Source organism: Pseudomonas lijiangensis (assembly GCF_018968705.1).
GTDB lineage: Bacteria > Pseudomonadota > Gammaproteobacteria > Pseudomonadales > Pseudomonadaceae > Aquipseudomonas > Aquipseudomonas lijiangensis.
The window spans coordinates 2626802-2742144 of sequence record NZ_CP076668.1; the positions used below are offsets into that span (position 1 = coordinate 2626802).

The window sequence follows — 115343 nt, forward strand, 5'->3', positions numbered from 1 at the left end:
TTTGCCTGTGTGCTGTTCCTGGCGGTTTTCAGCCAGAGCGCGACGGCAGCGCAAGCGCAATCCATCACACTGTCCGACGCTCTGGACACGGCCTTTTCCATGAACCCCGATCTGGCTGCCGCTCGCAGGGAAATCGACATCGCGCTGGGGGAACGGCAGCAGGCCGGGTTGATACCCAATCCCGAACTGTCCTGGGAGATGGAGGACACCCGCAAGTCCACCAGCACCACAACCATCGCCATCAGTCAGGCGCTGGAACTGGGAGGCAAAAGAGGCGCTCGTGTCGATGTTGCCAGCCGTGGCCAGGATGTCGCCGCGCTTGAGCTGGAGCAACGTGGCAATGCCTTGCGGGGTGAGGTGATCCAGGGCTTTTATGCGGCCTTGCGGGCCCAGGCCGGTCTGGATCTGGCGCTGGAGTCCCAGACACTGGCCGAGCGAGGGCTCAAGGTTGCCGAAGGGCGTATCCAGGCTGGCAAGTCGTCGCCTGTAGAGGCCACCCGGGCTCAGGTGCAACTGGCCGAAACCCGTCTGCAGGTGCGTCAGGCGCAGATCGCCAAATCGGCTGCCTGGCGTGAACTGTCTCAGATCATGGGCCAGTCGCAGACCTCTTTCGAGCGCCTGCAATCCCCGAACCTGTCGCCGGGCAAGGCGCCTCACGGGCCAACCCTGTTGAATCAAATCAAACAGACCGCCGAGCTGCGTCTGGCCGAAACCCGCATCGCACTGGGCGAGGCGCAACTGGGTTCGCAGAAGGCGCAACGGATTCCAGACCTCACCGTCAGCGTGGGCAGCCAGTACAGCCGCGAAGACCGCGAGCGGGTCAATGTGGTCGGCTTTTCCGTGCCGATTCCCTTGTTCGATCGCAATCAGGGCAATGTCTTGGCCGCCGCACGGCGAGCCGATCAATCCCGTGACTTGCGCAACTCCGTGGAGTTGAAGCTGCGCACCCAGACGCAACTGGCGGTCGATCAGTGGGACACCGCAGCCCAGGAAGCCGAGGCGTTCACCAGGGTCATCCTGCCTGCCGCCCAACAGGCCGTCGACACCGCAACCCGCGGTTTCGAGATGGGCAAGTTCGGTTTCCTGGAAGTGCTCGATGCACAGCGCACCCTGATTTCTGCACGTAGCCAGTACCTGGAGTCGTTGGCCCGCGCGGCTGATGCACGGGTCGTCATCGAACGCATTTACGGCGACTCGGGCCGTTTCCTCACTCAACTTCAATAGCCAGCGGTGGCCAGCGACAGGAGCGTAAAGCCCTGAGTGGCCAATCAGGAGTCTTCATGAATAACAAACGCAACATTGCCGCTGCGACGGCAGTGGTGGTTCTCATTGGCCTGGGCAGTCTGACCCTGGGCGGCGGTCCGTTTTTCTCCAATGCTTCTTCCGAACATGCCCATGACGATGAAAAGGAATCGTCTCACGGCCAGGAGAAAGGCCATGAAGGGGAAGGTCATGACGATCACGGGGATGAGCCAAAAGGCAAACCGGCCGAAAAGGACGAGCATGGCGATGAAGGTCATGGGGAAGAAGGGCATGAAGAAGAGGGCGCGCTGGAGTTGAGCGAGGCCCAGATCAAGGCTGCCGGCATTGAGCTGGGTGTGGCCGCTTCTCGCCAGATGAGCACGTCCGTCTCGTTCCCCGGTGAAATCCGCTTCGATGAGGATCGCACCTCGCACGTGGTGCCACGAGTCAGCGGTGTCGTGGAAGAGGTGAAAGCCGATCTGGGGCAGCAGGTCAGAAAAGGCCAGGTTCTGGCGGTGATTGCCAGCCAGCAGGTCTCCGAGCAGCGCAGTGAGTTGAGCGCGGCGCAGCGCCGGGTCGAACTGGCCCGCCTGACATTCCAGCGGGAGAAAAAGCTCTGGGAAGACAAGATCTCGGCCGAGCAGGATTACCAGCAGGCGCGTCAGGCCTTGCAGGAGGCCGAAATCGCCCTGAGCAATGCCCGGCAGAAAGTCAGTGCCATGGGCGCTGCCGGCAAAGCCACCGGCAATCGCTACGAACTCGTTGCGCCTTTCGATTCCGTAGTCGTTGAAAAGCATCTGGGGCTTGGTGAAGTGGTCAGCGAGAGCAGCAACGTTTTCACGCTCTCGGATCTGTCCCGTGTCTGGGCCACCTTTGGTGTGACGCCCAAGGATCTGGACAAGGTGATTGTCGGGCGCAATGTCAAAGTCAGCTCGCCCGACATGAATGCCGAAGTCGAGGGGCAGGTGAGCTATGTCGGCAACCTGCTGGGCGAGCAGAGCCGGGCCGCGACGGTACGGGTGAAACTCGCCAACCCTCAGGGCGCCTGGCGGCCGGGACTGTTCGTCTCCGTTGCGGTGGCGGCGCATGCCAGCGAGGTTGCGGTCAGCATTCCCGAAGAAGCGATTCAGACCGTTGAAGACAAGCCTTCGGTCTTCGTGCGAACGCCACAGGGTTTCCAGGCCCAGCCAGTCACCCTCGGGCGTAGCGACAGCGGCTATGTGGAAGTGCTCAAGGGGCTGGCAGTCAACACACAAGTCGCAACCGCAGGCAGCTTCGTCCTCAAGTCGGAGCTGGGCAAGGGCTCGGCCGAGCATGCCCATTGATCCGCTACGCACGAGAACTCTTCCATGTTTGAACGCCTGATTCAATTTGCCATAGAGCAACGCATTGTCGTCATGCTGGCGGTCCTGCTGATGGCCGGGCTGGGCATTGCCAGCTACCAGAAGCTGCCCATTGATGCGGTGCCCGATATCACCAACGTCCAGGTGCAGATCAATACCGCTGCACCGGGTTTTTCTCCGCTGGAAACCGAGCAGCGCATTACCTTTGCCATCGAAACTGCCATGGCCGGGCTGCCGGGCCTGAAGCAGACCCGCTCGCTGTCGCGCTCGGGACTGTCCCAGGTTACGGTGATTTTCGAGGATGGCACCGACCTGTTTTTCGCTCGCCAGCAGGTCAGCGAGCGCTTGCAGACTGCCAAGGAGCAGTTGCCTGAAAACATCGATGCCATGATGGGGCCAGTCTCCACCGGTCTCGGGGAGATATTCCTCTGGACGGTCGAGGCCAGAGAGGGTGCGCTGAAAGAAGATGGCACGCCTTATACGCCTACTGACCTGCGGGTCATTCAGGACTGGATCATCAAGCCACAGTTGCGCAATGTGCCGGGTGTCGCCGAGATCAATACCATTGGCGGCTTTGCCAAGCAGTACCAGATCGCGCCCGATCCGAAAAAGCTGGCTGCCTACAAGTTGACGCTCAACGACCTGATCGTGGCCCTTGAACGCAACAACTCCAACGTCGGCGCTGGCTATATCGAGCGGGGTGGTGAGCAACTGGTGATCCGGGCGCCGGGGCAACTGGTCAATGAACTCGATATCGCCAATATCGTGATTGCCAATGTGCAGGGCACGCCGATCCGGGTGAGTCATGTGGCCGATGTGGTGATCGGCAAGGAACTGCGTTCCGGTGCAGCGACCGAAAACGGTCGTGAAGTCGTGCTGGGTACAGTCTTCATGCTGATCGGCGAAAACAGTCGCAGCGTCTCCCAGGCGGTGGCTGCGAAGCTGACCGAAATCAACCGCTCGCTGCCCAAGGGCGTCGTGGCGGTTACGGTGTATGACCGTACCAATCTGGTGGAAAAGGCCATTGCCACGGTCAAGAAGAACCTGATCGAAGGCGCAATTCTGGTCATCGCGGTCCTCTTCCTGTTCCTGGGTAACATCCGTGCGGCCCTGATCACCGCCATGGTGATTCCACTGGCCATGCTCTTCACTTTTACCGGCATGTTCGCCAACAAGGTCAGTGCCAACCTGATGAGCCTGGGGGCGCTGGACTTCGGCATTATCGTCGATGGCGCGGTGGTCATCGTCGAAAACTCCATTCGCAGGCTGGCCCATGCCCAGCAGCGCCATGGCCGGATGCTGACTCGCTCCGAACGTTTTCACGAGGTCTTTGCCGCTGCACGTGAGGCCCGGCGTCCTTTGATCTTCGGTCAACTGATCATCATGGTCGTGTACCTGCCGATCTTTGCCCTGACAGGTGTCGAAGGCAAGATGTTCCACCCCATGGCGTTTACGGTGGTCATTGCCCTGCTGGGTGCGATGATCCTGTCCGTGACCTTCGTACCGGCTGCCATTGCCATGTTCGTCACCGGCAAGGTGAAGGAAGAGGAAGGCGTGGTCATGCGTACGGCCCGCCAGCGATATGCACCGGTTCTGGACTGGGTGCTTGGCCACCGTACCCTGGCGTTCGGCATGGCGTTTGCGGTTATCGCCGTTTCGGGTGTTGCCGCCAGCCGAATGGGCAGTGAGTTCATTCCCAGTCTGAGTGAAGGTGACTTTGCCTTGCAGGCCTTGCGTGTTCCGGGCACCAGCCTGACCCAGTCGGTGGACATGCAGCAGCGTCTCGAGAAAGCCATTATCGAGCGCATGCCGGAAGTGGAGCGGGTGTTCGCCCGTACAGGGACTGCGGAAATCGCCGCCGACCCGATGCCGCCGAATATTTCCGACAGTTACGTGATGCTCAAGCCTGCCGATCAATGGCCTGATCCGAAGAAGTCCCGCGAGACACTGATTGCCGAGTTGCAGGCCGCTGCTGCCAGTGTGCCGGGCAGCAACTACGAGCTGTCCCAGCCGATTCAGTTGCGTTTCAACGAGCTGATTTCAGGCGTGCGCAGCGATGTAGCGGTGAAAGTGTTTGGCGATGACATGGATGTACTGAATCAGACCGCCAACAAGATCGCCGCAACGCTGCAGAAGGTCAGCGGTGCCTCGGAGGTCAAGGTCGAACAGACGACCGGCCTGCCGGTGCTGACAATCAATATCGACCGCGACAAGGCGGCCCGTTATGGCTTGAACATGGGCGATGTGCAGGATGCCATTGCGATTGCTGTCGGTGGGCGTCAGGCCGGTACGCTGTATGACGGGGACCGCCGTTTCGACATGGTGGTGCGTTTGTCCGAGAAGCTGCGCACCGACGTGAACGGGCTCTCGAACCTGCTGATTCCCGTTCCGGCCAGCCCGGGCAGCAGCAACGCGCAGATCGGCTTCATCCCGTTGTCCCAGGTGGCGAGCCTGGATCTGGTCCTCGGGCCGAATCAGATCAGCCGCGAAAACGGCAAGCGTCTGGTCATCGTCAGCGCCAACGTACGGGGCCGTGATCTTGGCTCGTTCGTGGAACAGGCCGGGCAATCCATTCAGGAGCAGGTGACGATCCCGCCGGGGTACTGGACCAGTTGGGGTGGCCAGTTCGAGCAGCTTCAATCGGCGGCACAGCGCCTGCAAATTGTGGTGCCCGTGGCGTTGCTGATGGTGCTGGCGCTGCTGTTCATGATGTTCAACAACCTCAAGGACGGCTTGCTGGTATTCACCGGGATTCCCTTTGCCTTGACGGGCGGTATCCTGGCGCTATGGCTGAGGGACATCCCGTTGTCGATTTCCGCCGGGGTCGGGTTCATTGCCTTGTCCGGTGTCGCAGTCTTGAATGGTCTGGTGATGATTGCCTTCATTCGTAACCTTCGGGAAGAAGGCTTCAGCCTGGAAAAAGCCATTCGTGAAGGCGCTTTGACAAGGTTGCGTCCGGTACTGATGACGGCTCTGGTTGCCTCTCTGGGCTTCATCCCCATGGCCCTGGCGACAGGCACCGGTGCAGAAGTGCAGAGGCCTCTGGCTACCGTCGTGATCGGCGGAATACTGTCGTCGACGATTCTGACTTTGCTGGTATTGCCAGCGCTGTATCAGTGGGCTCATCGTCGAGAAGAATAAGGCTTCAAGTTGTTGAAAGGCTCGTGGCGGGTGAACTGCCACGGGCTTTTTTATTTGGTTTTCATAAAGCGTTCAGAGCGATTACAAAATGGTAATTCTCGCGCAACGTTTTGGAAAGTGTCTGATTGCTACAGTGAGTCATCACTTGATAGGAGTCGTAATAAAATGAATGTTTTAAAACTGTCTGTTCTTGCCTTTGCGCTTGTTTCACCAGTGACTTCGTACGCTTTCAGTTCTGCGGATCTTCAAGGCGAAGAGCGGAGCAGGGTGCATCAACTAAAGGTTGAGGAATATGCAGCAAAAACGCAGAAGGCTGTTCCTGAAATAAAGAACTACGCCTACGGTATGAAGCTGGATATTGCCAGAGTGGTCGTTAAAACTCCGGCGCCGAAGAGTTGCGGAGTCAACTCCAAATTGATGACATATGAAAACTCCCTGGGCGAGCTCAATACGCTGCGCTACAAGGTGCTGAGTGACTGCGTTGGCAAGAATTGATGACGCTCCGGCGGCCTCGCGTTGTCGTCGTGGCTGGCGGCAGCTCAGGGTCCGTCAGTGAGCAGGCTTCTGTGAATATCACGATTTTTATTAGTAAAAACAAATAGAAACAATTGGTGCGTCAGGGTATGCCGGGTGGCATATTTTTACCGAGTGACTGTATTGCTACATTGAGTTACCACTAAAGAGGAGAAAAAAGATGAATGTTTTAAAGCTGTCCGTTCTTGCCTTTGCACTGGCTTCGCCATTGACCTCGTACGCTTTCAGTACGACGGACTTGCAGGGCAGTGATGAGCGCAGCAAAGCGCATCAGATCAAGGTCGAGGAATATGCGGCCAAGGTACAGAAGCCGGTTCCAGTTATACAGAACTATGCCTACGGAATGAAGCTGGATGTTGCCAAGGTAGTGATCAAGACCCCGGCACCTGGCGACTGCGGGATCAACTATAAGTTCATGACTTATGAAGACTCGCAAGGCGATCTCAATACACTGAGTTACAAGGCAATAACTGAGTGCGCCGGTAGAAACTGATGCCTGTAAACCAATAAGCGGCTGGCGCATATGCGCCAGCCGCTTATTGCATTTCAGGAAGGCAATCCCGGCTGCATTCCTCGCAGTTATGCCCATCCTGCCCGGGGTTCACCATCAGCCTTGAATACCAGAGCTTTCAAACCACCCTCGATACGGGCATCGGGAAATTCCGGCGGATTCTCCAGGCGTTGCTCGAAGCGCAGTCCCGGAGCTTCAACGGCTGTGTGCCGGATCAGAAAGTCTGTGCCGACTGCCGGATCGTTCATACAGGCCAGTACCGTTCCATCCTCGGTCAGCAGCTCCGGCAAGCGGCGCAGAACCCGCTGATAATCCTTGTCTAGCATGAAACTGCCTTTCTGGAATGACGGCGGGTCGATGATCACCAGATCGTAAGGGCCCGAGCGCGTGACTTTGGCCCAGGACTTGAACAGGTCGTGGCCCAGAAAGCTGACCCGGCTCAGATCATGGCCATTGAGCCTATGATTCTCACGTCCACGATTCAGCGCGGCCTTGGCCATGTCCAGATTGACCACATGATCGGCACCGCCGGCAATGGCGGCCACCGAAAAGCCGCAGGTATAGGCGAACAGATTCAAGATCCGCTTGCCCTTGGCCTGGGAGCGAACCCATTCGCGGCCATAACGCATGTCCAGAAACAGACCGCTGTTCTGTTTCTTGCCGAAATCCACCTTGTAGCGCAGGTTGTTCTCGGTGATGACCCACTCGTCCATCAGCTCGCCCACAAGGCATTGCACAGTGCTTTGTGGCAGATAGCGATGTTGCAGCAACAGCGTATGGGCCTGGCTCTGTTGCCATTGAGGGGAATGCGTCAGCTCCAGCAGCAGTCGGGTCAATGACTCCAGCTCTGACTCAAGTGATTCCCTGAACAGCGAGACCAGAACCACGCCCTGCATCCAGTCGACGGTAATGTGTTCAAGCCCCGGCCATACTCTGCCGCGTCCATGAAACAGGCGACGGGTTTCATCGGGCACGGTGCTCAAGGCATCGAGTACGTGCTGTTGCAGAGTGGCGAGCGCATCAGGGGTCATGACAAGGGTCGGTAATGAAAGGGCGCGTATGTTAAACGCATTTCAAGCGACGCTGAAATGGAAGAGCAATCCAGCCGCGTCAGCGTGGCATATAGCGGCGTTGCCAGCGATGGGGGATCTTCAGTGATACAAACCCCAGCAAGGCTGAGAACCCACCGCTGACCAGCAGTGCATTGAGGCCCATGTGCCGTTCAAGCACGGCGCCAATGACGGCACCGACAAACATGCCTGCCCACGGGACAAGCTGAATCCGCCAGCCATCGCGGCGTTCACCCAGCATCCTGCGTCCCAGGCCACGCCCGAAACGTGACAGCGCGCCGGTCACGTAGGTCAGGCCAACGGGAAGACCGTTGACCTGTTCGACAGCGGCATTGAGCATGCCCATGGCCAGAATGGCCCAGACAAGCGCCAGAATATTCGAATCCATCGGCCAGGCCGCAGCAGCGCAAAGCAGTGTCGCGACGCTGAGCAACAAGGGCAGGGCGCGTCTGCCACCCAGGCGGGCAACGATGACACCCAGGGCATTGCCTGCAATGAAGACGACAATGGCCAGTATCAGGCGGGTGGTGGTCCCCGAGTCACCGTCACTGATGGCGACGGCCAGGCGAGTGGTGTTGCCGCTCATGAATGAAACGAAATCCCCGGTGGCCATGAAGCCTATCGCATCCGTCATGCCCGCCAGCACTGACAGGCTGGCTGCCAGCGCCATGCCGACCCTGCCACGCCATTTCTGCATGTTCAGGTGTCTGGGGCTGGCGCTGATCTTTGTGGCGGATGGCAACATGGATGGCTCTCTGGCAGCAGGCAGCGCGGGGGCAGGGTTCTGTCCTTGTGTCACTGAGGTTTGGTGCGCACGATCCTTTTTGCCTTGACCTCGTCCACATACGCATTGAGCTGGTCGGCATCGCTGTAGAGCCGATTGACCAACTGCAGAATGGCGGTCACATCGACATCTTTCATGTCGGAGGCGAGCTTGAGAATTTCATCGGCTGTTTTTTCAAGATTGGAGGCAGTGCCCTTCAGGTGCCGCTTCAGCTCCTGGGTCGGCTTATTGAGAGCCATATATATTCCTGTCAGATAAATGTCTGAACTCCATGCCCAGAGCATGGCTTTTTCCACGGTAACAAGCAATCCGGGCGCGGTATCAGGCATTCACGAAGGAGATGGTGGCAGGCAGGTCATACCTGGCCCTTTATCAATCGTCGCGGGTCAGGACTTCCAGCAGCTCTATTTCAAACGTCAGATTGGAGCCGGGCTGGATATGGGCGCCCATCTTTCTGTCGCCATAGCCCAGGTGAGCCGGGACGAAAAGCTTGCGTTTGCCACCAACCTTCATGCCCATCAGGCCGATGTCCCAGCCCTTGATGACCCGACCAGTACCAATCACGCACTGGAATGGCTTGCCGCGCTCATGGGATGAATCGAAGACGGTGCCATCGTCCAGAACGCCAGTGTAATGGGTGGTAATCAAGGCGCCTTTTACTGCTTCCTTGCCGTCCCCGATATGCAGGTCGGTAATCTGTAGTTCGTTGCTCATGGCCTGATTGTCCTGTGGTGGTCGGGGCTGCTTTCTCGCAGAAAAGCCTTTGGGTGGCAAGTTGCGCAAACGAAAACGGGGAAGTTTTCACTTCCCCGTCTGGTGGTCGCTGCGTCTGGTGTCACAGGTTCTGTGTGCTGATCACCATGGCCTGGGCGATATTGGCCTTCTGCTCTTCGGTGAAGTGGTCCCAGACATTGACCTTGGCGTAGTAGCCAAGCCCGGCCAGGCAATACAGGCTCAGGGTGAGCACGATAAAGATCGAAATGAAGGTCCAGCGGCCCTGATCGTCTTCGCGATTGAAATCACGGGAGTAGGAGGTGTCTGCAGAGCGGCGGGATGCAAGCACCGAGGAAAGACGTTTGAACCATTGGAACAGGTGAATCACAACAAGCCGCAGCATCGGAAATAGCCTCAAGATCAGAAAACGGAGCTGGCTTTACGGCTCTGAGAGCCAGAAAGCAAAAGCTGAAAACGCAGAAAGCCCGTCAGGGACGGGCTTTCTTTTTATAAGTCGATTCAAGTCAGATGGGATGTCGCGACACGACAGGCAGGCTGTCCATGTTCGATTCCGCACTCGCTTGACGGTATTGCAACATTTTAAGACAAATGAAGGCTAGCAGCTACCGCCTGACCGCCGTCGTCAGATAACTGGTCGCCTTTGGGCGTGCGACATAGTGTCGCTGGAGGGGGCTTGGCCATGATCTTGGTCAATCTTTGTAATACTTATTCGACGGGTGAAATATCTTTTTCTATTGTAGGATCTCATCCCGCATTAATTTTCAGGATCATATGAATACCCCTCAGGAGCCTCCTGGTCGCTCTGCCTCATCAACACCCTCCATCTGCTCGCGTGCCCACGCCTCGTTATCGAGCGGATCTTCTTATTCAAGCACTGGTTTCTTCACTCTCTTGCAGGGTGTTCGCCCCGTCAGCCTTTTGCCCTCCGGATTTACCGAGCCAAGCCCGGTAATGCCTCGCAGTGCATGCTTGATTCTGCCGATGACATCTTCCCGCTATTTTCTGCACGAGACTGAATGATTCCTATGGAATGGATAACTGACCCCACGGCATGGCTTGGCCTGCTTACCCTGATCGTGCTTGAACTGGTACTGGGTATCGACAATCTGGTGTTCATTGCCATCCTGGCCGACAAACTGCCTCCCGAGCAGCGTGACAAGGCCCGGGTGATTGGTCTGTCCCTGGCGCTGATCATGCGACTTGGCCTGCTGGCGAGCATCTCCTGGATGGTGACGCTGACCGAGCCGCTGTTCGAGATATTCGACCACAGCTTCTCCGGGCGTGATCTGATCATGTTGTTCGGTGGTGTGTTCCTGCTGTTCAAGGCCACCATGGAGTTGCATGAGCGACTCGAAGGCCATGTCAGTCAGCGTGCCGGTAGTGCAACCTATGCCTTGTTCTGGCCTATCGTGGCGCAGATCGTGGTGCTGGATGCCGTGTTCTCGCTGGATGCCGTGATTACAGCGGTCGGCATGGTCGAACACCTGTCGATCATGATGATTGCCGTGATTTTCTCCATCGGCCTGATGCTGGTTGCCAGCAAGCCGCTGACCAAGTTCGTCAACAGCCACCCGACCGTCATCATGCTGTGTCTGGGCTTCCTGATGATGATTGGCTTCAGCCTGACTGCCGAAGGTCTGGGTTTCCACATACCTAAAGGCTATCTGTATGCCGCGATTGGCTTCTCGATCCTGATCGAGGTGTTCAACCAGATCGCTCGCAAGCGCAGCAAGAAGTCTGCCCATGGCCATCTGCCGCGCCGTGAGCGTGCAGCCCACGCGGTGATGCGCCTGCTGGGCGGCCGCAAGCTGGAAGCGGGTGAGGTCGATGAGGAAATCATCGAAATGATCGAGGGCGAAGGCACCGAGCCGGTCTTTGATCGTCGCGAGCGCGTCATGATCAGCGGCGTCCTGCAACTGGCCGAGCGTCAGGTGCGCACTGCCATGACACCGCGTACCGAAGTCGACTACATCGACATTGGTGATGATGCAGAGAAGATCCGACTCAAGCTGATGCACTCTTCATACTCCAGACTGCCGCTGATCGGCGAGGCTGGCATTGATGAGCCATTGGGCTTTGTGCACAAGAAGGAGTTGTTGAAGGAAATCCTGGCGGGTAACGAACCTGACCTGCGTCTGATGAGCCGCAAGGCGATCAACCTGCTGGATAACTTCACGATCCTCAATGCTCTGGAGCAGATGCGCAAAGAGTCGACTCACATTGCATTTGTGGTCAATGAGTTCGGCGACTTCATCGGTGTCTTGAGCATGACCGACATCCTGGAGTCCATCGCTGGCCAGTTGCCTGATGCCAGTGAGGTGGAAGGGCCGGATATCGTGCCACAGGGTGAGGACTTCCTGGTGTCGGGCGCCTTGAACCTGAGCCTGATCCGCGAGCGGACCGGTTTTCAGGCCAAGGCAACCGATGATTACCAGACCCTGGCCGGCCTGGTCATGAGTCTGCTGGATCGCTTGCCGGTGATCGGTGACAACCTGGACTGGCAAGGCTGGCAACTCAAGGTCGTCGGTGTCGAGGAACGGCGTGTGACGCGGGTTCTGCTGCAAAAGCAACCCGATGCGCAAACCTCTTAAACCTTGAATGTCGGGCGGGACGGGCACTTTTGGCCCGTCCCGCCCGCGTTTTGCTGTCGGCGGTCAGGCGAACCTGCACTGCCAGTGATGCTTGGTCTATCCTGCCTCATTCCCTGTGGTTTCAACATGCAGTCAACCACGTCCACAAACGGAGACTGCCATGGCCACTGCCTTCCTGTTCAATCCCAACCTGACCTACGACGTCGTTTCAACCCGCAAGTCCTACCCGATCTGGCGTATTCGCGAGCGCAAGGTCTATGCCTATCTGGAACATGACCCGCGCCGTGACTGGAGCGGCGAGATAGGCACCTTGAGTCTGGGAACCCCGCAGCGTTTGGTTGACCATGACGGGCAGACCATTGCCTATATCGTGGGAGCCGAAGTGCGGGACACCAAGGGACGAAGGTTTTCCCTGAACGAAGTCAAGGACTGAACAGGCTAGCGGCGCCTGGGGCGGGAAACCACTGATTCGATATTCTTGCGGCCGATCAGCTTTGGCTGTGCGGGTTCCCGGGCTTGTGGTTCATCGATCAGCCATTTGAACATCACCAGACAGTCCACCAGCCCCAACTGTCGATGGCGATAGGCACGTGGCAGACGTCCCACGGTTGCGAAGCCGAGCTTGCTCCACAGGGCCACCGCCGCTTCGTTGGTGGATACCACCGAGTTGAACTGCATGGCCAGGAAACCGCTTTCACGGGCCAGTTGCTGGGAATGCTCGCACATCAGGCGGGCCACGCCACGTCCGCGTGCAGCCTCGGTCACCATGTAGCCGCAGTTGCTGACATGACTCCCGGGGCCGGCTGCGTTGGCCTTGAGGTAATAACTGCCCAGCAACTGACCGTCCTCTTCAGCGACCAGGGTATGCAAGGGCAATCCCATCCACAGGTCCCGTGCCTGTTCCCTAGTCAGTGCCGGGTCATAAGCGTAGGTTTCCTGTGCCACCACGACAGCCTGAAACGTGGGCCAGAAAATCTCGAAATCGTCGTGGGTCATGGGGCGAATCTGGATCATGGGGTTCCTTGCAGAAGGGGATGCAGCACAGTGGCTCGTTATCAGCCGGGTAGATTCTGCCTGAGCCCCAGGCTGTTTTGCACCCTATGATTCCTGGCATACCTCGCAACGCGCAGCCCGCTTGCGGTTCAGCGCCAGAAATTGCGGTTGTGCCAGCAATTGTCCAGGCTGGTTCATATCTACCGATTGCAGGGGACCCGGTAATAAAGGCAGTGCAGGGGTTCCCATACCGGGAAAAGCAATTTCATTGATTCTGACCAATGGCCCGTTGATCATTACTCCACTGTGATCGATCTTGATAAAGCTGCCGCCGACTCTGAGGGTCAGTTCCATACCCGCATCGATCACCAGCTTGTTACCGGACTTGAGATGGATTTCCTGACCGGCCTCGACCAGTTGCGCCATCCCCACCTTGATGTTCTGAACCTGAGCAATGCTCAGGTGATCGTTCGCCCTGATTTCCACCTTGCGGTCGGCGTTGACGGTGCAGTGTTCCTCGGCCCCGAATTCGCTGTAGCTGTTGGCCTCGACCCGGTCGTGGCGCTCGTTGCCGACATGGATCTTCTGGTCGTGGCCGATGCTCTGGTCCCAGTTGCGCTGGGCGTGGATGAAGATCTGTTCCTGATCCTTGCGGTCTTCGATACGCAGCTCGTTAGAACCCCCGCCGCCGGGGCTGCTCAAGGTCTTGAAGACGCTGCGGGTGCGATGCTCGGGCAGGGCGTAGGGCGGGGTGTTTTCGGCGTGGTACAGGCAACCGGTCACCAGCGGCTGATCGGGGTCACCTTCCAGAAAGGTCACCAGCACTTCCATGCCGACTCGCGGCAGGGCAACAGCGCCATACCGATTACCTGCCCAACTGGACGAGACCCGCAACCAGCAACTGCTTCGGGCATCCTGCCGGCCCTCGCGATCCCAGTGGAACTGCACCTTGATCCGGCCATGCGGGTCGCAATGGATTTCCTGATCCTGCGGCCCGGTGACGATAGCGGTCTGGCTGCCCATCATGCGCGGCTTGGGGTGGCGAAGGGGCGGGCGGTAAAAGGCGTCCCAGGGCGTGCCCCGGAAGGTGTTGCGATAGCCCGGCCAGTCAGGTTCTTGTCCTTGACCAGCGGTTTCTTCCAGCACCTGAGGCTGATGACCTTCGTGGTGCACTTCGGTCAGCAGCCAGAGCTGATTCCAGCTTTTTTGCGGATGTTCGGTCAGGTCCAGAAAGTGACCGCTGACCAGTGCCGGCTGGTCGCTCTGGCCTTCGGCGAGGCGGTAATCGTGCCGATGGCGTTCCAGTGCCCGCCTGGTCAGTAGCTTGCCGCGCTCACGGTCGGTGAAACGGGCTGGGTAATCGTAATCCTCAAGGTCTGGCAGGGTCTGGTGATCGACTGCGCTTTCAAGAGATACCTGAGGTTTCTGAAAGTCGTAGTCCCGGCGGGTAGTACGAGTGGTACGGGTTTCCAGGCGAACATTGAAACGCTTGACCGCCGGCTCATAGGTGACCATCCCGCTGTCCTGCCGATAGCTCAGGGGAGCAAGCCGGGGGAAGACGGTCTGGTCATCGCCAAACATCAGCCGGTGCATCGTTCGGCTGTGCTGGAAGTGATAGTGCAGGCCTTCTTCTTCACAGAGGCGCTGGATGAAATGCAGGTCCGATTCGTCGTACTGCACGCAGTATTCGCGTTTGGGGTACGGCAGGCCGAGCTGGAAGTGATAGCGGTCGGCAAGGATGCCGTGGTCCTGCAGCACCCGGGCAATGATGTCCGGCACGGATTGCTGCTGGAAGATACGTTGATTGAGGCGGTGGCCCAGGTACGACAGCTGCGGTCGCAGGGTCATGGCGTAATGAGTCAGACGCTTGCGGGAATCGCCCTGGGCGATGCGATCAATCAGGCCATGCACGCCAATGTCGTCGGGGCCGAACTGCAGAAAGGCCGGACGGTGCAGGAAGTCGTCCAGGTCCAGCGCCGGATCTTCGCTGACCAGTTCCAGCTCAAAGGCATAGGGCTGGCTGATGGCCTCGGTGCCGGTAAAGGCCAGTACCTTGAAGTCATGTTTGACGTCTTGCAGGTGCAGGGTGAAATGCGCCTGATGGATGGGGGCGGACATCACGTATTCTCCATGTCTGGATAAGTGACAGCTTTAGCCCTATCGATTCTGTGGAATCGATAGGGTGGTTATTCAGACTTGGGTTCAGCGGGGGGTGCGCCAGTCGTCAGAGCCGTTAGTCCCCGCTTTTTCGTGGGTCCAGATTATTTTGCGGTAGCTGAAATGCACATCTTCCAGATGGGTGAAGTGAGCATTGCCAGGGTCCTGGCAGTTGAGCATGTAGTCCTTGATTTCCACGATGATCGCGTCTTCCAGTTTGGTGGTGTAATAGTGCTCCTGGGTGCCGGTACTGGAAGTGCGGTACCACTTGATTACGACTTCGGACAGACACTCGCCGGCGGTTAGTGCCTCCAGCAAAAGTGGAGAAGCCTTGTCGAAGACCTTGGTGATACACAGTGGGGTATGTATGCGTTGACCGGTAGGCTGGCCTGATTGAGGGTCACGCGGGATGGTCACTACATGGCTAAAACCCTGGACCATGACCTCATCTTCATGGGCTTCCTGATAAGTGTTTCCAACCGAGTCTGATGTAAAGGCACCTGCGGTAATCAGACCTTGTTTTTCACCTGTTATGGACATGTAAGCGGGTGTGGCCATTGATACTCTCCTTGCAAAAAAATAAGTGTCCGGCAGCGTATTTCGCTTATGGATCGAACTGGCTAATACCAAGAAATGTGCCAGTTTTCATTTTTTCTTTTAAAACAGTAAGTTGGCTTATTGCTAGTTTGGGGTTGAGTGTTTTAAAGGGGTTGAAGTGCGCAATTTTCTGCGCATTTGCGCAATTTTTGTATTGGGGCTCTCATGTGCTTTTTTGTGGGCATCTCGGGAGTTTATTCACAGCTTTATCCACATTTTGCTGCGCAGAATTTTGCGCATGATAGCTTTTATGGTGCTTTATAAAATGATGGAAATTCAATTTTTTGTTCGATGGGGTAGTGTTTGTGAGAATTCTAGGGTTGCTGTAAATTTTTTCCTTTCAGCCATGTAGGAAAAGTCTGAAAGTTTGCGGTGTAGCCAGTTCATGCTTGTTAAAGAATTTTTTCAGCGATAGGGTGCGCGACATGAATTTTCAGTGCGCTTTCTGGTTCTGACGTGTTGTCTGTTTGTGATTCGGCAAGCAGTTTCAGGATGAAGACTAATTGATGACTTACTCGGACACGCTTTCCAGTCGTTACCTTGAGCTTGTCGAGCGCCCTGTTTCCGAGCAGTGTCCAGAAGGTGATGATGTTCGTTTTTCAACCGAGTTCGAGGCTCTTGAGGGAGAATTGAGTAAAGTCTACTCCTTGCAGGGAAGTGTTCAGGTTGACTGGTTGAAAGTGCGTGAACTCAGTGAGCATATCCTGCGGGAGAACTCAAAGGATCTGCGTGTTGCTGTCTGGTTGGTCTGGGCCTTGTATCAATGTGAATCATTTCCCGGCTTGTTGGCGGGGATTAACTTGCTTCATCATTTATGCAGTCATCGCTGGCAGGTACTTCATCCGCGCAAGTCAAGAACCCGAACGGCTGCACTTAACTGGTTGGTGCCACGGCTTGAACAGGTGCTTGTCGAAGGTGTATCCGTTACTACACAGTTACCGCTGTTTCAAAATCTGGTTGAAACGCTTGAAGCGCTGGACAATTTACTGACGAATTATCTGGGTGATGAGGCCCCGCTGATTTTACCTGTTCGTCGCAGGCTTGCCGTCATGGTTCAACGTGCAGTCGAAAGCAAAGCCGATACAGAAACTCTGATTGTTCAGGTAAAGCAGGTTGCTGCCAGGGTTTTTAAAAGTGATGTCCATATTGAGAGTGAAAAAGATGCACATAAGGCATTAAAGGCACAGCAGGAAAGTGCGCAGAAACTATGTGCCTGGTGGTTGCGTCAGAAAGCTACAGATGTCCGCGCCTTGCGTCTGAGTCGTACGGTGTTCTGGTTGTCTATCGATAAAGTGCCCGAGTGTAATGTCAGGCAAGTAACTGCATTGCATGGTTTGTCCGCGGAAAAATTGAATGGCTATGCCGAGCGTTTCAAGCAAGGGCGTTACGCGGATCTGATAGTTGATATTGAGGCCAGCCTTGCGCTGACGCCTTTCTGGTTTGATGGGCAGCGGCTGCTATGGGAGTGTTTGCGTGCATTGAAAGCAGAGTCGGCAATGAGGGAGGTTGAAATCCTTTTTGCACTGTTTCTGGAGCGCCTTCCAGGGATCTGCGATTTGAAATTCCAGGACGGATCACCGTTTGCCGATGATGATACCCATCGCTGGATCAATGAGCAGGTCATGCCTCACCTTCATGTCGATACTGTTGATGATACCCCTGACGAACGTGTCGTTCAGCCTGAGTGGGATGTCGTGTTGGAAGAGGCACTATCGGTTTTGCGCAGCGATGGCCTGAAGTCCGCTGTTCAGATGCTGAAACAGAAGTTGCAGAGTTCTCAGGGGCAGCGGGAACGCTTTCATTGGCAGTTTGCTTTGGCGAAGATTTGTTATTCCGCCAAGAAGTATGAACTTGCCAAAAGCCAGCTGGAAGTGCTGGATCAATATTTACAGGATTCAGGGCTTCATACATGGGAGCCGGAGCTTTCTCTGAAAGTGATGCACACATTGAATAGCTGCTATGAGTGCTTGCCGCAAAGTAACGTGGTAAGGGAGCGCAAGGATGAAATATATCGCAGGCTTTGTCACCTCGATCTTGAGGTGTTACTTGAGTAAGCCTTGAAGGCTAGAACGGTAAGGGAGAAACGTATGGCAAAAGAAGGTTCTGTCGCGCCTAAGGAACGTATCAATGTCACCTTCAAACCTGCTATTGGAGGTGCAAAGGAAGAGATTGAACTTCCCTTGAAGTTATTGGTGCTGGGTGATTTCACGCAGCGAGCCGATGAGCGAAAGCTTGAAGATCGTAAAGCGATAAGCATCGATAAAAACAGTTTTGATGCTGTGCTGGAAAAGCAGGAGTTGACGCTTTCTGTGAATGTGCCCAACCGTCTTCAAGAATCCGATGGCAACGAGGAGTTAGGGGTGCATATCCGTGTCCGTTCACTCAAGGACTTCAACCCGGCCAGCCTGGCAGAACAGGTCCCTGAACTGAAAAAGCTTATGGAACTGCGGGATGCCCTCATGGCACTCAAGGGGCCTTTGGGGAATGTGCCTGCCTTCCGCAAGGCGATTGAAAGTGTGTTGGCCGATGCCGAGTCCCGCGATCGTGTATTGGGTGAGTTGGGTCTGGATATGGCTGCATCGGTAAACGCCTGAGTTCTACGTATAAGGAAATCGATTTAATGAGTGCTGAAGCGCTACGGTCAGAAAATGACAACGCTGTCGAGTATGGGGTTCTTGACCGGATTATCGCCGAAACAAGACTGGCCCCCGGTGACGAAGCTTATGATATTGCCAAACGCGGAGTGGCGGCTTTCATTGAGGAACTGCTGAAACCACACAACAGCCAGGAGCCCGTTAAAAAGGCATTGGTCGATCGCATGATCGCCGAGATCGATACACGGCTTAGCCAGCAAATGGATGAGATTCTGCATCACGAGGACTTTCAGGCACTGGAAGCCTCATGGCGCGGTCTGCAATTGCTGGTTGATCGCACGGATTTTCGTGAAAATATCAAAATCGAAATATTGAATGTATCCCGGCAAGACTTGCTGGATGATTTTGAAGACTCGCCAGAAATCATGCAGTCAGGCCTTTATAAGCATGTCTACACCGCCGAATATGGGCAGTTCGGTGGTAATCCCGTTGGTGCAATCATCGCCAACTACTTTTTTTCGCCAAGTTCGCCTGACGTGAAAACCCTGCAGTATGTATCGAGCGTTGCCTGCATGGCCCATGCGCCATTCATTGCTGCTGCCGGTCCTGGCTTCTTTGGTCTTGAGCAATTTACAGGCTTGCCTGATCTCAAGGACCTGAAAGATCACTTCGATGGTCCGCAATTCGCCAAGTGGCAAAGTTTTCGCCAGCAGGAAGATGCTCGTTACTGTGCCCTGACTGTGCCTCGTTTTCTCCTGCGTAACCCCTATGACCCGCAAGAGAACCCGGTCAAGACGTTTGTCTACAGGGAAAACGTTTCCGGCAGCCATGAGCATTACTTATGGGGCAATACGGCCTACGCATTTGCTACCCGCCTGACCGACAGTTTTGCCAGGTTTCGCTGGTGTCCGAACATCATCGGCCCTCAGAGTGGCGGTGCTGTCGAGGATCTGCCGCTGCACCATTTCCAGAGCATGGGTGAGATCGAAACCAAGATCCCTACCGAGGTGCTGATTTCCGATCGCCGTGAGTACGAGCTTGCCGAAGAGGGTTTCATTGCACTGACCATGCGCAAGGGCAGTGATAACGCCGCTTTTTTCTCCGCCAGCTCTGTGCAGAAACCCAAGTTTTTCGGCATCAGCGCCGAAGGGAAGACGGCCGAGTTGAACTACAAGCTCGGCACCCAACTGCCGTACATGATGATCGTCAACCGCTTGGCGCATTACCTCAAAGTGCTGCAGCGTGAACAGCTTGGTTCCTGGAAGGAGCGTACCGATCTTGAGCTTGAACTGAACAAGTGGATTGGTCAGTACGTGGCCGATCAGGAAAACCCGAGCGCTGATGTGCGTGGCAGGCGTCCATTGCGTGCCGCGCAGATTACCGTCAGTGATGTTGAAGGTGAGCCGGGTTGGTACCGGGTCAGCCTGAACGTGCGACCTCACTTCAAATACATGGGAGCGGACTTTACGCTTTCCCTGGTCGGCAAGCTGGACAAGGAGTAACCGGATGCAAGTTACAGGCGCTCGGCCATGAATCCTTACGGTAGCCTTTTCGAGCGCCTTGGCGGTGAAACCAGGAGCCGTAACAGCTTGAGTCGCGAAGAGTGTGTCATTGCTTCGGTGGCTGCTCATCTTGCGAAGATGCTCGGCACTCGGGCGGGTAGTGTGCAGACAAAGCCTGATTATGGGCTGCCGGATTTGAATGACATGCGCATGAGCCTGCATGACACTCATGCCCGGTCTCGATCGGCTATCGAGGCTTTCATCAGAACCTGTGAGCCTCGATTGTCCGAAGTGCGCGTGATATCCCTGCCGCCAGAAGAGGGAAAATTGAAGTTGCGATTTTCCATTGAAGGTTTTCTATCCGTGGAAAGTGTGAAGCGCGCTGTTCGTTTTACTGCAAGTCTGGGTGATGGCGGGAAAGTCGATATAAGTTAAGGGTCAATCAACGTCTGGTCGGGTGTGCGTGTGTTTCGGCATATGTTGATGGCGTGTGTACGGTTGGGTTCAAGTTCTGTTTTTTATGTTCGTGCTTTTCAGGCCCGAATCAGGTGGATGAACGCTTGTCTTTTAATACCTATTACCAAAGTGAATTGACAGCCTTGCGTCAATTGGGAAGTCGCTTTGCCGAGCGTAATCCTGCACTGGCCTCTTTTCTGGGGCAGGCCGGCCAGGATCCCGATGTTGAACGACTACTGGAAGGTTTTGCATTCCTGACAGGGCGGTTGCGACAAAAGCTGGATGACGAGTTGCCTGAACTTACTCATTCCTTGATGCAGTTGTTGTGGCCGAACTACATGCGGCCATTTCCAGCAGTCAGCATGTTGCAGTTCGAACCCCTGGAGCATTCGGGAACGGGTGTAGTGGTTGCTCGTGGAACACCCGTGGAAAGTCATCCGGTTGAGGATGCTGTTTGTCATTTCCGTACCTGCTATGAAACTACTGTATTGCCGTTGAGGCTGAGTGCATTGAACTGCTCGGTTAATGGCACAGGCGTATTGCTTGGCTTACGTCTTGAGATGAACGGTGACGGTCATATCGGTTCTCTTGAACTGAATCGTTTGCGACTGCATTTTGCCGGAGAGTCGTACGTCAGCCAGACTTTATACCTGGGGGTGATGCACAATCTCGAAAAGATCAGCCTGACGCCTCTGGATGCGGAAGGTAATCCTTTCACTACGACAGGCGATAAAACAGTCTCTTTCACTTTACCTGTCGACAGAGTAAAAGCAGTGGGTTTTGCAGAAGAGGAAGCCTTGATTCCTTACCCATTGAATACTTTTCGGGGGTATCGTTACCTGCAGGAGTATTTCGTATTCAAAGAGAAATACCTGTTCGTTGATGTGCTGGGGCTTGAAATTATCAACTCTCTTGCACCGCAGATTCTGGAAAAGGTAAGGAGTGTAGAGCTGTCATTTGATATCGCGAAAAATGAAATTCAGCGCCTGCGACCGACACTGCAGAATATAAAACTGTATTGCACGCCTATCGTGAATCTGTTCAAACAGGATGCACTGCCTGTTCGTCTTGAGGGTACACAGGACGAATACAGGCTATTGACGGGCGAACATGATTCAAGAAAATGCGGGATCTTTTCTGTCGACAAGGTGACCGGCTGGCAGCCGGGAGGCCTGGGTTATCAGGAGTTTGTGCTGTTTGAGTCATTCGAGCACGACCCCAGTTTCGACGTGCAGCAGCCAAGGCCTTATTACAGTATTCGCCAGCATCCTTCACCGCTGCACGATGGCCTGGACACGTATTTGAGTTTTGATGGTCGTCAGACCCGTCAGCATGAAACCATTTCTGTGGAGTTGACCTGTACCCAGCAGGATCTTCCCTTGCAGATAGCCGTGGGCGGTATTTGCAGGCCTTGTGAGGAAACACCTGATTTTCTGAAGTTCAGAAACATTACACCGGCTACGCGAAGTTTTGCTCCGCCGCTACACAAGGAGTTTCTGTGGCGGGTGATCAGTAATATGTCCTTGAATTACCTGTCGTTGAATAATGTCTCGGCGTTGAAGTGCATTCTGGAAACGTATGATTTTCCACGCTATTACGATCAACAGGCTGAGCGGGTCAGCAAGCAGCTTTTGAATGGGCTCAAGTCCATTCGCCATGAACCTGTCGATCATTTATATCGAGGTCTCCCTGTTCGAGGATTGAAAACGGAGTTGCTGATCGATGCGCAATGCTGTGCCGGGGAAGGTGGATTATTTGTTTTTGCCTCGGTACTTAACGAGTTTTTCGCTCTTTATGCCAGTCTCAACTCTTTCCATGAATTGCATGTCAGGAGCACCCAGGGAGAAGTATACGAATGGACACCACGGATGGGACTTCAACCGCTGATCTGAAACGCTTGAGTCAGACGATACGCAGGTACTCACTGTTTCAGGCAATACCTTTGATTGTCGAACAACTACGGGAAATAAACCCGGACGTCGACGAAGACGATGTTCAGGACTTGCTGGAGTTTCAAGCCAATCCCGGTCTGGGATTTCCCGGAAGCGATATTGATGCCCTGGTTTTTTTTGAAGAGCACGGACAGCAGCGGGCACGACTTACGCTCAACCTGCTGGGTTTGTGTGGAGGCAACTCTCCGTTACCTGCGTTTTATAGTGAGCAAGCGTCAGGTGATAACGAGTCATCGCAAACGACACGTTCGTTTCTCGATGTTTTTCATCATCGTTTGCATCGGCTTATTTTTCCGGTCTGGCGTAAATATCGTTATGAAGCCAGCTTTACAAATGGCGCGCGGGATTCGTTTTCGGGGCAACTCTTTGCCCTGATAGGTCTGGCAGGAGAGGAAGTTCGCAGTACGGAAGAACTCAACTGGAAGCGTTTGTTTCCCTATCTCGGGTTGCTGAGCTTGCGGGCTCATTCAGCCGCATTGATAGAGTCCGTACTGCGCTACTACTTCAAACATGCCAGCTTGTTTATTGAGCAATGCATGGAGCGTTCTGTTGAAGTTTTAGAGCGGCAACGTAACCGCTTGGGAATCGTCAATAGCCGCCTTGGTGAAGATGCAGTATTGGGCACACGTGTCTGCGATCGAGGTGGCAAGTTTCGTATTCACATCAAACAACTTGGCTGGGAGCGCTTTCACGAATTCCTGCCCATAGGTTCCGGCTTTGGATCTCTCGCAGCATTGGTGCGTTTCACCCTGCGCGACCAACTGGATTACGACATTCGCCTGGAGTTGCGTCAGGACGAAATCAGAGAGCTGCGTATTGGCGACTCCAACAGTTGCCATCTGGGTTGGAGCAGTTGGCTCGGGCATGAGCAGGCCGATGGCCTCGCCACGCTGAACAGTCATTAAGGACAGATATCGATGATCAATGTAGACCTGCAACAACTTGTCAATGCACTGGATGCAGTCACCCGCAGGGACCTTGAGGGAACTGCCGAACGCTGTGTGGCAAGAGGTGGCAGCAAGATTCTCGTGGAGGATCTGCTGCTGGCTCTGCTCGAACGTCCCGACGGAATGCTGTCCCGCGCCTTGCAGGACGCAGATATAGAACCAGGATCTCTGGCTGTGACCTTGCAACTGGCGAGGGAGCACAGTTCCTCCTGCAACCCGGTATTCGCTCCGGAACTGGTCCAGTGGCTTCAGGATGCCTTGCTGGTCGCCAATCTGGAACTGGGTCAGAGCCAGATCGGGCAGGCGGCCTTGATCCTGGCCCTGCTGCGCAACCCAATCCGTTACGCCGGCAGTCGTTATCAGCCATTGCTGGCGAAGATAAATATCGACCGCCTGCGTGATTTCGCGTTGGGCGAGCAGGCTGCCGCTGCCGATACCCCCTCACCAACAGGCGAGTCCCTGCTGGCCCGTTTTACTCAGAACCTGACCCGCCAAGCCCGGGACGGCAAGCTCGATCCGGTTCTATGCCGTGATCCCGAGATCCGGCAAATGGTCGATATCCTGGCCCGTCGTCGCAAGAACAATCCGATCGTGATCGGCGAGGCAGGTGTCGGGAAGACCGCGATTGTGGAAGGGCTGGCACTGCGAATTGCCCAGGGCGAAGTCCCGCAGCCTTTGCAGGGTGTCGAGCTGTTGTCGCTGGACATGGGCTTGCTGCAGGCCGGAGCAAGCCTGAAGGGCGAGTTTGAGCGTCGTCTCAAAGGCATCATCGATGAGGTGAAGGCTTCGCCAGAACCCATCATCCTGTTCATCGATGAAGCTCATACACTGATCGGTGCCGGAGCCCAGGCCGGGAGCTCCGATGCGGCGAATCTGCTGAAACCTGCCTTGGCACGAGGTGAACTGCGAACCATCGCGGCGACCACATGGGCCGAGTACAAGAAATATTTCGAAAAAGACCCGGCATTGTCGCGACGCTTCCAACCCGTGCAAGTGCATGAGCCTTCGGTGGAAGAGGCCATCACCATCCTGCGTGGTCTGGCCCCCGTCTATGAAAAGAGTCACGGCGTTTATCTGCGTGACGATGCGGTCGTTGCGGCCGCCCGGCTATCGGCACGTTACCTGTCCGGGCGGCAGTTGCCGGACAAGGCAGTCGATGTTCTGGACACGGCCTGTGCCCGTGTCCGGATCAGCCTCGCAGCAGCTCCCGAAAGCCTGGAGCTTTTGCGTGCAGGTCTGGCTGAAGGGCAGCGTCAGATCGAGGCCTTGAGGCGCGATGCCGATGCGGGATTACCGGTCGATGCGTGCCTGTTGTATACGCTGCAAGCCCGGATGGCGCAGGCAGGCGAGGAAGAGGCCAGGCTTGAGCAGCTTTGGCATGAGCAACGCGAGGACGCTGAACATGTGCTCCGGTTGCGACAGCAACTGGCTGATGCGCGCAGCCGTCAGGATCGTGAAGGCGTGCCTGAATCCATCGAGCATGAGCTGCAAATCATCCATCAGCGCCTGGTCCTGAGTCAGGCAAGCAATCGACTGGTCAGTTTCGAGGTCTGTCCTCGTCTGGTCGCCGAGGTGATCAGCGCCTGGACAGGTATTCCGCTTTCCCAACTGGCCGGCGAATACTGCGACAAGGTTGCCGACTTTGCTTCGGGCCTGCGCTTCTGGATCCGTGGACAGGAGCAGGCCATCGGGGCACTGGATCGTTCCATGCGCGCCGTTGCAGCGGGGTTGAACAAGCCTGATGCGCCTGTCGGAGTCTTTCTGCTGACAGGTCCCAGTGGCGTCGGCAAGACCGAAACCGCTCTGGCGCTCGCTGACCTGCTGTATGGCGGAGAGCGTTTTCTGATCACGATCAACATGTCCGAATTTCAGGAGAAACACACGGTTTCCCGGTTGATCGGCGCGCCGCCCGGTTACGTCGGTTACGGCGAAGGTGGAATGCTGACCGAAGCTGTCCGGCAAAAGCCGTATGCGGTGGTTCTGCTGGATGAAGTGGAAAAAGCCGATCCCGATGTTTTGAATCTCTTCTATCAGATCTTCGACAAGGGTGTGGTCAATGATGGAGAGGGAAGGGAGATCAACTTCCGCAACACCTTGATCCTCATGACCTCCAATCTGGGCAGCGACGCCATTACGGCGCTGTGCCAGAACGGTCAGCGGCCCGAAGCGGATGAACTGGACAAGATCATTCGTCCGCTACTCAGTGCCCACTTCAAGCCGGCGTTGCTGGCACGGATGCAAGTGGTGCCTTACTACCCGATCAGCGAGCCGCTGATGCGCGAGTTGATCGAGCTCAAACTTCGTCGCCTGGGTGAGCGTCTGTCATCCCGGCAGCTGGTATTCAGTCATTGTCAGGCGCTGGTCACTTACCTGGTTGAGCGTTGCGCGCAAAGTGACAGTGGCGCACGGCTGGTGGATTCCCTGCTGGATCTTCACGTGCTGCCCCTGATCGCAGACCGGGTGCTGGATGCCATGGCCCGGGGCGAAAGGCTTGAAACAGTGCATGCCACGCTCGACGCCGCCGGCACTGTCATTTGCGAGTGCGCATGATGTTCAACTCAATTGAAGAGCCTTTCGGCTATGTCCAGAAACTCTGTGCTCAATACACCCGTCTTTCGCACCTCTGCGACAGCGAGAGGCTGTTGCAGGAGTTTGCACTTGCTGCCGCAGAACTGACTGATTGCGAGCTGGGCCGCTTATATCTGCTGGATGCTACCCACACCCGTTTGCAGTTGTGTGCAGAAGCCCGGGAAGGCGTAATCATTCCGATGAGCCCTGCAAGCCTTGAAGCGGATTGCAAGGGTGAGCAGCTATTGCAGTTCTGTCTCTGCCAGAACCAGATTGTCAGTGTGAGTGAACTCAGTGCCGGGATCTATGACACCGGTTTCTTGCCGACCCATGAACAAGCCTGGAAATCGTTGTTGTGTGTCCCACTGGTGGATCAGCAACAGAGAGTTGCCGGTCTGTTGTTGTGCGCCGGGCCGAATCGCAAGGTGCTCGATGGCTTTGCCGAGTCTCTGGGCGAACTCGGTGCATTTGTACTTTCGCAACTGCAACTGCTGCAGCGTCTGCAACCTTCCGCCAGTCCTCTTGACGTGAAGCCTTCCCGGAAACGGTACGGCCTGATCGGCCAGAGCGAGATCATGCACCAGACCTGCCACTTGATCGGCAAGGTGCTGCAAAGCTCATACACGGTCTTGCTGACCGGTGAGACGGGTACGGGCAAGGAAGTGGTGGCTCGTGCCATTCACGATCACGGGCCTCGCCGCTCCAGGCCCTTTGTCGTGCAGAACTGCACGGCTTTCCCTGAAGGACTTCTGGAAAGCGAGTTGTTCGGTTATTGCAGAGGTGCATTTACCGGTGCTGATCGTGACCGGGCTGGTCTGTTCGATACCGCCAATGGCGGCACGTTATTGCTGGACGAGATTGGCGATATGCCGCTGTCCTTGCAGGCAAAGCTCTTGAGGGTCTTGCAGGAAGGGGAGATTCGCCCGTTGGGTTCAAGTGAGACCCGCAAGGTCGATGTGCGAATCATCGCTGCAACCCACCGCAATCTCCTGGCTATGGTTGCCGAAGGGTTGTTCAGGGAAGACCTTTACTATCGGCTTGCCCAGTTTCCAATCGAGTTGCCGCCATTGCGTCATCGTGAAGGAGACATTGCGGAACTGGCTCGGCATTTTGCCGACAAGGCTTGTCACTTTCTTGGTCGTGCGCCTGTTCGATGGTCTGAAGTGGCGCTTCTGCTGCTGTGTCGACGTAACTTTCCCGGCAATGTCCGCGAACTGAAAGGGCTTGTAGAGCGTGCCGTTCTGTTATGTGAAGGGAACGAACTGTTACCTGAACACTTTTCTTTTGATGTAAAGCTATTGGTTCGTGATACCACGCTTAATCTTAAAGAGCGCCTTGAACAAGTCGAACGCTGTGTATTGCTTGATTCCTTGAGAAAGAGTGGCGGCAATCGCAGTCTTGCCGCACGTCAATTGGGGTTGGCACGTCGTACTCTGCTTTATCGCATGTCTCATTTGAATATCAAACGTGATGAGCTTCATGCCTGATCGGTAAATAACTTTCATTGTCTGTTTCACCCCATCTCATGGAGGCATTTTTATGAGGGCTCGTTATTGGCTGCCTGCTGTTTCTGTTTTTGTCGTTTTAAGCTTTCTGGCGGGCTGTGGTGGTCACTTCAAATTTGATGATGACGAATATCGTACGTTGGGCGACCCCGACTCAATAAATCGTGGCAAGTAGTGGCAAGAGAAAGAGTCATGGAAAATTTCTTTGAAGGGATGAATACCTCGTTGGACCCTCTTGCCGCCATGGACATGAAGGTCTTGCCGGGATCGCCCCGGCAAGCGGGGCATGTGATGGAACATGCTCCCGTGGACAGTGAAAGCCTGTTGCTGCCTGCTCTGATTGATTGTCCGTCCGCCGAGCCTTGTCAGGACGAATCACAAACCCTCACTGACGATTTCTGGAAAGCATTTGGCGAAGCGTTGGGTATCAATATCGATCACCTTGAACCGTCGGCTCGTCAAGTCCTGGCGTTAAATACTGCACGGTTATTCAGGCACTGTATTAGCGGTATAAGGGATAACTTGCGTACTCGCCGTGAGTTGAAAAGCGAATTGCAGTTGGCGCCGGAAAGTATGGGGGAAATTGAACGGGCGGCCGATGTCAGTGCCGCTGTTGATGGCGTATTGAATGGCAAGTTTCCACTGTCTTCGCTTGCCCAGGAATTTCGAACATTACAGGCTCATCAAGTTGCCATGTTGGATGCCAGTCGCACTATGGCGCGTATCACGCTGGAGCAGTTTTCACCGCAACAACTGATCTGGAAGTTTGAACAGGATGGTGATCTCTCGTTATTGCAAACGGCGGGAAAGCGTTGGCGTGCCTATGTGCGCCATTACCACTCTCTGGAGCAAGACGATGAATGGGAAGAACGTCTGCTGGTCAGCAACTTTGCCCATGCCTATGAAGAACAGATTCGCCTGATAAACACCCTCTATCTGGACACCCAAGGATGATAACCATGTTTTGCCTCAAGAGTTCGATCATGCTGCCTGTGCTGCTGGCACTGAGCAGTTGTTCGGCATTGTCGCCTTACTCGACCCAGACCCGCTTGAGTCTGCAACTGACAGCCAGTGACGACCTTAACCCCGATATCAACGGTCGATCCTCTCCTATCGTCTTGCGCCTGCTTGAGCTGAAGCATCCGGTTGCTTTCGAGAACATGGATTTTTTCAGCCTGTATGGACGCGCCAAAGAGTCCCTGAGTACGGACCTCGTAGCAAGCGAGGAGCTGGAATTACTGCCGGGGCAGAGCATCGCTCTCAAATTGAAGACCGGGAAAGACAGCCAGTACGTCGGAGTTCTGGCGGCTTATCGAAACCTGCCTGAAACCCGGTGGCGCTATGTCATTCCGTTGACCGTCGAGGGGCATACCCGTACCGAACTGTCGCTCGATGACGCCGGTATTCACCGTAGCGATGAACATCAGCCAGGGCGCATGACCAGCCATGAGTGAGCATAAAGTCATCTGGCGCGAAGGCATGTTATTGCGTCCGCAGCACTTTCAGCATAACGACCGTTATTACGATCATCAGATGAAAGTCCGCACCCGGTTGGCCGGTGCCTATGTGTGGGGCTTCACCGAGTTGGTGATAGACCCGCAGTTTCTGACTTCCGGACAGATCGTGATCGCTCAGGCGTCGGGGGTTCTTCCCGATGGCAGCATTTTCGACCTCGGGGATCGTGACAAACCCCTGGCTCTGGATATACCGCCCAATACCATGGACACGCCGGTCTATCTGGCACTGCCACTGGTGACCGGGAATTGCATTGAGGCGAGGGGGGCGGAACAGCCCGATGTGCTGGCCCGATACACCTCTTATACACGCAAGGTATCGGACTCCAATGCCGGGGAAGGAAACTCCACGGAGATCATTTGCGCGCGCCCGGACTTTCGCCTGCTGCCGGGTGAACAGCAGGGCGAGCAGACTTATGTGAGGCTCAAGGTGTGCCATGTCCTGTCGGCTTCACCTGACAAGGCCATCACGCTGGCCCCTGGCTTTACCCCGACATTCATCAATGCCCGTCGCTCGACCTATCTGACCTCATGCCTCAAGGAGGTGGTGGGCTTGCTGGAGTATCGCGGCGATGTCATTGCCAGGCGCGTGCGTGCAAGCGGCAAGGTCGGTGGTGGGCAAGTCGGTGATTTCATGATGCTGCAACTGATCAACCGTACCGAACTGCTGCTCAGGCATTACCTGAACATCGAAGAGGTTCACCCTGAAGAGTTGTACCGCGTGTTGCTGGTCATGCTGGGGGATCTGGCCACGTTCGGCAGCGACACCCGGCGCCCTGTGCTGAACAGCGGTTATCGGCACAGTGATCAAGAGGCGACGTTCAGCGCCTTGATGGCCGAGATCCGGCAAGTGTTGTCCATGGTGCTCGAACAGCATGCAACCGAACTTGAGCTGCAGGCACGTCAGTATGGCGTTCTGGTGTCCCCGCGTATCGATCAGCAATTGCTGGGGTCGGCGTCGTTTGTTCTGGCGGTCAGTGCGCATTGCGATACCGAAGAGTTGCGTCATCGGCTGCCTTCACATCTCAAGGTCGGGTCCGTGGAGAGCATTCGCGAGCTGGTCAACCTGCATCTGCCGGGGATCAGGCTCAGACCGCTGCCGGTTGCGCCCCGACAGATTCCGTTTCACTCGAACAAGACCTATTTCATTCTCGAACTCACTGCTCAGGAACAGGCCCTGGTGGAAAACTCCGGGGGTTTTGCTTTCCATGTTTCAGGTGAGTTTGACGGGCTTGATTTGCAATTCTGGGCCATCAGGAACTCATGAACATGCGCTTTGACAGGGAGAACGACCACGACGACAGCGTGGTTCATCAACAGGGTACTGCCCATGGAGGCCTGACTGATTTCACCAGGCCATCAGGTTTCGAACAGCTCGAAGAGCGCCTGACCTACACCGCACGCCTGGCACCGGCGCAAACGTTCAGCATCAACATCAATCCTCTGGTCGCGGCCGCGAGTGATCTGCTGGCACAAGTCGTCGAGCTGGCAGGCAGTGCAAGTGCAGAGGCGGGGGAGCTTCACGCACTGAACCGCAGGCTTGTCCGGTGCATCAAGCTTTTCGAGGCCCGAGCCCGGCAGGACGGGATAGAAAACGATCAATTGCTGGCTGCCCGCTATGTGCTGTGTACGGTGCTCGATGAAACCGTCCTGACCACTCCGTGGGGCGGTGAGTGGTCGACGATGAGCCTGTTGAGCCATTTCCATCAGGAAACCTTTGGCGGAGAAAAGTTCTTCCAGCTGCTGGAGCGCTTGTCGAGCAATCCGGCCCGGCATTTACCCATGCTTGAGTTGATGTATCTGTGCCTGTCATTGGGGTTTGAAGGCAAATACCGCGTGATGAAGCGCGGCCATATCGAGCTGGAAGGCATTCGTGACGGCCTTTACCGACAGATCCGGCAATTGCGTGGGGATGTCTGCGCAGAACTGTCGCCACACTGGCATGGGTTACAGACACAGCAGGGTTCGACCGTTCGCACTGCGCCCTGGTGGCTGATCGGCTTGTTTACTTTCGTGAGCCTGGCCGCCATGTACTCGGGGTTCGCCTGGGTGCTGGCCGAGCAGCGCGAGAAGGTGCTCAAACCCTATCGGCAAGTCCATTCCGAAGTACTCACGTCCCCGGTCGTAAATAGAGACATGCAATGAAAAACCTCTTGAAGAAACTGGCAGCCCTGTTGTGCAAGACATGGGTCTGGACGCTGCTGTCGGTATTGTTTGTGGCGCTGTGCATCTGGTTCGCGGGGCCGTTGCTGGCCGTGGCCGATCACAAGTTCTGGGAAAGTCCGACATCCCGGCTCTTGTCCGTGAGCCTGTTGTTTCTGCTGTGGGGGCTGGGCATGGTTTTCGTCAGTTGGCGCAGCGCGGCAGACAGGAAGCAGAAGGAGTCCAATACCGCAGGCCAGGAACAGCTTCGTCAGCAGGCCCTGATTGAAAAGGAACACAAGGAATTATCCGCTCGCTTCAAGGACGCCTTGCGCGTCATCAGACTCTCCAGCCTGTATGGCGGTGAGGGGAAGCACTTGCCCTGGTACCTGTTGATCGGGCCGACCGGGAGTGGCAAGACCAGTCTGCTGGACTTTTCCGGCCTGGACTTCCCGCTCAACAAGGTCGAACGCAAGCTGACCCGCGATACCCGGGGTACCGCCAGCAGCGATTGGTACTTTGCCGATCAGGCGGTGATCATCGATACGCCGGGCCGTTATCTGGAGCAGGGTCAGCCTCCGGTCGATGCCAGTGCCTGGCTGACGTTGCTGGGGCTGCTGCGCAATCGTCGGCGTACCTGTCCCGTCAATGGTGTGCTGGTGACATTGCCCGTCGAAATCCTGTCCGGTAACGACGAAGTCCGTCTGGAAATGATGGCGGAAGCGGTGCGCAGCCGTCTGGATGAGTTGCACCGTCAGTTGCGTGTCGACGTGCCGGTGTATCTGGTGTTGACCAAGGCCGACTCGCTGGCGGGATTCGATGAATTTTTCGACCCTCTGTCCAGGGAAGAGGGCGAGCAGGTGCTGGGCGCAACGTTCGGCCAGGATCAGCGAGGCAGTGATCCCGATGTGCTCAGGCAGGAATTCGAAGCGCTGCTGCGACGTATTGGCAGTCAGGTCATCATGCGTATTCATCAGGAATATGACCCGCAGCGCCGTGGGCGAATGCTCGGGTTTCCCGATCAGCTTGGGGGGATCGGGCATCGATTGTGTCTGTTCGCGGAGATGGCTTTTACTGGCAGTCGCTATCAGCGTGCCACTCAGTTACGAGGTTTTTATTTGACCCGTGCGCCTCACTTGCTCTCAAGCCTTCAAGAGATCGGTGCAGAGGAGGGTGAGCACGCCCCGATCAACACCAGAGCATTGCCAGGCATGCACGCCGGGCGGCCGCGCTTCATTCGTCAGCTTTTGAGTCGGGTGATCTTTCCCGAAGCGGCCCTGGCCATGATGGACAAGGGCGAGCGTCAGCGGATGAGCTGGATTCGACGCGCAGCGTATTGTGCGGCCCTGGTGGTATTGGTGTTGTTCGGCGCGCTCTGGGCGAACGGTTTCAGCGCCAATCATGATCGTCTGGAGCGTATTCGCCACCTGGCTCAGCAATGGACCCAGCAACGTTCGGGCATGAATGCCCAGACCGATACTCTGGCGATACTCAAGTCCCTGAACCTCAGCCATGAGGCCACCCGGGTCTTTCCCGGCAGGGAAGAGGTCGCGCTGCATGAGCGCAGTGGCCTTTATCAAGGCGCTACAAGCAATCAGGTGCTTTCGAGTGCCTATCAGGCTGAACTGCAAAGCCAGTTGTTACCCCGTGTAGCCCGCACACTGGAAGCGCAGATACAGGCCAGCATGAAGGATCGTGAACAACTGCTGGGCAGCTTGCGGGCCTACTTGATGCTCTACTTGCCCGAGCGCCGCGACCAGGCCTGGCTGCAAGACTGGATGGCGGCTGACTGGGCTTTGCGTTATGCAGGTCTGCCCAGGGAACAGAGCGAGCTTAATGGCCATCTGGAGCGTCTGCTTCGGCAACCGTTCAAGTACCCGGTCAACGATGCATTGGTGGCGCAGGCTCGTCAGGCGCTTCGCAGCGAGTCCCTGGCTACTATCGTTTATCGGCTCCTGCGCGAGCAGGCCCGCAGTCTTGCGGACTATCGCCTGGGTCAGCATATCGGGACCCAGGCCAGTCTGTTGGCCGGTACGGAGTACCCGATTCCCGGTTTCTATACCCGCCGAGGCTACCAACAATTCTTTGTGACTCAGGGCGTTGGTGCGGTCAATGACATCCTGCGTGACAACTGGGTGCTGGGCGAAGGCACAGGCCTGAACGGCATGGAACTGCGTAGCCTGATGGTCGAGCTGGAGCAGTTGTATTTCCGTGATTACGCCAATCACTGGAGCGAGGCGGTCGCTCAGGTTGCCTTGCAGCCCTTTGAAGGCCCCCTGCACGGGGCAACTCAGGCAGCCGGCATGACCGCCGCCAATTCGCCGTTGGTGCAACTGCTGACGCAAGTGCGCGATAACACGCTGTTTCCGACTCTTGCCGAAAACCTGGAGCAGGCAGCAGAGGGCGCGTCTTCAGGCGTGCTGAATGCCGTGGCTTCTGCGGCAGCCGATCAGGCCGCGGCCCTGGCTCCCAAACTGCCGGACACGGCGAAGAAGTCATTGCAGCGCCGTTTCGAGCCCCTGCATCGTTTACTGGACGAACACAACGGCCCGGCTGCAGAACTGCTGGCGGTCATGCAGGCCTTGAATGACGTGCAACAGCAACTGGCCAGCCTTGGGCGATCCGGTCAGCCCGAGCTATTGGCTTTCGAGATGGCCAGAGTCCGCATGACGGGTCAGCGGGATGCGCTGAGCAACCTTCGCAATGCATCCGCCCGGTTGCCCCAGCCTGTTGGCGGATGGTTCAACGGGCTGGCCGAAGCCACATGGTCCTGGGTTCTGGGTGAAGCCTATCAACACATCAACCAGCGTTACAGGAATGAGCTGTACAGCTTTTATGAACAGTCTCTCGATAAGCGTTATCCGTTTCATGCCCATAGCAGCAGCGATGTGGCCATCAACGATTTTCGGGAGTTCTTCAAGGCTCAGGGGCTGGCAGAGCGCTTTTTCGACAGCTACATGAAGCCTTTTGTCAGCGGTGATCCGGGGCATTATCGCCTGCGCACCATTGATGGTTCAGGCTTGCCTGCCAGCCGTGCCTACCTCGACCAGATGGCTCGCGTGCACACCATTCGCAAAAGCTTCTTTGCAGAAAATCCCGAGGAGCCACTGGTGCAGTTCAAACTGGAACCCTACACGCTGGACCCGGCCGTGAGCCGTGCCGAGTTTCGTCTGGGCGACCAGGTGATGGAGTATCGCCATGGTCCCGTGGTGCCGGTTTCGTTCAGATGGCCGACCGATGCGGATGACGGTCGCGCCAGCCTGGTGCTGGAGCGAATGGCAGAACGGCCCATCGGTATCGAGAAAACTACCGGGCCATGGTCACTGTTCCGCCTGCTGGACCTGATGCAGACCGAATACCTTCAGGGCCGGGATGTGCTGGTGCTCAAGGCCGATGTAGGCGGGCTGCGGGCCAATTACCTGTTGCTCGCCCAGCGAGCGGCCAACCCCTTCGATGTCGCGGTATTGCGCAGATTCCGGATGCCGGCACAGCTTTGAAGCGGGGTCTTATTCCGGCGCCTGCTTGCCCCAGCGGTCAATGGTGAAGTCGACAAAGCTGCGCAACTTGGGCAACTGATAGCGATCCGGGGAGTAGATCAGATGCATGGGCCTGCTGGGCAAGTGATAGTCGGGCAATAGCGCAACCAGCCGACCGTCTCGCAGGTCCTGTTCCACATAGGCATCGGGCAGCATGACGATGCCCGCTCCAACCCTGGCGGTCCGGTACAGGCCTGATGAACTGTTCATCACCATCGGGCCGCTTATCTCCACCGTGACTTCACCCTCCGGCCCGGTCAGGCGCCAGTGTTTCTCCACGCCGCTCCAGTCATCCCCGGCCGGGTAGGCGAAGGCCAGACAGTCGTGCAGTTGCAGATCTTCCGGACGCTGTGGAATACCGCGACGGGCCAGGTAATCCGGTGCAGCGCAAATGGTCAGGGTGTAATCCTGCAAGGGGCGTGCAATCAGGCGGGAGTTTTCCGGCACGTTGCCCATGCGGATCGCCGCGTCGAAACCGTTATCGAGCAAGTCCAGGCGCTGGTTGGTCAGGACCAGGTCCAGCTTGACCTTGGGGAACTGCAGCGAGAACTCGCACAGGGACGGAGCCAGCACTTCCGAGCCGAACGTCAGGGGCGCGGTGATGCGCAGCGTGCCGGTGGGTTCGCCCTGAGCCTGCTCGGCCAGCCGTTCGGACGCGGCCACCAGCCCCAGCACTTCCAGGCAGCGTTCGTAATAGGCAGCACCGAATTCTGTCAGGCGCTGACGCCGGGTGGTGCGCTTGAGCAGGCTCACCCCCAGGCGTTGTTCCAGAGCCCGCAGATGATTGCCGACCATGGTCGTGGAGATCGAGCACTGCTGCGCTGCGCCGGTCATGCTGCCGGCTTCCACGACTTTTACGTACACCGACATTGCCTGGAGCAAATCCATTATCAAGTCCAAGTTTAAAATGATTGAAGAGTTGCACTGTTTATCCAGCTCTGGTGGCTAACGATACTGCAAAAACTGTCTGACCACCCCTGGAGCTTTACGCCATGACTGCCGATTGCCTGATGACTACTTACAAGCCTCTGGACCTGAATCTTGTCCGTGGCCTTGGCACCCGTCTGTGGGATCAGGCAGGCCGCGAGTACCTTGATGCCGTGGCGGGTGTTGCGGTGACCAATGTCGGGCATTCCCATCCCTTGCTGGTCGCAGCCATCACCGAGCAGGCCGGGTTACTGTTGCATACCTCCAATCTGTACAGCATTGATTGGCAGCAACGATTGGCGCATAAGCTGACCCGGCTATCGGGCCTGGAGCGTGCGTTTTTCAACAATTCAGGTGCGGAGGCCAACGAAACGGCACTCAAGCTCGCCCGGCTGCATGGCTGGCACAAGGGTATTGACCAGCCATTGGTGGTGGTCATGGACAACGCCTTTCACGGACGTACGCTGGGCACCTTGTCTGCCAGCGACGGACCTGCCGTGCGGCTGGGTTTCAGCAACTTGCCGGGCGATTTCATCAAGGTCGCGTTCGGGGATCTGAAGGCCTTTGACCGGGTATGTGAGCGTCATGGCCATCGCATCGCCGCAGTGCTGGTCGAACCTGTGCAGGGCGAGGGCGGCGTGCAGGTCGCCCCTGAGGGCTATCTGAAAGCCTTGCGTGAACGTTGCACGCGGCGCAACTGGTTGCTGATGCTCGATGAAATCCAGACCGGCATGGGCCGTACCGGGCAATGGTTCGCCTTTCAGCACGAAGGTATCGTGCCTGATGTCATGACTCTGGCCAAAGGCCTGGGCAACGGCATCCCCATCGGAGCCTGTCTGGCGAAAGGTGCGGCTGCCCGGCTGTTTACGCCAGGTAGCCATGGCAGTACGTTTGGCGGTAATCCGCTGGCCTGTCGCGCTGCCTGTACCGTCATCGACATCATTGAACAGCAGAATCTTGTGCAGAACGCTCGCCTGCAAGGGCAGCACCTGTTGGAGCGGTTACGTGAAGAGCTGGGCAGTCATCCCGAGGTAGTGGCAATCCGTGGTTCGGGTTTGATGATCGGCATCGAATTGCAACAGGCCATTGCTGATCTGACCTCCATTGCTGCCAGTCAGCAGGGCTTGTTGATCAATGTGACGAGAAGCAAGACCATTCGTCTCTTGCCGCCGCTGATCCTTGTTGGCGCAGAGGTCGAGATGATTGTGCAAGGCATCGTCAGGACACTGGATAGCGTCACTCGCAGGGCTGTTCAGGGCTGTGCCTGAAGCAACGGATCGAGGGAAAGACAAATCCTGGGCTATACCGTGATGATGCAGATGCGGTAGAACAACGCTGGGAATTACGAGTCTCTACGCGTAATGCTTACCCCCATGGATTTGAAAGGAGCCCATCATGCTTATCCGGTCCCTGACCCTCGCCACCTTGCTGATTGCTGCCGGTCCGTCCTTTGCGGCCGACGGCGATGCACCGCTGGCGCAGGAGCGCGGCAAGACACGTCCGTTGATCATCATTGCTCCCAGCACGGTCGACCCCACCCTGATCAGCCTGAAAAAGGCCCTTGATGAACCCGCCAATCGCGAGGCATTCGCTCAGCGCAACATGGTCTTGTATACCGTGGTCAACACCATCGGTGAGCGTAACGGCAAGACCATGGATGCCCAGTCCACCATGGCCTTGATACGTGAACTAAAGCTGGGTGCCGGTGTGCAGACCAAGGTCATTCTGGTGGGCAAGGACGGTGAGAAGAAGATCGAAAAAGCGGGGGCCATCGATCCCAAGGAGATCTTCGCCACGATCGATCAGATGCCGATGCGCGAGCGTGAAGCTGCCGCACCGCCACCGGAGCCTGAAGCCAAGGCTCCTGTCGAAAAGGCTGCGAAGCCCGGCAAGGCCGGCGCCCAGGGCAAGACACTGGATGATTGAAGTCGCAACAAGAGTGGAGCTGCGCTGTCAGCCCCACTCGTTGTGCATGCTGAAACTCAATCCCCGCGAATGTACTGCTCCAGTTGCTGGATGAGGCTGGCCTGTTCCGAGATGGCTTCCTTGACCAGGTCGCCAATGGACAGCAGCCCCAGCAATTGCCCACCTTCTACCACCGGCAGGTGACGCAGGTGATTGTCGGTCATGATGTTCATGCAGGTTTCCACACTCTGCTGTGAATCGACCGTAATCACCTTGCTGCTCATGATGGCGCTGACCGGCGTACCGACAGACGAGCGTCCCTTGAGGATCATCTTGCGTGCGTAGTCACGCTCGCTGACCACCCCTACAACCACACCGCCCGCTATGACCGGCAATGCCCCGATATTCTTGTCGGCCATCAGCCTGAGTGCATCGAGCACCATCTGATCGGGACCGATGGTATGCACTTGCTGGTGTTGTTCGGATTTTAGCTTCAGCAATTGGGCAACGGTTTTCATGGGGGCTCTCCGTGAATGAGGACCAGAATGATTGTAGCCCTCCGGAGAGGGCACTACAGAATCACGGGATCGAAGAGTTCAGGCAAGTATTTGTTAAAGCCATACAATGAAGTGCACTTTGTGGGAGGCAGCTTGCTGGCGACTTTCAGCGTACGACGCAGAATATCTGCCAGTTTCAGGCCTTTTTCGCCAGCAAGCTGCCTCCCACACGTGTTGTTTATGCCTTAACTGCTCGGCATTAGGTTGTGCAAGCCAATTTATCTACCAACGATACGTCGCGCTGGCCTGTACGGTGCGTTGTGCGCCGTACCAGCACCACGAATAGTAATAGCAGGACGCGACGTATTTCTTGTTGGCGAGGTTGGAGACATTCAACGCCAGGCGCAGGTTGTCCATCGGGTTGTAGAGGTTTGGAATGTCGTAGTGCGCCGCAGCGTCGAACAGGGTGTAGCCCGGTACTTTCAGGCTGTTGGCTTCATCACCCCAGGTCGAGCCGATATAGCGCGCGCCCGCGCCGACACCAAAACCGTCCAGCTTGCCCTCGCGAAAGGTGTAATCCACCCAGGCCGAGGCGGTGTGGCGGGGAATGGCTGGCGGGGTTGTTCCTTCAGCCGGCTGGACCGGGCCATTGGCCTGGCCGACGATGCCCGGCTGGACCCGCACCGTGCTGTTGGACTTGCTGACCTGATTGTCCAGATACGCATAAGCAGCCGTGATATCCAGGTTGTCGCTCAGGCTGGCCTTGCCTTCAAGCTCGAAACCGCGTGACTGGACTTCGCCGGTCTGAACCTGGCAGCGGGCGCCGTTGCAGATATTCGTCGCGATCGGGTCCGGGGTCAGCACATTGGTGCGTCGCAAATCGAAGATGGCGGCGCTGATGAAACTGTTACTGCCCGGTGGCTGGTATTTGATACCCAGTTCGTACTGCTTGCCCTCGGTCGGTTCGAAAGGCTTGTTGCCCAGGCCCGTGCCCGATTGCGGCTCGAAGGATTCGGAATAGCTGATGTAAGGTGCCAGCCCGTTATCGAACAGATAGACCAGACCCAGGCGTCCGGTGAAGGCTTCACTTTCCACCGAGCTTTTGGTCTTCACGCCGGTCGCGATTCGCTTCGAGCTGTTGGTGCTGTCAGCCCAGTCGTAACGGCCACCCATCAGCAACACCCATTTGTCCCACTTCAACTGCTCTTGCAGGTACAGGCCTTTCTGCTGACTGCGGGCGGTCGCGTCAGTGGTGTAGGTGATGGGCGCTACCGGGCGGCCATAGACCGGATCGAACAAATCCAGGGACGGGCCATTGCCATTCCCGGATTTGGTGTCGGTGCTGGTGTTCTGATAATCGGCACCGAACAGCACTGTGTGCTGAACAGGGCCAGTGTCGAATCTGGCCTGCAACTGATTATCAAGGGTGTAGGAATCCATATTTACATCGCTGCCGATGGTGTAGCGGCCCATGGTTCGGTAATCGGGCTGCAAGGCATCGGTGCCGTTGTAGATGCTCTGATAGATACCTTCGCTGCGCAGGTAGCGGGTGTTCTGGCGAAAGGTCCAGACATCGTTCAGGTGATGCTCGAACAGGTAGCCGACAGCGTGATATTCGCGGTCGCTTTTCTCGAAATCCTTCTCGCCGTCGTAGAAGTCCACATCGATATCTCGCCCGGTCGGGCTGTTCAGCAATGAGCCGTAAGCCGGGATCGACCCGTAGGACGCGCCTTTGGGATCGCTTTGATAATTCGCCAGAAAGGTCAGCGAAGTGTCTTCATTCGGGCGCCAGGTGAATGCTGTCGCAATGGACTGGCGACGGGTTTCGGTGTGTTCGATCTGGCCGTCCGCATCGTCATACAGCCCGGACACGCGATAGGAGTAGACGCCCTGATCGTCAATCGGCCCGCCAAAGTCGAAGGTCGTGCGCTTCTTGTTGAAGTTGCCGTACGTGAGCCCGATTTCGCGAAAAGGGGTCTCGGTCGGCAGCTTGCTGACCATGTTCACCACGCCGCTGGGGCTGGCCTGGCCGTACAGCACGGAAGAGGGGCCGCGCAGCACTTCGACACGCTCCAGATCGAAGGCATCCTTCTGCGGTGACGCATCCCGGTTGCCCGGCATTCGCAGGCCGTCCAGATAGGTTGCCGGGGAGAAGCCGCGAATACTCATCTGGTCCAGTCGTGAAGCGGTAGAGCCACGGGTTTCCGGCACCACTGCCGCGCTGTAGCGCAGGATCTGATTGAGGCTCGATGCGCCCTGGGCTTTCATCTGGTCCTTGGTGACCACCGAAATCGACTGCGGCGTTTCGATCAGTGCCGTGTCGGTCTTGGTGCCGGTACGTCCACGGGTTGCGACATAACCCGACACCGGACCGCTGGCGCTTTCGGCCTGGGTAGCCCCGATGATGCTGGTGGCCTGCAACTCCATGGTCCCGTCGGCGGTTTCGGGAGCCGCTTCGATGCGATAACGATTGGCCGATACCGTCAGAACCTGCAAGCCCGTACCGCTGAGCAAGCGGCTGATGGCCTCGTGAGTGCTGAACTGCCCTTGCAGGCCATTGCTGCGCTTGCCCCGCGTCAGTGCCGGATCGAATGCCAGTACCAGTTGCGCCTGCTCTGCAAGGGTATTGAGTGCCTCACTCAGATCTCCGGCCGGGATCGAGAAGCTTTTCACGACGCTGGCCTGTTGATCAGGTACGGATGATTCGGCGGCTTGCAGGGGCACCGCGGCGCAGGCCATGAAAATGGCAAGTGCCAAGGGATGCAGCGAACTGGCAGGGCGAGACATGAAAGATCCTTGGTGCAAATGGAGGGTTTCCATAGCCCTGACGCACACCGGATAAAAACAGACAGTAGATGGGAAATATTTTTATTCTGTTTTGTGAACTGTACTGATTCAAGGCCTGAAGGAATGAATTCGCTCAGGCCGGGGGATCGAAGGGTAGAATCATCACCTGAAACACTTTCTTGAGGTCAGCACGTTGGATTTACAGCAGGGCTTTATCCTGAGCCGACACTGGCGTGATACGCCAGCCGGGACTGAAGTCGACTTCTGGCTGGCCACCGATCATGGCCCCAGACACATCCGCCTGCCTTGCCAGCCTTCCGTTGCTTTTGTGCCCGCCGAGCAGGGCGAGCGAGCGAAGGAATTGCTGCGCGGTGAGCGCGGTGTAGAGCTGCGTCCGCTGGCGCTCTGTGATTTCCGGCACCGCCCGGTGCTGGGTGTCTATTGTCAGCAGCATCGGCAGTTGATGAACATCGAGAAACTGTTGCGCAAGGGCAATGTGGATGTCTATGAAGCCGACATCCGTCCCCCTGAACGCTATCTGATGGAGCGTTTCATTACCGCGCCCGTGCTATTCGGCGGTACGCCTGATGCGCAGGGTGTGCTGTGCAATGCCCAGATCAAGCCCGACTCCGATTATCGGCCACAGTTGAAACTGGTTTCGCTGGATATCGAAACCACCTCCCGTGGCGAGCTGTATTCCATTGCCCTGGAAGGCTGCGGGCAGCGTCAGGTCTACATGCTGGGACCAGCCAATGGCGGCAATGAGGCCCAGGATTTCCAGCTCGAATATTGCGACACCCGTGCGCAGTTGCTGGAGAGGCTGAACCAGTGGATGGCCCTGCATGACCCGGATGCAATCATCGGCTGGAATGTGGTGCAGTTCGATCTGCGGGTTCTCCATGAGCATGCCAAGCGCTTGCAGGTCCCCTTGATATTGGGGCGCGATAACCAGCCCATGGGCTGGCGCGAGCATGGCAACCGCGACAATCATTACTTTGCCGATATCGGTGGACGTCTGGTGATCGACGGTATCGAAGCCTTGCGCTCGGCAACCTGGAGTTTCCCTTCGTTCAGCCTTGAAAACGTGTCGCAGACCCTGCTGGGCGAAGGCAAGGCGATTGATACGCCGTATCAGCGCATGGACGAAATCAACCGCATGTTCGCCGAGGACAAGCCGGCGCTGGCTCGCTACAACATCAAGGACTGCGAACTGGTCACGCGGATCTTCGCCAAGACCGAATTACTGACTTTCCTGCTGGAACGCGCAACGGTCACGGGGCTGCCTGCCGACCGCAGCGGAGGTTCGGTGGCCGCATTCTGTCATCTGTATATTCCGCTGATGCATCGCCAGGGCTTTGTCGCGCCCAACCTCGGCGAGCGCCTGCCGGAGGCCAGCCCCGGTGGCTTTGTGATGGACTCCCAGCCCGGCCTGTATGAGTCCGTGCTGGTGCTGGACTACAAGAGTCTGTACCCGTCGATTATCCGCTCCTTCCTGATCGATCCTGTTGGTTTGATCGAAGGCATGCGCCAGCCGGATGACGAGCATTCCGTGCCGGGCTTTCGCGGCGCACGCTTTTCCCGCACCCGGCATAGCCTGCCGTCCATCGTGGAGCGGGTCTGGCGTGGCCGGGAAACCGCCAAGCGTGAACACAATGCGCCGCTGTCCCAGGCGCTGAAGATCATCATGAACGCCTTCTATGGCGTGCTGGGGTCGAGCGGTTGCCGCTTTTTCGACCCACGCCTGGCATCGTCGATCACCATGCGGGGCCACGAAATCATGCTCAAGACCCGTGAGCTGATCCAGGCTCAGGGCTACACGGTGATCTACGGCGATACCGATTCGACCTTTGTCTGGCTGGGGCGCACACATGGTCAGGAGGAGGCGACGGATATCGGTCGCTCGCTGGTTCGGCACGTCAACCAGTGGTGGCGCGAGCATCTGCACAACGAGTACGGATTGCACAGCGCCCTTGAGCTGCAGTTCGAAACGCATTTCCGCCGCTTTCTGATGCCGACCATCCGCGGCGCAGAGGAGGGCAGCAAGAAGCGTTACGCCGGGCTGGTAACCCGCGCCGATGGCAGCGAGGAAATGGTCTACAAGGGGCTGGAAACCGTACGTACCGACTGGTCACCGCTGGCGCAGCAATTCCAGCAGGAACTGTACCTGCGAATATTCAAGCGCCAGCCTTATCAGGATTACGTGCGCGAGTATGTACGGCGTACCCTGGCAGGCGAACTCGACGACTTGCTGATCTATCGCAAGCGGCTGCGGCGCAAGCTGGACGACTACCAGCGCAACGTCCCGCCCCATGTGCGTGCGGCGCGCCTTGCCGATGAGTACAACGACAGCCAGGGCCGACCGCGCCAGTACCAGAGCGGAGGCTGGATCAGCTATGTGATCAGCGTTGCCGGGCCGGAGCCTCTGGAGATTCGCAAGGCACCCATCGATTACGATCATTACGTCACCCGGCAACTGCAACCTGTGGCTGACGCTATCCTGCCGTTCGTGGATGACGATTTCAGCACCTTGATTGGTGGCCAGTTGGGGCTGTTCTAGCCCAGGCGTTCCATCAGCACGGGCAGCACCTGCTCACACGACGCCTCGATCTTCATGTCGAGCAAGTCGTCTGCGCGGGTCTTGCCCTGATTGATGGCAATGATGGGCTTGTCTTGCTCGGCCATGGCCTTGCACAAGCGAAAAGCCGACCAGGCCATCAGGGAGGTGCCGACCACCAGCAGCCCTTGGGCCTGTTCGACACTTTCGGTGGCCTTGGCGGCAGTTTCGGCTGCAACGTTTTCACCAAAGAACACCACATCCGGTTTCAGTCGCTGACCTTCGCAGTACGGGCAGTGGGGAACCTGGAAATCCATCTCGAACGACGCGTCCAGCAAGGTATCGCCATCGGGCGCCTGTATGGCGTTGACGCCCGAAAGGTAAGGGTTCTGCGCAACCATGATGTCCTGGATTGCGGCCCGGTCGCTGCGCTGATGGCAGTCCAGGCAGTACACGCGATGCAGACTGCCATGCAGCTCGATCACGTCATGGCTGCCCGCCTGATCATGGAGCGCGTCGACATTCTGGGTGATAAGCCCACTGATATGTCCACCCGTCTGCAAACTGGCCAATGCCCGGTGCGCGGCATTGGGTTCGGCCTGGCGGATACGCGGCCAGCCGAGCATCGCTCGCGCCCAGTAACGCTGGCGGGCGCTGGGGGCCTTGAGGAATTCCTGATACATCATCGGCTGCTTGCCACGCCGCACGCCGTCCTTGTCGCGATAGTCGGGAATGCCTGACGCCGTGCTGATGCCCGCGCCGGTAAGGACCAGGAGTGGCTTGTCGGTCAGGGTCTGAAGCAGATCGTGGATCTGGTCGTCCAGCATCGTCGCACCTCTAACGGAGGGTTCAGGTCGAGACATTACCACCGATCAGCCAAGGCACAGACAAAACTTGTGGGAGGCAGCTTGCTGGCGAAAAAGGCCTTGAGGTCGGCAGATATTCTGCGTTTGTACACTGAAGTCGCCAGCAAGCTGCCTCCCGCAAAGTGATCTGATCAGGATTACTTCCCGATCCGTTTACCCGGTCTTGCCCCGATATCGCTGGCCTGGCCATCCCGTTGCTTGCCGGTTCTGGCCTGGGTGATGAGGGCGGGGATCAGGGGGCCTTCGGGCAGGGTTTTCCAGAAGCGCGAAGGCATATGGCCTTGCATGACTTTGGGGTTCAGGCGTGCCGGGTTGAAGATGTGGCTGTAATAGGTCAGCCACAGGTTGCCATGGGGATCTTCTGCCTGACGGGCCATCTTTTGCCACTCCTCGGGGCAGCGCCGTTCGTGGATCAGTTGCGTGCCATCGTAATAAACCCCGTCCTGTGGGGTGGCGATCATCCAGCGATGCTGGCCCATGCGCCCGATGAAGTGCTGGCTGGCGCTTTGCAGAATGTCGTGGGCCGGCTCGTGCCAGGCGACGTATTCAGGTTGCAGCAGTTCAGGTGCTTCGCTTGAGGCGGGAAGCGCCACAAAACGCAGGAAGGCATGCAGGTGATGGGCTTCGCGGCCGATGGTCTTGAGGCGTCGATGCAGTTCACTGCCCAGTCTGTCGCCTGCCAGCATGGCGGTGCGGTCGCCATGGCTGACCCGCCAGAGCACTTCGTACAACAGGCTCCAGCGTTGATCGCCCCGATAGCAGGCGGCGCTTTGCAGCAGCTTCAGTAACTCCAGCGGCACCCGCGCCTGAAAAGGCCCGTGCTCCTGCGGGACATCTTCGTCGCTGGAGAACAGGTCGGCATCGTCGACAGCCTTCCAGCTCACCCGACTGGGATCGATTTCATGGCTCAACAGCCAGCGGGCCTGCTGGCGCCAGGTGTCGAACAGGTCATCGCAATCCAGGCAGATCATCCCCAGAGCCCCAGCTGCTGAGGTTGTGGTCTGTCACGCAATTGATAATGCAATTGCTCGCTGCTGCTTTCGGCCTGGGAAGGATGGTAGTCGCTGGTGATGATGAACGGCTTGGCCTTGGCCAGCACGCAACGCAGGCGGGTCAGGTCTTCGTAGCGAATGCGCCGTTGCCTGCGCAGTTCGACCAGCCGCTGGGTGGTGCGGATGCCGATGCCCGGGATGCGGGCGATCAAGGCCGGTTCGGCGTTGTTCAGGTCCAGCGGGAAAACCGACCGGTTATTCAAGGCCCAGGCCAGCTTGGGGTCGATGTCCAGGGCCAGGTCACCCGGTCCGCTCAGCAGTTCGTTGGCCGTAAAGCCATAGCCGCGCAACAGGAAGTCCGCCTGATACAGGCGGTGCTCGCGCAGCAGCGGCGGTGCGGCCAGCGGCACGCTGTTCGGGCTGTTGGGGATCGGGCTGAACGCCGAGTAATAGACCCGGCGCAACTTGAAGTTGCTGTAGAGCGACTGGGCGCTGTGCAGGATGGTGCTGTCATCGGTGGCGTCGGCACCCACGATCATCTGGGTACTTTGCCCGGCGGGCGCAAAACGCGGGGCGCGGGGTTCGTTGAGCACGGTCTGCTCGCCGGTATGAATGGTTTTCATGGCCTGCTTGATGGACTTCACGTCCTTTTCCGGCGCCAGGGTTTGCAGGCTGGCATCGGTGGGCAGCTCGATATTCACGCTCAGGCGATCGGCATAGCGACCGGCCTGTTCAATCAGCGCCGGGTCGGCATCCGGGATGGTCTTGAGATGGATGTAGCCACGAAACTCATGCTTTTCACGCAACAGGCGGGCGACCTGTATCAGTTGCTCCATGGTGTAGTCGGCGGAGCGGATGATGCCGGAACTCAGGAACAACCCGCTGACGCAGTTGCGTCGATAGAAATCCAGGGTCAGGGTAACGACTTCTTCCGGGCTGAAACGGGCGCGAGGCACATCGCTTGAGCGGCGGTTGACGCAGTACTGGCAGTCATACAGGCAGAAGTTGGTCAGCAGGATTTTCAGCAGCGAGACACAGCGACCATCCGGCGTGAAGCTGTGACAAATGCCCATGCCGGTGGTCGAGCCCAACCCGGTCTTGCCTTGCGAACTGCGCTTGGGCGCGCCACTGCTGGCGCACGACGCATCGTATTTGGCAGCGTCTGCCAGAATGCTGAGCTTGTCGATGAGCTGCATGAAAAATACCGATACTGTTTTTATATACAGTATCCGGTTAAGCTCCTTACTACAAGCTCGGATTTTGCCTACAACCCTTGGCTGGCCCGTATCAATTCATAGGCCTTGCGGGCCAGCGGATTCACGGTATTGGGCCGGATCCACAGGTGATAGGTCACGTCGGGCAGACGCGGCAGGCCATCATTTTCACCCAGCACGCGCATGTCTGGCCCAAGCATTTCCATGCTGCGCGGCGTCACGCCAAGACCTGCGCGGGTGGCGGCCTTGATGCCGATCAGATTGGAAGCCAGATACGCCTGCCGCCAAGGAATATTGGCCGCTTCCAGGGCTTGCAGGGCATAGCGTCGGTAGATGCTCGGTTCATCCACCAGAATCAGTGGCAGCGGTTCGTCCGGCACATGGATGTATTGCGCCGAGCAGATCCACCACACCGGCGAGGTGCGCAAGGCAAAGCCTTCCAGGGTCGGGTCTTCGCGGGTGGAAATCACCATGTCCACTTTGCCCCGGTGCAAGTCCTCCATCAGGAACGGGCTGCGGCCCACATCGATTTCCAGGCGCAGACGCGGAGCCGAGCGGGCGATGTGGCTCAGCAAGGGCGGCAGAATGGTGTCGGCGATGTCATGGGGCGAGCCGATGCGCAGCACGCCACTCAGGCTGCTTTCACGCAACGAGTTCAGGGCGTCGTCATTGAGAGACAGCATCTGCCGTGCGTGGCGCAGCAGTTGCCGGCCCGGCTCGGTCAGGTGCTTCTGGCGACCTTGCTTCTGAAACAGGCTGACACCCACTTGCTGCTCCAGGCGCTGCATGTGCTGAGTGACCGAGGACTGGGTGCGCGACAGCCGCAGGCCTGCTTCGGCAAAGCTGTGATGATCGACTACCGCAACAAAGGTGCGCAGCAGTTCCAGATCGAGAGTCGAGGTGGAGCTTGTGGGATCGGTCATGGTGTTCTGCGCTGAATTCATATCAGGGGATCAGGTAAATACATTACGTAATTTTATGTTTGGTGGGTTGTTTTTCTGATGGGCTTTATTTTTATTCAATAAATACTGGGGTTTTTATGAAGGGGGAGCGGAGTTCGCATGGAAAGTTATAACCATATTTGATATTTGAATTTCCGTTCACAGGCAACGATCCGTAATGTCCCGGCATCGCATCGGGGAACTCCGATCATTTGCCTGGGGAATTTACATGCCGACTCGCTCATCCGTTTCACGTTTCTTCCCGGCCATGCTGGGGCTGTTTGCCGGTCTGGCGGTCAGTGGCGCGGCCATGGCCGATGCAACCCTGGACAAGATCCAGGAGCGTCATCGCCTGGTGGTGGGCGTGTTGTTGTCCGGCGGGCCTTTCGGTTCCATCGATCCTGCGACCCAGAAACCCAAGGGCGCGAACGTGGATCTGGCTGAAGACCTGGGACGTCGCCTGGGCGTCGAGGTTGAGCTGGTATCGGTATTGACCGCCAACCGCGTGCAATTCCTGCAACAGGGCAAGGTCGATCTGCTGATCGCCAACATGGAGTGGACCCCGGAACGCGGGCAGATTCTCGGCTCTGTGCCGACACCTTTTTACAAGGTCGGTGGCACTGCCGTAGTCCTCAAGGACAGCAAGATCACCCGTTGGGAAGATCTCAAGGACCAGCCGGTCTGCACGTCTCAGGGCAGCAGTTACATCAAGCCACTGACCGAGTTCGGTGCCCAACTCAAGGCTTTCAAGAGCTCCGCCGAATCCTTGCTGGCCCTGCGTGGCAATAACTGTGTAGCGGCCGTGCATGACGCCACGCTCATCAATCCGCTGCTGGCCAGCAACGAGGAGTGGAAGGGCTATCGCGCCATTCTCCCGGAACTGAACCCGGCCCCTTCGGTGATCTGGACGCGCGCTGGCGAAACCGACACCCAGGCGCGCCTGGACAGCATCGTGCAGGACTGGCATCGCACCGGCTGGCTGATCGAAGTCGAAAAGCGCCACAACATCACGCCTGCCTCCCCGGCACTGGTTGAGCTGCATGAGCAGTTCAAGGCCAAGGGCGCCTAATGCCGATCAGTAAGGCACAAACAAAACCTGTGGGAGGCAGCTTGCTGGCGAGAGGGCCTGTGAAGTGCAGATATTCTGCGCCTGTACGCCAAAGTCGCCAGCAAGCTGCCTCCCACAAAGTGATTCATTGACCTTAACTGATCGACATTAGCCAAGGGCGCCTGATCTTTCTCCCATTTCCCTGCCGACGCCCTGGCGTCGGCCATTCAAGGACGGCTCCCATGAGCAGATTTTCCAAAGCCAGAACGCTGACCGCGCTGGGGTTGATCCTGTACGCCGGGCTGGCCAGTGCCGACGCGACCCTGGACAAAATTCAGGAGCGCCACAAGATCAGTATCGGCGTGATTCTCAGCGGTCCTCCGTTCGGCACCATCGATCCGAAGACCGGCGAACATCAGGGCTACAACGTCGAACTGTCCAAAGAGATCGCCAAGCGCCTGAACGTGGAACTGGAAACCGTATCGGTGCTGGCTCCCAATCGCGTGCAGTTTCTGCAGCAGGGCAAGGTCGATCTGTTGATCGCCAACATGCAACTGACTGAAGAGCGTGCGCAGATTCTCGACTACGTGCCAACGCCTTACGAGGAAGTCGGCGGCGCCGCATTGATCCGCAAGGGCGCGGGCATCAGCAAATGGGAAGATCTCAAGGGCAAGCCGGTCTGCGTCTCCCAGGGCAGCAACTTCATCAAGCCGTTGCAGGAAGTCTACGGCGCGCAGATCAAGGCATTTCGCAGCCAGTCCGAATCGCTGCTGTCGTTGCGTGGCAATGGTTGTGTAGCGGCGGTGCATGTCAGCCCGACCATGCACACCTTGCTGGCCGATGCGGAATGGTCCGGCTTCGAGATTCCCCTGGCCACGGATCTGATCCCTTCCAAATCGGTGATCTGGCTGCGCAAGGGCGAGAAAGACACTCAGGCCCGTCTGGACGCCATTGTTCGCGACTGGCATCGCAGTGGCTGGCTGATCGAACTGGGTAACCGCACCGGCATGGCGCCATCCCAGGCTTTGCATGATCTGCACGAGCAATACCGCAACGCCGTACCACTGGCTGTCACGCCATGAGTGACGGGCTGTTCCAGGCATTGCAGCAACTGCTGGGCGCCAGTCATGTGCAGACCGGCGAGCAGGCCCGCGAGCGTTTGACCGACAAGCAGGGCCGCTATGTCGGGCAAGTGGCGGCGGTGGTGCGTCCGGCGGATACCGGGCAGGTTGCCGCAGTGGTGCGTCTGTGCATCGCCCATGCTGCACCAGTGGTGGTGCAGGGCGGCAACACCGGTCTGATGGGCGCTGCAACGCCGGATGCCAGCGGCAAGGCGGTTCTGTTGCAGCTGGAGCGAATGAACCGTGTGCGTGAAGTCGATACCGACAACGATACCTTGACCGTCGAGGCCGGTTGCATCCTGCAAAACCTGCAGGATGAAGCGCGCAAGGTCGACCGTTTGTTCCCGCTGAGCCTGGGCGCGCAAGGCAGTTGCACCATTGGTGGCAACCTGGGCACCAATGCCGGGGGCAACGCCGTGTTGCGCTATGGCAATACCCGGGAACTGACTCTGGGGCTTGAGGTGGTCACGGCTCAGGGTGAAATCTGGGAAGGGCTGCGCGGCCTGCGCAAGGACAATACCGGTTATGACCTGCGAGACCTGTTCATCGGCAGTGAAGGCACGCTAGGCATTATCACGGCGGCGACCCTGAAGTTGTTCCCGCTGCCCAAGGCCCAGCTCACCGCCTTCCTGGCTTTCGAGTCACTGGCTCAGGCGGTGCGTTTCCTGTCCCACACCCGTGCCGGGTTCGGGGCAGGCCTGACCGCTTTCGAGCTGCTTTCGGCCGACTGCCTGACCTTGCTGCGCGAGCAGTTTCCCCAAGGGCCGCAACCCTTTGGCGGCTCCGCTTACCCCTGGTTCGCCTTGCTGGAACTCTCCGACAACCACAGTGAAAGCCATGCGCGGCAGAGTTTTGAAGACGTGCTGGGTGATGCCTTTGAAGTCGATCTGCTCAGCGATGCCCTGATTGCCGAAAGCCTGGCCCAGAGTCAGGCACTGTGGCAGTTGCGCGAGAACATGAGCGATGCCCAGCGGCGTGCCGGGCGCAATATGAAGCACGATATCTCGGTGCCGATTTCCCGTGTCGTGGCGTTCGTGAGCCAGACCGATGCCTTGTTGCAGAAGCACTTTCCCGGTGTACGCAACTTCACGTTTGGTCATCTGGGCGATGGCAACCTGCATTACAACGTCGCGCATCCGCTGGGCTCCACGGTCGAGGCGCACATGAGCCGTTACGCCGAACTGAGCGAGCTGGTGCACGACAGCGCCCACGCCCATGGCGGCTCGATCAGTGCCGAACATGGCATCGGCCAGCGCAAGCTGGACATGCTGTCCCGTTATAAAAGCCCCGTGGAACTGGATCTGATGCGCCGCATCAAGCAGGCACTGGACCCGAACAACCTGCTCAATCCGGGCAAGGTACTGGAGGCCCGAGCATGAGCATCGGCTTGTCAAAGCGCGTGCAGCGCGTCTCGCTGTCGGCCAATGCCGCCGCCAAATCCCGGGCTACCGCCTTGCGTGATGCCGGGGTGGATATTCTCGATCTGACGACCGGCGAGCCGGATTTCGATACCCCGGAACACATCAAACAGGCCGCCTTCAAGGCCATTGCCGAGGGTGCCACCAAATACACGCCGACTCCCGGTGTAAGGGCCTTGCGCGAGGCGGTGCAAGCCAAGTTGCAGCGCGAAAACGCTCTGGATTATCCCCTGGCTTCCATCGTGATTGCCAACGGGGCCAAGCAGATCATTTTCAATGCCTTCGCCGCGACCCTGGATGACGGCGACGAAGTGCTGGTGCCTGTGCCGTACTGGCCGTCATTCCCGGACAGCGTGCGTTTCAACGGTGGCGAGCCGGTATTCATCGAGTGCGGGCTGGAGCAGGGCTGCAAGCTGACCCCCGAGCAACTGGAACGCCATATCGGCGAGCGCACGCGCTGGCTGATCCTCAACGGGCCGGGCAATCCCAGTGGCGCGGTGTACAGCGAGTCGGAGTTGTTGGCGCTGGCTGACGTGCTCCGTCGCCATCCCCATGTGCTGGTGTTGCTGGACGAGCTGTACGAACACATTCGCTTCGACGGACAACCGGCCCAGAGCCTGCTCAACGTCGCACCGGACTTGCAGCCGCGCTGCCTGCTGGTGGGCGGTGTTTCCAAGACCTATGCGATGACCGGCTGGCGGGTCGGTTTCGGGGCCGGACCCCAGGAGCTGACCACGGCCATGACCGTGGTGCAATCGCAATCGACCTCCGGCGCTTCATCGGTAGGGCAGGCTGCGGCCTTGGCGGCGTTCGAGGGCGGGCTGGAGTTTCTGCCGCAACACGTGGCGGCCTACCACCTGCGCCGAGACTTGCTGGTTGAAACCCTGAGCAGCGTCGATGGCCTTGAAGTGCTGGTGCCTCAAGGCGGCTTCTTTGTCTTCGTGCGTTGCGCCGGGCTGCTGGGTCGCTATCGCCCGGATGGCCAGCGCCTGGAAAACGATGCCGATGTGGTCGCCTGGCTGCTGGAGTTCGGTGTGGCGGGTGTCGCAGGCAGCGCTTACGGGTTGTCACCGTGGTTTCGCCTGTCGATTGCCACGGCCACTGCAACCGTGATCGAAGCCGGGCAGCGGATTGCCCGTGCCTGTGGGCAGTTGAGCGCGGGAGACATTTCATGAACCACTGGCTGGAATCCTTCGTGCAGTGGACGGCCGGGTTTGGCCTGAACTACGCCTTTGTGCTGGATGCCTATCAGCGAGGCACGATGGTCGACGGAGCGCTGACCACCTTGCTGCTGTGCCTGCTGACGATCATTGGCAGCCTGCTTGTCGGTGTCGCACTGGCCGCCATGCTGACCTCGGGTAAATCCTGGCTGCGTTCGCCTGCCAGGGTCTTTATCGAAGTCACCCGCAACACGCCGACGCTGGTGCAGCTGTATTGCGCCTTTCTGGTACTCAACATGCTGTTGACCCAGGCCATCGGCACGGCCAACCCGCTGACGCCTTTTGCCTGGGTGGTGATCGTGATCTCCCTGCACAAGGGCGCTTTCCATGCCGAAGCCCTGAGGGCCGGCATTGAAGCGGTTCCTTCCGTGACCCTGGAAGCCGCCAGCTCCCTGGCCTTCAACAGTCGCCAGTTGCTGTGGAATGTGCAGTTGCCACTGGCTGTGCGTTTTGCCTTGCCATCGCTCATCAATAACCTGATCGATCTGGTGAAGATGACGGCCGTGGCTTCGGCCATCGCGGTGGGGGATATCACCTACGCGGCGATCATGATCTGGACCCAGAGCGATAACGTGCTGGAACTGATGATCCTGATCCTGAGCTTTTTCGGCTTGCTCAGTTTTATCGTCAACTGTGCAGGGCGCGCCCTGGAATCACGCCTGAGGATGCCCGGCTATGGCCATTGATTCATCGGTTGCCGCGCCCGTCGCGTGGCCGCGTCGTCATTTGCTGACGCTGATCCTGGTGGCTCTGGCGGTTGCCTGGCTGATGTTCGGTGCGCCGGACAGCCCGGTATTCCTGGCATTGGTGCAGTGGTCGCCGGCTCTGGCCATGGGCTTTGGTCAGAACATTCTGATCAGTCTGGTTGCCATCGGCCTGGGCACGGTGTTCGGGCTGCTGGTCGGTGCTCTGGGGATGTCGCCTTTCTGGCTGCTGCGCCTGCCAGCGCGGATCTGGATACAGATTTTCCGCAATGCGCCCTGGCTGGTGCTGATCTACTTCACCACTTACGTGTTTCCGTTCGAGATCAGGATCGGCAGCACCTATATCTCGTTTCCCGACTGGGTGAAGGTCACCATCGGCCTGGCTTTGCCGGCCAGTGCCAATGTCGCGGAAATCTTCCGGGGTGCCGTGGCGTCGATCCCCAGCACCCAATGGGAAGCCGCACGTTCGCTGGCCTTCACTCGCGGGCAGATCTTCACGTCGATCATCCTGCCGCAGTGCTTCAAACGCATGCTGCCGCCGTGGATGAACCTCTATGCCGTCATCACCATGGGCACGGCACTGGCTTCGCTGGTGGGTGTGCATGACGTGATCGACACCGCACAGATTGCCAGCAACACCGTCAATCAGACCGGTTTCACCGTGATCATCTATTGCAGCCTGCTGGTGCTGTTCTTTGCCTATTGCTATCCGATTTCCCGTCTGACCCAACGCCTGGAGCGACGTTATGCCTTCTATTGATTCTGGCGCCGAGCCTCTGGTCAGTCTGCGCGACCTGCACCTGTCATTTGGCAGCAACCTGGTGCTCAAGGGCATCGATCTGGATGTGCAGCGCGGCCAGGCGGTATCGATCATCGGCCCGTCCGGTTCGGGCAAGTCGACCATTCTGCGCTGCATCACCGGGTTGTTGCAGACCCAGCGCGGCACCATTCGCGTGGGTAATACCGAGGTTCATGGCCTGACCCGCGAAGCCGAGCGAATCGAACTGCGCAAGCGCGTGGGGTTTGTGTTCCAGCAGTACAACCTGTTTCCGCATCTGTCGGTGCTGGAAAACCTGGTGATCGCCCCGCACAAGGTGCTGGGGATCGAGCGTGCTGAAGCCGAGAAGCAGGCGCGTGCCTTGCTGGCCAAGGTGCGCATGGAACACAAGGCTGATGCTTATCCGGGGCAATTGTCCGGTGGTCAGCAGCAACGCGTGGCAATTGCCCGGGCCTTGACCATGCGCCCGGAACTGATTCTGTTCGATGAAGTGACCTCGGCCCTGGATCCGGAAACCGTCGGTGAAGTACTGACGGTGATCCGCGAACTGACCGAAGAGGGCATGACCTGCGTGCTGGTGACCCACGAAATGCGTTTCGCCGAAGAAATCAGCGACGTGGTGTATTTCACCGAAAACGGCCTGATCGTCGAGCACGGCAGCGCCGAGCAGATATTCCAGCACCCGAACAGCGAGCGGACCCGTGAATTCCTGCGCCACGCCCTGGGCGATTCCGGGCGTCGGCCGCCGGTTTCCGCCGACCCGTTTGCCCTGAGCAATATCAGCCGTTACAGCCTGTCCGTATAACTGAAAAACCACTGCTGTGGGAGCGCGCTTGCCCGCGATGATGTGTGTGAAATCAACACATGTCTATCGTCTGAACCACTGTCGTCGCGGGCAAGCGCGCTCCTACGTTTATCGTCCAGAGCACCACCGGGAGTTACCTGATGAGCACCACAAACCGAGCCCAAGTGATCGAAGACTTTCTTCAGCAGATTCGTGCCATCAACCAGCGCGGCGTAGACCGCGAGGCCTTGAAGGAGATCATCGCGCTGCTGGAAGACCTGGCAGGTCGTCATGACCTGTTCAACTTCAACGAGTTTCCTGCGCCGGTGCCGGGGCAGGGTGAGACAGCCTTCCGCTATCGCCTGAACGACGATGGCGAAACCCCGACCCTGTACATGAACTCACTGCTGCCGGGCAAAAGCACCTTGCCCCATAACCATGAAACCTGGGCGGTGATCGTTGCCGTGCAAGGCCAGGAAATCAACTACGTCTGGGCGCGTACCGACGATGGCAGTGACCCGACATTTGCTCGTCTGGAGCTGGAAAAGGAAGTGATCGTCCAGCCAGGAACGCCTATCGGCTTCCTGGGCGAAGACCTGCATGGCATCAAGGTCACGGGTGAAGAGCCGACCTTGCACTTCCACCTCTATGGCCGTCCGCTGGAGTCGCTCAACGGGCGTTTCGGTGTCAACGAAGAAGGCCGCGTCCTGAACTACAACGCTTCGCAGATGGCACCGTCGATTCAGGCCTATTGATCGTCGGCACAGGTTTTCCCTTTCACTTTTATGAGCCACCCCATGAGCCAGACCACCACCGCGGCCCAACTACAACAATGGCTGTTCGACGGGCAGGAAATTGCCCTGTTCGACCTGCGTGAACATGGCCAGTACGGCGAAGCCCATCTGTTCCATGGCGTTACGCTGCCCTACAGTCGCCTGGAGCTGGATATCCGTCGCCTGGCACCCAATCCCGGCGTGCGGCTGGTGATCTATGACCAGAATGGCGGCGATATCGCAATACGGGCAGCGGCGCGGCTGGAAGAGCTCGGTTATCGCCAGGTGCATATTCTTGAGGGCGGCGCCGATGGCTGGCAGGCCGCAGGTCTGCAACTGTTCGCGGGTGTGCATGTGCCGTCCAAGGCTTTTGGCGAATTGGTGGAAGAGGCTCGCCATACGCCGCATATCAGCGCAACCGAACTGGCGCAGCGTCAGGCTCAGGGGGAAGCTCTGGTGGTGCTGGACGGCAGGCCCTTCGACGAATACCGCAAGATGACCATTCCAGGTTCCGTGTGCTGCCCCAATGGCGAGCTGGGGTATCGACTGCCGGAGCTGGTCAGCGACGAACACACGCCGATCATCGTCAACTGCGCCGGACGTACCCGAAGCATCATCGGGGCGCAGACGCTGATCGACCTGGGAGTCAAGAACCCGGTTTATGCCCTGGAAAACGGAACCCAGGGTTGGTATCTGGCCGATCTGCAACTGGAGCACGGCAGCACCCGACGCTACCCGGATGCCGTTGCGCCCGAGTCGCTGGCCCGGCAGCGGGATGCCGCCCAGGCGCTGGCCGAGCGGGCAGGGGTGCAGACGGTGAGTGCCGAACAGGTTGCCGACTGGGCCGCAGACAGCGGGCGCAGCCTGTTCCTGTGCGATGTGCGAACCGCCGAGGAGTTTGCGGCAGGCACATTGGCTGGCGCGCAACATACGCCGGGTGGCCAGTTGATTCAGGCGACGGACCTGTATGTCGGTGTGCGTCAGGCGAGGCTGGTGCTGCTGGACGACGAAGGCATTCGGGCTCCGATTGTCGCCAGTTGGCTTCGGCAACTGGGGCACGATGCCTGTGTGCTTGAGGCTGGCGTGAGCAGTGGCTTGTCGCTGCCTGTGGCTGAAGCGGATGTATGGCCGGACTTGCCGGGCATCAGCGTGCAACAACTGGCCGATGCCTTGAAGGATAACGCCGTGGCGCTTGTCGATCTGCGTTCGAGCACCGCTTTTCGCAAAGGACATATCGAAGGTTCGCGCTGGTCGATTCGTCCGCTGCTGGCTGCCGCCGTCGCCGATGAGTCCCGACCGCTGGTGCTGATTGCCGATGATCCGGCTCTGGCACAACTGGCGGCAGAAGAATTGCCACAGGCGCAGCGTCGGCAGGTGCGTCTGCTGGACGGCGGGATCAAGGCCTGGCAAACCGCCGGGCTGGCGCTGCATGAAGACAGCGCCAGTCTGGCGGATGAGCAGTGCATCGACTTTCTGTTCTTTACCCACGACCGGCATTCCGGCAACAAGGACGCTGCCCGGCAGTACCTAGCCTGGGAAATCGGTCTGCTGGGGCAGATGACCGAGCAGGAAATTGCCAGCCTCAAGCCCTTATCCGCAAAAAAGCCTGAGCGCCCGTCACACGATCCTCTGGTCAAGACTCGGCTCGTTCACGCCGGGCGTACGGCCAAGGGCAGTGGCGTGCGCGGGGTGAATGTACCGGTTTCACGCATGAGTACCGTGCTGTTCGACAGCCTCGGGCAGATGCGAGATATCCGAAAGCGTCGCGATACCGAGCGCCTGCTGAGTTATGGGGCGCGGGGCAACCCGACGGGGTTTGCGCTGGAAGACCTGGTGACAGAGCTGGAAGGCGGTTATCGCACTCGCTTGTTCAGCACGGGCCTTGCAGCGGTGGCGCAGACTTTCCTGGCCTATCTGCGCCCCGGCGATCATGTCCTGATAACCGATGCCGTGTATTCGCCGGTGCGGCGTGTGGCCCGTGACTTCCTTGAGCCATTCGGCATTCAGGTCAGCTATTTCAGGGCCGACGGCCAAGGGCTGGAGGCACAACTGCAGGCCAATACCCGCATGGTCTACACCGAAGTGCCGGGCTCGTTGCTCTACGAACTCTGCGACTTGCCGGCCATTGCCGCGCTGTGCAAACCGCGAAACATTCTGCTGGCGGTGGACAACACCTGGGGTTCGGCCTACCTCTATCGACCGCTGGAACTGGGAGCGGATATTTCCATCATGGCCCTGACCAAGTACCTGTGCGGTCATAGCGATGTGGTGATGGGCAGCGTCTGCACCCGCGAAGAGGTCTGGCAGCCGCTGGGCAGCATGAGCGACACCTTCGGCTGCGCAGTCAGCCCCGACGATGCCTATCTGGTCCTGCGCGGTGCCCGCACCCTGGCCTCACGCATGGAAACCCACGAGCGTCAGGCACTTGAAGTGGCGCATTGGCTGAACGAGCAACCGCAGGTCCGCCGCGTTTTCCATCCCGCCTTGCCGGACCACCCCGGCCACGCCCTGTGGAAGCGCGACTTCACCGGCAGCAACGGCTTGCTGTCCTTTGAGTTCGAGTCTTCGGACCCGACCCGACTGGAACGTTTTATCGGCGCCCTGCAACTGTTCGGGCTCGGCGCCTCGTGGGGCGGCTACGAAAGCCTGATCACCGTGGCCAATGTCAGTGATCGCGACAATGAAGCCGACAGACAGCTCAATCCGGTGGTGCGACTGCATATAGGGTTGGAGGATGTGGGGGAGTTGATCGAAGATTTGCAGAGGGGGTTTGGGGAAGGCTGACAGCTGCAAGTTTTAAGCTGCAAGCTACAAGTTAAAAGCTGCAAGTCAAAAGCTTGTAGCTTGCAGCTCACAACTTGCAGCTCCTATAAATGTTATTTCATAACAAAACCCGCTCTCCCCATGTAATACTGTAACGAATCGTTGCAGGCGACCCATCTGTGAAAGCTCCCCGCGTTCCCTCTGTTGCAGGTTCCGTTCTGGCTCAATCGGCCTTTAAGCGGATCCTGCTGGCTCTGTGCATCTTGCTGCTGTTATGGCTGGCCATCGCCTGGTCGGTGGCCATTCCATGAGTGCGGCCATTGCTCTGGACAATCTGACTGTCGCTTATGAACGCCGTCCGGCGGTGCATCACATCAGTGGTCGTTTCGAGGCCGGCAGTCTGACCGCGATCGTCGGTCCCAATGGCGCGGGCAAGTCCACGCTGATCAAGACCATTGCCGGAACCATGAAGCCAGCGGCGGGGCATGTAGATCGTGGCCGGTTGGCGACTCGCACATTGGGTTATCTGCCCCAGGCAGCCGAGATCGATCGCAGTTTCCCGTTGAGCGTGGCCGATACCGTGGCCATGGGCGCATGGCACAGCATCGGCCCGTTTCGTGGTCTGACTCGCAACCATGCCCGACTCACTCAGGAGGCGCTGAAAACCGTGGGCCTTGAGGGTTTCGAGGGGCGCAGCATTGGCTCTCTGTCTTCCGGGCAGTTCCAGCGGGTGCTGTTCGCGCGGCTGCTATTGCAGGATGCCTCGGTGATTCTGCTGGACGAGCCTTTCACCGCCATCGATGCCCGCACCACGCGGGATCTCCTTGAGCTGGTTCGGGTCTGGCATGGTCAGGGGCGTACGGTCATCGCGGTGTTGCATGACATCGATCAGGTCCGTCAGCATTTTCCGCAAACCCTGTTGATGGCCCGCGAGGCGATTGCCTGGGGCGCGACAGCCGAGGTGCTGAGCGTTGCCAACCTGCGGCGTGCCCGCAATATGGCGGAGTTCTGGAGTGCCGATGCTCAGGTCTGCGACAGCGATGGTGAGCGCTCATGATGTTTTACACCACGCTGGTCGAGCCTTTTGTCGAATTCGGTTTCATGCGCCGGGCACTGGTGGCCTGTCTCGCCCTGGGCGTCGGCTCTGGACCTGTAGGCGTGTTGCTGATGCTGCGGCGCATGAGCCTGGTGGGGGATGCCATGAGCCATGCGGTCCTGCCGGGCGCGGCACTGGGTTTCATGGTCGCAGGGCTGTCGCTGCCCGCCATGGGCATTGGTGGCCTGATCGCCGGGCTGGCCGTGGCCTTGCTGTCGGGGCTGGTCAGCCGACTGACTGCTTTGCGCGAAGACGCCAGCTTCGCCAGTTTCTACCTGACCTCACTGGCTGCCGGAGTCTTGATCGTCTCCATGCACGGCTCCAGTGTCGATCTGCTGCACGTGCTGTTCGGCACCATCCTGGCCATCGATAACAGCGCCATCTACATGGTCGGCGGCATTGCGTCATTCACCCTGATTCTGCTGGCCGTGATCTATCGCCCGCTGGTGCTCGAATGTTTCGATCCGGGATTCCTGCGCGCCGTTGGCGGCATGGGCTCGCTGTACCACGTGCTGTTTCTGCTGCTGGTCGTGCTGAATCTGGTGGCGGGCTTTCAGGCGCTCGGCACCCTCATGGCGGTGGGCATGATGATGTTGCCTGCCACGGCTGCGCGATTCTGGGCCAGCTCATTGAGTGCCCTGATGCTGATTTCGACGGTATTGGCGACCGTTTCCGGGCTGATCGGCCTGATCGTGTCCTATCACCTTGGCGTGGCTTCCGGGCCGGCCATTGTTCTGACCGCCAGTGTCTTTTATGGTTTTTCCCTGCTGTTCGGCCGTACGGGCATCTTGCGTCGGCTGTTTCCCAAACCTCACCTGGCCAACTGAAAAGGGCATGTCATGAAACGATTGATGATGTTGAGCTCGATGGCGGCGATTGCGCTGTCGGCGTTTGCAAGTCTTGCCCAGGCCAAGCCTCTTGAGGCGGTGGCTTCGTTCACGGTGATTGCCGATATGGTCAGCAATGTCGGTGGTGATCGGGTTCACGTGACCTCGCTGATCGGCCCCAATGGCGACCCTCATGTCTACGAGCCCACCCCGCGTGATGCCCAGGCCTTGAAGAGCGCTGACCTTACCTTTGTCAGCGGCCTGCATCTGGAAGGCTGGATGGACCGTCTGATCAAGGCGTCCGGTTACAAGGGCCAGCCGGTTGTATTGTCCGAAGGCATCAAGACCCGTTACATGCAGGAAGACGGCAAGCTCATCACCGATCCCCATGCCTGGAACAGCGCCGCCAACGGCGTGATCTATGTGCGCAATATCATGACCGCGCTCAAGAAAGCCGACCCTGAAGGCGCCAGCGTCTACGAGGCCAATGGTCAGCGCTACATCGTTCAGTTGCAGGAACTGGACCTTTACGCCCGTGACCAGATCCAGTCGGTGCCCGAGTCGAAACGCAAGATCCTCACGTCTCACGATGCGTTCGGTTATTTCGGCGATGCCTATGGCGTGACTTTCCTGTCGCCCTTGGGGTTCTCTACCGAGTCGGAAGCGTCGGCGGCAGATGTCGCAAAACTGATCCGCCAGATCAAGAGCGAGCACGTGACGGCCTATTTCTTCGAAAACTCAGGTGATCCGCGACTGGTCAAGCAGATCGCCGATGCCAGCGGAGCGCAACCGGGCGGTGACCTGTACGTCGAAGCCCTGTCACCGCCGGATGGCCCGGCGGCCAGTTATGTGCAGATGTTCCGCTATAACGTCGACAAGCTGACAGCGGCGATGAAGGGGAAATGAGTGTAGGAGATCATCCGCCGCCGCACTGGCGCGCTCCTGCATTAACCTTGTAATTCATGATGTTGCGTTATATTTGGTGGGAGCGAATTCATTCGCGAACCTTTCGCGGATAAATCCGCTCCCACAAGCAAAGCACAGGTTTCAATGATTCAGAAACTTGAAGATGGTGGTCTGGGTATAAGCCTTTCCCGGGTCCAGTCGGGTACTGGGGAAGGCGGGCTGGTTGGGGGCGTCGGGGTAGTGCTGGGTTTCCAGGGTGAAGGCACCCCAATGCGGATAGACCTTGCCGGCCTTGCCATGGATGCTGCCATCCAGGAAGTTGCCGGTATACAACTGCACGCCGGGTTCGGTGGTGAACAGTTGCAGGTGACGGCCTGACTGCGGGTCGCTGACCTCTGCCGCAAGCTTGCTGACATCGCCCTTGGTGTCCAGCACCCAGTTGAAGTCAAACCCGCCTTGCTTGGGTTCGGCGTATTTGAGCTGCTGATGGTCAGCCTTGATGTTTTTGCCGATTGGCGTGGGCTTGAGGAAGTCCATGGGCGTGCCTGCCACCGGGGCCAGTTCGCCGGTAGGGATCAGCTTGTCGTTGACCGGCGTGTAATGTGAGGCGTGGAGGGTGGCCACCTGCTGGAGAATATCGCCGTTGCCCGCGCCCGCCAGATTGAAATAGCTATGGTTGGTCAGGTTCAGCACCGTGGGTTTGTCGGTGGTGGCGCGGTAGTCGATCTTCAGCTCGTTCTGGTCGTTGAGGCTGTAGGTGACCTCTGTCAGCAACGCGCCGGGAAAACCCATCTCGCCATCGGGCGACAGGTAGCTAAGCTTCACCCCGACCGAGCCATTGGCCTTGATGCTTTCGGCTTTCCAGATACGCTTGTCGAAACCCTGATTGCCGCCATGCAGCGCATTGGTCTTGTCGTTGAGCGGGACGCGGTAGGTCTTGTCGTCCAGCTTGAAAGTGCCGCCCGCCAGGCGGTTGCCGAAACGACCGATGGTTGCGCCGAAATACACGGTGCCGTTGGCCTGATAACCCTGCACGTCATCGAAGCCCAGCACGACGTCTTCGACCTTGCCGCTCCTGTCCGGAACCTTGAGCGATTGCAGGGTTGCGCCATAGGTAATGATGCTGGCCTGCAGGCCGTGACTGTTTTGCAGGGTGTACTTCTCGATGGGCGTACCATCGGGCAGTTTGCCGAAGAGGCCATGTTCGCTGGACAGTGCGGCGGCTTGTGCGGTCAGGGTGGCGATCATCAGTGACAGTCCAAGGCTGCTGAGAAGAGCGTGATTTTTCATCTGTTCTACTCACTTTTATTGTTGTTGTGAAAGGAGAAGGTGACGCGACGCATCGCTGGATTTTGCTGTCAGACAGCAAATTGGTAAGACTATTTGATCGGTTTTAATCCGATGCAAGGATTTATAGACGATAAAAAGCCGCTTGAAAAATAAATCGTAATACTATTTAGTAGAGGCAGTTCCTAAGAAAAATAAAAAAGGACACCGTCCATGCAATGGCAGCCGCTATCCGAGCACCGTTTCAAACTGGCTGAAGGCCCTTTCTGGGACCTTGAGCAGCAAGCCTTGTACTGGGTCGATATCGCCGGACGTCTGGCCTGTCGGCTGGTTCAGGGTCAATACAGCCAATGGCGTCTGCCCGAAGCGGTTTCCGCATTCATCCCCACTGACAAGGGCGATGCCCTGGTGACTCTGGCCAGCGGCGTCTACCGCCTGAGCCTCGAATCGCCCAAAACCTCCATTTCATTGCTGTGCGTGGCCGATCCTGTCGCGGGCAACCGCGCCAACGAATCCCGTTGCGACGCTCAGGGCCGCCTGTGGCTGGGCAGCATGCAGAACAATCTGGACGACGAAGGCGGCGACTTGCCGTTGGTGCGCCGCTCCGGTGGTCTGTTTCGCGTAGACCCGGATGCAAGGGTTACGCAGCTGCTGGACAGGCAGGGCATCGTCAACACGCTGTTGTGGAATGCCCAGGGCACGGTGCTTTACAGCGCCGACAGCCTTGATGGCGTTATCTATCAATACCCGATTCTGGCTGACGAGAGCCTGGGCGAGCGCCAGGTCTGGGCGCATGAGCATCCTCGTGGCGTTCCGGACGGCTCGGCCATGGATGCCGAAGGCTATGTCTGGAATGCCCGCTGGGGCGGAAGCTGCCTGATCCGTTTTGCCCCCGATGGCTGTGTCGACCGCATCGTCGACCTGCCTGTGAGCCATCCCACCAGTTGCGTATTTGGCGGCCCTGACCTGTCTACGCTCTACGTCACCAGCGCCGCCCCGGCCGATGCCCATGGCCAGTTCGATGGCGCGGTGCTCAAGGCTGACGTGGGCGTCGCCGGGCAGGTTTGCCGACGTTTTGCCGGCTGAATTTTTATTGCATCCAAGGAGAGTTGAACATGGCGATACCTTTGTCGTTACCCCCGGTTCCCGAGCCGGTTCGCGGTGAACGCCTCAAAGGCAAGGTGGTACTGGTGACCGGCGCTGCCCAGGGGATTGGTGAAGCCATCGTGGCGTGCTTTCAGGCGCAGCAGGCCAGGCTGATCATCAGCGACGTGCAGGGCGAAAAGGTCGAGCAGGTGGCAGCGAAATGGCGCGGGCAGGGGGCTGAGGTTCACGCGCTCAAGGTTGATGTCACGCAACAGGACCAGTGGCGCAGCATGGTGGACCTGGCCATCGAGCATTTTGGCCGGGTCGATGTGCTGATCAACTGCGCCGGGGTCAATGTGTTCCGCGACCCGCTGGAAATGAGCGACGAAGACTGGAAGCGCTGCTTCGCCATCGATCTGGATGGCGCCTGGTATGGCTGCCGCAGTGTCTTGCCGAAAATGCTGGAGCAGGGCGCGGGCAACATCATCAATATCGCCTCGACCCATTCGAGCAACATCATTCCCGGCTGTTTTCCCTATCCGGTCGCCAAGCATGGCCTGCTGGGCCTGACCCGCGCTCTGGGTATCGAATACGCGCCCAAGGGCATTCGGGTCAACGCCATCGCGCCGGGCTATATCGAAACCCAGCTCAACGTCGATTACTGGAACGGCTTCGATGATCCGCAGGCCGAGCGCCAGCGTGCCTTCGATCTGCATCCGCCCAAGCGTATCGGTCAGCCCATCGAAGTGGCCATGACCGCGCTGTTCCTGGCCACCGATGAGGCTCCGTTCATCAACGCCAGTTGCATCATGATCGATGGCGGGCGCTCGGTGCTTTATCACGAGTGACACTCGGTTACATTGTCGTTTTTGGCAATATGGTATGACTATTTGGCCGGTTGAGGTTTGCAGAACCTGAAACCGCCATATTGCTGGACGCTGTAGCTATTCAATAACAATAAGGAGTTAGCTATGTTGAGTCTTCGTTCCCTGTGCTGCGCCGCTGTCACCACTGCCATTCTCGGGATGAGTGGCATGCTCCACGCTGCCGAAGAAGTGAAAATCGGCTTCCTGGTCAAACAACCCGAAGAACCCTGGTTCCAGACCGAATGGGCCTTTGCCGACAAGGCGGGCAAAGAGCACGGCTTCACGGTGCTCAAGATCGCCGTCCCCGATGGCGAGAAAACCCTGGCAGCCATCGACAGCCTGGCAGCCAATGGCGCCAAGGGCTTTGTCATCTGCCCACCGGATGTCTCACTCGGCCCTGCCATTGTCGCCAAGGCCAAGGCTCTTGGGCTGAAGGTCATGGCTGTGGATGATCGTTTCGTCGATGCCAAGGGCAACTTCATGGAAGACGTGCCGTATCTGGGCATGGCTGCCTTCGAGGTTGGCCAGAAACAGGGCGAGGCCATGGCGGCCGAGGCGAAAAACCGCAATTGGGACTGGAAAGAAACCTACGCCATCATCAACACCTACAACGAACTGGATACCGGCAAGAAGCGCACCGACGGTTCGGTGGATGCGCTGAAAAAGGCCGGCCTGCCGGAAAGTCATATCCTCTTCACCGCCCAGAAGACCCTCGATGTGCCGGGCAGTATGGATGCCACCAACTCGGCTCTGCCGAAACTGCCGGGCAATGCCAAAAACCTGATCATTGGCGGCATGAACGACAACACCGTACTGGGTGGCGTACGTGCCACGGCTACCAATGGCTTCAAGCCGGCCAACGTGATCGGCATCGGCATCAATGGCACTGACGCCATCGATGAACTGAAGAAGAAAGAAAGCGGCTTCTTCGGCTCGATGCTCCCCAGCCCGGACAAGGAAGGCTATGACACCGCCTACCAGATGTTCAAATGGGTCACCACCGGCGAAGAACCTCCCAAGTACACCGCCATGGACGATGTGACGCTCATTACGCGGGCCAACTTCCAGGAAGTCCTGACCAGGATCGGTCTGTGGAAGTGAGTTCAAGGGGGCCTGATCTCAGGCCCCTTCGCGAGTGAAGAGGACGGGTTCATGCAGCAGGCAATCGAGCAACAGCAATCGGCCGGTGGCGCCTTGCGCTTCAATGGCATCGGCAAGGTCTTTCCGGGCGTCAAGGCGCTGTCGGACATCAGCTTTGAGGCGCATCCGGGCAGCGTTCACGCCTTGATGGGCGAAAACGGGGCCGGCAAGTCCACCTTGCTGAAAATACTGGGCGGCTCCTATCAGCCCAACAGCGGCAGCTTGCAGATCGGTGAAAACACCCATCAGTTCAGGTCCACCGCAGACAGCATTGCGGCGGGTGTCGCGGTGATTCACCAGGAGCTGCATCTGGTGCCGGAAATGACCGTGGCAGAGAACCTTCTGCTGGGGCATATGCCGAACCGGCTGGGGATGATCAATCGCCGGCTCATGCTGCGCCAGGCCACGGAGCTGCTCAAAGGGCTTGCCGACGAAATCGATCCGGGTATGCGTCTGGGAGACTTGTCCCTTGGGCTGCGGCAACTGGTGGAAATCGCCAAGGCCATGTCGCGCAATGCCCATGTCATTGCTTTCGATGAGCCTACCAGCAGCCTTTCAGCCCGGGAGATCGACCGCTTGATGGCGATCATCGCCAAATTGCGCGACGAGGGCAGGGTGATTCTTTACGTGTCCCATCGCATGGAGGAAATCTTCCGTATCTGCGATGCGGTCACCGTATTCAAGGACGGGCGCTTCGTGCGTACTTTCGACAATATGGCGGACCTGGACCACGACCGGCTGGTGACCTGCATGGTCGGGCGCGATATCCAGGACATCTACAACTATCGTCCCCGGGAACATCAAGGCCCGAGTCTGCGGGTCACGGGCTTGCTCGGGCCGGGATTGCAGGAGCCGGTGAGCTTCGCAGTCGAGAAGGGCGAAGTGCTGGGCTTTTTCGGGCTGGTGGGTGCCGGTCGTACCGAGCTGTTTCGACTGTTGTCCGGCATGACCCGCAGCAAGGCGGGCTCGCTGCAACTGGACGGTAAGCCGCTGACCCTCAAATCCCCACGAGACGCCATTGCCGCAGGCATATTGCTTTGCCCGGAAGACCGCAAGAAAGAAGGCATCGTGCCGCTTTCCAGTGTCGCCGAGAACATCAATATCGGCGCCCGGCCACGGCATGTAAGCCTGGGTTGCCTGCTGCAGGGGCGCTGGGAGCGTGAGAACGCCGAGAAACAGATCAGGGCGATGAACGTCAAGACGCCTTCGCCGGATCAGCAGATCGTCTTTCTCTCCGGTGGCAACCAGCAGAAGGCGATTCTCGGGCGCTGGTTGTCGATGCCCATGAAGGTCCTACTGCTGGACGAGCCCACCCGCGGCATCGATATCGGTGCCAAATCCGAGATTTACCAGATCATTCATAACCTGGCGGCACAAGGGATCGCAGTGATTGTGGTGTCCAGTGACCTGATGGAAGTCATGGGGATCTCCGACCGCATTCTGGTCATGAGCGAAGGTGCGATCACCGGCGAACTCAACCGCGACGAGGCCGATGAGTCGCGACTTCTACAACTGGCGTTACCCCGCTCACGGGGCTGAACCTTTGGTCTGCGACCATGAACAATAAAAAAGAGGTGCGTATGTCTACCGAAACCAGCCTGCGGGCTCCCCGTCAGGGCGTGAATATGCGCCGCTTTCTCGATGAATGGGTCATGTTGCTGGCCGCCCTGGGCATTTTCATGCTGTGTGCGGTGTTCATCGACAACTTCCTGTCACCCCTGAACATGCGCGGGTTGGGGCTGGCGATTTCCACCGTGGGCATTGCCGCCTGCACCATGCTCTATTGCCTGGCGTCCGGGCACTTCGACCTGTCGGTCGGTGCGGTGCTGGCCTGTGCCGGCGTGATTGCCGGGATCGTGATCCGCGACACCGACAGCGTTTTCCTGGGCGTCAGTGCTGCCCTGGCCATGGGGCTGCTGGTGGGGTTGATCAACGGCATTGTCATCGCCAAGCTGCGCATCAATGCCTTGATCACGACCCTGGCAACCATGCAGATCGTGCGCGGGCTGGCGTATATCTTCTCCAACGGCAAGGCGGTCGGGGTTTCCAATGAGGACTTTTTCATCTTCGGCAATGGCCAGTTCTATGGCGTACCGGTGCCGATCCTGATCACCATTGCCTGCTTTGTCTTCTTTGGCTGGCTGCTCAACTACACCACGTATGGTCGCAACACCATGGCCATCGGCGGTAATCAGGAAGCGGCCTTGCTGGCAGGCGTGCATGTCGACCGGACCAAGATCATCATCTTTGCCGTACACGGCCTGATTGGTGCCCTTGCCGGTGTTGTGCTGGCGTCACGCATGACCTCCGGGCAACCCATGATCGGCCAGGGTTTCGAGTTGACGGTCATATCGGCTTGTGTACTGGGCGGTGTTTCGCTCAGTGGTGGTATCGGCATGATTCGTCATGTGATCGCCGGGGTGTTGATTCTGGCGATCATCGAGAATGCGATGAACCTCAAGAACATCGACACCTTCTACCAGTACGTCATTCGCGGCACCATTCTGCTGCTGGCGGTGATTATCGACCGGTGGAAGCGCCGCTAAATAAGTAGGAGCGAATTTATTCGCGAAACGACATTCGGCAACATATCTGTGCCGGGTATGCGGATTTTCGCGAATGAATTCGCTCCTACCAGGGTAGTACACCCCAGAAACAGGTTGGCTCTCTCTCACTAATTAAATAGAATGATTCTCATTTTAAGTCGCTGTCGTGGATGGCCTTTGAATGAGTGATGCAGCAGGGTCATCGGGTGTGCAGCCTGGCCTGGACAACTTCTATCGTGATCACCGCAGCTGGCTGGAAAACTGGCTGCGGTCGCGCCTGGGCAATGCGTGGGATGCGGCTGATCTGAGTCAGGATACGTTTTTGCGGGTCATGGCCACCTGGCAGAGCGAATCCCTGGCCAATCTGCGTGAGCCGCGGGCCTATCTGGTGACCGTGGGCAAGCGGCTGCTGATCAATCACTACAAGCGTCGCAGCCTTGAGCAGGCTTATCTGCAAGCCCTGGCGACACTGCCCGAAGAGTGCGTCCCGTCTCCCGAACAGCGCTGGATTCTGCTGCAAACCCTGCAGGCTCTTGATGAATTGCTCGACGATTTGCCGGTGGTGGTGCGTCGCGCATTTCTCTGGTCGCAGCTTGAAGGCCTGGGCTATGCGCAGATCGCCCTGCGACTGGAAGTGTCCGAGCGTACCGTCAAACGCTACATGGCACAGGCCTATGCACATTGCCTGATGGCCGAGCTATGAGTGACAGGGCGCGTGACGATCAGGCCCGGCAGGTGGCTCATGCCGCAGCTTACTGGCTGGCGTTGCTGGAGTCTGGAACTGCCAGTGCCCAGGAACACGAACAACTGCAACGCTGGCGCGAGCAGTGCCCAAGCCACGAACAGGTCTGGCAGCGGGCACAAGGCTTGCGCCAGCGCTTTGCCGAACTGCCGCCCGAACTGGCCATGGCCAGCCTCGACCGGGCAGACCTCAAGCGAGGCGAGTCGTCGCGTCGGGCGATTCTCAAGCGTGCGCTGGTCATTGCAGCGTTGATCCCCAGCGGCTGGATCATCAGCAGCCAGTTACCTGTCAGGGCCTGGCGCGCCGATCTGCACACCGCCACCGGCGAGCGCAAGACCTTGCGACTGCCCGATGGCAGTCAACTGCAACTCAATACCGCCAGTGCCGTGAATCTGGATTTCCGTGACGGACGACGCCAGTTGTTGCTGATCGAAGGTGAAGTCGCCTTGAGCATGGCGGGCAATGCTCCGGCCGTGACAGTCAAGACACGTCTGGGCCAGGTCATCGCCAACGGTGCCGAACTCTGCATTCGCCAGGACGAGCATCGTTGCCGGGTTTCCGTGATAAGCGGCAGTGTCGATCTGTTGTCGACACAGGGCGCGACCTTGCGCCTCAAGGGCGGCGAGCGGGCGGCCCTGAATGCCAAGGGAGTTACGCCGGTCGAGCCCTTCGATGCCCGACAACCGGACTGGCGTCAGGGCGTGTTGACGGTAGAAAACCGGCCACTGGGCAGTTTCCTGGCCGAGCTGAGTCGCTACCGGCCCGGTATCCTGCGCTGGGAGCCCGAGCTGGAAGCCTTGAGGGTCACCGGCTCGTTCCGGCTGGACGATACCGATCGCATCCTGGATCTGCTGGCGGCAAGCCTGCCGGTGCAGGTGCATTCCCGTACCCGCTACTGGGTCACGCTTGCGCCTCGAAAAATTTCCGCCTGAGGGTGTAATGCCGATCAGTTAAGGTCAATGAATCACTTTGTGGGAGGCAGCTTGCTGGCGACTTTGGCGTACAGGCCCGGAATATCTGCCAGTTTCAAGGCCCTCTCGCCAGCAAGCTGCCTCCCACAGGTTTTGTTTGTGCCTTAACTGATCGACATTAGCCTGAGGGTGTCCCTTTTTTTGCCGTCGCTTGTCATCCCTCTCAAGTGAACACAAAAAGAGAGTGCTCCAATGCCCGTAGTTTTCTTGCGTCGCCTGCGTCTTGCCCGTTTCGGTATGGCTCCGTTGCTGCATATGAGTTGTCAGGCTGGCGTGGTGCTCGGCCTGAGTGCCGCGCCGCTATTCGTGGCGTCGGTCCAGGCCGAAGAATCGGCGCGGCGCAGTTATCAGATTCCGGCCGGCAGCCTGAGCGCGGCCTTGACCCGCTTTGCCGCGCTGTCCGGTGTCAGCCTGTCGGTTGACCCGGCGCTGGTGGCCGGTCGCAACAGCAAAGGCCTTAATGGCGAATACCCCGTCGACGAAGGCTTCGGGCTTCTGTTGCAAGGCTCCGGGCTGCAACTGCAACCGCTGGGCAATCAGTCTTATACGCTGGTGCCTGCACCCGTGGCAGAGAACGGTTCAATGGTATTGCCCAATACCTCCATCGACGGCAGTCGGCTGGACGGGCAGGGCGACATTTATGCCGGTGGCCAGGTCGCCCGCAGCGGTTCCCAGGGCATGCTGGGCGATCGTGATTTCATGGAGACGCCCTTCAACCAGACGTCCTATACCAGCACCACGATCAAGAACCAGCAGGCGCGTACTCTTGGCGATATGGTTGCCAGCGACCCGTCGGTGCGTACCACCAACCCGGCAGGCGGGCGTTTCGAGCAATTTTCGATTCGCGGTTTCAGTCTGTTCAACAGTGATGTGTCGTTTGGCGGGCTGTATGGCGTGCTGCCGACGTACTCTATCGACATGGAAATGGTCGAGCGGGTCGATATTCTCAAAGGGCCGGGTGCGTTATTGGGCGGCATCGTGCCGCGTGGCAGCGTGGGCGGCAATATCAATATCGAGCCCAAGCGTGCGGGTAGCGAACCGCTGACCGAGTTCACCGGCAGCTTTGCATCGGCCGGGCAGTTTGGCGGGCATGTGGATATCGGTCGCCGCTTCGGCGAAAACCAGCGCTTCGGCGTGCGTTACAACGGCGTGCGACAGTCCGGCGATACCGAGTGGGATCACCAGAAAGTCGAGCGTGAAGCCTCGGTCATCGGGCTGGACTGGCGTGAAGACCGGATGCGCATGTCGCTGGATCTCGGGGAGCAGGAGCGCTACGCCGATGCGCCCATCGAGCGGGTCGAGGTTGCCGCCGGTATCGCCATGCCCAAGGCCAAGGACATTCGTCGCAATATCGCCCAGCCCTGGACGTATTCTCACTCCAAGGATTCCTTCGGTGCGCTGCGCGGGGAGTTCGATCTCAGTGATTCGGTAATGGTGTATGCCGCCGCCGGTGCCCGCAAAGGCAACTACGACTTCCTGCGTCATACCGTTCCGGTCACCACCAGCAGTGGCAACTTTACCGTTACCCCGCGCACCTTCCGGCGTGACGAAGAGGTCAAGACTTTCACGGTCGGTGCCCGCAGCTGGTTCAATACCGGCCCGGTAGGGCATACGCTGAACATCAGCCTCAACCGTTTCGATTTCGAGTTCGATAACGCGGGCGAACGTTATCAGCCTCGCACCAGCAATCTCTATAACCCGGTGGTGCTGCCGTATCCGGGTACGCCGAACCGCTTCGACACCTCGACCCATACCGAGAACCTGTTCACCAGTATCGCACTGGCCGATACCCTGAGCTTTCTCGATGACCGGGTGCTGTTGACGCTGGGCGCGCGCCTGCAACGGGTCGAGGTGGACAGCTATTCCAATGGCGCTCTGGGGCAGCGTTATGACGAGCGCGCCACATCACCTGCCATGGGGCTGGTGATCAAGGCCACTGATTCGATCTCGCTGTATGCCAACTATATGGAAGGCCTGAGCCAAGGCGAAACCGCGCCCACCACAGCCACCAATAGCGATGAAGTGTTTGCGCCGTACAAGTCCAGACAGACCGAAGTCGGCGTGAAATATGACCATGGCACTTTTGGCACCAGCCTGAGCGTATTCCGCATAGAACAGCCGGCCTACATCACTGATGCCCAGGGCAACTTCAAGCCCGATGGCGAACTGCGCAATCAGGGGGTCGAGCTGAACATGTTCGGTGAGCCTTTGTCGGGTGTGCGGCTGCTGGGTGGCGTCATGTTGCTCGACAGTGAGCAGACCAAAACCGCGCTGGGTACGTTTGATGGTAATCGCGGCACCGGCTCGCCGGAGGTCAACGCCAATCTGGGAGTGGAATGGGATATCAATCGCCTGCCAGGTCTGACCCTGACCGCTCGCGCCATTCATACGGGTTCACAATATCTGGATGCCGCCAATAACCAGAAAATCGATTCATGGGAGCGTTATGACGTTGGGGGCCGTTATGCCTTCAAGCTGGGCGATAATCCGGTCACGTTACGTGCTTCTGTAGAGAACGTTCTGGATAAGACTTATTGGGCGTCGGCGGCAACTTCATCAGACAGTGCCGCGGGCCTGACGCTATCGACACCGAGGACTTATCTGGTGTCGGCGACGGTCGGGTTTTAAACCTGTACGACGGCATTCTGTTCTAACCGAATGCCGTTTTGCTTTTCAAGGAAAAGGCGAGGGGATCAATTCAACTTCGAACTGACGTAGATCAAGCGCACAGCGGCAACGGTAATAGCTTCTGCTTCTTCCTTGATGTTATCCAGTTGCGACCGGATCGCAGCATTTTCATGAGACTCAAGCAATCGGGCCATGTGGTAGATGTTCTGCGTGACCTCGTGCAGATTCTTGTGCAACCGCGAGATGACACGGCTCAGCCGCTCGGAAGTGTCATGGATCTCCATGGCTGTAAGAGGGCGCTCAAGGCTGAAGCCCGTAACCACGTAGGTTACATCGATGCCAGCGTCTGAAATGCGTGCCAGATAATCGGCTCGTGGGGAGCGTATACCGTTCTCGTAATTACTCTGGGCATTGGTTTCAACGCCTCCAATGGCGCCGAGAGCGCTTTGTGAAAGTTTGAGTCTTATTCGTTCTCGTTTGAGTCGGGGGCCAATTCCGGGCATGTCGGTGGTCCTCTGGAAAGCGCCTGCCCAAAACCCAGGCAGAACTGAAAGGGATCTGTCAAAAATCAAAGAGCTGTACAGATATATTCGACACAGCTAATAAAGTATCGAAGCCAGCCAGGTAGCAAAAATGCACACATGCAGGAGACTACTAAATATCACTCGCATGAAGTCTCGGAGTGTAATGGCGTTATGGGGGCTTTGGTACTTATTTGTACTTATGTATATGAATTTTTGTGAGGTAATTCTCCCGAATTACGGCTGTTACAAAAGCGATGCAATTGAAAAGGCCCCAGTTACGGGGCCTTGGATTTGGTTTCAGAGGCAGCGTGAAGTGGGATGTTGTGCCCAGTTCTGTGCGGTGCTGGCAATTTCCTGCGATAGCTTCTCGACGGCCTTCTGATGAGCAAGGATCAGGTTTTCCATGCCAATCCCTGCCTGCTCGCGTATCACGCTGCTGCAGGTCAGGTTGAGACGCTTGCTGCCCGAGCTGGCACCTGCATTGCGCAGGCTCAGGCTCCAGACCACATCGATCAGCGCGTAATGCCCTGGGGCCGACTCGAAGCGCCTGACATCGGTGCGCAGTGAAAGCACTGGCAGACCACTGTCCTTCGGCAGTCCGGCCATGTCGCGGCTACCGAAGCGACGCTCCAGTTGGGCTGTCAGGGCATCGTGAAACTCGTCGCCCAGTGGCGAGCCCCAGCGTTCGGTATCCAGGATTTCCAGGCTGCCATCGCCCTGGCGCACGACCAGAGGAGGTTGATCCACCTGGACAGGCATCAGCACCGGCAGCATCTCGAACTGGAACGGTGCGGGCTGTGCGCTTGGCACGCTGGCGGAGTCTATGGGGGCGATCAGCGTGTAGTAACGGGTCGGTGTCGAGGAGCAGGCACCCAGGCCCAGTGCCGCAGCCAATACCAACAGTTTAAGGCGAAAGGTCATTGTTTTGGCTCCAGATCGATTGCACGGGACGAAGACGGCGCTTTATATGAGGCGGGTGCCGCATCGCCGCTGCGACCGCGAATCAGCGCTTCAGGATGACGGCTCAGGAAGTCGGTCAATACCCGTACCGAGCGGGCAGTGCGCTGTACTTCTTCCATGGCCTGAGTCAGTTGCTGGCGGCCTGGAGAGTCTTCACCCAGCGTTTCGTTGGCGCTGCTCAGGGTTTTTTCTGCCTGCTGCAAGGTGCCGCGCATTTGCGGCAAGACGCTGCCATTGACCTGCTTGAGGGTTTTCTGCAGTTCGGTCAGGTTGCCATTGAGGTTCTTGGCCAGTTCATCGATAGGCACTTTGCTGAGCTTGTCGACGAATGCCTGCAACTGCTCCTGCAGCTTGTCGAAATTACCCGGTACGGTAGGAATCTCAAGAGGCCTGGACTTGGGGTTGAAAGTCACCTTTGGCGCCTTTGGGTCGAACTCCATCGCAATGTACAACTGGCCGGTCAACAGGTTGCCGGTGCGAGCCTGTGCCCGTAGCCCGTTATTGACGAAGGCGTTGAGAATTCTGGCCGACTGTTCTTCTTCGTCGCCGCTACCGCCCAGCTGGCGCAGTTTGGATTCGGCAGCGCCCAGGCGGTTGGGGTAGATGACGGCGCCGACAATGCTCGGGAAGGTCCCGGTTTTCGGGTCGTAATCCAGATCCACCGACACCACTTTGCCGATGTTCACACCCAGGAAGTCCACCGGGGAATTGACTGCCAGGCCGCGCAGTGACTGGTTGAAGCGCATGCGGATGTAGCGTGGCTCACCGTCAGGCGGCGCCAGGGCCGTGGCCTGGTCATCGAAGATCTTGAACTCGGCGTTCTCGTCGGCGGGCTTCGATTCCGGGCTCCAGTTCGGCTCGCGGAATGCGATGCCGCCGGACAGGATCGAGGTCAGCGACTGGGTATTGATCTTCAGGCCAGCGGTACCGACGGTCACGTCCACGCCGCTGGCATTCCAGAAGCGTGTGTCGGTGGTGATGTACTGATCGTTCGGGGAGTTGATGAAAATCTGCACGTCGACACCCTTGCCATCCGGGGACAGCTCATAGGCCACCACCTGACCTACCTGAATGCGGCGGTAATAGATCGGCGAGCCGATATCCAGCGACCCCAGATCGTCGGTGTGCAGGGTGAAACGCTTGCCTTTCTCGCCGAATGTCACCGGGGGAGGTGTTTCAAGGCCGGTGAAGTTGTTTTTGGTTTCCTCGGAGTTGCCTGCATCGGCACCAATGAATGCGCCCGACAGCAAGGTGTCGACACCCGAAACGCCATGGGCTCCGATACGTGGCCGCACGACCCAGAACTGGCTGTCGACCCGGGTGAAAGGTGTGGCCGTGTTATTGAGATCGACCGCTGCCAGCACATGCGTGCGGTCTTCGCTCAGGGTGATGTCCGTCACCATGCCGATCACCACGTTCTTGTACTTGACCTGCGTCTTGTTGGCTTCCAGGCCTTCGGCAGTCTGGAAACTGATGGTGACGCGCGGACCTATGTTCATCCAGTCATGAAAGGCCATGGACAGGCCGATCAGGCCGGCAACGATCGGCACCAGCCAGATCAGTGAAACGCGCATGCGCCGCTGCTTGACCTCTGGACGAAGTGGCGACGAAGGGGGGGCGGTATTCTCAGACATCTTCAACCTCTGCGTCCCAGATAAGCCGGGGATCGAAACTCATGGCGGCGAACATCGTCATCACCACTACCAGACCAAAAAACAGGATGCCGATCATCGGCTCGATGGTGCTCAGTTCACGGAACTGGACAAGGGAGGCCACCAGCGCAACCACCAGCACATCGAGCATCGACCAATAGCCGATCAGCTCGATAAAACGATAAAGCCGCGCACGCTCCAGCATGGCCCAGCGACTGCGCCGCTGACAGGTGACCAGAAGCATGCCCAGTACCAGGAACTTGATGCAGGGCACCACGACGCTGGCAATGAAAATCAGCAGGGCAATATCCCATGACCCGCTTTTGAAGAACTCGATCACGCCGCTCATGATGGTGTTCTGGCTGCTGTTGCCCAGCAGGGTGGTGTACATCACGGGCAGCACATTGGCCGGTACGTAGAAAATCAGTCCGGCAATCAGGAACGCCCAGGTCCGGGCAATGCTGTTGGGCTTGCGCCGATGCACGGGCGAGTCGCAACGCGGGCAGTGATGGACATCTTCCGGGCAGGCGTAGCCGCAGGTGTGGCACAGGCACAAATGCTGTTCATGAGCGAAAGGAATGCCGTTCATCCTGGCTGGACTCCCAGTTCATCCCACAGGCGGCGGATATCCTTGTTGGCGATCAGCAGGATCAGCACCATCAGCATCGCCATGGCCCACAAGCCAAGACCGGGATGCACATCGAGCATCCCCGAGAGCTTGATGATGGCGACCAGGATCCCGAGCATGCATACCTCCAGCATGCTCCAGGGACGCAAATGCTCCAGGGCTCGCATGCAAGCCTTGAAGCCAGGCGCAATGACCCCGTTGTGTGCATGCAGCAGCAGCCAGAACAGCAGGGCGATCTGCAACAGAGGTGCAAGGATGATCGACAGTCCGGCCACCAGCGCAATGATCGTGATACGCCCCTGGGCCAGAGCTTCCACCGATTCCCAGAGGGTCACTTCATTGGTCAGGCCCTTCATGCTGATGCTGATCACCGGAAAGAAGTTGGCGAATATGAACAGCAGGGCTGCAGCGATGGTCAGGGCCAGCAACTGCTCGATAGTCAGGCGATGGCCTCGGCCCAGCAGCGCCTTGCAGCGCAGGCAATGCGCCGATTCGCCAGCCTTCAGGGGCGTGGCTTCATACAGCGAGTCGCAGTGCTCGCAGATGATCAGATCCGAGAGAGGTTTCATGGAATGCACAGTGGTCATCGACGCCGTTGATGCAGGATTTGCCGGGTTGAAAAAAACGAGGACGGGAAGATACCTCGTTAATGGCATTACGGCATATTTTTCTGTGTAAACAACTGTTCTGTGTAAGCAGCAAGGTTGAAGCATTGACCACAGCCATGGGTTGTCGTTCCCATATCATTGCGCCATTAGTTTGTAATTGTTCTGTTACTTGTGGGCTGCCAGAAGAAACATTTCATTACACGATGGCAGGTTGCGCCTCGCCTCATGCCCCGCCTGCCCTGTAGCGCTGAACAGGTCGTTCATACCCGCCAAAGCGCCCTGCGTCACCTCGACACAGCGGCTCATGGCCCGATGCAGTAGTGCTAGACTCGCGCCACTTCAGACAAGGAGCAGACTTACGTGCGCAAGACGGTAATGATAATGGCAGTACTGACGCTGGTGCTGGCCGGATGCGATGCAGGAAACTCTCGGCCATCGGCCCGCGACAAGGCCGAGCCGGTGTCTCAGGCTCCGCAAGCAGTCACGCCACAGTGGTTCATCCAGATGAACTCCAAAGAGGCGGTCAGCGATATCAGTGCCTGGTTGCTTGAGCGCAGTTATGCGCCGGTCGTGGTCACGATCGACGGCAAGCAGCAATTGTTGATTGGTCCGTTCCAGAGCGCGGAACAGGCAGAGGAGCAGCGCGTTGGCCTGCTGGCCAAGGTTGCCAAGTCCCATCGCCTGGCTGCGCCTGTGGTCATTCAGCGTAATCAGTAATGCGTCGTGCCAGTGCTGCCAGTGTTGACTGGCAGCACTGGCATGCATCAACGACGTCCCAGCAACAAGCCCACTACCAGGCCGAATCCGGCAGAAATGGCCACGGTCTGCCATGGATGCCCGCCGATGTAGGTTTCAGTGGCCTCGACCACAGGCTTGGTACGGTCACGTACGCTGGATACCGAATCCAGTGCCTGCCTGAGCTTCAGGCTCAATTGCGCGCGCAGGGTTTCCGCTTCTTCGCCAACCAGTGCGGCGCTGTCTTTGAGCAGTTTGTCTGATTCTTCGATCAGAGCCTGCAATTCGCTGAATGCCTGGTCTTTGATCTGATCGGCAGTATTTTGCGCAGCGGTTTTACGAGCCATGATGTTTTCCTTTCAGTTGATGGCAGTGTTCCTCAATGGAGTCTTGAGTGTTGCGGAAAGTTGCAATTACACAAGTATCTGGCCATCAACCTGATTCAGTGGCCCCCGGGTCAATAAATCACTTTGTGGGAGGCAGCTTGCTGGCGACTTCAGCGTACGACGCAGAATATCTGCCGGTTTGCAGGCCCTTTTCGCCAGCAAGCTGCCTCCCACAAGTTTTGTTTGTGCCTTAACTGATCGGTATTTTCCGGTAGGAGATCACACGCCGCCTCCTACAAAGCCAGCGGCAGTTTTTGGCCGACGGGTGTAAGATGCGGTCGTTTTTAGTCGTAGGTAGTAGGTGAACGCTATGAGTTTCAATCTGGCCAACCGGTCTCTTCCCGAACGTGCTGCCATCGAGGATGAAAAGTCCCGTTTGTTTGAACTCTGGCAGAGCAATCTGGGCAAGGCCAAGGGTGATGCGGCTCGTCTGATGGGTGAAAAGGCCAAGCGCAAGGGCAAGTGGTCGGAGTGGGTTCGCTCCGAACTGGACGCTATGAGCCCGCCGGAGTACGCCAACATGGTTCGCAGCGAAGTGAATCGCCTCATGGCTGCTGCCAGGTAAATTCAGAACAGCCCGATAATGGCTTCACGAACGGCATCCACTGCCGGATCGGGCTGTGAGCCGGTGCGCCAGCCCAGTTCTATCGGATAACGCGGCATGGCCAGCGGGCAGGGCAACAAGGCAAGATCGGTGAGTTGCGCAATCGCCTGCGCCGCGTGAGTGGGGATCGTGGCCAGCGCCTGTGTGCCCTTGAGCAGATAGGGCAATGCCGCAAAATGGGTGGTCGATGCACATACGCGGCGGCTCAGGCCCAGGCTGGCCAGCCCTTCATCAACCATACCGATCAGCCCTCCCGATGAAATCAGGATATGTTCACGCTCAATGAACGCCTGAATGTTCAGTTGCGTCTGGCCGGGCTCAAGGCTGGCCGGGTCCACCAGGCATGAATAGTCGCCTTCTCCCAATACCCTGCGGGTCAGCAAACGATTGGCGAAGCCTCCCGAGGCAATCGCCAGATCGATGGTGCGGTCCAGCAAGGCTGTCGCAACGATCTGGCTGTGGGTCTGGCGGAACATCAACCGCAACCTGGGTGCTGTCACGCTGACCGCGCTCATCAGGCGTTTGCCCAGTGCCATTTCAAAGTCATCCGACAGGCCGATGACCACCGACCGTCCTTCGTAATTTTCCGATGCCGTTGCAACCATCGCCAAGCTCTGTCGGCATTTGTTGAGCGCTTCGGTGACCACAGGCTTTAGCTGGTCGGCCCGCAAGGTCGGTGCCAGACCTCGTCCTGTACGTACGAACAACTGATCACCATACAGCGCTCGCAGACGCCGCAATGCCGCACTGATGGCCGACTGAGTCACGCCCAGGCGCAACGCTGCCCGGCTGGCGCTGCACTCATCGTGTAACGCTTCAAAGACTTTGAGCAGATTGAGATCGATGGTACTGATATTCATGGTGTTCATATCATTAAGCATTGAGATGGGCTTTATCAATGTTGGGCGGCCAGTCGAGAATTGGCAACACTCATCGCCAACGGAGCCCCGTCATGTCCAGATCCATCGTCGCAGCACTGCAAATCGGCGCCTTGCCGGGCGGCAAGGCAGACACCCTTGAGCTGATCCTCTCCTACGAACAGGCCATCATCGAGTCCGGCGCCCGTGTGGTGGTCATGCCCGAGGCGCTGTTGGGGGGATATCCCAAGGGTGAAACCTTTGGTACCCAACTGGGTTACCGCCTGCCTCAGGGGCGTGAGGCCTTTGCCCGTTATTTCGAGAACGCCATCGATGTGCCGGGCGATGAAACCCGGGTGCTGGAGCAACTGTCGGCCCGCACGGGTGCGAGTCTGGTGTTAGGCGTGATCGAGCGCTCCGGCAGCAGCCTGTATTGCACGGTGCTGCTGTTCGAGCCAGAAGGCGGGCTGGTCGCGACGCATCGCAAATTGATGCCGACCGGTACTGAGCGGTTGATCTGGGGCAAGGGCGATGGCTCGACCCTGTCAGTGGTCCCGAGCCGGGCCGGTCGCCTGGGGGCGGCAGTCTGCTGGGAAAATCACATGCCGCTGCTGCGCACAGCGATGTATGCCAAGGGTGTAGAGATCTGGTGTGCACCGACAGTGGACGAACGCGAAATATGGCAATGTTCGATGCGCCATATTGCCCATGAGGGCCGTATGTTCGTGATCAGTGCCTGTCAGGTACAGCCATCGCCGCAAGCACTGGGCGTCGATGTCGCCAACTGGCCCGCCGAGCGTCCGCTGATCAACGGTGGCAGCGTGATTGTCGGGCCGATGGGCGATGTGCTGGCCGGTCCGCTGATTGGTGAAACCGGGCTGCTGGTGGCTGAAATCGATGTCGATGAGCTGGTCAAGGCTCGTTACGACTTCGATGTAGTGGGGCATTACTCACGGCCGGATATCTTCGAGCTGGTGGTGGATGAGCGTTCAAAGCCCGGCGTGCGCTTCATCACGGACTGAGTGCTACCAGTCGCCAGTGATGGGTTGCGGCAGGCTCAGGGTGCCGCTGTCCCTGAAGCGCACGGTGCCGAATACGCCACCTGCCAGCTTGCCGCGCAGGGTGTAGGGCAGGTTGTCCAGGCGTTGGGTCTGAGTCAGCCCTACAGCCTGACGCAGCGCCGAAAAGGCCGAAATGCTCACCGGCACCACCAGCACGGTTTCGGAGAAGCGCCCGATGCTGCCCTGCTGGTCACTGACGCCTGAGGCCAGCAGTTTGCCATTGACCTCCAGGTCCAGCGCCACGCCGTTGTAGTCAATGGCCGTTTCATTGGGGTTTTGCAGGCGCAGCTTGACCGCCATGCGCATTTCCAGCCCCTGACCGGGCAAGGGCTCGATCCCCACCACATTGATATTGACCGGGTCGCGACTGGCAAACAGGGCGCAGCCACTCAAGGTCAGAATCAACAGGCTGACAAGCAGGCTGCGCAGCGTACGTGATGGCATCCGTGGGCCTCCCCAAAAAAGGCAGTGCTGGCGATATTGGCTCAGACCGCAGGCTCCGCCAGAGATTCGTCTGCTGCGACCTTTGCCTCGTACTCTACAAAGATCGATGATTTCTGCTATTCCAATAACAACAGCATTCTGGAAATCTGCCATGTCCATCGAGAACAAGACACCGCCTCACGACCCTGTGGTCATCGTCAGTGCCGCCCGAACGCCCATGGGCGGCTTTCAAGGGGATCTGAAAAGCCTCACCGCGCCGCAACTGGGTTCGGCAGCCATTCGTGCTGCTGTCGAGCGGGCGGGTATCGATCCGCAGGACGTCGAAGAAGTCCTGTTCGGTTGCGTGTTGCCAGCCGGACTCGGCCAGGCGCCAGCGCGTCAGGCGGCGTTGGGGGCGGGGTTGAGCGCCTCGGCCCTGTGCACCACCGTCAACAAGATGTGCGGTTCCGGGATGCAGACCGCGATTCTGGCCCATGACCTGCTGCTGGCCGGCAGTGTCAGCGTGGTGGTCGCGGGCGGCATGGAAAGCATGTCCAATGCGCCTTACCTGCTGGATCGCGCCCGCAGTGGCTACCGGATGGGCCATGGGCGGGTGCTGGACCACATGTTTTTCGACGGCCTCGAAGACGCCTACGAGCCAGGCCGGTTGATGGGCACGTATGCCGAGGACTGCGCCCAGATGAACGGCTTCAGTCGCGAGGCGCAGGATGCCTTTGCCATGGTTTCCCTGACGCGCGCCCAGGAAGCCATCGCCGAGGGTCATTTCGATGCCGAGATCGTTCCGTTGCAGGTCACGGTGGGCAAGGAACAGCGATTGATCAGTCACGACGAACAGCCGCCCAAGGCGCGACTGGAGAAGATTCCGCTTCTGAAACCAGCTTTCCGTGAGGAAGGCACTGTCACTGCCGCCAACTCCAGCTCCATCTCCGACGGGGCGGCGGCCCTGCTGCTGATGCGTCAATCCGAAGCGCAACGCCGTGGCCTGACTCCGCTGGCGAAGATTCATGCTCATGCCGCTTTTGCCGACGTTCCCGGCCTGTTCCCTACGGCGCCGATAGGGGCGATTACCCGCTTGCTGGGCAAGACCGGTTGGTCGGTGGATGATGTTGACCTGTTTGAAATCAATGAAGCCTTTGCCGTGGTGCCACTGGCGGCCATGAGCCGTCTCGAACTGCACCACGAGAAGGTCAATATCAGTGGCGGCGCCTGCGCGCTGGGGCATCCGGTGGGTGCGTCGGGGGCGCGGATCATCGTTACCTTGCTGGCGGCATTGCGCCGTAAACAGCTCAAGCGCGGTATCGCTGCAATCTGCATTGGTGGCGGTGAAGCGACTGCCATGGCTGTTGAGTTGATGTAGGGGCGAATCGGGCGGCGTTCCGCTTATTCGCGAATGAATTCGCTCCTACGGGGCTATTGTTAATATTGGATTTATATCAATGGGTTACGAGACAGTATTAAGAGAGATTATAGGTAAGGTTGGCCTGATTACCTTGAACCGTCCCCAGGCGCTCAACGCCCTGAATGCCCAACTGATCGATGAACTGAATCAGGTTCTGGACGAGTTCGAGCGCAATCAGGACATCGGTTGTATCGTGCTCACCGGCTCCAGCAAGGCATTTGCTGCCGGGGCCGATATCAAGGAAATGGCCGAGCTGACCTATCCGCAGATCTACCTTGATGATCTTTTCGCCCAAAGCGACCGGATTGCGGCGCGGCGCAAGCCCATCATCGCCGCCGTGGCGGGTTTTGCCCTGGGCGGCGGGTGCGAACTGGCCTTGATGTGCGATTTCATTCTGGCAGCAGAAAACGCCCGATTCGGTCAGCCCGAGATCAATCTGGGCGTGTTGCCCGGCATGGGCGGCACCCAGCGTCTGACGCGAGCGGTGGGCAAGGCCAAGGCCATGGAAATGTGCCTGACCGGCCGCTTGATGGATGCCCGGGAGGCAGAGAGTGCCGGCCTCGTCGCACGCATTCTGCCTACCGAGCAATTGCTCGACGAGGCATTGGCGGTGGCTGCCGTGATTGCCGAAAAATCCCTGCCGGTTGCGATGATGGTCAAGGAAAGCGTCAACCGTGCGTTTGAAGTCAACCTGGCTGAAGGCGTGCGCTTCGAGCGGCGAGTGTTCCATGCCGTCTTTGCCAGCGAGGACCAGAAAGAAGGCATGCAGGCTTTCATCGAGAAACGAGCGGCCAGTTTCAAAGGCCGCTGAGCATGAACACCTGTCGCTGTTGCTCGCTCCAGTTCTGCTGAATGTAGTCCTGCAGCCTGATGCACTGGCCGGGGTGGACCAGACACAGGCTGCCGGGCGACGTGTTGTAGTGCGCCGCCAGTTGCTGCAATTGCTCCTGGCTCAGGCCCAGATAGCCCGATTCATCGGTTTTGCCCTCGAACAGGAAGTCTTCCGGCTCGATATGCGCCAGATGTTCCAGCCCCGGTTTGGGCATGCGCACGATGTACCAGGTGCGTTGGGCCAGTGGCTTGCCTTGCAGCCCCGGCTTTTGTGTCAGACGCAGATCGGTGAGGGTCACTTCGGTGGCGTCCTGTTGTTCGGGAGGCGAAGCTTTCATGGTTCGTGGCCCGATGATGGAGATGCCTTGGGCTGCGATCTGCAAGGCGCCCTGTGCACCATGCAGGATCAGGTCTTCGCGGGTATCGATGTGCAAGCATTGTCCGCTGCCCAGACGAATGCTCTCGGCCTCCGGGTCCAGTGGCGTGCCGTCGAGTTGGATGCGTGGCTGGGGATTGACCTCGTTGCCCGGTAGCAGGCCACAGATCACCGGTCGGTCCGGATCGTTGTTCAGATGACGGATCAATACCCTGGCCCCGACCTGCACCTCATCAAGACCCGATTCGCCTGTTCGGGCAATCCGCGCCATGGGCCAGCGGCGGATATCGGAGGCGGGCTGGGCCAGGGTCTGCCAGTCAAAACGGACGGGCAGGCGACCTTGCTCATCGATTTCGCCATCGTCCATCAAGGTTGCCGTCTGATACCCGCTGACCACAGGCCTGTGGCGCTTCAATGACGGGCGAAAGGGCATGGCCCAGGGAATGACGCGAAACGTATTGCGATAGCCGTCATCCAGCTTGTCTGTGCCTGACGACGCCGAGAGGTTGACGATGGCGGTAATGTCGTGAGGGTCGAAGCCTTCCATGAGATGGCGCTGTATGCCGGTGTGCTGCACCTGGGTCAGCAGCCAGTGATCATTGAGCGTCGGTTCGGGATGGTCGAGTACCTGCATGACCTGTCCGCTGTGCAGGGCCGGTTGATGACTGCTGCCGCTGATGTGTCGTCGCTCGCAACGCAGGCGTTCCAGTCTTCGGGCACTGCGCTGTCGCTGAAAGGCTTCGTCCTGGTTCCTCGGGCGTGAGGCGATGGATTCTTCGAAAGGCTGGTTGATTCCGGGATTATCTCCCGTGTCCATGGAGGACAGCGCAGCCAGCGGAGCAGCACCATGCCGGTGGACGGTGTGGCTGCTGTAGCCGGGGGATATCGACAGGCATTCGACCAGATGGGTAATGGCGGGTTGTTCGCAGGCCTGATCATCATCTGCCCTGAAACGCATGGGCTGCGGCAGTTCCGGGAAACGGGCCGGGTCATCGGAAAATACCAACTGGTGGCCGGTACTGCTGTGCTCGAAGCGAAAATGAATGCCTTCTTCTTCGCACAGACGTTGCAGCAGGTGCAGGTCGCTTTCATCGTATTGCACGCATAAAGTGCGGGCCGGATACAGGCCTATGGTTTCGAAACGGTAGCCATTTTCTTCGATGCCATGCTCTTCAAGCAGCCGGGCAATCAACTGGAGAGCGCTGAGGTCATGATAGGCTCGTCGCTGCTGGCGTTGAGCAAGCACTTGCAGGCGCGGCATCAGGCTGACCCGGTAATGGCTCAGGCAAGTGCCAGCATATTGCTGGCTGGCGTGAAGGATCTGACCATGTACGCCGACATGTTCCGGCCCGAAATTCAGAAAGGCGTCACGCTTCAGGAGGCTGGCGAAATCCAGGTGGGGGTCGCTGCAGATCAGGTCAATGTCGAAACGATACACTTCGTTCAAGGCGTCCAGGCCAGTAAAGCTGATGACATGCAGATCCATCTGGCAGTCGGCAATCGCCAGAAATATTGGCATTTGCGGGTCTTCGCACATTCGCGGGCTCTCTCACCATGAAGTTCAGGCTCGAAGGGTACGAAATGCAAAGCCTCAAGGGCATCGTTGCAGGTTTTTTCAGAAAAGGACTACAAGGCAAGGCGTGATCCTGGTAATTGCGAGGAAGCAATTCAGGGGCAGGCACAACGGTTGTTCGATCTCAGGGGTTTCATCTGGCGCCATCGCGTATAAAATGCGCCCGGCGTCTCAGGCGCGTCATTATCGGTAACCATTTTTTCAGCGTTTTGCCATTCCTGCGGCCTGCTTGCCTGGCAAGCCAGGCGGCAAGACGCAATCGGATCAAGAGAGCACACATGGGCGCACAGTGGAAGGTCAAGCATAAAGAAGCGGCAGCCAACGCCAAGGGGCGTGTTTTTGGCAAGCTGTCCAAGGAAATCATGATCGCTGCCCGTGCAGGTGCCGATCCGGATATGAACTCGCGTCTGCGACTGGTGGTCGAGCAGGCGAAAAAAGCCTCCATGCCCCGTGAAACCCTGGAGCGTGCCATCAAGAAGGGCGCGGGTCTGCTGGGCGAAAGCGTCACCTTCGAGCGCCTGACTTACGAAGGTTTTGCTCCCCATCGGGTGCCGGTCATCGTCGAGTGCCTGACCGACAACATCAACCGTACCGTTTCGGAAATCCGCGTGTTGTTCCGCAAGGGACAATTGGGTGCCGCCGGTTCGGTTTCCTGGGATTTCCTCTATCAGGGCATGATCGAAGCCGTTCCGACTTCGCCGGATGCAGACCCTGATGAGGCTGCCATCGAAGCGGGTGCCCAGGATTGCGAAGCGGGTGAAGAGGGCGCGACCCTGTTCCTGACCGAGCCTACCGACATGGACGCCGTGTGCAAGAAGTTGCCCGAGTTCGGTTTTACCGTGCAGTCGGCACAACTGGGTTACCGCCCGAAAAGCACCGTCGACGGCCTGAGCGACGAGCAGATGGCTGAAGTCGAAGCCTTTCTGGAAGCCATCGACAACCACGACGACGTGCAGAACGTTTATGTAGGTCTGGCAGGCTGATCCGTATGCGTGGGCTGTTTCAGGCAGCCCACGTTTGCAACGCCTGATACACCTCTTGCAGTGCCGGTCGTTTCCCGACTTCGGCCTGTATGCATCGTGCTTGCAGCACCTGCAATTCCTCCATGAGTGGCGTATCTTGCGGCCTTGGCTCGCAGCGCTCCAGCAATTCCCCCAGCAAGATTCCGAAAGCCCGTGTCTCGATACGCTCCAGCGCTACACCCTGGCTCGCTGAAGGATGGAATGAAGCTGCGCCGAAATCCCCCAGTAAACTGTCGCCATTGCCGCGCAGCAGAATGTTGTGGCCATAAAGATCGCCATGGGTAATCCCGCAGGCATGCAGATGCGCCGTGACCGAGGCGATTGAGCGAGCCAGATGCAGCAGCGTCTCGGGAGAGAAGCGGGTCTGGGCCGGATAGATATCCCGGGTGCAGGAATCCAGGCTTGGCGGTCCGGCGAGATTCACGAAGTCCGGTGCAATCAGCTCCATCACCAGCCCCAGTTGCCCTTGGGGATGCCCGGTAATCTGCCCTGATACCTTGATCAGGTTCGGATGATTACCCGCTGCGATACAGGCCGCCATTTCATTGAGCGGCGAACCGTCGCTGGTGACATCGCCCTTGTAGAGCTTGATGGCAGCCGTCTCACGGTCATCTCCGTTCTGCCACATGCCTTGCTGGATAATCCCGGAAGCCCCTTCACCCAGGCGCTGCTGAATGCTCAGTTGCTCCCAGGGAATCTGCCGGACGGATTGCTCTTCACGTGCCGGGCACAGCGGATTGCCTGCATACGCCAGCCAGGCCAGGGCCGGCAGGCGCAACAGCCAGTCAGGCAACTCGTTCAACTGGTTGGCGGCAATGCGGATCAGCTCAAGCTTGTGGCAATTGGCAAGGCTGGCCGGCAGGTTCTGCAGTCGATTACCCGCCAGCATCAGTTTTTGCAATTCAGGGCGTTGTCCCAGTTCTTCGGGCAGCGACGGGATCTGGTTGTCAGTCAGGATCAGCCAGCGCAGGCGAGGCGGCAGTGACTGTGCCGGGACATGCCTGATCTGGTTGGCCTTGAAACCGACGATGCGCAATTGCTCACACTGGCCAATGCACGCCGGCAGCTCGGTAAACAGGTTGTCGGATACGAACAGCACTTGCAGGTGCTTGAGCCGGTACAAATCGTCGGGCAGGCGATCGAGGGCATTGCCACTGAGATTGAGCACCTGCAGCGAGTCGGCCAGATCGAAGATTTCCTCTGGAAACTCCGTGAGGCCGCAAGACAGGTCCAGCCGGGTGATGCCAGACAGCTTGCCGGCACGCAGGTCTGCGAGGGTATGCATGGGTAGTTTCAGCCAATGAGGATGAGGTAGATACCATTTGAGTCGTCGCGAGCAAGCTCCCTCCCACGAGGTCTGTAGGAGGGAGCTTGCTCGCGACGGCGTCATGAAATACCTGGTTGAATGTTCAGCGCAGGATCGAGACCATTTCCGATGTCACGGTCAACACATCCCTGGCCAGTTGGCCGGAACGCTTGCCTGACCAGCCGGTGGTTGCATCCGGGGCGTTGTCGTTGTCCTTGAAAGGCATTTCCAGCGTCAGTGACAGGCACTTGAAGCGTTCGCCGACGCTGTTGCAGGCCAGCTTCATGTTGGCCTGGCCGGGAGCGCTGCGGGGGTAGCCATAGCGGGTCTGGAAGTCGACGGTGATTTCACTCAGGCGACGACGGAAATGCTCTTCCAGTTGCTGTTGCTGCCGGGTATAACCCGGATTGCCTTCGCAGGCGGCGGTGAACACGTAAGGTATCTCTTCATCGCCATGGACATCGATAAACATGTCCACGCCATGTTTTTCCATCTGCTGAAGAACGAAAAACACTTCCGGGCTTTGCTCTGCCGTGCTGTCCTGCCAGGCGCGGTTCAGGTCGTTGCCCTGGGCATTGGTGCGCAAATGCCCATGAAACGCGCCGTCCGGATTCACGTTGGGTACCAGATACAGATCCGCCGTCTCCAGCAGTTGGCTGATGACCGGGTCGTCCTGTTCCTGCAAACGCTCGATCAGGCCTTCCATGAACCACTCGGCCATATGCTCGCCGGGATGTTGCTGGGCGATCATCCAGATCTTGCGTTTGCCTTCGGCACCATCGCCCTTGCGCAGGAGCTGAATATCCCGGCCCTCGACGCTCTTGCCGGTTGCCAGCAGCTCGGCGCCGGTCTTTTCCAGAGCCTGCCTGATCAGCCAGTCATGGCGCTCACGGCTGTAGGGCTCGAAATAGGCGAACCAGATCTGCGGCTCGCTGGGCGAAATACTGAAGTTCAAGGCTTTGCCATCGAAGTTCGAAGGCACCCGAAACCAGGTCTGGTGATCGTAGGAGGCCACGGCGTTATAGCCGCTCCAGGCACGATTGAAGGTGGACTCGCTGGCATTGCTCAGGCTGAAAGCGTGTGGCTGGCCGACGTTCAGGCCCTCGACCTTGAAGTGGAACCACTGAAAGTGGGGGCTTTGGGTGTCGGGCGCGATTGCCAGTTCGACGCGTGCCGGATTGCTGGCATCGATGACTTGGATATTGCCGCTGTCGAAGTCGGCACGAATGGTGAGGGCCACGGTGTATTCCTGTGTGCGTAAGGCCCGTACTTTACACCGATCGACCGTCTTTATGACGACTTGAATGCCATGGACTGTTCAGGAGAATGTTTCAGCCGTCATCACCAGGCCGCAGACGAATGCGGTGAACAGGCACCAGGCCATATAAGTGCGGCGCTTGCGGCGATGCCAGCCTGAGCTGCCGAGGAGGGCGGCGGGCGTTTGCAGGCGACGCCACAGGCGTTCGCTGGTCTGGAAGGCCGCAAGGTGTGCCGGATCGGCGTCCAGCCAGTGACGAAACTCGATGCGCTGGCTGGCAGTGGTGGCTGGGCTTTGCAGGTGAACATACCAGCGGTTGGCCTGTTCCTGAGCCTGGTCACCGGGGAAGTCGGCTGGACTTTCCTCATGCCTGTAAGCCTGTTGCAGCACCCGGAACATGGCGCGTTCGACCTTTTCCAGATCGACTTCCATAAAGGCAGCGATCTCGGCGTAGGCGACACCATCGAGACGGCTGAGCAGGAATATCTGCTGGCGACGGCGCGAAAGTTTGCCCAGGCTGCGGCTCAACTCGGCGGCATGCCGGGTTATAGGGGCATCGGGCTGCCGGGTTGGCAGATGCAACAGAGGAGAGAGCTGGCTACTCATGATCTATCGCTCGCTGATCTTCCATGGAATCTTCCTTGTAAAGTGTGTGTTGCCATCCGTGATCAGCTTCAGGCTAGTGAATTCGAGAATCATTCTCAAGTGAAAAGTGACAACAATTACTATTTTTAATGAAAGGTGGAGCTAAAATTTATGACCTTGATCGATGTTGTTTTGCTATGATCCGCGCCATTGAGACACACAAAGACTTCATTAGCCTGAAGCAGCGAAAAAACCAAAAAAAAGACCCGGCAAAAAGCCGGGTCAAAAACCGTGATTAGCCTGATGAGGAGATAATCCGGGAGTCGACCTAAGACTCCTGGGTTATCCGCCAGTCTCGCGACCAGCTGATGCAATAATAATCATTATCATTTGCAAGTCAAATGTTTTTCCTGCATCCATTGAAATAAATAATCCTCCCTCTGCTGTGATGCCGTCCTGTGCGAGCCGGAAGGGTGCTACACGTCTTGCATTTCTACCAGCAACGTGCCTTCGCTGACCATTTCTCCCTCTTGGCAATGTAATGCCGCAATCACGCCTGCCTGTGCGGCACGAATGCTGTGTTCCATTTTCATGGCCTCAAGCACCACCAGTTGTGTACCTGCCTCAACCTGCTGGCCCGCTTGCACCAGCACGCGCACGATGCTGCCATTCATGGGGGCGGTAAAACCGCCTTGCCGGGTGTCGCTGGCACTGGCGGCCGCGATGGGGTCCATGCGTCTGATCGCGTGCACTTCACCTTGCCACTTGAGGTACAGCGTTTCGTTCTGGCGGATGGCCAGATGTTGATGACGAACGCCATTGCTCTCCACGACCAGTCGCTCGCCGCTCCACCGCAACAGGGCTTCGCTGCTGCGACGCAGGCGGACGACTTTCGTCTGGTCCTTGCACTGCAAGTGCAGATCGATCTGATCGGGTAGCCCTAAGCGCAGGCCTGTGTTTGAACACCATGGCGAGTGCAGGTCCTCCGTGCAGATACGTGAAGGTTCGCTCTGAATAAAGGCTTCGGCGGCGGCCTGCCAGAACGCTTCGGTCAACTCGCCCGTGTCAGGCAGCAAGTGCTCCTGATGGCGGGGGATGAATCCGGTATCCAGTTCGGCGGCAGCAAAGGCCGGATGACCAATGATGCGCTGCAAAAACGCCAGGTTGGTTTTCACGCCGCCCACTGCGAACTCATCCAGCATGGCCAGCAGTCGCAGGCGTGCTTCTTCGCGGTTTTCGCCCCAGGCGATCAGCTTGCCTAACATGGGGTCGTAGAACGGCGAGATGCTGTCGCCCTGACTGACGCCGCTGTCGATCCGCCAGCCTGTACGGGGAAGGGGCTCGCGATAGAGGTCGAGGGTGCCTGTGGCGGGTAGAAAGTCGTTTTCCGGGTCTTCGGCGTACAGGCGCACTTCAATGGCGTGCCCGTTCAGGGGAACTTGCTCTTGAGTGATCGGCAGTGCCTCGCCAAGGGCGACACTGATCTGCCACTGCACCAGATCAAGCCCGGTGATGTATTCGGTCACCGGGTGTTCGACCTGCAGGCGGGTGTTCATCTCCATGAAGAAGAATTCGCCCCGCGAATCCAGCAGAAACTCCACGGTGCCTGCACCCACATAACCGATGGCCTGGGCTGCCCGGACGGCGGCTTCGCCCATGGTCTGGCGCAATTGCGGGCTCAGGCCCGGAGCAGGCGCTTCTTCGACGACTTTCTGGTGGCGACGCTGTATCGAGCAGTCCCGCTCATTGAGGTAGAGGCAATGGCCATGCTGGTCGGCAAACACCTGGATCTCGATATGGCGCGGCCTGAGCAGGTACTTTTCCACCAGCATTCGCGAGTCGCCAAACGAGGACTTGGCCTCGCGCTGCCCCGAAGCCAGTGCCTCGGCCAGTTCGCTGGGGTTTTCTACGACCTTCATGCCCTTGCCGCCGCCTCCAGCGGTGGCCTTGAGCAGAACGGGATAGCCGATGCGCTCGGCTGCGGCCCGAAAGGTGTCCAGATCCTGGGCTGCGCCATGGTAGCCGGGCACCAGCGGGACTCCGGCAGCTTCCATCAGGGATTTGGCGGCTGACTTGCTGCCCATGGCCTCTATGGCCGAAGCGGGCGGGCCGATAAAGATCAGTCCGGCGTTTTCAACGGCTCGGGCAAACTCGGCACTCTCGGACAGAAAACCGTAGCCGGGATGTATCGCCTGAGCGCCGCTGGAGCGGGCGCCGGCTATCAGTTTGTCGATCTGCAGATAACTGTCGGCTGCCTTGCTGCCCCCAAGGTCCACCCGAATGTCGGCTTCACGGCTGTGACGGGCCTCCCGGTCGATGGCGCTGTGGACTGCCACGGTGGTCAGCCCGAGCTGTCTGGCGGTACGCATGATGCGGCAGGTGATTTCGCCCCGGTTGGCAACCAGCAGCGTGGTCAGTACAGGCTTGGCCGGGACGCTCATGATTGCGAGTCCTTCTGTTTGTCTGCAGATGCCTGCCAGTACGGCTGGCGCTTTTCCAGGAAGGCCCGCAAACCTTCCTGGCCTTCGGCGCTGGTGCGAATCCGCGCAATGGTGCTTTCGCAGTAACGGCGCAGAGACGGCGTCAGCTCGCCGCTGCCCACTTCCCGCAGCAGGTCTTTGCTGGTACGCATGGCGTGGGGGCTGTTGAGCAGCAGGTTATCGATCCACACTTGCGTCTGGTTTTCCAGATCCGCCAGCGGGTAACACTCGGCAAGCAGGCCGATCTCCCGGGCACGCACACCATCGAAGCGCTCGGCGGTCAGGGTGTAGCGCCGTGCCGCACGTTCACCGATGGCCTGAACCACAAACGGGCTGATCACTGCGGGTGCCAGGCCAATCCGTACCTCCGACAGGCAGAACTGCGCTTCTTGCGCACCGATTGCCATGTCGCAGCAACTGATCAGGCCCAGTGCGCCGCCAAATGCCGCGCCTTGAACCACGGCCAGGGTCGGGATTTTCAGTCTGGCCAGGTTGTACATCAGTTCGGCCAGTTCCCGGGCGTCGTCCAGGTTGGTGTTGTAATCCATATCCGCTGCCTGCTGCATCCAGCTCAGGTCGGCACCTGCGCTGAAATGCTTGCCATGCCCGCGAATCAGCAGGAAGCGAAGACTGGCATTGGCGTGTACGGCGTCCAGGGCCAGGATCAGCTCGCGAATCATCTGCGCATTGAAGGCGTTGTGCTTTTCCGGACGATGGAGCCAGAGGGTGGCGAAGCCGCGTGGGTCTTCGATCAGGGTGATGGTTGCGAAGGGCGTCATGGTTTATCCCCTTACATGCGAAACAGGCCGAACGTGGTGGGTTCGATGGGGGCGTTGAGCGAGGCTGAAAGTGCCAGGGCCAGAATGTCGCGGGTTTGCGCAGGGTCGATAACGCCGTCGTCCCACAGGCGGGCGCTGGAATAGTAGGGGTGGCCCTGATGTTCGTACTGGTCGAGGATCGGCTGTTTCAGTGCGGCCTGCTGCTCTTCGCTGAAGGTCTGGCCGCTGCGCTCGGCCTGTTCACGCTTGACCTGCACCAGCACGCCTGCTGCCTGTTCGCCGCCCATCACGCCGATCCGGGCATTGGGCCACATCCACAGGAAGCGCGGGTCATAGGCGCGGCCACACATCCCATAGTTTCCGGCCCCGAAGCTGCCACCGATGATCACCGTGAACTTGGGTACTTTGGCGCATGCCACGGCGGTCACCAGCTTGGCGCCGTGCTTGGCAATGCCGCCGCTTTCGTATTTCTGGCCGACCATGAAGCCGGTGATGTTCTGCAGGAACAGCAACGGGATGCCGCGCTGGCAGGCCAGCTCGATGAAATGCGCGCCTTTCTGTGCGGCTTCGGCGAACAGAATGCCGTTATTGGCGAGGATCGCGACGGGATAGCCATGCAGCCGGGCAAAGCCGCAGACCAGCGTGGTGCCGAACAGCGCCTTGAATTCATCGAGCACCGAACCGTCCACCAGCCGTGCAATGACCTCGCGCACATCGAAAGGCTGCTTGGCTTCGGCGGGAATCACGCCATACAGCTCGTCGCTGGCATACAAGGGCTCAACAGGTGCAATGACGTTCAGTCGACCCTGCTTGTGCCAGTTGAGGTTGGCGATACTGCGGCGGGCCAGCTCCAGGGCGTGTTCGTCGTTCTCGGCGTAGTGGTCGGCCACTCCGGAGGTCCGGCAATGCACATCGGCACCGCCCAGATCCTCGGCGCTCACCACTTCGCCGGTGGCGGCCTTCACCAGTGGCGGCCCGGCCAGGAAAATCGTGGCCTGCTGGCGCACCATGATCGCTTCGTCGGCCATGGCGGGCACATAGGCACCGCCCGCCGTGCAGGAGCCCATTACCACGGCGATCTGCGGGATGCCCATGGCGCTCATGTTGGCCTGATTGAAAAAGATCCGCCCGAAGTGTTCGCGATCCGGAAACACTTCATCCTGACGCGGCAGGTTGGCACCGCCCGAATCCACCAGATAGATGCAGGGCAGGCGGTTCTGCTGCGCGATGGCCTGGGCCCGCAGGTGTTTCTTGACGGTCAACGGGTAGTAGGAGCCGCCTTTGACCGTGGCGTCGTTGGCGACAATCATGCATTCCACACCTTCGACCCGGCCAATGCCGGCAATCACGCCCGCGGCCGGAACCTCTTCGTCATAGACGGCATGGGCCGCGAGCTGGCCGATTTCCAGAAACGGCGAACCGGGGTCCAGCAAGCGATTGATGCGCTCGCGGGGCAGCAGCTTGCCTCGGGACGTGTGGCGTTCCTGTGCCTTGCTGCCGCCACCTTCATGAACTCTGGCCAGCAGACGGCGCAGGTCATTGACCTGTTCCAGCAAGGCGGCGTGGTTGCTGGCGTATTCGGGAGAGCGCGTATTGATTTGGCTGTGCAGAATGGTCATGAAGCACTCCCGGGCTCAGCGTGTCTCGTTGAACAGTTCGCGGCCGATCAGCATGCGCCGGATTTCACTGGTGCCTGCGCCGATCTCATACAGCTTGGCGTCGCGTAGCAGGCGACCGGCCGGAAACTCGTTGATATAGCCATTGCCGCCCAGAATCTGGATGGTATCCAGCGCCATTTGCGTAGCCCGTTCGGCGCTGTAAAGGATGATGCCGGCGGCATCCTTGCGGGTGGTTTCGCCGCGGTCGCAGGCCTGGGCGACGGCATACAGATACGCGCGGCTGGCATTCATCTGGGTGTACATGTCCGCGACCTTGCCCTGAATGAGCTGAAACTCGCCAATACTCTGGCCAAACTGCTTGCGGTCGTGGATATAAGGCAACACCACATCCATGCAGGCCTGCATGATCCCGGTCGGGCCGCCGGAGAGCACGACGCGCTCGTAATCCAGGCCGCTCATCAACACCTTCACGCCGCCATTGAGCGGCCCCAGCAGGTTTTCTTCCGGGACTTCCACGTCATCGAAAAACAGCTCGCAGGTGTTGGAGCCGCGCATGCCGAGCTTGTCGAACTTGTTACTGCGGGTGAAACCTTTCCAGTCACGCTCGACGATAAAGGCACTGATGCCATGGGCGGCCTTTTCCAGGTCGGTCTTGGCGTAGATCACGTAGGTATTGGCGTCCGGGCCGTTGGTGATCCAGGTCTTGCTGCCATTGAGCACGAAGCGGTCGCCGCGGCGCTCGGCCCGCAGCTTCATGGACACCACGTCCGACCCGGCATTGGGTTCGCTCATGGCCAGGGCGCCGACATGTTCTCCACTGATCAGCCTGGGCAGGTAGCGGGCTTTCTGCGCCGGGTTGCCATTGCGGTTGATCTGGTTGACACACAGATTCGAGTGGGCGCCGTAGGAGAGGGCGACCGAGGCCGACCCGCGGCTGATTTCTTCCATGGCAACCACGTGGGCCAGGTAGCCGAGGCACGCGCCGCCATATTCTTCGCTGACGGTGATGCCCAGAAGCCCCATGTCCCCGAACTTGCGCCACATGTCGGCGGGGAACAGGTTGTCCCTGTCGATCTGTGCGGCACGGGGGGAAAGCTCCGACGCGACAAAGGACTGGATCTGGTCGCGCAGCATGTCGATGGTTTCGCCCAGGGCGAAGTTCAGACTGGGGTAGATCATGAATAGCGCTCCAGTTTTATTATTGGCGGATTGGCTATGACCTTTACGTTAACGTAAGCCTGTAATTGCCAAGGTGTCAATGTCGGAGGGCGAACAGGGGAAAGAGAGGGGGGATGATGGGAATGCCGGAAAGCACGAAGGGGAGCCTGGGCTCCCCTTCAAGGTTTCTTTGCATGCTCTTTTTTGTTTTTCGGGAGGTCTTTTATTGTTGTTGGCGACCTGGCCCTTCACATCTTTTTTGAGCGACCCCCATTCGGGATCAAGAGCAAACGTATTTTTTTGAGCGCTGATATCGCTTTTATCGTGTCGATCCAACCAGTTCCGGAGCTACCTGAAGGTAGTTTTATTGTTCTCTGCCTGGTTGCGAGTACCCCTTCGCAAGGGCCTCTAAAAGCTATCCACTCCAAAAAAATCTGTTAGCTGCGCCTCTGTCCGTGTTGTTCTTGTTATGTCAGAGCCGATACGTATTGTTTTTATTGGATTGCTGCGTTTTCTTGTTCTTGTTGTACAAGAGATATAGCAGAACCCGTGCCAGTTTTTGCGAAACCCTTTAAAAGCAGGGCTTTGGCGGGATTCTTGACGCTGAGGTGCTTGCCCGTCAGCCATTGAATGTTTCCGTGTTACCCGTTTTCACTCAACTGATCCCGACGAGGGTAACACTCTGTGACAAGTTGCCGCACCGGCTCGCCGACCAATGACCTTTCTCAGGCGGGCAGATGAGCCATGGCCACCTTTGAGCCGTTGCGACGTTCCAGCACGGTACAGATTCGCTGGCCAGCCGCGATCAGCAGATCCAGGTCGATGCCCGTGTCGATGCCCAGGCCGCCGAGCATATACAGCACGTCCTCTGTCGCCACATTGCCGCTGGCACCCTTGGCGTAAGGGCAACCGCCAAGTCCGGCAACCGAGCTGTCGAAGACCGCGATGCCTTCCAGCAGGCTGGCGTAGATATTGGCCAGGGCCTGGCCGTAGGTGTCGTGAAAATGCCCGGCGAGTTTGCCCCGGGGAATCTGCCCGGCGACCACGTTGAAAAGCTCTCGGGTGTTGGCGGGTGTGCCGATGCCGATGGTGTCGCCCAGAGACACTTCGTAGCAGCCCATCGCGATCAACTCGTTGGCCACGGACGACACTTGCTGGGGCGAAACCTTGCCTTCGTAAGGGCAGCCCAGTACGCACGACACATAGCCTCGCACGCGAATCCCGTGCAGATGTGCCGCCGCCATTACCGGCAGAAACCGCTCCAGACTTTCGTTGATGGAGCAGTTGATATTGCGCCGGGAAAAGGCTTCGGAGGCCGAAGCAAATACCGCCACCTCACGAACACCGGCCGCCAGCGCATCTTCGAAACCTTTCAGGTTGGGGGTCAGTGCTGAATAGATGACATCGGTTTGAGGTTGAAGGCTGGCAAAGACTTCGGCGGAGCCGGCCATCTGCGGCACCCATTTGGGGGATACGAAACTGCCGGCCTCGATGTGCTTCAGTCCTGCGGCTGTCAGGTCCTGGATCAGTTGAACCTTGTCCGAAATGCTCACCGGACGCGCTTCATTTTGCAGGCCGTCTCTGGGGCCAACTTCCACCAGGCGAACGCGTTGAGGTAAATGCATGGCGGTTGTACCTCATTTATTGTCGAGGTTTGTTATTTATATTATTGATATCAAAGGGTTTTATTCAGTGCAGCCCGACAGCGTTCCTCTGCGGTATCCAGCTCCAGTTGCATCTGCTGAATATCCAGAAGCTGCTGCTCCAGCTGGTTGCGGCGCTCTTCGATCTTGCCCAGCATGCTGTGTAACTGCTTCTGATTGTCGCCGTGAGGGTCGTACAGCTCGATCAGCTCCCGGCATTCTGCCAGGGAGAAACCGATGCGTTTACCGCGCAGGATCAGCTTGAGGGTGACTTTGTCGCGGGGGGAGTAGATGCGCTCCAGGCCCCGTCTTTCGGGGCTGAGCATGCCTTGTTCCTCGTAAAAGCGAATGGCGCGGGTGGTGATGTCCAGTTCGCGGGCGAGGTCGGAGATGCTGTAGGTCGGGCTGTTCATGGGGCGCTCGGCGGGGGAAACCTTTGGGTTAACCTAAGGCTGGCTTGACGTATACGTCAAGCCGATACCGCTCTGCAGGGTCAAAGTTAAAGCTAGAACTAGCTTTAATTTTTTAATTTAAATCTATATTTATCATTGGCTTGGGCTATATAGCTGATGCTGTTTCTGTCTTGTTTTCCTGTGCCGTAACCCGCTGGCACAGCTCGATAAGCTGCTCGCGCATCCAGCGATTGGCCGGATCCTGATCGGTGCTTTCGTGCCAGTACAGATGGGTTTCCACGGCCGGAACATCGCTGACCGGCAACTGCGCATAGTGCAGGTCGTGACGCCGGGAAAAACGCTCGGGGACGGTCATGACCATGTCGGTCTGTTGCAGCACCTGAGTCGCCATCAGGTAGTGCTGGGAGCGCAAGGCGATCTTGCGCTGGATTCCCATCTTGCCCAGCGCCAGGTCCACATGCCCAAGGCCGCTGCGACGGCTGGAAATATGAATGTGCGCCTGTGCCAGATAGTCATCTAGATTGAAGGCGGCCTTGCCTGCCAGAGGATGGCCTTTGCGCATGGCGCAGACGTATTTGTCTTCCATCAACTTGACGTGCCGCACCTGCGGGTCGGTATTGAGAGGCGCATCGACGGCGAAGTCCAGGCGACCGGCAGCCAGCTCCTTGGTGGTTTCGCGACGTTTGGACAGGAAGCTTTCGATGGTCACTGCCGGGGCCTGACGCCGCAGACGCTGAAACAGCAGGGGCAGGATCACCGCTTCGGTCAGGTCGGTCATGCTGATGCGGTAGTTCTTGCTGGCCTGCAGCGGATTGAAGATCCGGCTTTCCTGCACCGATACCCTCAGCAGTGACAAGGCATTGCGCACCGGGCCGATGATGTTCTGGGCCATAGGCGTGGGCACCATGCCCTGTGCCGTGCGCACGAACAGCGGATCGTTGAAGGTTTCCCGCAGTCGCGCCAGGGCGTTGGATACCGCTGGCTGGGTAATGCCCACGATCTGGCCGGCTCGTGTCAGATTGGCTTCGGTGTAAATGGCGTCGAAGACAATGAAAAGATTGAGATCAACCTTGCTCAGGTTCATTGGAGGCGCCTCTCGTTGTTCTTGTAGGGTCACTGCTTATGCCGCAGCGTAGCTCGATCATATATTGGTTATGAATGTTTATATACGCCGAGAATAGATTAGATAAATGCCGGTGGGTTCTTTAGCATCCTTTTCATGACCTCCATTCCCTTGAGAAGGTAGCTGCCCATGGATTTTGCCTATTCCCCGAAAGTGCAGGAGCTGCGCGAGCGCGTCACTGCCTTCATGGACGCTTACGTCTATCCCGCCGAACCCGTGTTCGAGCGCCAGGTGGCGGAAGGTGATCGCTGGCAGCCCACGGCAATCATGGAAGAGCTCAAAGCCAGGGCCAGGGAGCAAGGTCTGTGGAACCTGTTTCTGCCCGACTCGGAACTGGGCGCCGGCCTGACCAACCTTGAATACGCGCCTCTGGCTGAAATCATGGGCCGCTCGCTGCTCGGGCCTGAGCCCTTCAACTGCTCGGCTCCGGACACCGGCAATATGGAAGTGCTGGTGCGTTACGCAACCCCGGAGCAGAAGCAGCAATGGCTGGAGCCGCTGCTGCGAGGCGAGATTCGTTCGGCCTTTGCCATGACCGAGCCTGACGTGGCGTCCTCGGATGCAACCAATATGGCGGCCCGCGCCGAGCGGGATGGCGATGAGTGGGTCATCAATGGGCGCAAATGGTGGACCTCCGGTGCCTGTGATCCTCGCTGCAAGATCCTGATTTTCATGGGCCTGACCAATCCCGACGGGCCTCGCCATCAGCAGCACTCCATGATTCTGGTCCCCGCGGATACGCCAGGCGTGAAGATCGTGCGGCCGCTGCCGGTCTTTGGCTATGACGATGCGCCTCATGGGCACGCTGAAGTGCTGTTCGAGAATGTCCGGGTGCCTTATGGCAATGTGCTGTTGGGCGAAGGGCGTGGTTTTGAAATTGCCCAGGGGCGTCTGGGGCCTGGGCGTATCCACCACTGCATGCGCTCGATCGGCATGGCGGAGCGTGCTCTGGAGCTGATGTGTCAGCGTGCTGCCAGTCGCGTGGCATTCGGCAAGCCGCTGGGGTTGCTGGGCGGCAATATCGACAAGATCGCGGATTCGCGCATGGAAATCGACATGGCGCGGCTGCTGACCCTCAAGGCCGCCTACATGATGGATACCGTGGGTAACAAGGTGGCCAGGAGCGAGATTGCCCAGATCAAGGTGGTGGCGCCCAACGTGGCGTTGAAAGTCATTGACCGGGCCATCCAGATCCATGGCGGCGCAGGGGTTTCCAATGATTTCCCGCTGGCCTACATGTATGCCATGCAGCGCACCTTGCGTCTGGCCGACGGCCCGGATGAGGTGCATCGTGCGGCCATTGGCAAATTCGAACTGGGAAAATACCTGCCGCAGAGGTAAGTGGGTTGGGGCGCGGGTTCAATTCACCCAGACTTCAACCCGCCGGTTCTTGATCCGGCCATCGTCGGCATCGTTGCCAGCGACCGGCATTTCGTCGCCGAAGCCCAGTATTTCGTGGAAGGTCACCCCACTTTTCTGCAGTTCCCGGCGAACCGCCATGGCGCGCAGCCGGGAAAGCAGGGCGGCCCGTGCCGAATCGCTCTTGGCATCGCCAAAGCCCACCAGCGTGACTTGCTGATCGAGCTTCTGATGGGTCTTGAGGTAATCCGCCACCCGCCTGAGATCCAGCTGTGCCTTGTTGTCGAGTCGGGCGCTGCCCTGGGCAAAGCGGAAGTTGACCGACAGGCGCTCGGCTTTGCGAGTCAATGCCTGATAGTCCTCGGGCATCTGCGCCGTTGCCTGCACCTTCATGGCCTGAACGGTCTGAGCCACAAAACCGTTGCTGGCCACGATGGCCTGGCCTTCGGCGCTTTGTGCAAAGTGAACCAGTGCCTGGGCCCAGTCATGGTTGGCCTTGGGCGGAACATACAGATAGAGGCGTCTCGAAAGCGGGTAGTCCTCGGTGGCAATCAGGCTGACAGTGGGTAGCATTGCTTTTGATTCTCCGTCGGCAACCGCTACGGCTTTGGCGTGGCGAACATAAGGCAGGCCGATGAAGCCAATACCGTTGCGATCATTGCTGACCGCATCGGAAAGCTGCTCGCTGGACTCGAAGCGTCTTGCCTGACGCGACAGGTTCTTGCCGTTACGGGTCAGCACCAGTTCCTTGAAGGTTTCATAGGTGCCGGAATTTTCGTCGCGTGCGTACAGATGAATCTCGCCGGCATTGCCGCCGACCTCTTGCCAGTCCCGGATTTCTCCCGAAAAGATGCGCGCCAGTTCCAGAGTGCTGAGCTGTCGCAGCGGATTGCCCGGATGCAGGATGACCGCCACGCCGTCGATGGCGATCACTTGCTCGCTGTCGGGGCTTTTCAGGTCGCCAAGGGCTTTGAGTTCCTGGGCTTCCTGATCCTTGATCGGTCGTGAAGAGGCCGCAATATCGGCGCTGCCTGCCTTGAGCGCAGTGAAGCCGGTGCCCGAGCCGTGGGCAGCAATTTCCGCGACCACCGCCTGTCCGGTTGCCGTTGAGCCCGTCACGCGGGTTTCGTTGGGCTGTGTGCCGGGGAGTCTTTGCAGGGCTTGCAGCCCTTGCTGGCGCATCAGGCCTTCGACCAGTGCCGGGCCCAGTTGCGCATTGATGGTGTTGGAACCCTGGATGCGCAACGCGGGCGTCGCAGCCTGGGTCATGCAGGGCAGGAAGGCGCAGGGCAGCACCAGTGCGCAAAGCAGAGCGCGCAGCATCTGCGTCACCTTGTATAGCTGAAAGTCTCGGCAGAATAAGACAGAAAGATTGCTGAAATATGACGCTTGATGAGGCGTCTGCTGTTTATTCGCGCCGACTCGCCTGCGGGTTCACAGGCAAGCCGGTATCGCGACATTTATCAGCTCAATTCAAGCCAGATAGGCGCGTGATCCGAAGGTTTTTCCATGCCGCGCAATTCGTAGTCCACACCCGCTGCCTTGATGCGTGGTTGCAGACCAGTGGACGTCATGATCAGGTCGATGCGCAGCCCGCGCTTGGGGCTGTCTTCAAAGCCGCGACTGCGGTAGTCGAACCAGCTGAACTGATCGACCACTTCCGGGTGCAGGTGGCGGAAGCTGTCCACCAGGCCCCAGTTCTTCAGGCGCTCCATCCATTCGCGTTCTTCCGGCAGAAAGCTGCATTTGCCGGTTTTCAGCCAGCGCTTGGCATTGTCCGGGCCGATGCCGATATCGCAGTCCTGCGGGGAAATATTCACATCGCCCATGACGATCAGCGGCTGCTCATTGCTGAAACGGCTTTCCAGCAGTGTTTGAAGGTCGTTGTAGAAGCGTTGCTTGGCGGGGAACTTGGTAGGGTGGTCGCGGCTTTCGCCCTGAGGGAAGTAACCGTTCATGATGGTAACCGGCTGGCCATTGCTGTCCGCGTAGGTGCCCCAGATGAAACGCTTCTGTGCCTCTTCATCGTCCCCCTCGAAACCCTTGTGCAGGGCCAGTGGCATATTGCGCGAGAGCAGGGCAACGCCGTAATGGCCTTTCTGGCCATGGAAGTGAACGTGGTAGCCCAGTGCTTCGATCTCGGCCTGGGGAAACTGCTCGTCGCTGACCTTGGTTTCCTGCAGGCCAATCACGTCAGGCTGATGCTTTTCGATCAGCGCCGCCAGCTGATGCGGTCGGGCACGCAGACCGTTGATATTGAAAGATACAATTTTCATGAAGCGGCAATCCTGAATTCATACAAAGAAGCGATGCTAGCCGACCGGCCGATTTACGGCCAGCGTGCTGTCGGCTGCTACGCTGGATTGATGAATGGAGAATATGTAATGCCGGTCAGTCAAGGCATACCTGTCACTTGTGGGAGGGGCCTTGGCCGCGACGACCCGCGTGAAGACAATTTCATTTTCAGCGCCTTCACGGGCTTTTCGCCAGCAAGCTGCCTCCCACAAGTTTTGTCAGGCCTTAACTGATCAGCATTACGTCCGCAGAAGGCTTTTTCTGACCAGGTCTTCAGGTTTTTCTGCAGGTTGTGACGTAAGGGATTGAAAGTTCGAATTATTGACAGGTTCCAGCAGAATCTGTCGATCGTGTTAGCATCCGTGACCATATGAAGTTTTTAACCCTGCTCAGCAGCGCGCTGCTGATGTCCATGAGTGCAACGGCTCTTGCCCAAGCCCGTCTGGATGTCAGGATCAAGCCCGCGAATCCGGAACTCAAAGCCAACGTCGAAGGATATGTAGGCAGCCTTGGCGAGCGTGATGCCGAGGCCCTGAAACATTTCAGCCTGGGCGCCGAAGAGCAGGCGCAGAAGGCGGCTCAGGCGCTGGGCTACTATCAGGCGCAAATTGAGAGTCAGGTGACAGGCGAGCAGGACCCTACGCTGGTCATGACCATCCAGCCCGGTGAGCCGATCCGCCTGCGCAATGTGACGGTACGTATCGATGGGCCTGCCGCTTCCCTGAAGGCTTTTCAGGTCCCCAAAAGCCGGGCGCTGGCTCCCGGTGCCGTGCTCAACCATGGTTATTATGAAGACGCCAAGCGCCTGATCCAGAATCAGGCCTCTCGCTACGGCTTTTTCAGCGGCCGCTTTACCAGTCAGCGTCTGGCAGTGGACCCTCGGGCCGGGGTGGCAGATATCGATCTGGTCTATGAAAGCGGCCCACGCTACTCCCTGGGCAAAGTGGCGTTCAGCGGCGATACCCCCCTCGATGACGACCTGCTCAAGCGCATGGTGCCGTTCAAGGAAAACACGCCTTATGACTCGCAACTGATCGCCGAACTCAATCAGGCCATGCAGTCCAGTGGCTATTTCGAGGGCGTGCGGGTGGATGCAGCTCCGGCCGCTGCCGTCGGGCAGGTCATTCCGGTGACTGTGCAACTGGAAACCCGCAAGCCGCGCACCATGGGCCTGGGTCTGGGGTTCTCCACTGACGTCGGGCCGCGTGGCAAGGCCAACTGGACGCGCCACTGGGCCAATCCCCAAGGGCACAGTTATGGCTTTGAAAGCGAGCTGTCGGCACCCCGGCAGAATGTGGGTCTGTGGTACGACATACCACTCGACCCGCCACTGACCGACAAGCTGCGTTTTGCCGGCGGTTATCAGTATGAAGAAATCGCAGGCACCGACAGCCTCAGTAAACTGCTCACCGTCGGCCCGGAATGGCACAGCAAGTTACCCAGTGGTTGGGAGCGGGTGGTTTCCCTCAAGTGGCAGCGCGAAGAGTATCGCCTGGGCGATGACAGCGGCCTGAGCACCTTGCTGATGCCCGGTATCAGCTACTCCTTCCTGCGCAGTGATAATCGCATCGATCCGAGCCAGGGTTACCGTTTTCAGTTCGATGCGCAGGTGGCCAAGGAGGGCGTGATGTCCGATGCCAACTTGTTTCATGGCAACGTACTGCTCAAGGGGCTGACCACCGTTGCGCAGAATCACCGCTTTCTCGGGCGCGTGCAGTTCGGTGGCAACCTGACCAATGGCTATAAATCCATCCCGCCGTCCCTGCGCTTTTTTGCCGGTGGCGATCAGAGCGTTCGCGGTTACGACTACCAGACCCTGTCGCCGACTAACTCCGATGGCGACCGTATCGGCGGTCGCTACATGGTGGCGGGCAGCGTCGAGTACCAATATTCCATCGCGGAAAAATGGCGTCTGGCGACTTTTGTCGATCAGGGCAACTCCTTCAATAACCTTGAGCTGCCGAGCCTGAAGACCGGCGTAGGTTTCGGGGGGCGCTGGGTTTCACCGGTGGGGCCGTTGCGCCTGGATCTGGCCCGTGCGCTGGACGATGACGGCGGGATTCGTCTGCACTTCTCCATGGGACCGGAACTGTGAAGCGTCTGAACATCAAGCGTGGGGCGAAGATCGCGGGTCTGGGGCTGGTCACGATCCTGCTGCTGTTGCTGGTGGGCACCTGGATGGCAGTGGGCACGCAGAGCGGCAGCCAGTGGGCACTGGCGCGAGTACCGGGTTTGCAGGTAGATAATTTCAGCGGTCGGCTGGGCGGACAATGGCGTGCTGACTCGGTGCTCTGGCAGCAGGGCGAGGACCGCGTTGAAGTCAGTGCCGTCCAGTTCGACTGGTCGCCTGGCTGCCTCTTGAAGATGACGCTGTGCATCGAGCAACTGCATGCCAATCAGGTGCGTATGCATTTCGCAGCCAGCGAAGAGCCTGCCAGCGAAGGCCCGCTGTCCTTGCCGCAACTGAAACTGCCCCTGGCGATTCGCTTGAATGACGTGCAGCTTGGCAGCCTGCAACTGGACGGCGTCGAGCAACTGAGTGATCTGAAACTGGCGGCGCACTGGACGGCTGATGGTCTGCAGATCGACTCGGCCCATTTGCAGCGCGACAGTCTGGTCCTCGACCTTGCCGGCCTGCTTAAGCCCGAAGGCGATTGGCCGCTGACTGCCAAGGGCACCTTGCAACTGCCGCCACAGGACGGACAGTCATGGACACTGGCGCTGGATATCACCGGCGAACTGCTCAAGACCCTGCAACTCAAGGCCGACAGCAGTGGTTACTTGCAGGGGCAGTTGAAAGGCGAGTTGCAAGCCCTGGCCGAACATCTGCCAGCCAAAGTGAACATCACCTCCGAGCGCTTCAAGCCCAGTGCCGGATTGCCGGATACCTTGCAGCTTGAGCAGGTGTTGCTCAATGCCGAAGGCAACCTCGACAGCGGCTACCAGATTACCGGCACCGCCAGCCTGCCCGCCGAACAAGGCCCGGTCGCTCTGGCGCTGCAAGGCCGTGTGGATGCCAAAGGCGCTGATATCACGGCGCTGCAACTGACCGCCAGTGAACAGCAGCATCTCACCCTCAACGGCCAGTTGAACTGGGAAAAAGCGTTCAAGGCCGATGCGAAAATCGACTGGCTGGACTTCCCGTGGCAGCGGCTTTATCCGCTGGCGAGCGAGCCTCAGGTCAGTCTGCGCACATTCAAGGGCGAGATTTCCTACACCGACGGCCAGTATCTGGGCAATTTCAGTTCAGACCTGGATGGCCCGGCAGGTGCTTTCAGCCTGGGCAGCCCGTTCAGTGGCGATTTGCAGCGAGTGTACCTGCCGCAACTGGAGCTGGTTGCAGGGCAGGGCAAGGCCAGCGGTCATCTGAATCTGCAGTTCGCCGATGGCATCGGTTGGGACACCGCTCTGGATCTGGGTTCCCTCGATCCGTCCTATTGGGTCGCGGAACTGCCGGGCACTCTGGCCGGGGTGCTGCGCAGCAAAGGGCAATTGAAAGACGAAAAGCTCGAACTCAATGCCGACCTGGATCTCAAGGGACGCTTGCGTGGTCAGCCCGCGGTGTTGCTGGTCAAAGCCGATGGCGCGGGTGAGCAATGGAACCTCGGTGCGCTGGATATACGCCTGGGCGACAACCGGATCCAGGGTCGCGGCAGCTTGCAGCAGCGTCTTGCAGGTCAGGTGGACCTCAATCTGCCTCGTCTTGGGCAGCTATGGCCACGATTGCAGGGGCGGATCAACGCAAAGCTGGATCTGGCCGGAACGTTCCAGGCCCCTCAGGGCAGGTTTGACCTGCAAGGCTCGCAACTGGCTTTGCAGGACAATCGCCTGCAAAACCTGACAGTGGCGGCTAGGCTCGATCAGGCCCAGCGGGCAACGGTCGATCTCAAGGGCAGCGGTATTCACGCCGGTGACACTGCATTGGGAACCTTGACCGTCAATGGGCAGGGCACGCTCAAGAACCAGCAGATGAAACTCGACCTGCAAGGCCCGTTGCTGAAACTGGCGCTGGCACTCGACGGTGCTCTGGATCAGGGCAACTGGCGAGGACGACTGGCCAGCGGCGCCATTCAGAGCGGCGGGCAGGACTGGAAACTGCAACAGCCTGCAAGGCTTGAACGTCTGGCCGACGGCAAGATCAACTTCGGTGCCCATTGCTGGGCTTCCGGGCAGGCAAGCCTGTGCGGTGAGGATCAGCGTCTGATGCCTGAGCCCCGGTTGCGTTATCACCTGAAGAACTTCCCCCTCGAAAGCCTGGCTCAGTGGCTGCCCAAGGACTTCGCCTGGAAAGGCGCGCTCAATGCCGATATCCGACTCGATCTGCCAGCCGCCGGGCCTGACGGGCAAATCACGGTCGATGCCAGCAACGGCACGCTGCGGGTACGGGAAAAGGAGCAGTGGCTGGACTTTCCTTATCGCAGCCTGAAACTCAGCAGCACCCTGAAACCACGCAGTATCGATTCGCGACTGGATTTCGATGGCGAGAAACTGGGCAAACTGCTGCTCACGGCACGAATCGACCCGCTGTCTCGCAACAAGAGCCTGAGTGGCGACTTCAACCTGTCCGGCCTGGACGTTTCCGTGGCGCGGCCCTTCGTGCCCATGGTGCAGAAACTCAATGGCCGCCTGAGTGGCAATGGTCGGCTGTCCGGTGGTCTGCTGGCACCTCAGGTCAATGGCAGTCTCAGCCTGGAGGGTGGTGAGGTTTCCGGTCCTGAATTGCCTATGGAGTTGCAGGATCTGAAAGTCCAGGCCCTGATTGCGGGGGAAAACGTACAGCTCAATGGCGGCTGGAAGAGCGGCGCGACCGGGCAGGGTACCGTGAGCGGGCAGGTGGCCTGGGGTCAGGCCCTGATGGTGGATATCAATCTCAAGGGCTCGCGCCTGCCGATTACCGTCGATCCTTATGTCGCCGTGGAAGCGGCGCCCGACCTGAAAATCGCCATGCACAACGACCGGTTGGGCATTTCCGGCAAGGTGCTGGTGCCCAAGGGCACGATCACGGTGCGCGAGTTGCCGCCTTCTACTGTGAAACTGTCGGGGGATACGGTCATCGTGGGCCAGCAGACCGAAGAGGGTGCGCCGCCGCTGGCCATGGCGATGGATATCGATGTCGAGGTCGGGCAGGAAAAACTGGCGTTCAGCGGCTTCGGGCTGACGGCCAACCTTGTCGGGCGTGTGCACATTGGCGACAACCTGGATACCCGTGGCGAACTGAACCTCAATGACGGGCGTTACCGCGCCTATGGCCAGCGTCTGAACATTCGCAAGGCTCGCCTGTTGTTTGCAGGCCCCATCGATCAGCCTTATCTGGATATCGAAGCGATTCGCCAGACCGACGAGATCATTGCCGGTATCCGCCTGACCGGCAGTGCCGATCAGCCCACTACCGAAGTGTTTTCCGAACCTGCCATGAGTCAGGAGCAGGCGCTGTCCTATCTGGTGATGGGCAGGCCGCTGGGCAATGACGGCGAAGACAGCAACATGGTTGCCCAGGCCGCCCTGGCGCTGGGCGTAGCGGGAAGTGCGTCGACGACCGGCAAACTGGCCGACAACCTCGGGATCAAGGACTTTGAACTCGATACCACCGGCACGGGCAACAAGACCAATGTCGTGGCCAGCGGCAAGATCACCGAAAAACTCAGTCTGCGCTATGGCGTGGGCGTGTTCGAGCCCGCCAATACCATCGCGCTGCGCTATATGCTGAGCAAAAGGGTGTATCTGGAAGCGGCCAGTGGCCTTGCCAGTTCGCTGGATATTTTTTATAAGCGGGATTTCTAGGGCGATGGCTCTATCCCGAGGCAATGCCGATCAATAAGGTTCATGAGTCACCTTGTGGGAGGCAGCTTGCTGGCGACTTCGCGTACAGACGCAGAATATCTGTCGGTTTTCAGGCCTTTTCGCCAGCAAGCTGCCTCCTGCACGTCTGTGCGCTGACTGATCAGCACGCCTGTTTCATGGCAGTTTTCGGAAATATCCGATCTAGGTAGTCTGACACTTTCGTGGTTAACTTCCGGCTCTTCAAAAACTCTGTAAAAGGACTTGGTTTCATGGCTCAAGTAACGCTCAAAGGCAACCCTGTACAAATCGCTGGCGACCTGCCGAAAACCGGCAGCGCTGCTCCCGCTTTCACTCTGGTCGGTGCCGGCCTTGCCGATGTGACCCTGGCTGACTTTGCGGGCAAGCGTAAAGTCCTGAACATCTTCCCAAGTGTCGATACTCCGACCTGCGCTACTTCCGTGCGCAAGTTCAACGCCCAGGCCAATGACGTCGCAAACGCCGTCGTGCTGTGCATTTCCGCTGACCTGCCATTCGCCCAGGCTCGCTTCTGTGGCTCGGAAGGTCTGGAGAACGTCCAGAACCTGTCTTCTTTCCGCAGTGCCGATTTCGGCAAGAACTACGGCGTTGAAATCGCCGATGGCGCTCTGGCTCACCTGACTGCCCGTGCTGTTGTCGTCCTGGACGAGAACAACAATGTATTGCACAGCGAGCTGGTGTCGGAAATCGCTGAAGAGCCAGACTATGCAGCGGCTCTGGCTGTACTGAAGTAATAAACGGCAACACTTCGGCGGCCTGAATCCGTTCAGGCCGTTTTTTTATTTGCGCTTCAACCGTTTAACAAAAGTAAGCGCTTGGTAAAGGCGCTTTGCTTGTAACTCGTCTGTGCTTATTGTTCAGCCTCCTGAAGAACCCCACCTGTAATGGTTGATTTATTCATGCAATCGTCTGGCCCCCGTAATTCCCGTCGCTGGTTGATCAGTCTGCTGGTCCTGTTGGTTATCGTCGGTTTGTGCTGGTGGTTCTGGCCTGCGTCCTCTCCGTCCCACAAGGGCGCCGAGTCGGGCAAGGCACCGGCAGCGGCAAGCGCAGGCAAAGCGGCGCGGCCAGGCTTCGGTGGTTCGGCGGCAGCGGTTCCGGTGCGGGTTGCCCCGGTGACCCAGGGCGACTTCCCGATCTATTACAAGGCGCTGGGCACGGTGACTGCGACCAACACCATTAATGTGCGCAGCCGTGTGGCGGGCGAACTGGTCCGTATCCACTTCCAGGAAGGGCAGATGGTCAAGGCGGGCGACCTTCTGGCCGAAATCGATCCACGGCCCTATCAGGTTGCGCTGCAACAGGCTGAAGGCACCCTGGCGACCAATCAGGCGCTGTTGAAGAACGCCCAGCTCGACGTGCAGCGTTACCGCGGTCTGTTCGCCGAGGACAGCATCGCCAAGCAGACCCTGGACACTGCCGAATCTCTGGTGAACCAGTACCAGGGGACCATCAAGTCCAATCAGGCGGCTGTGGCGGAGGCGAAGCTCAATCTGGACTTCACCCGCATCAAGGCCCCGATTGCCGGACGTGTCGGCCTCAAGCAACTGGACATCGGCAATCTGGTCGCTGCCAACGACACCACGGCACTGGTGGTGATTACCCAGACCCAGCCTATTTCGGTCAACTTCACCTTGCCGGAGAAAGACCTTTCAGCTGTCATTGCCCGTTACCGCAGCAGCGACAAATTGCCTGTCGAGGCCTGGGACCGGGGCGACCTCAAGTTGCAGGCCACCGGTGTGCTCGCCAGCCTGGACAACCAGATCGATGTCACCACCGGCACCCTGAAGTTCAAGGCCCGTTTTGAAAACCGCGATGAAGTGCTGTTCCCCAATCAGTTCGTGAATGTGCGCTTGCGTGCGGACACCCTCAAGCAAGCGGTGCTGGTACCTACAGCGGCCGTGCAGTTCGGCACAAATGGCACCTTTGTCTATGCGCTGGACGGCGACAAGAAGGTCAAGATCAACCTGCTCAAGACCGGCCCGAGCGATGAAACCTCGACCGTCGTGCTCGAAGGCCTGGCTGCCGGTGCCCAGGTCGTGCTCGAAGGCACCGACCGTCTGCGCGACGGTGCCGCAGTGGAGGTGGTCACTGACAGCAAGGACGTGCCGTCCACTCCAGGCCAGCAGTTGCAGGGCAAGCCTGACAAGGCCACCGATAAATCGGCCTCGGCCGACAAGGTGGAAAAAAACCAAGCATGAACATGTCGCGCCTGTTCATCCTGCGTCCGGTCGCCACCACGCTGAGCATGCTGGCGATTGTGCTGGCCGGTTTGATCGCCTACACCCTGTTGCCGGTTTCGGCCCTGCCACAGGTGGATTACCCGACCATCCGGGTCATGACCCTGTATCCGGGCGCCAGCCCGCAGGTCATGACCAGTGCCGTGACGGCGCCGCTGGAGCGACAGTTCGGGCAGATGCCGGGGCTGGACCAGATGGCGTCCACCAGTTCGGGTGGCGCGTCGGTCATCACCTTGCGTTTCAATCTTGAAATCAATATGGACGTGGCCGAGCAGGAGGTGCAGGCGGCCATCAATGCCGCGACCAACCTGTTGCCCAATGATCTGCCTGCGCCACCGGTCTACAACAAGGTCAACCCGGCGGATACGCCGGTCCTGACCTTGGCAATCACCTCCAGGACCATGCTGCTGCCCAAACTCAACGATCTGGTGGATACGCGCATGGCGCAGAAAATCTCCCAGATCAGCGGCGTCGGTATGGTCAGCATCGCGGGCGGGCAGCGTCAGGCGGTGCGGATCAAGGTCAACCCCGAAGCCCTGGCTGCCAACGGTCTGAATCTGGCGGATGTGCGCACGCTGATCAGTGCCTCCAACGTCAACCAGCCAAAGGGTAACTTCGATGGTCCGACCCGGGTGTCGATGCTCGATGCCAACGACCAGCTCAAGTCTCCCGAGGAATACGCCAACCTGATCCTGGCCTACAGCAATGGTGCGCCGCTGCGCCTGAAAGATGTGGCGCAGATCGTCGATGGTGCGGAAAACGAGCGACTGGCCGCCTGGGCCAACCGCAATCAGGCGGTGCTGCTTAATATCCAGCGTCAGCCCGGTGCCAACGTCATCGAGGTGGTCGACCGGATCAAGGCCTTGCTGCCCAGCATCACGGACAACCTTCCGGCCGGGCTGGATGTGGTTGTACTGACCGACCGCACCCAGACCATTCGTGCCTCCGTCACCGACGTTCAGCATGAGTTGCTGATCGCCATCGTGCTCGTGGTACTGGTGACCTTCCTGTTTCTGCGCCGTGTCAGCGCAACCATCATTCCGTCGATTGCCGTGCCGTTGTCCCTGATCGGCACGTTTGGCGTGATGTATCTGGCCGGTTTCTCCATCAACAACCTCACACTGATGGCCCTGACCATCGCTACCGGCTTTGTGGTGGACGATGCCATCGTGATGCTGGAGAACATTTCCCGGCATATCGAAGAAGGTGAAACACCTTTTCAGGCAGCCTTGAAGGGCGCGAAGCAGATCGGCTTCACGCTGATTTCCCTGACCCTGTCGCTGATTGCCGTATTGATCCCGCTGCTGTTCATGGCCGATGTGGTGGGGCGTTTGTTCCGGGAGTTCGCCATTACCCTGGCCGTGGCGATCCTGATTTCCCTTGTTGTATCCCTGACACTGACCCCGATGATGTGCGCCCGCTTGCTCAAGCGCGAGCCAAAGGAAGAAGAGCAGGGGCGTTTCTACCGCGCCAGCGGTGCCTGGATCGACTGGCTGATCCGCATCTATTCCGACAAGCTGCGCTGGGTACTCAAGCATCAGCCTCTGACTCTGCTGGTGGCCATCGGTACGATGGGTTTGACCGTCTTGCTTTACATGGCCGTTCCCAAGGGGTTCTTTCCGGTGCAGGACACTGGCGTGATCCAGGGGATTTCCGAAGCGCCACAGTCGGTGTCGTTCAAGTCCATGAGCGAGCGTCAGCAATCGCTGGCGGACATCATTCTCAAGGATCCTGCCGTTGCCAGCCTGTCTTCCTATATAGGTGTCGATGGTGACAACGCGACGCTCAACAGCGGCCGCCTCCTGATCAACCTCAAACCCCATGGCGAGCGCGACCTGACGGCCATGCAGGTCATCCAGCGTCTGCAACCTCAACTGGACGGCTTGTCGGGCATTCGTCTGTTCATGCAGCCGGTGCAGGACCTGACCATCGAAGACCGGGTCAGCCGGACCCAGTACCAGTTCAGCATGTCGTCACCCGACGCCGAACTGCTCAGTCTGTGGAGCGGCAAGCTGGTGGACGCCCTGAGCAAGCGCCCGGAACTGACCGATGTCGCCAGTGACCTGCAGGACAAGGGCTTGCAGGTTTACCTGATGATCGACCGCGATGCTGCAAGCCGCGTGGGCGTTACCGTGGCCAATATCACCGATGCGCTGTACGACGCTTTCGGTCAGCGGCAGATTTCCACCATCTACACCCAGGCCAGCCAGTATCGAGTGGTACTGCAGGCGGCTTCCGGCAACGAACTGGGTCCCAAGGCGCTGGAGCAGATTCACGTCAAGACCACCGATGGCGGTCAGGTCAAGCTATCGAGTCTGGCCAGGGTCGAGCAGCGTCAGGCACAACTGGCGATTGCCCATATGGGGCAGTTCCCGGCGGTCATGATGTCGTTCAACCTCGCACCTGATGTGGCGCTGGGCGAAGCGGTCAAGGTGATCGAGCAGGTACAGAAAGACATTGGTATGCCGATTGGCGTGCAGACCCAGTTCCAGGGCGCTGCCGCAGCGTTCCAGGCCTCGCTGTCCAGCACGCTGCTGCTGATCCTGGCGGCGGTGGTGACCATGTACATCGTGCTGGGCGTGCTCTACGAGAGTTATATCCACCCGATCACCATTCTCTCGACCCTGCCATCGGCAGCGGTGGGCGCCTTGCTGGCCCTGATGATCAGCGGCAACGATCTGGGGATGATCGCCATTATCGGCATCATTCTGCTGATCGGTATCGTCAAGAAGAACGCCATCATGATGATCGACTTCGCCCTGGACGCCGAACGTAATCGCGGCATCGACCCCGAGACGGCCATCTATGAAGCGGCGTTGCTGCGTTTCCGGCCGATTCTGATGACGACCCTGGCGGCGCTGTTCGGCGCGATACCGCTGATGCTGGCCACCGGCTCCGGCGCAGAGCTGCGCCAGCCGCTGGGACTGGTGATGGTTGGCGGCCTGTTGCTCAGCCAGATCCTCACGCTGTTCACGACCCCGGTGATCTACCTGTACTTCGATCGTCTGGGCCGTCGCTGGGCGCGCAAGTCTGACTCAAGACAGGTCGAAGCATGAACCTGTCCGCACCCTTTATCAGCAGGCCGGTCGCCACCGTCCTGCTGAGTCTGGCAATCATGCTGCTGGGCGCGGTCAGTTTCAGGCTGTTGCCCGTGGCGCCGTTGCCGAACATGGATTTCCCGGTGATTGTGGTGTCGGCCAGCCTGCCGGGCGCGAGTCCCGAGATCATGGCCTCCAGTGTGGCCACGCCACTGGAGCGCTCCTTGGGGTCCATCGCCGGCATCAATACCATGAGCAGCAGTTCGAGCCAGGGTACGACCCGGGTGATCCTGCAGTTCGACCTGGACCGGGATATCAACGGTGCGGCGCGGGAAGTGCAGGCGGCAATCAACGCCTCGCGCAATCTGTTGCCCAGCGGTATGCGCAGCATGCCGACCTACAAGAAGGTCAACCCTTCCCAGGCACCGATCATGGTGCTGACCCTGACTTCCGATGTGCTGGAAAAAGGGCAGCTCTACGATCTGGCTTCCACCATCCTGTCCCAGAGCCTGTCTCAGGTGACCGGTGTCGGCGAAGTGCAGATTGGCGGCAGTTCGCTGCCGGCCGTGCGTATCGAGCTGGAACCGAACATGCTGGACCAGTACGGTGTTTCCCTCGACGAAGTGCGTACCACCATCACCGGCTCCAACGTGCGTCGCCCCAAGGGTTTTGTCGAAGACAGCCAGCATAACTGGCAGGTCCAGGCCAACGACCAGCTGGAAAAGGCCAAGGATTACGCGCCACTGATCATTCGCTATCAGGATGGCGCGGCACTGCGTCTCAAGGATGTGGCCAAGGTCAGCGACGCCGTGGAAAACCGCTACAACAGTGGTTTCTTCAATGATCAGTCGGCGGTGCTGCTGGTCATCAACCGTCAGGCCGGTGCCAACATCATCGAGACGGTGGCGCAGATCAAGGAGCAGTTGCCTGCCTTGCAGGCGGTCTTGCCTGCCAGTGTGAAGCTGAACATCGCCATGGACCGTTCGCCGGTCATCAAGGCCACGCTGCATGAAGCCGAGATGACCCTGCTGATCGCCGTGGTTCTGGTGATTCTGGTGGTGTTCCTGTTTCTGGGCAGTCTGCGGGCCTCTCTGATCCCGACACTGGCGGTGCCGGTTTCCCTGGTGGGCACGTTCGCCATCATGTACCTGTGTGGCTTCTCCCTGAACAACCTGTCGCTGATGGCCCTGATTCTGGCTACCGGGCTGGTGGTGGACGACGCAATCGTGGTGCTGGAGAACATTTCCCGGCACATCGATGAAGGTGTCCCGCCCCTGAAGGCGGCTTACCTGGGGTCCAAGGAAGTCGGTTTCACGCTGTTGTCCATGAACGTTTCGCTGGTGGCCGTGTTCATCTCGATCCTGTTCATGGGCGGCCTGGTGGAAAGCCTGTTCCGGGAGTTCTCCATCACGCTGTCGGTGGCGATCATCGTTTCACTGCTGGTTTCCCTGACGTTGACGCCGATGCTCTGCGCGCGCTGGCTCAAGCCTCAGAAGCAGGAAAAGACTGCTTTTCAACGCTGGAGCCAGCGCGTCAACGATCGCATGGTGGTCGGCTATGACCGTTCCCTTGGCTGGGTGCTGCGCCACCCGCGTCTGACGCTGCTCAGCCTGCTGATTACCATCGTGGTGAACGTCGCGTTGTATGTGGTGGTGCCCAAGACCTTCCTGCCGCAGCAGGATACGGGGCAACTGATGGGGTTCATTCGTGGCGATGACGGTCTTTCGTTCACTGTGATGCAGCCCAAGATGGAAATCTTCCGCCGCGCCGTGCTGGCCGACCCTGCCGTGCAGAGTGTCGCGGGCTTTATCGGCGGCAGTGGCGGCACCAACAATGCTTTCATGATCGTGCGCCTCAAGCCGGTTTCCGAGCGCAAGCTGTCTGCTACCCAGGTGGTCGAGCGTCTGCGCAAGAACCTGCCCCATGTGCCGGGCGGGCGATTGTTCCTGGCGCCGGATCAGGATCTGCAACTGGGCGGTGGTCGTGAACAGGCCAGTTCCCAGTATCAATACATCCTGCAAAGCGGTGACCTGCCCAGCCTGCGCGAGTGGTATCCGAAAGTCGTGGCAGCCCTCAAGGCGTTGCCTGAGCTGACCGCCATCGACGCCCGTGAAGGGCGCGGCGCCCAGCAGGTCACGCTGGTGGTCAATCGGGATGCGGCCAAGCGCCTGGGTATTGACATGAACATGGTGACCACCGTGCTCAACAACGCCTATAGCCAGCGTCAGGTTTCCACTATCTATGACACCCTGAACCAGTATCAGGTGGTGATGGAGGTCAATCCCCGATACGCGCAGGACCCGGTCACGTTGCAGCAGGTGCAGGTGATTACTGCAGACGGGCAGCGCGTGCCATTGTCGAGCATTGCCCATTACGAGCGCAGTCTTGCCAATGACCGGGTGTCCCATGAAGGCCAGTTCGCTTCGGAAAGCATCTCCTTCGATCTGGCCGAAGGCGTCAGCCTCGACACGGCGACAGTGGCCATCGAGCGTGCGATTGCCAGGGTCGGCTTGCCTTCGGAAGTCATTTCCAAGATGGCCGGTGCCGCCGACGCCTTTGCGGCCACTCAGAAAGGCCAGCCACTCATGATTCTCGGGGCCTTGCTGGCGGTTTATCTGGTGCTGGGGATTCTTTACGAAAGCTACATTCATCCCTTGACGATCCTCTCGACCCTGCCGTCGGCCGGTGTCGGAGCCTTGCTGAGCATCTATGTGCTGGGCGGGGAATTCAGCCTGATCTCCCTGTTGGGGCTGTTTCTGCTCATCGGGG

The 115343-nt window shown here is 58.6% G+C and carries 94 protein-coding genes (2 of these 94 running past the window's edge); 57 read left to right on the forward strand and 37 right to left on the reverse strand.

Annotated elements, in window-relative coordinates; genetic code table 11:
- From KQP88_RS11430 to KQP88_RS11450, 5 genes are all read left to right on the forward strand, one after another.
- Positions 1–1224 carry the 3' portion of a TolC family protein gene (locus KQP88_RS11430; protein ID WP_200994951.1) on the forward strand. The gene continues 12 nt to the left of window position 1, outside the view, so only the last 1224 of its 1236 coding nucleotides appear in the window; its start codon lies beyond the left edge, outside the window; the stop codon is at positions 1222–1224.
- A gap of 56 nt (positions 1225–1280) precedes the next feature.
- Positions 1281–2567, forward strand: coding sequence for an efflux RND transporter periplasmic adaptor subunit (locus KQP88_RS11435; protein WP_216705733.1), 1287 nt, complete (start codon positions 1281–1283; stop codon positions 2565–2567).
- 24 nt (positions 2568–2591) lie between these two features.
- Positions 2592–5726, forward strand: coding sequence for a CusA/CzcA family heavy metal efflux RND transporter (locus KQP88_RS11440; protein ID WP_216705734.1), 3135 nt, complete (start codon positions 2592–2594; stop codon positions 5724–5726).
- Positions 5727–5891: 165 nt separating this feature from the next.
- Positions 5892–6221, forward strand: a complete 330-nt coding sequence (locus tag KQP88_RS11445) for a DUF2790 domain-containing protein (RefSeq protein WP_216705735.1) — start codon at positions 5892–5894, stop codon at positions 6219–6221.
- Positions 6222–6420: 199 nt separating this feature from the next.
- Complete coding sequence (locus KQP88_RS11450; RefSeq protein WP_200994937.1) at positions 6421–6753, forward strand: DUF2790 domain-containing protein; 333 nt, start codon at positions 6421–6423, stop codon at positions 6751–6753.
- Between the two features lie 86 nt (positions 6754–6839).
- On the opposite strand, the gene KQP88_RS11455 is transcribed toward KQP88_RS11450, so the two are convergent.
- The 5 genes from KQP88_RS11455 to KQP88_RS11475 all read right to left on the reverse strand — a co-directional run bounded on the left by KQP88_RS11455 (position 6840) and on the right by KQP88_RS11475 (position 9742).
- Positions 6840–7802 carry a class I SAM-dependent methyltransferase gene (locus tag KQP88_RS11455; RefSeq protein WP_216705736.1) on the reverse strand — a complete coding sequence of 321 codons (963 nt, stop codon included), beginning with the start codon at positions 7800–7802 and terminating at the stop codon, positions 6840–6842.
- 79 nt (positions 7803–7881) lie between these two features.
- The gene (locus KQP88_RS11460) at positions 7882–8586 is read right to left on the reverse strand and encodes a YoaK family protein (protein WP_200994939.1); all 705 of its coding nucleotides are present in this window, start codon (positions 8584–8586) and stop codon (positions 7882–7884) included.
- 50 nt (positions 8587–8636) lie between these two features.
- Positions 8637–8864 (reverse strand): hypothetical protein, encoded by a 228-nt coding sequence (locus KQP88_RS11465; protein WP_198726032.1) that lies wholly within the window; start codon positions 8862–8864, stop codon positions 8637–8639.
- 133 nt (positions 8865–8997) lie between these two features.
- Positions 8998–9339, reverse strand: coding sequence for an FKBP-type peptidyl-prolyl cis-trans isomerase (locus tag KQP88_RS11470; RefSeq protein WP_025260009.1), 342 nt, complete (start codon positions 9337–9339; stop codon positions 8998–9000).
- Positions 9340–9460: 121 nt separating this feature from the next.
- Entirely contained in the window at positions 9461–9742 is a 282-nt protein-coding gene (locus KQP88_RS11475) for a hypothetical protein (RefSeq protein WP_216705737.1), read from the reverse strand.
- A gap of 643 nt (positions 9743–10385) precedes the next feature.
- Here KQP88_RS11475 and KQP88_RS11480 point away from each other — a divergent pair.
- Positions 10386–11951: a TerC family protein gene (locus KQP88_RS11480; protein ID WP_200994943.1), complete on the forward strand. Its 1566-nt coding sequence runs from the start codon at positions 10386–10388 to the stop codon at positions 11949–11951.
- A gap of 160 nt (positions 11952–12111) precedes the next feature.
- Entirely contained in the window at positions 12112–12384 is a 273-nt protein-coding gene (locus tag KQP88_RS11485; RefSeq protein ID WP_216705738.1) for a hypothetical protein, read from the forward strand.
- 5 nt (positions 12385–12389) lie between these two features.
- Here KQP88_RS11485 and KQP88_RS11490 read toward each other — a convergent pair whose 3' ends face one another.
- From KQP88_RS11490 to KQP88_RS11500, 3 genes are all read right to left on the reverse strand, one after another.
- Positions 12390–12965 carry a GNAT family N-acetyltransferase gene (locus tag KQP88_RS11490; RefSeq protein ID WP_216705739.1) on the reverse strand — a complete coding sequence of 192 codons (576 nt, stop codon included), beginning with the start codon at positions 12963–12965 and terminating at the stop codon, positions 12390–12392.
- 84 nt (positions 12966–13049) lie between these two features.
- Positions 13050–15062, reverse strand: a complete 2013-nt coding sequence (gene tssI, locus KQP88_RS11495) for a type VI secretion system Vgr family protein (RefSeq protein ID WP_216705740.1) — start codon at positions 15060–15062, stop codon at positions 13050–13052.
- An 84-nt stretch (positions 15063–15146) separates the two neighbouring features.
- Positions 15147–15659: an Hcp family type VI secretion system effector gene (locus KQP88_RS11500; RefSeq protein ID WP_200992370.1), complete on the reverse strand. Its 513-nt coding sequence runs from the start codon at positions 15657–15659 to the stop codon at positions 15147–15149.
- Positions 15660–16204: 545 nt separating this feature from the next.
- Between KQP88_RS11500 and tssA the strand changes: the two genes are divergently transcribed.
- The 13 genes from tssA (at position 16205) to tssM (ending at position 34375) form a co-directional block, all read left to right on the forward strand.
- Positions 16205–17752 (forward strand): type VI secretion system protein TssA, encoded by a 1548-nt coding sequence (tssA, locus tag KQP88_RS11505; protein WP_200992369.1) that lies wholly within the window; start codon positions 16205–16207, stop codon positions 17750–17752.
- Positions 17753–17785: 33 nt separating this feature from the next.
- Entirely contained in the window at positions 17786–18292 is a 507-nt protein-coding gene (gene tssB / locus KQP88_RS11510) for a type VI secretion system contractile sheath small subunit (protein ID WP_216705741.1), read from the forward strand.
- 26 nt (positions 18293–18318) lie between these two features.
- Complete coding sequence (gene tssC / locus KQP88_RS11515) at positions 18319–19794, forward strand: type VI secretion system contractile sheath large subunit (RefSeq protein WP_200992367.1); 1476 nt, start codon at positions 18319–18321, stop codon at positions 19792–19794.
- Positions 19795–19821: 27 nt separating this feature from the next.
- On the forward strand, positions 19822–20229 hold the full coding sequence (gene tssE, locus KQP88_RS11520) for a type VI secretion system baseplate subunit TssE (protein WP_216705742.1): 408 nt from the start codon (positions 19822–19824) through the stop codon (positions 20227–20229).
- 125 nt (positions 20230–20354) lie between these two features.
- Entirely contained in the window at positions 20355–22142 is a 1788-nt protein-coding gene (gene tssF / locus KQP88_RS11525) for a type VI secretion system baseplate subunit TssF (protein WP_216705935.1), read from the forward strand.
- Positions 22106–23107, forward strand: a complete 1002-nt coding sequence (tssG, locus tag KQP88_RS11530) for a type VI secretion system baseplate subunit TssG (protein WP_216705743.1) — start codon at positions 22106–22108, stop codon at positions 23105–23107. The genes tssF and tssG overlap by 37 nt, the downstream gene beginning before the upstream one ends.
- A gap of 6 nt (positions 23108–23113) precedes the next feature.
- A complete protein-coding gene (gene tssH / locus KQP88_RS11535; RefSeq protein ID WP_216705936.1) occupies positions 23114–25699 on the forward strand; it encodes a type VI secretion system ATPase TssH in 2586 nt (861 codons plus the stop codon).
- Positions 25699–27204, forward strand: a complete 1506-nt coding sequence (locus KQP88_RS11540; protein WP_216705937.1) for a sigma 54-interacting transcriptional regulator — start codon at positions 25699–25701, stop codon at positions 27202–27204. The genes tssH and KQP88_RS11540 overlap by 1 nt, the downstream gene beginning before the upstream one ends.
- Before the next feature lie 210 nt (positions 27205–27414).
- The gene (gene tagH / locus KQP88_RS11545) at positions 27415–28176 is read left to right on the forward strand and encodes a type VI secretion system-associated FHA domain protein TagH (RefSeq protein ID WP_216705744.1); all 762 of its coding nucleotides are present in this window, start codon (positions 27415–27417) and stop codon (positions 28174–28176) included.
- Between the two features lie 5 nt (positions 28177–28181).
- A complete protein-coding gene (gene tssJ / locus KQP88_RS11550) occupies positions 28182–28676 on the forward strand; it encodes a type VI secretion system lipoprotein TssJ (protein ID WP_216705745.1) in 495 nt (164 codons plus the stop codon).
- A complete protein-coding gene (gene tssK, locus KQP88_RS11555) occupies positions 28669–30003 on the forward strand; it encodes a type VI secretion system baseplate subunit TssK (RefSeq protein WP_216705746.1) in 1335 nt (444 codons plus the stop codon). Before tssJ ends, tssK begins: the two co-directional genes overlap by 8 nt.
- 2 nt (positions 30004–30005) lie before the next feature.
- The gene (gene icmH, locus KQP88_RS11560) at positions 30006–30881 is read left to right on the forward strand and encodes a type IVB secretion system protein IcmH/DotU (protein WP_216705747.1); all 876 of its coding nucleotides are present in this window, start codon (positions 30006–30008) and stop codon (positions 30879–30881) included.
- Complete coding sequence (gene tssM, locus KQP88_RS11565; protein WP_216705748.1) at positions 30878–34375, forward strand: type VI secretion system membrane subunit TssM; 3498 nt, start codon at positions 30878–30880, stop codon at positions 34373–34375. The genes icmH and tssM overlap by 4 nt, the downstream gene beginning before the upstream one ends.
- Before the next feature lie 9 nt (positions 34376–34384).
- Here tssM and KQP88_RS11570 read toward each other — a convergent pair whose 3' ends face one another.
- On the reverse strand, positions 34385–35302 hold the full coding sequence (locus KQP88_RS11570; RefSeq protein WP_200992363.1) for a LysR family transcriptional regulator: 918 nt from the start codon (positions 35300–35302) through the stop codon (positions 34385–34387).
- A 104-nt stretch (positions 35303–35406) separates the two neighbouring features.
- On the opposite strand from KQP88_RS11570, the gene KQP88_RS11575 reads away from it, so the two are divergent.
- Positions 35407–36609, forward strand: a complete 1203-nt coding sequence (locus KQP88_RS11575; protein ID WP_216705749.1) for an aspartate aminotransferase family protein — start codon at positions 35407–35409, stop codon at positions 36607–36609.
- A gap of 127 nt (positions 36610–36736) precedes the next feature.
- On the forward strand, positions 36737–37267 hold the full coding sequence (locus KQP88_RS11580) for a DUF4174 domain-containing protein (RefSeq protein ID WP_200992361.1): 531 nt from the start codon (positions 36737–36739) through the stop codon (positions 37265–37267).
- Positions 37268–37323: 56 nt separating this feature from the next.
- On the opposite strand, the gene KQP88_RS11585 is transcribed toward KQP88_RS11580, so the two are convergent.
- Together KQP88_RS11585 and KQP88_RS11590 are read right to left on the reverse strand one after the other, a co-directional pair.
- Complete coding sequence (locus KQP88_RS11585; protein WP_200992360.1) at positions 37324–37764, reverse strand: CBS domain-containing protein; 441 nt, start codon at positions 37762–37764, stop codon at positions 37324–37326.
- Positions 37765–38025: 261 nt separating this feature from the next.
- The gene (locus KQP88_RS11590; RefSeq protein ID WP_216705750.1) at positions 38026–40530 is read right to left on the reverse strand and encodes a TonB-dependent siderophore receptor; all 2505 of its coding nucleotides are present in this window, start codon (positions 40528–40530) and stop codon (positions 38026–38028) included.
- Positions 40531–40723: 193 nt separating this feature from the next.
- Here KQP88_RS11590 and KQP88_RS11595 point away from each other — a divergent pair, with 193 nt between their 5' ends.
- Positions 40724–43087 (forward strand): DNA polymerase II, encoded by a 2364-nt coding sequence (locus KQP88_RS11595; protein WP_216705751.1) that lies wholly within the window; start codon positions 40724–40726, stop codon positions 43085–43087.
- On the opposite strand, the gene KQP88_RS11600 is transcribed toward KQP88_RS11595, so the two are convergent.
- The 4 genes from KQP88_RS11600 to KQP88_RS11615 form a co-directional block, all read right to left on the reverse strand.
- Complete coding sequence (locus tag KQP88_RS11600; RefSeq protein ID WP_216705752.1) at positions 43084–43911, reverse strand: NAD-dependent protein deacetylase; 828 nt, start codon at positions 43909–43911, stop codon at positions 43084–43086. The genes KQP88_RS11595 and KQP88_RS11600 overlap by 4 nt on opposite strands.
- A 176-nt stretch (positions 43912–44087) precedes the next feature.
- Positions 44088–44921, reverse strand: coding sequence for a TIGR03915 family putative DNA repair protein (locus KQP88_RS11605; protein WP_216705753.1), 834 nt, complete (start codon positions 44919–44921; stop codon positions 44088–44090).
- Positions 44918–46138, reverse strand: a complete 1221-nt coding sequence (locus tag KQP88_RS11610; protein ID WP_216705754.1) for a putative DNA modification/repair radical SAM protein — start codon at positions 46136–46138, stop codon at positions 44918–44920. Before KQP88_RS11610 ends, KQP88_RS11605 begins: the two co-directional genes overlap by 4 nt.
- 68 nt (positions 46139–46206) lie before the next feature.
- Complete coding sequence (locus KQP88_RS11615; RefSeq protein WP_216705755.1) at positions 46207–47079, reverse strand: LysR substrate-binding domain-containing protein; 873 nt, start codon at positions 47077–47079, stop codon at positions 46207–46209.
- A gap of 247 nt (positions 47080–47326) precedes the next feature.
- Here KQP88_RS11615 and KQP88_RS11620 point away from each other — a divergent pair, with 247 nt between their 5' ends.
- From KQP88_RS11620 to KQP88_RS11675, 12 genes are all read left to right on the forward strand, one after another.
- A complete protein-coding gene (locus KQP88_RS11620) occupies positions 47327–48166 on the forward strand; it encodes a transporter substrate-binding domain-containing protein (RefSeq protein ID WP_407681821.1) in 840 nt (279 codons plus the stop codon).
- 221 nt (positions 48167–48387) lie between these two features.
- Complete coding sequence (locus tag KQP88_RS11625; protein WP_216705756.1) at positions 48388–49227, forward strand: transporter substrate-binding domain-containing protein; 840 nt, start codon at positions 48388–48390, stop codon at positions 49225–49227.
- Positions 49224–50645, forward strand: coding sequence for an FAD-binding oxidoreductase (locus KQP88_RS11630; protein WP_216705757.1), 1422 nt, complete (start codon positions 49224–49226; stop codon positions 50643–50645). The genes KQP88_RS11625 and KQP88_RS11630 overlap by 4 nt, the downstream gene beginning before the upstream one ends.
- Complete coding sequence (locus KQP88_RS11635) at positions 50642–51859, forward strand: aminotransferase class I/II-fold pyridoxal phosphate-dependent enzyme (protein ID WP_216705758.1); 1218 nt, start codon at positions 50642–50644, stop codon at positions 51857–51859. The genes KQP88_RS11630 and KQP88_RS11635 overlap by 4 nt, the downstream gene beginning before the upstream one ends.
- The gene (locus tag KQP88_RS11640; RefSeq protein WP_198725645.1) at positions 51856–52590 is read left to right on the forward strand and encodes an amino acid ABC transporter permease; all 735 of its coding nucleotides are present in this window, start codon (positions 51856–51858) and stop codon (positions 52588–52590) included. Before KQP88_RS11635 ends, KQP88_RS11640 begins: the two co-directional genes overlap by 4 nt.
- Positions 52580–53368 carry an amino acid ABC transporter permease gene (locus KQP88_RS11645; protein WP_216705759.1) on the forward strand — a complete coding sequence of 263 codons (789 nt, stop codon included), beginning with the start codon at positions 52580–52582 and terminating at the stop codon, positions 53366–53368. Before KQP88_RS11640 ends, KQP88_RS11645 begins: the two co-directional genes overlap by 11 nt.
- Positions 53355–54191 carry an amino acid ABC transporter ATP-binding protein gene (locus tag KQP88_RS11650; protein WP_216705760.1) on the forward strand — a complete coding sequence of 279 codons (837 nt, stop codon included), beginning with the start codon at positions 53355–53357 and terminating at the stop codon, positions 54189–54191. Before KQP88_RS11645 ends, KQP88_RS11650 begins: the two co-directional genes overlap by 14 nt.
- A gap of 140 nt (positions 54192–54331) precedes the next feature.
- Positions 54332–54925, forward strand: coding sequence for a cysteine dioxygenase family protein (locus tag KQP88_RS11655; protein ID WP_216705761.1), 594 nt, complete (start codon positions 54332–54334; stop codon positions 54923–54925).
- A gap of 42 nt (positions 54926–54967) precedes the next feature.
- The gene (metC, locus tag KQP88_RS11660) at positions 54968–57727 is read left to right on the forward strand and encodes a cystathionine beta-lyase (protein ID WP_216705762.1); all 2760 of its coding nucleotides are present in this window, start codon (positions 54968–54970) and stop codon (positions 57725–57727) included.
- A 286-nt stretch (positions 57728–58013) separates the two neighbouring features.
- Entirely contained in the window at positions 58014–58763 is a 750-nt protein-coding gene (gene aztA / locus KQP88_RS11665) for a zinc ABC transporter ATP-binding protein AztA (RefSeq protein ID WP_216705939.1), read from the forward strand.
- Positions 58760–59629, forward strand: a complete 870-nt coding sequence (locus tag KQP88_RS11670; RefSeq protein WP_216705763.1) for a metal ABC transporter permease — start codon at positions 58760–58762, stop codon at positions 59627–59629. Before aztA ends, KQP88_RS11670 begins: the two co-directional genes overlap by 4 nt.
- A 12-nt stretch (positions 59630–59641) precedes the next feature.
- Complete coding sequence (locus tag KQP88_RS11675) at positions 59642–60535, forward strand: metal ABC transporter substrate-binding protein (RefSeq protein WP_216705764.1); 894 nt, start codon at positions 59642–59644, stop codon at positions 60533–60535.
- Positions 60536–60676: 141 nt separating this feature from the next.
- Here KQP88_RS11675 and KQP88_RS11680 read toward each other — a convergent pair whose 3' ends face one another.
- Positions 60677–61825: an aldose epimerase family protein gene (locus KQP88_RS11680; RefSeq protein ID WP_216705765.1), complete on the reverse strand. Its 1149-nt coding sequence runs from the start codon at positions 61823–61825 to the stop codon at positions 60677–60679.
- A 210-nt stretch (positions 61826–62035) separates the two neighbouring features.
- Here KQP88_RS11680 and KQP88_RS11685 point away from each other — a divergent pair, with 210 nt between their 5' ends.
- The 8 genes from KQP88_RS11685 (at position 62036) to KQP88_RS11720 (ending at position 71801) form a co-directional block, all read left to right on the forward strand.
- Complete coding sequence (locus tag KQP88_RS11685) at positions 62036–62908, forward strand: SMP-30/gluconolactonase/LRE family protein (RefSeq protein ID WP_216705766.1); 873 nt, start codon at positions 62036–62038, stop codon at positions 62906–62908.
- Positions 62909–62937: 29 nt separating this feature from the next.
- Positions 62938–63756 carry an SDR family oxidoreductase gene (locus tag KQP88_RS11690; RefSeq protein ID WP_117167632.1) on the forward strand — a complete coding sequence of 273 codons (819 nt, stop codon included), beginning with the start codon at positions 62938–62940 and terminating at the stop codon, positions 63754–63756.
- Positions 63757–63879: 123 nt separating this feature from the next.
- Positions 63880–64875 carry a substrate-binding domain-containing protein gene (locus KQP88_RS11695; protein WP_200992341.1) on the forward strand — a complete coding sequence of 332 codons (996 nt, stop codon included), beginning with the start codon at positions 63880–63882 and terminating at the stop codon, positions 64873–64875.
- Positions 64876–64926: 51 nt separating this feature from the next.
- Entirely contained in the window at positions 64927–66453 is a 1527-nt protein-coding gene (araG, locus tag KQP88_RS11700) for an L-arabinose ABC transporter ATP-binding protein AraG (protein WP_198725622.1), read from the forward strand.
- Positions 66454–66494: 41 nt separating this feature from the next.
- Positions 66495–67460 (forward strand): L-arabinose ABC transporter permease AraH, encoded by a 966-nt coding sequence (gene araH / locus KQP88_RS11705; protein ID WP_200992339.1) that lies wholly within the window; start codon positions 66495–66497, stop codon positions 67458–67460.
- Positions 67461–67641: 181 nt separating this feature from the next.
- Positions 67642–68163 (forward strand): sigma-70 family RNA polymerase sigma factor, encoded by a 522-nt coding sequence (locus KQP88_RS11710; RefSeq protein WP_200992338.1) that lies wholly within the window; start codon positions 67642–67644, stop codon positions 68161–68163.
- On the forward strand, positions 68160–69134 hold the full coding sequence (locus tag KQP88_RS11715; protein WP_216705767.1) for a FecR domain-containing protein: 975 nt from the start codon (positions 68160–68162) through the stop codon (positions 69132–69134). The genes KQP88_RS11710 and KQP88_RS11715 overlap by 4 nt, the downstream gene beginning before the upstream one ends.
- Positions 69135–69365: 231 nt before the next feature.
- Positions 69366–71801 (forward strand): TonB-dependent receptor, encoded by a 2436-nt coding sequence (locus tag KQP88_RS11720; protein ID WP_216705768.1) that lies wholly within the window; start codon positions 69366–69368, stop codon positions 71799–71801.
- 65 nt (positions 71802–71866) lie between these two features.
- On the opposite strand, the gene KQP88_RS11725 is transcribed toward KQP88_RS11720, so the two are convergent.
- The 5 genes from KQP88_RS11725 to KQP88_RS11745 form a co-directional block, all read right to left on the reverse strand.
- Positions 71867–72304, reverse strand: a complete 438-nt coding sequence (locus KQP88_RS11725) for a helix-turn-helix domain-containing protein (RefSeq protein WP_216705769.1) — start codon at positions 72302–72304, stop codon at positions 71867–71869.
- A 318-nt stretch (positions 72305–72622) separates the two neighbouring features.
- A complete protein-coding gene (locus KQP88_RS11730) occupies positions 72623–73246 on the reverse strand; it encodes a PqiC family protein (RefSeq protein WP_216705770.1) in 624 nt (207 codons plus the stop codon).
- On the reverse strand, positions 73243–74919 hold the full coding sequence (locus tag KQP88_RS11735; protein WP_216705771.1) for a PqiB family protein: 1677 nt from the start codon (positions 74917–74919) through the stop codon (positions 73243–73245). The genes KQP88_RS11730 and KQP88_RS11735 overlap by 4 nt, the downstream gene beginning before the upstream one ends.
- The gene (locus tag KQP88_RS11740) at positions 74912–75526 is read right to left on the reverse strand and encodes a paraquat-inducible protein A (RefSeq protein WP_095068039.1); all 615 of its coding nucleotides are present in this window, start codon (positions 75524–75526) and stop codon (positions 74912–74914) included. Before KQP88_RS11740 ends, KQP88_RS11735 begins: the two co-directional genes overlap by 8 nt.
- A complete protein-coding gene (locus tag KQP88_RS11745) occupies positions 75523–76134 on the reverse strand; it encodes a paraquat-inducible protein A (protein ID WP_374107895.1) in 612 nt (203 codons plus the stop codon). The genes KQP88_RS11740 and KQP88_RS11745 overlap by 4 nt, the downstream gene beginning before the upstream one ends.
- A gap of 399 nt (positions 76135–76533) precedes the next feature.
- On the opposite strand from KQP88_RS11745, the gene KQP88_RS11750 reads away from it, so the two are divergent.
- The gene (locus KQP88_RS11750) at positions 76534–76890 is read left to right on the forward strand and encodes an SPOR domain-containing protein (protein WP_216705773.1); all 357 of its coding nucleotides are present in this window, start codon (positions 76534–76536) and stop codon (positions 76888–76890) included.
- Positions 76891–76937: 47 nt separating this feature from the next.
- On the opposite strand, the gene KQP88_RS11755 is transcribed toward KQP88_RS11750, so the two are convergent.
- A complete protein-coding gene (locus KQP88_RS11755; protein ID WP_198723926.1) occupies positions 76938–77255 on the reverse strand; it encodes a DUF883 family protein in 318 nt (105 codons plus the stop codon).
- A 349-nt stretch (positions 77256–77604) separates the two neighbouring features.
- On the opposite strand from KQP88_RS11755, the gene KQP88_RS11760 reads away from it, so the two are divergent.
- Positions 77605–77859, forward strand: coding sequence for a hypothetical protein (locus tag KQP88_RS11760; protein ID WP_095068040.1), 255 nt, complete (start codon positions 77605–77607; stop codon positions 77857–77859).
- Positions 77860–77861: 2 nt separating this feature from the next.
- Here the strand turns inward: KQP88_RS11760 and KQP88_RS11765 are convergent, their stop codons facing one another.
- Positions 77862–78767 carry a LysR family transcriptional regulator gene (locus KQP88_RS11765; protein WP_216705774.1) on the reverse strand — a complete coding sequence of 302 codons (906 nt, stop codon included), beginning with the start codon at positions 78765–78767 and terminating at the stop codon, positions 77862–77864.
- 83 nt (positions 78768–78850) lie between these two features.
- Here KQP88_RS11765 and KQP88_RS11770 point away from each other — a divergent pair, with 83 nt between their 5' ends.
- Positions 78851–79777 carry a carbon-nitrogen hydrolase family protein gene (locus KQP88_RS11770; RefSeq protein ID WP_200992334.1) on the forward strand — a complete coding sequence of 309 codons (927 nt, stop codon included), beginning with the start codon at positions 78851–78853 and terminating at the stop codon, positions 79775–79777.
- Positions 79778–79780: 3 nt separating this feature from the next.
- On the opposite strand, the gene KQP88_RS11775 is transcribed toward KQP88_RS11770, so the two are convergent.
- Positions 79781–80260 (reverse strand): LEA type 2 family protein, encoded by a 480-nt coding sequence (locus tag KQP88_RS11775; RefSeq protein WP_200992333.1) that lies wholly within the window; start codon positions 80258–80260, stop codon positions 79781–79783.
- 151 nt (positions 80261–80411) lie between these two features.
- On the opposite strand from KQP88_RS11775, the gene KQP88_RS11780 reads away from it, so the two are divergent.
- Positions 80412–81617 carry an acetyl-CoA C-acyltransferase gene (locus tag KQP88_RS11780; protein WP_200992332.1) on the forward strand — a complete coding sequence of 402 codons (1206 nt, stop codon included), beginning with the start codon at positions 80412–80414 and terminating at the stop codon, positions 81615–81617.
- A gap of 79 nt (positions 81618–81696) precedes the next feature.
- Positions 81697–82470, forward strand: coding sequence for an enoyl-CoA hydratase (locus tag KQP88_RS11785; RefSeq protein WP_200992331.1), 774 nt, complete (start codon positions 81697–81699; stop codon positions 82468–82470).
- Here the strand turns inward: KQP88_RS11785 and KQP88_RS11790 are convergent.
- Positions 82457–84385 carry a type VI secretion system Vgr family protein gene (locus KQP88_RS11790; protein ID WP_253950581.1) on the reverse strand — a complete coding sequence of 643 codons (1929 nt, stop codon included), beginning with the start codon at positions 84383–84385 and terminating at the stop codon, positions 82457–82459. The genes KQP88_RS11785 and KQP88_RS11790 overlap by 14 nt on opposite strands.
- 332 nt (positions 84386–84717) lie before the next feature.
- Here KQP88_RS11790 and KQP88_RS11795 point away from each other — a divergent pair, with 332 nt between their 5' ends.
- A complete protein-coding gene (locus tag KQP88_RS11795; protein WP_200992329.1) occupies positions 84718–85422 on the forward strand; it encodes a YebC/PmpR family DNA-binding transcriptional regulator in 705 nt (234 codons plus the stop codon).
- A gap of 19 nt (positions 85423–85441) precedes the next feature.
- Here KQP88_RS11795 and KQP88_RS11800 read toward each other — a convergent pair whose 3' ends face one another.
- The 7 genes from KQP88_RS11800 to KQP88_RS11830 form a co-directional block, all read right to left on the reverse strand.
- On the reverse strand, positions 85442–86746 hold the full coding sequence (locus KQP88_RS11800; protein ID WP_216705776.1) for a leucine-rich repeat-containing protein kinase family protein: 1305 nt from the start codon (positions 86744–86746) through the stop codon (positions 85442–85444).
- 124 nt (positions 86747–86870) lie between these two features.
- Positions 86871–88007, reverse strand: coding sequence for a M14 family metallopeptidase (locus KQP88_RS11805; protein ID WP_216705777.1), 1137 nt, complete (start codon positions 88005–88007; stop codon positions 86871–86873).
- Positions 88008–88085: 78 nt separating this feature from the next.
- Positions 88086–88631, reverse strand: a complete 546-nt coding sequence (locus KQP88_RS11810) for a DUF4880 domain-containing protein (protein ID WP_216705778.1) — start codon at positions 88629–88631, stop codon at positions 88086–88088.
- Between the two features lie 455 nt (positions 88632–89086).
- Positions 89087–91051, reverse strand: a complete 1965-nt coding sequence (locus KQP88_RS11815; RefSeq protein ID WP_216705779.1) for an acetyl/propionyl/methylcrotonyl-CoA carboxylase subunit alpha — start codon at positions 91049–91051, stop codon at positions 89087–89089.
- The gene (locus KQP88_RS11820; protein WP_216705780.1) at positions 91048–91869 is read right to left on the reverse strand and encodes a gamma-carboxygeranoyl-CoA hydratase; all 822 of its coding nucleotides are present in this window, start codon (positions 91867–91869) and stop codon (positions 91048–91050) included. Before KQP88_RS11820 ends, KQP88_RS11815 begins: the two co-directional genes overlap by 4 nt.
- A gap of 11 nt (positions 91870–91880) precedes the next feature.
- A complete protein-coding gene (locus KQP88_RS11825) occupies positions 91881–93488 on the reverse strand; it encodes a carboxyl transferase domain-containing protein (protein ID WP_216705781.1) in 1608 nt (535 codons plus the stop codon).
- Between the two features lie 15 nt (positions 93489–93503).
- Positions 93504–94667 (reverse strand): isovaleryl-CoA dehydrogenase, encoded by a 1164-nt coding sequence (locus KQP88_RS11830; RefSeq protein ID WP_216705782.1) that lies wholly within the window; start codon positions 94665–94667, stop codon positions 93504–93506.
- Positions 94668–94850: 183 nt separating this feature from the next.
- On the opposite strand from KQP88_RS11830, the gene KQP88_RS25450 reads away from it, so the two are divergent.
- Positions 94851–95087 (forward strand): hypothetical protein, encoded by a 237-nt coding sequence (locus tag KQP88_RS25450; RefSeq protein WP_308507670.1) that lies wholly within the window; start codon positions 94851–94853, stop codon positions 95085–95087.
- 284 nt (positions 95088–95371) lie between these two features.
- Here KQP88_RS25450 and KQP88_RS11835 read toward each other — a convergent pair whose 3' ends face one another.
- The 3 genes from KQP88_RS11835 to KQP88_RS11845 form a co-directional block, all read right to left on the reverse strand.
- The gene (locus KQP88_RS11835; RefSeq protein ID WP_216705783.1) at positions 95372–96271 is read right to left on the reverse strand and encodes a hydroxymethylglutaryl-CoA lyase; all 900 of its coding nucleotides are present in this window, start codon (positions 96269–96271) and stop codon (positions 95372–95374) included.
- Positions 96272–96321: 50 nt separating this feature from the next.
- Complete coding sequence (locus tag KQP88_RS11840) at positions 96322–96702, reverse strand: MerR family transcriptional regulator (protein ID WP_216705784.1); 381 nt, start codon at positions 96700–96702, stop codon at positions 96322–96324.
- 145 nt (positions 96703–96847) lie between these two features.
- On the reverse strand, positions 96848–97786 hold the full coding sequence (locus KQP88_RS11845) for a LysR family transcriptional regulator (protein WP_200992320.1): 939 nt from the start codon (positions 97784–97786) through the stop codon (positions 96848–96850).
- Positions 97787–97954: 168 nt separating this feature from the next.
- On the opposite strand from KQP88_RS11845, the gene KQP88_RS11850 reads away from it, so the two are divergent.
- Positions 97955–99166, forward strand: coding sequence for an acyl-CoA dehydrogenase (locus KQP88_RS11850; RefSeq protein ID WP_216705785.1), 1212 nt, complete (start codon positions 97955–97957; stop codon positions 99164–99166).
- 18 nt (positions 99167–99184) lie between these two features.
- On the opposite strand, the gene KQP88_RS11855 is transcribed toward KQP88_RS11850, so the two are convergent.
- Entirely contained in the window at positions 99185–100507 is a 1323-nt protein-coding gene (locus KQP88_RS11855; protein ID WP_216705786.1) for a substrate-binding domain-containing protein, read from the reverse strand.
- 140 nt (positions 100508–100647) lie between these two features.
- Positions 100648–101460 (reverse strand): exodeoxyribonuclease III, encoded by an 813-nt coding sequence (gene xthA / locus KQP88_RS11860; RefSeq protein ID WP_200992317.1) that lies wholly within the window; start codon positions 101458–101460, stop codon positions 100648–100650.
- Between the two features lie 389 nt (positions 101461–101849).
- On the opposite strand from xthA, the gene KQP88_RS11865 reads away from it, so the two are divergent.
- The 6 genes from KQP88_RS11865 to KQP88_RS11890 form a co-directional block, all read left to right on the forward strand.
- A complete protein-coding gene (locus KQP88_RS11865; RefSeq protein ID WP_216705787.1) occupies positions 101850–103574 on the forward strand; it encodes an autotransporter assembly complex protein TamA in 1725 nt (574 codons plus the stop codon).
- A 5-nt stretch (positions 103575–103579) separates the two neighbouring features.
- On the forward strand, positions 103580–107260 hold the full coding sequence (locus tag KQP88_RS11870; protein ID WP_216705940.1) for a translocation/assembly module TamB domain-containing protein: 3681 nt from the start codon (positions 103580–103582) through the stop codon (positions 107258–107260).
- A gap of 269 nt (positions 107261–107529) precedes the next feature.
- Complete coding sequence (gene tpx, locus KQP88_RS11875) at positions 107530–108030, forward strand: thiol peroxidase (protein WP_198723963.1); 501 nt, start codon at positions 107530–107532, stop codon at positions 108028–108030.
- 150 nt (positions 108031–108180) lie between these two features.
- Entirely contained in the window at positions 108181–109497 is a 1317-nt protein-coding gene (locus KQP88_RS11880) for an MdtA/MuxA family multidrug efflux RND transporter periplasmic adaptor subunit (RefSeq protein WP_200992315.1), read from the forward strand.
- Positions 109494–112592, forward strand: a complete 3099-nt coding sequence (locus KQP88_RS11885) for an MdtB/MuxB family multidrug efflux RND transporter permease subunit (protein ID WP_200992314.1) — start codon at positions 109494–109496, stop codon at positions 112590–112592. The genes KQP88_RS11880 and KQP88_RS11885 overlap by 4 nt, the downstream gene beginning before the upstream one ends.
- On the forward strand, positions 112589–115343 hold the 5' portion of the coding sequence (locus KQP88_RS11890) for an efflux RND transporter permease subunit (protein WP_216705788.1). Its footprint extends 350 nt past the window's final position; only the first 2755 of its 3105 coding nucleotides appear in the window; the start codon lies at positions 112589–112591; its stop codon lies off the right edge, out of view. The genes KQP88_RS11885 and KQP88_RS11890 overlap by 4 nt, the downstream gene beginning before the upstream one ends.

What these genes read in the sequence shown, in the direction of transcription:
- KQP88_RS11435 (WP_216705733.1), top strand. Translation starts at nt 1,281, where the DNA reads ATGAATAACAAACGCAACATTGCCGCTGCGACGGCAGTGGTGGTTCTC.
- KQP88_RS11440 (WP_216705734.1), top strand. Translation starts at nt 2,592, where the DNA reads ATGTTTGAACGCCTGATTCAATTTGCCATAGAGCAACGCATTGTCGTC.
- KQP88_RS11445 (WP_216705735.1), top strand. Translation starts at nt 5,892, where the DNA reads ATGAATGTTTTAAAACTGTCTGTTCTTGCCTTTGCGCTTGTTTCACCA.
- KQP88_RS11450 (WP_200994937.1), top strand. Translation starts at nt 6,421, where the DNA reads ATGAATGTTTTAAAGCTGTCCGTTCTTGCCTTTGCACTGGCTTCGCCA.
- KQP88_RS11455 (WP_216705736.1), bottom strand. Translation starts at nt 7,802, where the DNA reads ATGACCCCTGATGCGCTCGCCACTCTGCAACAGCACGTACTCGATGCC.
- KQP88_RS11460 (WP_200994939.1), bottom strand. Translation starts at nt 8,586, where the DNA reads ATGTTGCCATCCGCCACAAAGATCAGCGCCAGCCCCAGACACCTGAAC.
- KQP88_RS11465 (WP_198726032.1), bottom strand. Translation starts at nt 8,864, where the DNA reads ATGGCTCTCAATAAGCCGACCCAGGAGCTGAAGCGGCACCTGAAGGGC.
- KQP88_RS11470 (WP_025260009.1), bottom strand. Translation starts at nt 9,339, where the DNA reads ATGAGCAACGAACTACAGATTACCGACCTGCATATCGGGGACGGCAAG.
- KQP88_RS11475 (WP_216705737.1), bottom strand. Translation starts at nt 9,742, where the DNA reads ATGCTGCGGCTTGTTGTGATTCACCTGTTCCAATGGTTCAAACGTCTT.
- KQP88_RS11480 (WP_200994943.1), top strand. Translation starts at nt 10,386, where the DNA reads ATGGAATGGATAACTGACCCCACGGCATGGCTTGGCCTGCTTACCCTG.
- KQP88_RS11485 (WP_216705738.1), top strand. Translation starts at nt 12,112, where the DNA reads ATGGCCACTGCCTTCCTGTTCAATCCCAACCTGACCTACGACGTCGTT.
- KQP88_RS11490 (WP_216705739.1), bottom strand. Translation starts at nt 12,965, where the DNA reads ATGATCCAGATTCGCCCCATGACCCACGACGATTTCGAGATTTTCTGG.
- tssI (WP_216705740.1), bottom strand. Translation starts at nt 15,062, where the DNA reads ATGTCCGCCCCCATCCATCAGGCGCATTTCACCCTGCACCTGCAAGAC.
- KQP88_RS11500 (WP_200992370.1), bottom strand. Translation starts at nt 15,659, where the DNA reads ATGGCCACACCCGCTTACATGTCCATAACAGGTGAAAAACAAGGTCTG.
- tssA (WP_200992369.1), top strand. Translation starts at nt 16,205, where the DNA reads ATGACTTACTCGGACACGCTTTCCAGTCGTTACCTTGAGCTTGTCGAG.
- tssB (WP_216705741.1), top strand. Translation starts at nt 17,786, where the DNA reads ATGGCAAAAGAAGGTTCTGTCGCGCCTAAGGAACGTATCAATGTCACC.
- tssC (WP_200992367.1), top strand. Translation starts at nt 18,319, where the DNA reads ATGAGTGCTGAAGCGCTACGGTCAGAAAATGACAACGCTGTCGAGTAT.
- tssE (WP_216705742.1), top strand. Translation starts at nt 19,822, where the DNA reads ATGAATCCTTACGGTAGCCTTTTCGAGCGCCTTGGCGGTGAAACCAGG.
- tssG (WP_216705743.1), top strand. Translation starts at nt 22,106, where the DNA reads ATGGACACCACGGATGGGACTTCAACCGCTGATCTGAAACGCTTGAGT.
- KQP88_RS11540 (WP_216705937.1), top strand. Translation starts at nt 25,699, where the DNA reads ATGTTCAACTCAATTGAAGAGCCTTTCGGCTATGTCCAGAAACTCTGT.
- tagH (WP_216705744.1), top strand. Translation starts at nt 27,415, where the DNA reads ATGGAAAATTTCTTTGAAGGGATGAATACCTCGTTGGACCCTCTTGCC.
- tssJ (WP_216705745.1), top strand. Translation starts at nt 28,182, where the DNA reads ATGTTTTGCCTCAAGAGTTCGATCATGCTGCCTGTGCTGCTGGCACTG.
- tssK (WP_216705746.1), top strand. Translation starts at nt 28,669, where the DNA reads ATGAGTGAGCATAAAGTCATCTGGCGCGAAGGCATGTTATTGCGTCCG.
- icmH (WP_216705747.1), top strand. Translation starts at nt 30,006, where the DNA reads ATGCGCTTTGACAGGGAGAACGACCACGACGACAGCGTGGTTCATCAA.
- tssM (WP_216705748.1), top strand. Translation starts at nt 30,878, where the DNA reads ATGAAAAACCTCTTGAAGAAACTGGCAGCCCTGTTGTGCAAGACATGG.
- KQP88_RS11570 (WP_200992363.1), bottom strand. Translation starts at nt 35,302, where the DNA reads ATGGATTTGCTCCAGGCAATGTCGGTGTACGTAAAAGTCGTGGAAGCC.
- KQP88_RS11575 (WP_216705749.1), top strand. Translation starts at nt 35,407, where the DNA reads ATGACTGCCGATTGCCTGATGACTACTTACAAGCCTCTGGACCTGAAT.
- KQP88_RS11580 (WP_200992361.1), top strand. Translation starts at nt 36,737, where the DNA reads ATGCTTATCCGGTCCCTGACCCTCGCCACCTTGCTGATTGCTGCCGGT.
- KQP88_RS11585 (WP_200992360.1), bottom strand. Translation starts at nt 37,764, where the DNA reads ATGAAAACCGTTGCCCAATTGCTGAAGCTAAAATCCGAACAACACCAG.
- KQP88_RS11590 (WP_216705750.1), bottom strand. Translation starts at nt 40,530, where the DNA reads ATGTCTCGCCCTGCCAGTTCGCTGCATCCCTTGGCACTTGCCATTTTC.
- KQP88_RS11600 (WP_216705752.1), bottom strand. Translation starts at nt 43,911, where the DNA reads ATGCTGGACGACCAGATCCACGATCTGCTTCAGACCCTGACCGACAAG.
- KQP88_RS11605 (WP_216705753.1), bottom strand. Translation starts at nt 44,921, where the DNA reads ATGATCTGCCTGGATTGCGATGACCTGTTCGACACCTGGCGCCAGCAG.
- KQP88_RS11610 (WP_216705754.1), bottom strand. Translation starts at nt 46,138, where the DNA reads ATGCAGCTCATCGACAAGCTCAGCATTCTGGCAGACGCTGCCAAATAC.
- KQP88_RS11615 (WP_216705755.1), bottom strand. Translation starts at nt 47,079, where the DNA reads ATGACCGATCCCACAAGCTCCACCTCGACTCTCGATCTGGAACTGCTG.
- KQP88_RS11620 (WP_407681821.1), top strand. Translation starts at nt 47,327, where the DNA reads ATGCCGACTCGCTCATCCGTTTCACGTTTCTTCCCGGCCATGCTGGGG.
- KQP88_RS11625 (WP_216705756.1), top strand. Translation starts at nt 48,388, where the DNA reads ATGAGCAGATTTTCCAAAGCCAGAACGCTGACCGCGCTGGGGTTGATC.
- KQP88_RS11630 (WP_216705757.1), top strand. Translation starts at nt 49,224, where the DNA reads ATGAGTGACGGGCTGTTCCAGGCATTGCAGCAACTGCTGGGCGCCAGT.
- KQP88_RS11635 (WP_216705758.1), top strand. Translation starts at nt 50,642, where the DNA reads ATGAGCATCGGCTTGTCAAAGCGCGTGCAGCGCGTCTCGCTGTCGGCC.
- KQP88_RS11640 (WP_198725645.1), top strand. Translation starts at nt 51,856, where the DNA reads ATGAACCACTGGCTGGAATCCTTCGTGCAGTGGACGGCCGGGTTTGGC.
- KQP88_RS11645 (WP_216705759.1), top strand. Translation starts at nt 52,580, where the DNA reads ATGGCCATTGATTCATCGGTTGCCGCGCCCGTCGCGTGGCCGCGTCGT.
- KQP88_RS11650 (WP_216705760.1), top strand. Translation starts at nt 53,355, where the DNA reads ATGCCTTCTATTGATTCTGGCGCCGAGCCTCTGGTCAGTCTGCGCGAC.
- KQP88_RS11655 (WP_216705761.1), top strand. Translation starts at nt 54,332, where the DNA reads ATGAGCACCACAAACCGAGCCCAAGTGATCGAAGACTTTCTTCAGCAG.
- metC (WP_216705762.1), top strand. Translation starts at nt 54,968, where the DNA reads ATGAGCCAGACCACCACCGCGGCCCAACTACAACAATGGCTGTTCGAC.
- aztA (WP_216705939.1), top strand. Translation starts at nt 58,014, where the DNA reads ATGAGTGCGGCCATTGCTCTGGACAATCTGACTGTCGCTTATGAACGC.
- KQP88_RS11670 (WP_216705763.1), top strand. Translation starts at nt 58,760, where the DNA reads ATGATGTTTTACACCACGCTGGTCGAGCCTTTTGTCGAATTCGGTTTC.
- KQP88_RS11675 (WP_216705764.1), top strand. Translation starts at nt 59,642, where the DNA reads ATGAAACGATTGATGATGTTGAGCTCGATGGCGGCGATTGCGCTGTCG.
- KQP88_RS11680 (WP_216705765.1), bottom strand. Translation starts at nt 61,825, where the DNA reads ATGAAAAATCACGCTCTTCTCAGCAGCCTTGGACTGTCACTGATGATC.
- KQP88_RS11685 (WP_216705766.1), top strand. Translation starts at nt 62,036, where the DNA reads ATGCAATGGCAGCCGCTATCCGAGCACCGTTTCAAACTGGCTGAAGGC.
- KQP88_RS11690 (WP_117167632.1), top strand. Translation starts at nt 62,938, where the DNA reads ATGGCGATACCTTTGTCGTTACCCCCGGTTCCCGAGCCGGTTCGCGGT.
- KQP88_RS11695 (WP_200992341.1), top strand. Translation starts at nt 63,880, where the DNA reads ATGTTGAGTCTTCGTTCCCTGTGCTGCGCCGCTGTCACCACTGCCATT.
- araG (WP_198725622.1), top strand. Translation starts at nt 64,927, where the DNA reads ATGCAGCAGGCAATCGAGCAACAGCAATCGGCCGGTGGCGCCTTGCGC.
- araH (WP_200992339.1), top strand. Translation starts at nt 66,495, where the DNA reads ATGTCTACCGAAACCAGCCTGCGGGCTCCCCGTCAGGGCGTGAATATG.
- KQP88_RS11710 (WP_200992338.1), top strand. Translation starts at nt 67,642, where the DNA reads ATGAGTGATGCAGCAGGGTCATCGGGTGTGCAGCCTGGCCTGGACAAC.
- KQP88_RS11715 (WP_216705767.1), top strand. Translation starts at nt 68,160, where the DNA reads ATGAGTGACAGGGCGCGTGACGATCAGGCCCGGCAGGTGGCTCATGCC.
- KQP88_RS11720 (WP_216705768.1), top strand. Translation starts at nt 69,366, where the DNA reads ATGCCCGTAGTTTTCTTGCGTCGCCTGCGTCTTGCCCGTTTCGGTATG.
- KQP88_RS11725 (WP_216705769.1), bottom strand. Translation starts at nt 72,304, where the DNA reads ATGCCCGGAATTGGCCCCCGACTCAAACGAGAACGAATAAGACTCAAA.
- KQP88_RS11730 (WP_216705770.1), bottom strand. Translation starts at nt 73,246, where the DNA reads ATGACCTTTCGCCTTAAACTGTTGGTATTGGCTGCGGCACTGGGCCTG.
- KQP88_RS11735 (WP_216705771.1), bottom strand. Translation starts at nt 74,919, where the DNA reads ATGTCTGAGAATACCGCCCCCCCTTCGTCGCCACTTCGTCCAGAGGTC.
- KQP88_RS11740 (WP_095068039.1), bottom strand. Translation starts at nt 75,526, where the DNA reads ATGAACGGCATTCCTTTCGCTCATGAACAGCATTTGTGCCTGTGCCAC.
- KQP88_RS11745 (WP_374107895.1), bottom strand. Translation starts at nt 76,134, where the DNA reads ATGAAACCTCTCTCGGATCTGATCATCTGCGAGCACTGCGACTCGCTG.
- KQP88_RS11755 (WP_198723926.1), bottom strand. Translation starts at nt 77,255, where the DNA reads ATGGCTCGTAAAACCGCTGCGCAAAATACTGCCGATCAGATCAAAGAC.
- KQP88_RS11760 (WP_095068040.1), top strand. Translation starts at nt 77,605, where the DNA reads ATGAGTTTCAATCTGGCCAACCGGTCTCTTCCCGAACGTGCTGCCATC.
- KQP88_RS11765 (WP_216705774.1), bottom strand. Translation starts at nt 78,767, where the DNA reads ATGAACACCATGAATATCAGTACCATCGATCTCAATCTGCTCAAAGTC.
- KQP88_RS11770 (WP_200992334.1), top strand. Translation starts at nt 78,851, where the DNA reads ATGTCCAGATCCATCGTCGCAGCACTGCAAATCGGCGCCTTGCCGGGC.
- KQP88_RS11775 (WP_200992333.1), bottom strand. Translation starts at nt 80,260, where the DNA reads ATGCCATCACGTACGCTGCGCAGCCTGCTTGTCAGCCTGTTGATTCTG.
- KQP88_RS11780 (WP_200992332.1), top strand. Translation starts at nt 80,412, where the DNA reads ATGTCCATCGAGAACAAGACACCGCCTCACGACCCTGTGGTCATCGTC.
- KQP88_RS11785 (WP_200992331.1), top strand. Translation starts at nt 81,697, where the DNA reads ATGGGTTACGAGACAGTATTAAGAGAGATTATAGGTAAGGTTGGCCTG.
- KQP88_RS11790 (WP_253950581.1), bottom strand. Translation starts at nt 84,385, where the DNA reads ATGCCAATATTTCTGGCGATTGCCGACTGCCAGATGGATCTGCATGTC.
- KQP88_RS11795 (WP_200992329.1), top strand. Translation starts at nt 84,718, where the DNA reads ATGGGCGCACAGTGGAAGGTCAAGCATAAAGAAGCGGCAGCCAACGCC.
- KQP88_RS11800 (WP_216705776.1), bottom strand. Translation starts at nt 86,746, where the DNA reads ATGCATACCCTCGCAGACCTGCGTGCCGGCAAGCTGTCTGGCATCACC.
- KQP88_RS11810 (WP_216705778.1), bottom strand. Translation starts at nt 88,631, where the DNA reads ATGAGTAGCCAGCTCTCTCCTCTGTTGCATCTGCCAACCCGGCAGCCC.
- KQP88_RS11815 (WP_216705779.1), bottom strand. Translation starts at nt 91,051, where the DNA reads ATGAGCGTCCCGGCCAAGCCTGTACTGACCACGCTGCTGGTTGCCAAC.
- KQP88_RS11820 (WP_216705780.1), bottom strand. Translation starts at nt 91,869, where the DNA reads ATGACGCCCTTCGCAACCATCACCCTGATCGAAGACCCACGCGGCTTC.
- KQP88_RS11825 (WP_216705781.1), bottom strand. Translation starts at nt 93,488, where the DNA reads ATGACCATTCTGCACAGCCAAATCAATACGCGCTCTCCCGAATACGCC.
- KQP88_RS11830 (WP_216705782.1), bottom strand. Translation starts at nt 94,667, where the DNA reads ATGATCTACCCCAGTCTGAACTTCGCCCTGGGCGAAACCATCGACATG.
- KQP88_RS11835 (WP_216705783.1), bottom strand. Translation starts at nt 96,271, where the DNA reads ATGCATTTACCTCAACGCGTTCGCCTGGTGGAAGTTGGCCCCAGAGAC.
- KQP88_RS11840 (WP_216705784.1), bottom strand. Translation starts at nt 96,702, where the DNA reads ATGAACAGCCCGACCTACAGCATCTCCGACCTCGCCCGCGAACTGGAC.
- KQP88_RS11845 (WP_200992320.1), bottom strand. Translation starts at nt 97,786, where the DNA reads ATGAACCTGAGCAAGGTTGATCTCAATCTTTTCATTGTCTTCGACGCC.
- KQP88_RS11850 (WP_216705785.1), top strand. Translation starts at nt 97,955, where the DNA reads ATGGATTTTGCCTATTCCCCGAAAGTGCAGGAGCTGCGCGAGCGCGTC.
- KQP88_RS11855 (WP_216705786.1), bottom strand. Translation starts at nt 100,507, where the DNA reads ATGCTGCGCGCTCTGCTTTGCGCACTGGTGCTGCCCTGCGCCTTCCTG.
- xthA (WP_200992317.1), bottom strand. Translation starts at nt 101,460, where the DNA reads ATGAAAATTGTATCTTTCAATATCAACGGTCTGCGTGCCCGACCGCAT.
- KQP88_RS11865 (WP_216705787.1), top strand. Translation starts at nt 101,850, where the DNA reads ATGAAGTTTTTAACCCTGCTCAGCAGCGCGCTGCTGATGTCCATGAGT.
- tpx (WP_198723963.1), top strand. Translation starts at nt 107,530, where the DNA reads ATGGCTCAAGTAACGCTCAAAGGCAACCCTGTACAAATCGCTGGCGAC.
- KQP88_RS11880 (WP_200992315.1), top strand. Translation starts at nt 108,181, where the DNA reads ATGGTTGATTTATTCATGCAATCGTCTGGCCCCCGTAATTCCCGTCGC.
- KQP88_RS11885 (WP_200992314.1), top strand. Translation starts at nt 109,494, where the DNA reads ATGAACATGTCGCGCCTGTTCATCCTGCGTCCGGTCGCCACCACGCTG.